Genomic DNA, 89,536 nt, shown 5'->3' on the forward strand with positions numbered 1-89,536 from the left:
ACCTGCCAAATGAGCGACAGTACGATCGATCTGACTGCAGGTTTCTTCAAGAGCTTCGCGGATCGCCGAAACAAATACTTGCGGCGACATTCTGGCGTGATCCAGAGCATATTTATGGGATGCGATTTCGTTACCTTCAAAGTCGACCAAGATAACGGAGATTACTTGCCGAGCCACCTTGAGGCCGGCCACAAGGTGCATCTGGCCGTCCAATTGCAGCAATACTCTGGGTCTGCCTCTCTTCCCCGACTTTGACTGTGCTTGGCTTTCAGTCTCCTTCACCAGCCCGGCCGAGATGAGATCAGCCGTGGCGGCGGTGACAGTCGCAGGGCTGGTTTGCAAGGCGGATGCAATATCGATCCGCGAGACGGACCCCTTGGCTCTGATGTGCTCCAATACCCGTAAGCGGGTCGTATTTCTTTGTTCCAAAGAAACCGGAGAGGCTTTGCTTTTCAGCATCTTGTCCTCGCGAATCTTGCTGTTGATCCAATCTATTTGAATTTGGGTGCGTCTTGTAGAGTAAATATTTTACCGACTGAAATAAATATGGTATTCAAATTTGTGAGAGCCGCGAATCGAAATGCGATGGCTCGGCAATTGGGAGGAAATCATGAAGAGAATTCTCAGCTTTTCGGCTGTGGCCACTTTGTTGGCTTCGACCGCATTCGCAGAGCCAGTGGTCGGCGTAAGCTGGTCGAACTTTCAGGAAGAGCGTTGGAAAACAGACGAAGCGGCCATCAAATCGGCGCTTGAAGCAGGGGGTGCCGAGTACATCTCGGCAGACGCGCAGTCGTCTTCCGCAAAGCAGCTATCGGACATTGAAAGCCTGATCGCCCAGGGTGTAGACGCGCTTATTATTCTGGCCCAGGACGCGCAGGCAATCGGACCGGCTGTTCAGGCTGCGGCGGACGAAGGTATTCCAGTCATTGCCTATGATCGCCTGATTGAGGACGACCGTGCGTTCTATCTGACCTTTGACAATGTGGAAGTCGGCAGAATGCAGGCCCGGGCTGTTTTTGAAGCCATGCCCAAGGGCAACTACGTGATGATCAAAGGCTCTCCTACTGATCCAAACGCAGATTTCCTGCGCGGTGGTCAGCAAGAGATCATCGGAGCAGCCGTCGACGGCGGTGACATCGTAATCGTTGGTGAGGCCTATACGGATGGCTGGTTGCCGGCGAACGCGCAGCGAAACATGGAGCAGATCCTGACCGCGAATGAGAACAACGTGGATGCGGTTGTTGCGTCAAATGACGGTACTGCAGGCGGTGTTGTTGCTGCGCTGACCGCACAGGGCATGGAAGGCATTCCGGTTTCCGGTCAGGACGGCGACCACGCAGCATTGAACCGTGTCGCACTGGGAACGCAGACGGTTTCGGTTTGGAAGGATGCTCGCGAACTTGGAAAGGCCGCTGGCGAAATCGCTGTCGCATTGAGCGGTGGGACAAGCCCTGCTGATGTCGAAGGCGCAGTTAGCTGGACATCACCGGGTGGGACCGAGATGAACTCGGTTTTCCTAGCGCCTGTTCCAATCACTAAGGACAACTTGTCCGTGGTTGTTGATGCCGGATGGATCCCGCTGGAAGATCTTTGCCAAGGCGTTGAAAACGGACCTGCCCCTTGTAACTAAACCACTCAGCCCTGGGCCTCTTAGTCTGGGCCTGGGGCAAATGCTGAATATGAAAGATCGGAAATGACCGAAACTTCGTCTCAGCCGATACCTGAAAAAGCGAAACCCAGCCTGTTCCAGCAACTGGAACTGGACATGCGACTTTTGGGAATGATCGGCGCGTTTGTCATCCTGTGCATCGGATTCAACATCTTCACAGATGGAAGGTTCCTGACGCCGCGCAATCTATTCAACCTGTCCATTCAGACAGTTTCGGTTGCCATTATGGCATGTGGGATGGTGTTCATTATCGTCACGCGACACATCGACTTGTCGGTTGGCGCGCTATTGGCAACAACCTCGGCTGTGATGGCAATGACGCAAACCGAGCTTTTGCCGCAAATACTTGGGATGGGTTTGAACAACCCGGCAACCTGGGCGATCACAATCGTTGTCGGACTGTTTGTCGGCACACTGATTGGTGCGTTTCATGGCTGGATGGTTGGTTATCTGACGATACCAGCGTTCATCGTTACGCTTGGTGGATTTCTGGTTTGGCGAAACGTGGCGTGGTATTTGACCAGCGGCCAGACGATCGGTCCTCTGGATAGTACATTCCTGATGTTTGGCGGGACCAACGGGACATTGGGAACGACGACAAGCTGGCTGTTTGGATTGTTCGCTACTGCGATTGCCATCTGGGCTTTGTGGAGTGGGCGACGCGCAAAAGCGTCACATGGTTTCCCGGTAAAACCTGTTTGGGCCGAGGCCACTTTGGCCGGGATAATCGCAATCGCCATCCTTGGGTACGTTTACATCGTAAACAGCTACGCCATACCGACGCGCCGACTGCAACGTATGTTCGAAGCGCGCGGAGAGACAATGCCAGAGGGGCTGGTCGTCGGATACGGCATACCAATTTCTGTCCTGATACTAATCATAGTCGCGGTTACCCTGACGATCGTGGCACGGAAAACCCGGTTTGGTCGGTACATCTTTGCCACTGGCGGCAACCCAGATGCGGCAGAGCTTTCGGGTATCAACACTCGGCTGCTGACCGTTAAAATCTTTGCTTTGATGGGTTTCTTGTGCGCCGTTTCCGCGGTGGTCGCCTCGGCCCGCTTGGCAAACCATTCGAACGACATTGGTACGCTCGACGAACTTCGGGTCATAGCCGCTGCAGTGATCGGAGGAACCGCATTGTCGGGCGGCATCGGCACCATCTATGGCGCGATCCTGGGTGCATTGATCATGCAGGCGCTGCAATCGGGCATGGCAATGGTTGGCGTTGACGCGCCGTTTCAGAACATCGTTGTCGGCAGCGTCCTCGTGTTGGCCGTCTATATCGACATCGTTTACCGCAAGCGACTGGGGGCCAAGTGATGCAAGCTCAGGATACTCAGAAAAAACCTTCCGGCACTGGGCGTGGGTCAGGCGCGCCGCCATTGGTCGAGATGCGCGACATCTCGATTTCCTTCGGTGGGATCAAGGCCGTCGACCATGTGTCGGTCGATCTCTATCCGGGTGAAGTCGTTGGCCTGCTTGGCCATAACGGGGCCGGGAAGTCCACTCTGATCAAGGTTCTGTCCGGCGCCTATCAGATGGATCACGGTGAGATCCTGATTGATGGCAAGCCAGTCGAGATTGGCAATCCCCGTGACGCCCGGGCGAATAACATCGAAACGATATATCAGACGCTCGCCTTGGCCGACAATCTGGACGCGACATCGAACCTGTTCCTAGGGCGCGAGATGACGACGCCTTTTGGTTTGGTCAACGACGCAGCCATGGAGGCCGAGTGTCGAAAGATCATGGCTCAGCTCAACCCGAACTTTCAGAAGTTCAACGACCCGGTCTCCGCCTTGTCGGGCGGGCAAAGACAATCAGTGGCGATCGCTCGGGCTGTCTACTTCAACGCACGTATTCTGATCATGGATGAGCCGACAGCAGCGCTGGGGCCGCATGAAACTCAGATGGTGGCGGATCTGATCCACCAGCTAAAGGCGCAAGGCATCGGGATATTTCTGATCGATCACGACGTGCATGCCGTCATGGAACTGTGCGACCGCGCCTCGGTCATGAAGAACGGAAAACTGGTTGGGACGGTCGATATCGCAGACGTAACTGATGACGATCTTTTGTCGATGATCATTCTCGGCAAGCAGCCAGCACAAAAAGCAGAGTAGGGGGCAGAAATGCCAAACGGTTTTTTTGAAGGGATCGAGAAGGTCCAGTTTGAAGGCGTGGACAGCAAGAACCCGTTGGCCTTTCGTCACTACGACCCGGATGAAATCATCATGGGCAAGCGTATGGAGGACCATCTGCGGTTTGCGGTGGCCTGGTGGCATTCATTCGCGTGGGAGGGTGGAGACCCCTTTGGTGGACCTACGTTCGAACGCCCATGGTATCCTCAGGACGATATGGGCCGGGCCCGCCAGAAGGCAGATATTGCATTCGAATTGTTTGAGCTTTTGGGGCAGCCATTCTTTTGCTGGCACGACGCTGATATCCGGCCTGAACAGGGAAATTTTGCCGATAACCTGCGCACATTGGAAGAAATCACCGATTATATCGGTGAAAAGATGCAAGTTTCTGGCACCAAACTGCTTTGGGGTACGGCCAATATGTTCAGTCATCGTCGCTGGATGTCTGGCGCCAGTACCAATCCTGATCCCGACGTTTTTGCGTTCGCTGCAGCGACAGTGAAATCCTGTATGGATGCAACTCACAAACTAGGCGGTGAAAACTATGTTCTGTGGGGTGGTCGTGAGGGCTACGAAACCCTTCTGAACACGGACCTGAAAACTGAATTGGACCACATGGGCCGTTTTCTGAACATGGTCGTAGAGTACAAACATAAGATCGGGTTCAAAGGCACCATTCTTGTGGAGCCGAAACCTCAGGAGCCTTCCAAGCACCAGTACGACTATGACGCAGCTACTTGCATCGGTTTTCTCAGGAAGTATGGGTTGGAGAACGAAGTGAAACTAAATCTCGAGCAGGGCCACGCGATCCTTGCCGGGCATAGCTTTGAGCATGAAATTGCGGTTGCGGCTGCTGAAGGGATGCTGGGTTCGATTGATATGAACCGCAACGACTACCAATCCGGATGGGATACAGACCAGTTCCCGAACAATACACCGGAAGTTGCCCTAGCTTACTATTACATCCTGAAAGCTGGTGGTTTTACCACCGGGGGCACAAATTTCGACGCCAAAATTCGCCGGCAATCGATTGACGCTGTCGATCTGGCGGCGGCTCATATCGGCGGAATGGATATATGCGCACGTGGTTTGAAAGCAGCGGCTGCAATGATTGAAGATGGAGGTTTGGAAAACGCGCTTTCGCAACGCTACTCCGGTTGGAAGTCTCCCAAAGCGGAGTCCATGTTAGGCAGTAGTCTGGATGAAATTTCCGCTCGCGTTTTAAATGAAGGAATAAACCCAGAGCCGCAATCTGGACGCCAGGAAATACTAGAGAATTATGTGAACAGATTTGTCTAACTGCCAAACTTGGGTGTTTTCCACTGCTGGCAAAAGTCATGCCAAGCCGTCTTTGGTGCTGAGGGCACGAATGGAGGTTTTGTTCATAACCCGTCCATATAGACAAAACCCCTCCTTATTATGGTCGAATGGCCTCAATTCGTTTTGGGTCACAAATGCTTGACGTTTGGGACGCAAATGAGTGACGTAAATGACCGATTTATTGAAGTTTTGACCGTCGATTGAGTCAATTTTCAGTGGCGTTCCACATTTCCTTGTCAGGCGACACATAGTTCTGCCACCAGCGACAGAACCTTGCCATTTTCGCCTCACTTCCTTCATCCAGCACCTAGACCGATTTCAATGATCCTGACTTCCCTTTTGGGGAAATCAGGGCTGATTTGCAGATCATACGCCGAAGGCGCCTGTTCCTGCTGATCTGCCACGTGGCGAACGCGGATGGGGGCGAGGCAATGCTATTCGACAATAGTGGTGCGGCCCGCAGGCGCAGCCGAGGACACGGTGTTGCGAGGGGGAAGGCAGTGTCTTACCCCTGATGGCCAGGGGCGTTTGGCTTGTCCAAATCCCGTTGTCTCACAAAACAAAAGCAAGAGCGCAGTACGCTGTGCCACCGTTGGGAACGTTTACCTCAACACTCAGTGGTCGGCAAAAGGTTTGATGTAGCTGTTCTTAGTTCAGAGCGTCGTTAGAGGCTTTGAGCCCAAAGCGGATCTGAGTAATGCCTCAACACTTCGCTAGCTTCGGTTGGCTTTGTAGCCGTGAACTCTTTCACGATCTGCGTGCCATTGGGCCAGGTTCCAGTGGCCATGTATATGGCGAATGCCATGGGTTCGACATAGGTGTCGATGTATTCGCTGGTTGATATCGGAAGGTCATCGATAGTGTTAATCTCACCCTGTGGTATCAAGGTTGTACCAACATTTACCCATTGTCTGTGATTCAAAGGCCGGTTTACGGTTCCATCAGCATTGAAGGATACTGGTAATTGGATCGACTCTTCGGCCATTGATACAACACCAATGCAGATCAGAACGACTGCACCAGCAACAAGCTTTTTCATAACAATTCTCCGGCATAGGTGGCTAACCCGGCCACGATGGTCAGAGGCCGGGAGCATAGATTTACGAAGTTGGAGTTAGTTTGTGGGCAGGATGTATGGGAACTCAGCCGTGTAGCGGTGGCTGTCATCGGCGTTGTCATCGACGGGCACGCCCATCATAAGCTGCAACACAGTGTTCATCGCATCATCTTGCAGCGCGCGGCCGTTCAGATCGTCAACGGCGTAACCGGCTTCTGATCCCGGGCGATAAGTAATCACGTCCGGCATGACCATATCCGCGACTTTCTCCGCGTAGTCCACGCCGTTGCCAACATCTGCTTTGGATGCAGAAACCGCCCAAAACACATTGTTTACGATTGCCTGGCGTCGTTCTTCCACGTCAAGATCCGGTCGGTGTTGCTCATGATCTTCCTGAACCGCTGGCGTGTCGGACAGGAATACGTACGGGAACAGCACGTTGGCATGTCGATCAACCTGGCTCCATTCGCCCTTATGCGGAACTGCCGTTGTCGTGAAAACCTTGATCTCGTCGCTCAGCATTGAGTTCGGGATATCAATGACAATAAAGCTGGAAGTTGCACCCAGGAACAAATCTCCGTTTTCTTGAAAGATTTCCGGCGAAAACGTTCCGCCCTGCTTAGCGGCATTGAACTTGGCCAAACCGACGCCATTACCAAAGAACGGTTCTTCACCGCGTCCGGCCCAGACCCGAATGTCACCAGGCAGCGTTAGTAATTCGCTGATGTTCCCTCCGCCCAGAGTTTCCCCCGTTTCACGAATCTCTGCATTAGGGGAACCGATCTTGTGAGCTTCGATCCTGTCGCCGTCGAAGGTAAATGCAAATGTCATGCCGGTTTCAAAGCTGTCATCCTGCGCAATATGGATATTGTAGATGCCCTCATTGCCGAACGTGACTCCGGCAGGAGAGTCTGTTGAACCTGGCGTGCTTGGGTTTGCGGAGGAAATGATGGTGGTGTAGCCATCATTACTGGATTGAAAGACGTAGGTGTCGTTCAGGTCGTATTCCGGGTATTGCCCCTGCAACCCTGAGATAAAATGCCCTGATGCCAGCGCCATTCCGGTAACGCTTGCCACCGCCAGAGATGCTGTTGAAAAAGTCAGATAAGCAGACCTGGATACATGTTTCATTTTGGTTCTCCCGTGTGATTTTGAAGATTGTGATGCCTGGCATGCCCCAATGCCGCGCATGGCTTTCTGGGCGCAACGTTATGACTGGGGCAGCTCGTCAATTGGCACGAAGCGAATGGCCGAAGACTTAATGCAGTAGATCAACCCGGTGGGTTCCGGCCCGTCCAGGAGCAGATACTCGATGTGCCGGTTTGTTGCTTTGGAACGCAGCAAGATACGTATCGCACCATGTTCGCGTTCGTTGAATTCCTCGATACTTTCTTCCGCTATCGGTCTTAAGAAGCTTGGCCATCCGTTTCCGGCATTATATTTGTCGATTGAGGCGAACAAAGGTTCTCCGCTGGTGGCTTCGACATAGATGCCTACCTCCCAGTGATCCCAAAATTTGTTTTCGAATGCGGCTTCTGCTTCATCCACCGGCAACGGACACCCTCCTGCATTTGAGGCTCTAGGCTCGCCTCAAACCTGCGAACTCTTCGCCGTATTGGATCGCAAGATGGGAAACAGGCTAAAAGCAGAACCTGACCGAAGCGTCTCGCTACAAGTCAATGATGGTTGCATTAACTGCAAATTCCGCGTCGGTTTCGGCTACCCATTAGCAGATGTGTTTTACGATCCTCCTTGAGCCTTACACAGACGCAAGCGTCTGTTGTTGGGCAGATCGTATGCCGCGATTATTTTGAACGGAAATATCGAGTTGATCGAAGACGATAGGCAACGCTTATGGTCACGCCTACACATGCGTGGTGAGTTAAAAGGAAGGTTTTGGGTCAAACTATTTGCCGTCGTGTGTTAGCCGGCTGGCTGATACTCCGGCCATTCATGCGCCTCTGCAAGTTCCGCAAGCGCCTTTAGAGCGGGCGTTGGCGTCGCTTGTCCCACTGTGGCGAAGGAAACTTTTCTTGAAAGTGTGGGTTCGACAATCGGTCGATGCTCCAATTCGGGACGCAAAAGTGAATATCGAGGAATGCAGCAAACCCCCACGCCATCCCTGACCAAACCCTGTATCCAATCCTCTCGTTGACTTCTGAAAGCAACTTCAAGCTCAAGGTCAAGTTCCCGATAAAATTCCAAAACTTCTTCGCGGAATTCGCAGTGAAGCCGTTCGACATATTGCTGCTTGGCAATGTCACGCAAAGGCACTGTGTCAAGTTCGGAAAACGGATGATCGGACGGAAACGCAATGACCATCGGCTCCTCGAACAGCTCAACATAGTCCAATTGCGGATGGGGCGGGCCATGTCGAGCGCAAAAGGCCCCATCCAGAGCGCCGGACAACAACAAATCGGGGATGGAGGCGGGTGCAACGTCATGCAGCAAAATGGAGACCATCGGATATGTGACGCGAAATTCATCCAACATCGGGGCGAGTACACCAGGGCCGACTGTACACATCAATCCAATATTAAGCTCAGCGATTTCCCCAGCATTCACTGCCTTGGCAGTTGCCCGAACCATATGCCGGGTTCGGTCAATCTGTTCAAAATGCGCCCGTAATGATCTGCCAAGCTCGGTCAGCTCATTCTCGCGACCATCTCGGTGGATCAACTCCCCACCTAGCTCGGTTTCCAAACGTTTGATGGCTTGCGTCAACGCCGGTTGTGAAACAAAGCATTGCTCGGCCGCTCGCGTAAAGTTCAGCGTATCAGCGAGTGCCAGAAAGTATCGTACTTGATTGAAATCCATGATGTCCGAATTCCCCGTTTGGCCTTCAAATGTCACGCAGCAGCCACTCGATGGCAAGACACCGCTATGATGTGGCGGGCCCGCCTCCTTTGCGTCAAGTCTCCCGATCCTCGCTTACAAGCAAAATTCAGAGCTCCCGTAGGGAAGTTTATTCGCGCCCGATAAGCAGAGCCTATCGTCTTCGATTAAATCGTTATTTCAAAACGGGTTGCCAAAAAACTAATCTTCCTCGGAAACACCTACGCACGTCGCAGTGGGCAGCGGCAGATCTGTCAGATGCTCGAAGCAAACGGTTAAAAGTAAAGCGAAAGAACAAGCAGGAGTAAAAACTGATGGTACGGCACGCCATGGCGTTCTTGTTGGGTGTGATCTTCATGCTTTCGTCATCACAGCACGCAAATGCGGAAGAAACCAACTGGGGCTACGTCGGCGACACTGGCCCTGAACATTGGGGGGAATTAAGCCCGGCGCTGAGTATTTGCTCTGAGGGTCACGAACAATCGCCAATCGATATCAAGACATCAATGACCGTCAAGGCTGAGCCGCCAGCATTGGTTCTGCACTGGCAGGCGTTCGCTCCAGCGATCATGAATAGCGGGCATTCTCTGGAAATCAGCACTCAAGGCCAAGCAGGTAGCGCCGCCATTGGAAATCGGAAGTACCAATTTGTCCAATTCCATTTCCACCACGGCTCTGAGCACCATATCAACAGCAAGCAGGCGGGTGCGGAAATCCATTTCGTGCATCAATCCGACGAAGGCGATTTGCTCGTAATTGCAGTGCTGGTAGAGACCGGCGCGGCGAATGTTGAAGTGGACAGCTTGCTAGACCACGTCCCAGCCAAGGGGCAATTCGTGAAACCAGAAATTGTGATGTCTCCGGAAAATCTGATACCCGGCCACCCTGCTGGTTATAGATACAAGGGCTCTTTGACCACGCCGGGATGCTTTGAAATAATCACATGGCACGTTGTAAGCGACACGGTTACGTTTTCGCCGGAGCAACTCCAAGAGTTGGGTTCAACATTTCCTTCCAACGTGCGTCCTGTTCAGGAGATAGGACGCAGATATATCCTTGCCACTGACTAAGGCGTTGGCAGCTAAAGCGGCCATTCGTCCCAACGCAATGAGTGGAAGCACTTTCCGCGAGGCAGCCTTTTGTACTCGTTCCACTGAATGGCCACTACTCAATCAGAGATCGCTTCACATAAAACCGCTTCAAGGATGTTCGCGGTTTGTTATGGTGGTGCAAAGCAACCCTTGGTTGCGGAAGCTTAGCGTTCTCATCCTTGTTTAAACGGCTGCCTGATGAAGCGGGTTCGGATGTTGAATCATAAACTTACGGAATTCGTCTGGTAAGCACAGTAATTAAACTTGCCTTTCAGGTCCCGTGCCGCTGATTCAGGTGATGGAGAAAGGCGGCAACAACAGCGAGCTACATAGCCTCCAGCGTATGTGAAAGACCGTTTCGGATGTGATCTACCAACAGCTTCTTAGCGGTGCCCGCGTCTCGGGCCAATGCGGCATCGAACATGCCCTTATGCTCCTTGACGGCCTCTTCGCCGCGATAGGTCAGCACGAGCATCTGATACCGCAAATACTTGTCGTAGATGATCGAGTGCAGAGACAGAAGGTTCTTGGAGTTGCAGGCCGCGATCATCGCTTGGTGAAACTCCCAATCATATCGTTTCCAGGTTTCTTTCTCGGACTCGTCGCCCTTGAGAAGCTGCTGTTCCATCAGGTGCAGTTTGTGGTGCGCGGCAACGAGGTTGCCTTCCCAGTCCGTGTCGCCATTCGCAATGGACAACTCCAACGCGTGGCATTCCAGCAGGACACGCAACTCTGATATCTCGGTCAGGTCCTCGCGGGAAACAGGTGTAACCAGGAACCCCCGTTGTTCCGGGGCTTCGACAAACCCGTCGCTGGCAAGCCTGTTCAGGGTTTCACGAAGTGTCGAAAGGCTTGCTGAGTAGCGCTCTTTCAATGCGTCCAGCTTCAGTTTGGAGCCAGGCTGCAATTCTCCAAAGATAATATCCCGCTTTATGCGCTGATAGGTGCTTGCACCTATCGTAGACGGCTGTTTCGCCATGCGTTTCACCCGATATTTTTAGATTCCTCCTTCAAATACCACTTTACAGAGTTATCAGCAATCCAATGTGATGTATGGTAGAAATAAAAATATCATACATTATTGTGGAATCGCAAAAACCCCAATACGGTCGAGTTCAAGTTGGGCAAAACAGCTCAGTCATAAACATTGGTTTCGGAGTTTCCGAACCCTCTGGAAGGAAGCAAATTGTCAATGAACTTTCGCATTGCCATTGTCGGCATTGGCCTTGTTGGACGCCGCCACGCAGACGCGATCCGCGCGTTGCGTCATGTCGATCTTGTTGCGGTTGTAGATCCCAGTGACGAAGGGCGCACCTACGCTGCGGAGCATGGCGTTGCGTGTTACGAGACCCTCGAGGATATGTTTGCAAATCAGACGCCGGACGGAGCTGTGCTCGCGACGCCCACGACGCTTCACGTCGAACAAGGGCTCACATGTGTTCGGCATGGTTGTCCCGTACTCGTCGAAAAACCGATCGCCGTGGAAGCCTCCGCTGCACTGGAGCTTGTCCAAGAAGCGGAGAAGGCCAATGTGCCACTGATGGTCGGACATCATCGTCGGCACAATCCTCTGATCAAGTCAGCGAAGGAAGCCATTGTCGATGGGAAGATTGGAGATGTGCGCGCTGTCCATGCGAATTGCTGGTTTTACAAGCCCGATGAATATTTTGACGCCGCACCCTGGCGTAAGAAACCCGGTGCGGGGCCCATCTCGGTCAATCTTGTCCATGATGTCGATCTTCTGCGGTACCTGGCCGGAGAGGTCGTGACCGTACAGGCGCAGTCGGCTACCTCGCAACGCGGCTATGACAACGAAGATGTCGCCGGAGCGCTATTGACGTTTGAAAGCGGAGCGATTGGGACCATTAGCGTATCCGACAGCATTGTTGCTCCGTGGAGCTGGGAGATGACGTCTCAGGAATATCCAATCTATCCGTCGACCACTGAGAGTAGCTACATGATCGGTGGCTCTCATGGGTCGTTGTCTGTCCCCGATCTAAGACTATGGGCCTACCAGGGTGAGGAAAGGGATTGGTGGATTCCAATTTCGTCAACCGCGCTGAAGAAGGGTTCCTCTGACCCACTGGTCAATCAACTCGGGCACTTTGTTGACGTTGCTCGGCACGAAGCAGATCCGATTGTGTCCGGATGGGAAGGCTTCAGAACACTTCAAGTCATTGAAGCCATTCAGAATTCCTGCAGAACTGGCGAGACTGTCAAGATAAGAAACCTTCAGGAAATGCAACAACAGAAATTGCAGGTAATGAAAAATATCTGATATTTTGCAAAAAATCTTGCAAAAAGTCCAAAATAGGTCAAAACTCAGAATCGGAAAAATGCATCATGATGTCTCAGGGAGGAGCAAAGTGATTACCAAACTTACCCGCCGGGCTGCTGTGTCAGCCCTGGTTGCAACCGGTGTTCTGTTTAGCGCAACAAGTGGTGCGCTGGCGGAAGACAAAGTGCAACTTCGCCTCGCAACATCAGGATCGGAGACCGACCAACGCTCGGTCGCTATGGCAGAAGTTTTTGCGCCAATGGTCGCCGATTTCGCAAGTTATGAGCCCAGCTATAATGGTACCATCTTCGCTCAGGGCACTGAGTTGGATGCTATCAGTCGCGGTAACCTGGAAATGTCGATCACCTCGGCGCAGGAACTGGCCCAGTTCTTCCCCGAGTTTTCGATCTTTACCGCAGGCTATGTCCACCAGGACGCCGCGCATCAGGTGGCTGTCTTCAACGATCCCTTGATGGATGCCTTTAAGCAGAAGGCCGAAGAAGAACTGGGCGTAAAACTGCTGTCGGTCATGTATCTGGGCCGTCGTCAGGTGAACCTACGTCAGCCCAAGGATGAGTTGACGGTCACAACTCCGGCCGATCTGGACGGCGTGAACCTGCGGATGCCGGGCACCGATGCGTGGCAGTTCCTTGGCAAAGCGCTGGGTGCCGCACCGACACCAATGGCCTTCTCCGAGGTTTATACTGCGCTGTCGACCGGTGCCGTTGACGGTCAGGACAACCCATTGCCGACTGTGGTTGATGCCAAGTTCTACGAAGTGACCAATCAGATCGTCCTGACATCGCATCTGGTCGACCTGAACTATATCGCCATCGGCAAAGAGGTTTGGGACGGGCTGACACCGGAACAGCAAGCAAAGGTTCAGGAGGCTGCAGACGCAGCGGCTGAAGCTGGTCGCCAGAAGCAGCTTCAGAAAGAAGAGGACCTTGTCAGCTTCCTGAAAGAGCAGGGCATGGAGGTCTACGAACCCGATCTCGCAGCGTTCCGTGATCAGGTACAGACCATGTATCTGGAAAGCGAATTTGCCGGGTCATGGCCGGATGGCGTTCTCGAGCAGATCAACGCTCTGGGCAACTGAGGCCACTTGGACAAGGGAGGGAGAACCACAATGAAAAAATTCATCAAGGGGTTCTCCCGATTGACCGAAGCGATTGCCGGCGGGATGCTGGCGGCAATCTTCCTGATCTTCCTTCTGCAAATTCTTTTGCGCTATTTCTTCACCCCTGCCGGATGGACGCTTGAACTGATTGGCATCCTTTGGGTCTGGGTGATCTTTTTCAGCTGCGCTTTCATCGTGCGTGAGCGGGATCACGTGAAATTCGACATCATCTATTTGTCTGTGCCCCGACGCGTGCGTCAGGTATTTGCGATGCTGGCGGCCGCGGCAATCGTGGTCGGGATGCTCTACAGTTTCCTGCCGACGTGGGATTACATCGACTGGATGAAAATCCGCAAGACCGCGACGGTACGCAATCCCTTTTCGGGTGAGAAGATACCGCTGCGCACCGTGTTTTCGATCTATGCCGTGTTCATGCTGGTCGTAGCCGCGCGGTATGCATGGCTGTTTTTTGACATCATGCGCAACGGCCCACCAAAAACCGAACTTGAAATGGTCGTGGGATACAACGTGGTCGACGAACATCCCCGTGTTGATGTGGAAGACGACGAGGACGCAAGCAAATGAGTTTCGAACTTCTTTCCTGCCTGCTCACACTCTTTGTTCTGGCAGGCATCGGGACTCCTATCGGGTATTCCATCCTGCTGGCGTCACTTATGTATCTGGGTGTCGCCGGTCTGGACGTTGCACTGGCGGGTGAAAAAATCCTGCAGGGTTTCTACAAAAGCACGATCCTGCTTGCCGTGCCTTTGTTCATCGTCGCCGCGAATATCATGAATGCTGGGTCGATCACCGATCGCCTGCTTAACTTTTGCGTCGCGGCGGTCGGGCGTTTTAAGGGCGGACTCGGGCACGTCAATGTTGTGGCGTCGTTGATTTTCTCCGGCATGTCCGGCTCAGCCGTCGCGGATGCTGCAGGGATCGGCAAGATAATCATTGAAATGATGACCAAGGATGGCCGCTACAGCCGAGGTTATGCAGCCGCAATCACGGCGGCTTCGGCGACGATCGGCCCGATTATTCCGCCTTCGATCCCGATGGTTCTGTATGCGCTGGTCTCAAAGGCGTCTATTGGGTCGCTGTTCCTTGCTGGCATTCTGCCGGGCCTGATCATGGGCGTCGTTCTTATGGCGATGAACTACTATCTGGCCGGAAAGCGGAACTTTGCATTGGAAGAACCTGTTCCGCTGCGCGAGTTGCCGGCTAAAACCGCCAACGCGTTCCCGGCACTGCTGATGCCCGCAATTCTGCTGTACGGCATATATGGCGGCGTCACTACTCCGACAGAGGCCGCCGCAGTTGCTGCATTCTACGCCCTGCTACTGGCAGCGTTGTTCTACCGCGCACTGACCTTCCGTGGCCTATATCAAGTGTTCGTCGACAGCGCGCGCTCTTCCGCCGCCGTCGGGGTGGTCATTGGTGGCGCGTTCATTCTGAACTTCATCGTCATTCAGGAACAGATTCCACAGTCGATCTCGGCCTTGCTGGAGGGTTCAGATGTTAGTCCGATTGTTTTCCTGATCCTGGTTAACCTGCTGATCCTCGCGCTGGGTTGCGTGTTGGACGCGACAACGATCATTCTTGTGATCGTGCCCCTGTTCATTCCCACCTGCGAAGCGCTTGGGATTGATCTGGTGCATTTCGGAGTGCTGGTCGTCGTGAACTCGATGATCGGTCTGATCACGCCGCCCTATGGCATTCTACTGTTTGTGATCAACGCCGTGACGGATATTCCGCTGCGCGAAATCATCTCGGAAATCTGGGCCTTCCTGGCGGTTCTCATCTTCGCCTTGGTGATCATGATGCTGATGCCTGATCTGGTCCTGTGGTTGCCGCGTATGTTTGGATATCAGGGATAATGTGCCTTTCGGTTTCGACAACGTCGATCCCCGGTGATCTGGCTGAAAAGCTGAGTGCTATCGCTGACGCGGGATTCGGGGGTGTCGAACTACACGAACCGGATTTGACCGCTTTTGATGGGCCGCCATCGCAAATCCGGAATATTGCATCAGACCTCGGCCTGAAGATTTGCCTGCTACAACCCTTCCATAACCTCGAAGGTCAATCCGGCAGCGGTCGGCAGCGCGCTTTTGATCGGCTAAAGCGCAAACTCGACCTGATGAGCGAGTTGGGAACAGAATTACTGCTAGTCGGGTCTGCTTACGAGGTCGATGCCGCTGCAACCGAAGAACAGGTAATCGCGGACCTTGGCGAGGCGGCCAAGATCGCGAAAGAGATGGGGTTGTGTCTGGCCTATATGGGCTTGCCATGGTCGAATCTTGTTCACTCGGATGAGCAGGCGTTAGGCGTCGTTGAAGCCATCGACAGCCCTCATTTGGGGTTGGCCTTGAACTCATTCTTCTCGCTTGCCGACGGGTCCAAACCCGCCCGCCTTCGGGACATTCCCGGAGAGCGGCTGTTCCATGTGCAACTGTCCGATGCACCCCGGCTTGAGATGGATATACGTCGGCTCAAACGGCATTTTGGGCTTCTGCCGGGGCTCGGATCGCTGAACCTTGCAGGTTTCGTGCGGGTGTTGTCCCGCGCCGGGTACAAGGGGCCTTGGTCCATTGCGCGCGTCAACGAAGCAGCTCCTCAACCCGGTGGCCGAACACTGGCCCGAGACAGCTATAGGTCGCTGGTGAACCTCCTGGATGAGGTATCACGAACCGAGCCGGGAACCGAATTCGGCATCCCGGACCTGCCGGAACGCGTCTATGCGTCAGGCTTTGAGTTCGTCGAATTTACAGCTGATGAAGTAAGCGGCGCGCAACTGGCAGATATGCTGTCAGCAATGTGTTTTCGAATGGAGCGAAAGCACGTCAGCAAGTCCGTCGAGCTGTGGCGGCAGGGGGCTATCAACATCGTCGTGAATACCGAAAAGGACGGTTTTGCCCAGTCGGCGTTCCTGGGCCACGGCCCCTCGGTTTGTGACATGGGGTTGCGTGTCAAAGATGCGGATCAGACGGTCCAGCGTGCGACCGCGTTGGGCGCTCCGAATTTCTCGCAGCCGGTGGGAACAGGAGAGCTGGATATTCCGGCCATCCGTGGTGTCGGCGGCAATGTCGTCCATTTCATTGATGAGAAATCCGATCTGCATCGGGTTTGGGATATCGAATTTGAGCCGGTAGCAAAAACCAAAGCGACCCAGCCCGCCGGTTTGCGCCGTATCGACCATCTGGCACAGACGATGAGCCACGATGAAATGCAAAGCTGGCTACTGTATTACATCTCGACTTTTGAGATGGAGAAGTCGCCTATCGTGAATGTGGCCGACCCGTCCGGCGTCGTGCAAAGCCAGGCAATCGAAAGCCCCGAAGGCGAAGTGCGCCTGAACCTGAACGGGGCAGTTGGTCGCCGAACTCTGGCGGCTTCGTTCCTTGAAGATGGCTTTGGGGCCGGTGTTCAGCACATCGCCTTCCAGTCTGACGATATATTTGAAACTTCAGACCAATTGCTCAACTCCGGCTTTCCCAGCCTGTCCATCCCAGAAAACTACTACGCTGATCTGCAAGCGACTTTCGGATTGGATGACGATATGATCGCCCAACTGCGCCGAGGCAACATTTTCTACGATCGGGCAGCAGGTGCCGAGTATTTTCAGATATACAGCCGCCCCATCTTTAACGGCTTCTTCTTCGAAATTGTTGAACGCCGCATGGGCTATGCCGGTTATGGCGCGCGCAACGCACCCATTCGCCTCGCCGCGCAAAGCAAAATCCAGACCGCGAAAGAGGTGCAAACTCAATGACCGTGCTGGATGAAAACATGACAATGGATGAGCGCGCCGTTCGCCAATGGTGGCGCACATCCATCGTCGACATGAAACCCGGAAAGATCGCTTTTCGTGGCAATGCCATAGAGGACCTGATCGGGAACGTATCTTTCCCGCAAATGATCTGGCTGATGGTACGGGGCGGTTTGCCCGGCGACGCGCAAGCGCGCCTGTTCGAGGCCGCTTTGGTCGCAGGCGTGGATCACGGTCCACAGGCTCCCTCGATCGCGGCTGCGCGTATGGCCGCCACCTGCGGGGTGGGTCTCAATAATGCGATGGCGACTGCGGTGAACATGCTGGGCGACGTGCATGGTGGGGCAGGAGAGCAGTGCGCAGAGCTGTACTATGATATCGCGGCCCGCATGGATGCGGGAGCTTCACTGAATGACGCTGTTCGGGATGGCTTGGACAGTTGGCGCGAGACCTACGGCAAGATCGTTTCGGGCTTTGGTCACAGGTTCCACAAGCCCACCGACCCACGTGCACCCCGGCTTATGCAACTAGTTCGAAATGCGGCAAAGGAAGGCACAGTTTCAGGCCGGTTTGCCGACATTGGCGAAGAGGTTCAGGCCGAACTTGCCCGTCAACGCGGAGGTCGACCGATTGCCATGAATATTGATGGCGCGACAGCTGTGATCTTCTGTGAGCTTGGCTTTCCTGCGCCCTTGTCGCGAGGGCTGTTCTGCCTGTCCCGCTCGGTCGGAATACTCGCCCACGCTTGGGAGCAGATGGGGCAGGGCGGTCGGAACAAAGGACCGATGCCCCCGAATTACTTACCCCTCTACGAAGACAGGAATGATGACACGTGAGACATCGAAATCCTTCCGGGTCGGCCTTATCGGCTGTGGTCGTATCAGCGATATCTATCTAAAAACACTATCCAAATATTCGAGCGTCGAGGTCGTAGCTTGTGCAAGCCTTGATCCTTTGGAAAGTAGCGCCAAAGCGGATCAATACGGTGTCGCCAAGGCCTGCACGCCAGATGAAGTGTTTGACGATCCGACGATCGACTGCGTTCTGAATCTGACAATTCCGGCGGCGCATGCGGATATCAGTTTACGCGCGTTGGAGGCGGGCAAACACGTCTATTCCGAGAAGCCACTGGTTATGAATCGAACGGATGGTAAGGCGATCCTGCACATGGCCTCTGAAAAGGGGTTACTGGTCGGCTGCGCACCCGACACGTTTCTGGGCGGTCGCTGGCAGACCGTTCGGCGCTTGATCGGCGAGGGTGCTATTGGCAAACCGACAGGGGTTTTTGCCCATGTCGGGACCCACGGGACGGAGCGCCACCATCCCAACCCGGATTTCTACTACCAGGCCGGTGGCGGGCCCTTGCTGGACCTTGGCCCATACTACCTGACCGCGATGATCTGCTGTCTTGGACCAATTGACCGGGTCGCTGGAATGGCACGGCGGACCTTTGAGCAGCGTATGATCGAAAACGGCCCGCGCAACGGCGAATGGATGGATGTCGAGGTCGACACGCACTCCCTGAGCCTGATGCAGTTCTCATCCGGAGCTATAGGGTCGATGACCATGAGCTTCGACATTTGGGACAGCGAAACCCCACGGTTCGAAATCTATGGTGAAAACGGAACCATCAGCATCCCTGACCCTGACCCGGTTCACGGAGCCAACATTTTTCAGGGGGATGTCTGGCTGAAAACGCGGGACACCTCGCGCTGGTCTCATCAGCCCCGTCCAGCCGGTCGCGAAGACTGGCAGGTGGTCGAGAACAAACATGGGTTTAATGAAGACAGCCGCGGACTCGGGCTTCTGGATCTGGCCCTGGCGGCTCAAGAAGGACGCCAACCCCGTGCAAGTGGGGCGCTTGCCTACCACGTTTTCGAGGTCATGGACGCGATCGAACGGGCGCCGAAATTTGGCGCCTATCAGACGATAGAAAGCCGTTGCGAGTCACCCGAGCCTCTGCCGGTCGATTTCCTAATGAATGAGAGGAAGGAGTTGGCGCATGCCGATTGAGACACTCGACTTTGCCCAGCCATTCTTTCGCGTCCAGCACATCACAGGTGAAGATAGTATGTCTATCGAGGATCGTGCAATTGTTCTTAACCTTGGGCGACTGGATCTCTCGATCGAGGATCAGGCCGTTGCACCGCTTTCGTCCGTTATCGTGCAAGACAGCACGCTCAACGGCGTGGAACGTGCAGTCATTGTCCATGGTTTCGACGCCCATGCAGATGTCAACGAGCTGTTTGCATGGGTGAAAGATACGTGGCCATCTGCTTTCGATATCCGCCAAGAGGAGCGTCTGCGTGGTGTCAGCCACTACATGTCGCCGAAGGTCTTCGTGGGTAACGTTGGACTGACCATGTACCACTCGGGCTCGGTGCCGCTGAATGTCGGATTGCACAAGGATCATCCGTTCTGCCCGGTACCGGGGTTTCGCGAAGTGCATACGCAAATCGTAGGCTTTGGCAAAATGCAGCAATGCCGTGAGCCAAATGTTGAAACCCTTTACCTCGAAGAATTCATGGCCCCCGGCACGACGCACAAACCAATGTATGACGCTGAAGGCAACTATCCCTGGCATCAGTACGAGACGATTACCCCCAGCATTTTCATGGCGGTGGAAATGCTGCCGGAAGGCGTACGGGTCCCGGAAATGGAGGTTCAGAGTGGCTGAGAGACTTTTACCCGAAGACCTGAACTTTGACGGACCTTTCCCCCGGTTGTCTCGCCGTTTGCGGCTGGGCGTTGTCGGCGGCGGACGGATCTCTGTCACGCAGGCAACGGCCGCGCGGATGACCGACCGGTGGGAGGTCGTCGCAGGCGCGCTCAGTTCAGATGCCGCTCACAGCAAGGCGCGCGGGGCCGAGTGGTTCTTGCCGACCGATCGGTGCTACGCGTCGTTCGAGGAGATGGCAAAGACCGAGGCGGCACGCCCGGATGGCGTAGATGCCGTCATGATCACTACCCCGAACCACGTTCATTTCGAAGCGGCCAAAGCGTTTCTGGAGGCGGGCATTGACGTGCTGTGCGACAAGCCTTTGACCAATGAAGTCGCCGAGGCCGAGGGGCTTGAGAAGATCACCGCACGAACGGGGCAGGTCTTTGCTGTCGGCTATGCGATGTCGTGTTTTCCAGTGATCCGGCAGGCCAAACAAATCGTGGCCGAAGGCGGCATCGGCAAAATCAACCAAATCCATGTTGAGTTCATGCAAGACTGGATGACGCCCGATGATGTTGCTGATGCGCCCCATGTCAAATGGCGGCTGGACCCCAAGATTTCAGGCCCGACCAGTTGTGTCGGCGATATCGGTACTCATGCCGCGCATCTTGCCAGTTTTGTCTCGGGCGTGCCGATGACCGACGTGAGGGCCGAGTTTCATGTCTGCGGTGCGCCAAAGCCTTTGGAAGACACAGTTTTCATGTTCGCCCGATACCAAAATGAAGTCCCCGGAACCTTGATGGCAACACGCCTTGCCCCCGGAAATCGGGGTGGGTTGCGGTTGCGGATATTCGGGAGCGAAGGCGGTCTTGAGTGGGGCTTGGAAAATTCGGAACAGCTGAAGTTCAATCGGTTCGGTGAGCCGGATCGTATCATCAGCCGAGGTCACGGGCACGGCATTGGCCCCGGCGCGGAACGTCTGGTCCGTACCGCGCGCGGCTTCCCTGAAGGGATTATCGAAGCCTGGGCCAACCTCTATACGGAATTTGCCATGGCCGTAGCGGCGCGTCGGGATGGCGTTACTGTTCCGGCCGATTGGCTTACATATCCCAGTGTCGAACAAGGCGCAGACGGTGTCCGATTCATTGATGCCTCTGTACGCTCTCACCAGTCCGGAGGCGACTGGGTCACTATCTAAAGCTTTGCCAAAACGAAGGTTAAACACGCCCGGGCCATTGCCCGGGCGTTTTCATTTCCTGCTCAGTATTAAAAGTTGATATTTCAAATAATATCAGATATTTTTTATTACGTGTGATGAAAATGAGATTCGCAGACGCTTGGAGCTGTCGTTCATGGTGAAACCCGAAGAGGCTGGCGCAAGCCCCTCTCTCTATTCCTTGGCGCATCTGACGCTGATTGGCTGCACGCCGCCCGAGTTGGTCTATATCGCCGCGCGGGCCGGTTACGATGCTGTCAGTCCTCGGTTCATTCCGATGCATGTGCCCGGTGAATTCACTCAATCTCCAATCGACAAGACACAGGTCCAGGCCACCAAAACTGCTCTCTCTACCACCGGCTTGAAGGTCCTTGATGTCGAGCTTGCGCGTATCACTGAAGATGTCGACCCGCGCAGCTTTGAGCCTTCTCTGGAGATCGGCGGAGAACTAGGTGCCAAGCGCATGATCATGAGCGCGTGGACCAACACCCGCGATGATCGTGAATTCCTGATCGACGTCTATTCAGAGACCTGCGAACTGGCCGTGCCCTATGGGCTGACGGTGGATCTGGAGTTCCCAAGCTTTTCCCGCTTGCGCACTCTGGATGAGGCGCTGGATATTGTCCGCGCTTCCGATCAGCCCAACGGTGGTATTCTGGTCGACACGCTTTATCTGCACCTCAGCCGAGTGGATCTTGGAGAGCTGTTGCACGTCCCCTCGGACCTGTTTCACTTCCTGCATATCTCAGATTGCCTGCCCGGCATCGCTGATACGCGTGAGGGCATGATCCAACTGGCCCGTGACGCAAGGTTGTACCCCGGCGAAGGCTGGATCGATTTCACCGGCATCATCGAACGGATGCCACCCGTCGACTATTCCATCGAACTGCCCAACCAAAGCCGCGTCGCCGAGTTGGGATATGAAGAACACGCGCGTCGCTGTCTCAGCCACGCCAAGCGGACATTCGGCGCGGCGCGATCTCAGCGTCGTATGACCGATGCAGCAATTCCAAAACACCAAGAGGATCATCATGGGCAAAGAGCTCACTGAGAACGACCGCAACATGGCGGCCGATATGCTGGCGCGCGCCCGCGCTGCCATGGCCGAAATCGAGGATTGGGATCAGGACAGGCTGAACCGCCTGTCTCAGGCCATCGCGTGGTATGCGGGGAACGAGAAAACTTTCACGCGTCTGGCCCAGCAAGGGGTGGACGAAAGCGGTATCGGAGATCGCGAAGGGCGTCCTGCGAAGCGATTCAAGATTCACATGGTACTACGTGATGTCTTGCGTACGCCTTCGACGGGGATCGTCGAAGTCGACGAAGAAAAGGGGCTGGTGAAATATGCCAAACCTGCCGGTGTGATCGCGTCACTGATCCCGATGACCAATCCAGCGATGACACCACCGGTGACCGGCGTTTCCGCCGCCAACGCCCGGAATGCGGTCATCTTCAGTCCACATCCGCGAACCGCCCATACCACCTTTGAAATGGTCGAGGTCATGCGCGCAGCTTGTCGTGCTGCCGGTGCCCCCGAGGACTTGTTTCAATCCATTCGCAAACCGTCGATCCCATTAACGCAACATTTGATGGAGATTTGTGACCTGACGCTGGCGACGGGTGGCAAGCCCATGGTCAAAGCAGCCTACAGCTCGGGACGTCCGGCTTATGGCGTCGGCGCGGGCAATTCTTCCATCGTCATCGATGAGACAGCTGATCTTGATGTCGCCGCTCAAAACACTCGTATTTCCAAGACCTCCGACTTTGGGTCAGGCTGTTCGGCGGACGGCAACATCATCATCCAACGCTCGGTTTACGACGATATGGTCAAGGCACTTCAAGCCGAAGGCGGTTACCTGTGTTCGGACGAAGAGAAGGCAATGCTCGAAGCGGCCATGTGGGATGAGAAGGGCAACCGTACCTTCCCGACTATCGCCTGTCCGCCTCAGCAAACGGCCAAGGTCGCCGGTTTCTCGATCGCCGAAGATCGCAAATTCCTGATGGTCGAAAATCAGGGGCAAATCGGGCCGCAGCACAAGTTCTCCAGGGAAAAACTGACCACGCTGATGGCGCTATATCACTTCGACACATTTGATGACGCGCTGGAAACGGTCAGCCAGATTTACAACACCGGGGGCAAGGGCCATTCCTGCGGCATTTACAGCCACAATGACGATCACATTGACCGGTTGGCGCGTCTGGCTCCGGTCAGCCGCATGATGGTGCGACAGCCACAATCCAAGGCCAACGCAGGTGCCTGGACCAATGGGATGCCCATGACCAGCAGCTTGGGTTGCGGCATCTGGGGCGGCAACATCACCAATGAAAACGTCACCATGAAACACATGATGAACTACACCTGGGTCAGCCGTCCTATCCCCGAGGATCGCCCCTCGGAGCCGGACCTGTTCGGTGAGTTCTTCGGGCAGGAGGTCGCGTGATGGACGGAGCGAAACTGGACGGAAAAACCGTAGCTGAACACATTGTCGACTTCCTTGAACGCCGTGAGGTGAAGCATGTGTTCGGCCTATGCGGCCATACCAATATCGCGGTTTTAGCTGCATTGGCGGAAAGCCCAATTGATTTTGTAACGGTGCGTCATGAACAAATCGCCAGCCACGCGGCGGACGCATATGCCCGCGTGACGGGCAAGGCCTCGGTGGTGTTGTCCCATCTCTCCCCGGGGCTGACCAATTGCGCCACCGGGGTCGCCAACGCCGCACTGGACTGTGTCCCGATGGTTGTGATCGCAGGCGACATTCCCACGCATTACTACGGCAAGCATCCGCATCAGGAAGTGAACCTACACGCGGATGCGGCCCAGTGGGAGATCTACCGCCCCTTTGTTAAACGTGCATGGCGAGTAGATCGGGCAGACCTGATGGCCGAGATTTTGGAAAAGGCATTCCATCTGGCAGAAAGCGGCCAACCCGGACCGGTTCTGGTCAATGTGCCCATGGACATTTTTTCGGAGGTGATCCCATCGGACAGCTTTGATCGTATCCGCGACAACACCCGCGCGCTCAAGAAACCGTCTATAGACGATGAAACCGCGCGTGAAATCATTGAGGCTCTGGCACAGGCCGAAAACCCGGTCGCCTATGTCGGCGGTGGTATCCTGCTGGCGCAAGCCAGCGAAGAGTTGCGCGAATTCGTTGAACATATGGGCCTGCCAGTCGCGCATTCCCTGATGGGTAAAGGTGCGTTGCGGGACGACCATCCGCTTGTGCTGGGCATGACTGGTTTTTGGGGCACCGAGCTGGTTAATCAGACCTGCCTGAATGCCGACTACATTTTTGCCGTTGGGACCCGTTTCAAGGAGGCTGATTGCTCCAGCTGGTATCCCGGCTACACGTTCAACATTCCCGGCTCCAAGGTTATTCATATCGACATCGAACCGCAGGAGATCGGGCGGAACTATCCGACCGAGATCGGCGTAATCGCGGACGCCAAGGCCGCGCTTCGTGTGCTTATTCGGGTGGCCTGCGAGATGTATCCAGAGGGTTTCAGACGCCCCGCGTTGGAAAAAAAGATCGCTGGCTTCCGAACAAACTTCAAAACGCGCAATGTGGAAATGGCAACTTCATCTGCGTTTCCGATGATGCCCGAGCGCATTCTTGCAGATACCCGAAAAGCGCTGCCTGAAGATGCCATCATCACGACGGACGTTGGGTGGAACAAAAACGGTGTCGGACAACAGTTCGATATCCTGACCCCTGGCTCAATCCTGACCCCGGGTGGTTTTGCCACGATGGGTTTTGGCCCTCCAGGTGCGATCGGCGCGAAACTGGCGGCACCTGATCGTGTGGTGATCAGCCTGGTTGGCGATGGTGGTTTCGGTCAGAACCCGTCAATGCTGGCAACGGCCGTTGAACTTGATCTGGGCATCATCTGGCTGGTGATGAACAACAACGCTTTCGGAACTATCGCCGGCCTTCAAAAAGCGCATTACGGTCTGACCTATGGAACCACTTTCCCCGGATCAGCCGCCGCACCCGCAAATGGACCGGGCTATGCCGATATTGCGCGAGCCTACGGCGTGGAAGGGCACAGACTCAGCGCTGCCGACGAACTGTTGCCCGCACTGGAAGCGGCAATCGCCAGTGGCAAGCCAACCGTGCTCGATGTGCCAATGATCAACAACCCGACACCAACGACCGGACATTGGAACATCCTCGACATCTATTCGCCAGACAGGGATGTTTCGCACGTTGCAACCTAAAGCAATTTAGAGTGTGCGATCCGCCTATGCATACGGCTTTCGCCTGTATCGGTAAAACAGAAGGGCAATTGCCGCTGTGCGATGGCTTCAGCTTGATGGAAAACCTTTGAGTCGCAAATGGCAAGACTCGTGCGTCGTGCTTTTTTAGGGAAATTAAAAAACAAAGATTTAGATGTCGCCGAATGGCAAAACTATGTGTCGCCTGACATCCTTGTTGAACGTCACACGAACCTGACCCAACTGTCATAGTTGGACCAGAAAAGCGGTGAACGTTCGACATCAGAAGGCGCCCCCAATGTTGGACATCAGTTGAATTTGATCTTTGAGTCATCAACTAACACGCCGTCCCGATTTCATACTCCCGCAGACATTTTGGTTTGATCTGACTTCCATATCGGACAATCAGAGCTGATTTGTAGGTCAGACAGCGAAGCTGGCTGTTCCCGCTAATCTGCCACGTGGCGAACGCGGGAGGGGGCGAGGCAATGCTATTCGGCAGGGGGGGTGCGGCCCGGAGGCACAGCCGAGTACACGGCCCTGTCTAAAAGGGTTGCCCGAGGGGGAGGCAGCGTCTTACCCCTGACGGCCAGGGGCGTTTGGCTTGGCTAAATCCCGCTGGCCCACGGAAGGAAAGTGATGAGGTGGAAGGTCTGCCGCCATTTGCAATTGATCCCTTCTGTCAAACTTCAAAAAGTAATAGAGGCCACGAAGCCGCCATTCGCTAAAGCCGCATCGTCATACGTCCACAATGGCAGCAATGCGCAGGAAGCGGACTTTGCAAAGTTGAGTGGTCCACTCTCAACCGAACTATCAGACCCGTCGGCTGCGAGCTCGTTGTCATCCAAAACCGGTGAATTCTGGGCGGCGGTAGCTTTCGAGACCAACGACGGGGTAAATGCTCCAATAGCCCAAATGAATCGATCAGTTTGAAATCGAATTTGCAAACGAGGTGGCTATTGGAACCTACTTAGAAGACTACGCTACCAAAACGCGCCAGTGTTGGTCGAGAATACTTTCCCAACCGTCAGAATTCTTTAACCCGTTGGTTGTTTCACCCATCAGAGTCATTACCATCATACGACCGCGAATTTCAGCGTCTTGAGGCCCGAAACCGGCCTGTTCGAACAACCAGGCTGAAAACTCAAACCGCCGGTCCATAGCACGCTTATAGCTCAATGCAGCGTCCGCATCAGACTTCGCCCAGACCGCAATGGCCCCGTCTGGTCTGGAAGCGTCTTCGCGAATGACCTGCTGCATCAACAGCCTGATCCGCTCTTTCGCGGGACCTTCAAACTTTATTGCATCCTCAATGATGTGCCCGGTCAAAGCTTCTTCCCAATAGGTTAAAACGGCGTCGAGTAAATCTTTTAAATTCTTGAAGTGCCAATAGAAACTTCCGCTCGTCAACCCCAACCTACGCGCAATAGCGACGACCTTTACGCCTTCTATTCCGCGCTCTCTCAAAACGTCCAGCGTCGCAAGCAACCAATCCTCGCGCGACGCTTTTTCCTTTTTTTCGATTACTGCCATTCCGCTTTCCATAGAGGCTTCTATTGACATAGAGAAGTCTATGGTAATACCGTAGAGATGTCTATGGTTGACTTGAGAATCACGCTTTTGTGACATGCTTAGCCACGTCTAAAGGGAGGGGGAACTATGAATAGATTACTCATTTCCACGACAAGTGCAGTTTTGGCGCTTGGGCTTGCGGTCAGTGGATCTGCGTTGGCGCAGAATATGCTTCCAAAAGGTCGAACGGCTGCTGCAATCGAAGACGGAACCTATCCGGCGTCCTATTTCCCAAACACTGAAATTCTCGGTGAAAGCGAGATGCGGATCACCGCATTGGGCACGGGGATGCCAAACCAAACAAAAGCGGCCGTTTCCATTTCGTTCCTAGTCGAGTTGGGCAATGGGGATACCTTTCTTTTCGACGTTGGCACCGGATCTACTGGCAACCTTTTTTCATTGCGACCAGATTTCTCAAAGATCGATAAAGTCTTTTTCAGCCATCTGCATGTAGACCATGTCGGTGACTTCATGGGTCTTCACGTTGGAGGCTGGCTCTCTGGCCGCTACACCCCGCTTCGTATTTTCGGTCCGTCCGGATCCGAGGAAGAACTGGGCACCAAGGCATATGTAGACGGTATGTCGAAGGCTTATGCCTGGGACCTTGCGACCAGAACCGGTGCTTTGCCGGATGAGGGTGCGAAACTTGATGTCACCGAATTCGATTACATGCAGGAGAACGAGATCGTTTACCAAGAAAACGATGTCACCATTCGTTCCTGGCCGGCGATCCACAGCCTCGATGGCTCGGTCAGTTATTCCCTTGAATGGAACGGGCTAAAGTACGTCTTTGGCGGAGATACCTACCCGAATAAATGGTATGTCGAGTATGCCAAAGACGCAGACTTAGCGTCTCACGAAGCGTTTTTGCCGCCAGATGCGTTGGCACCCTACTTTGGCTGGGACATGAAGCAGGCAACTTATGTCGCCACCCGCGTCCACACCGAACCCGCGGCTTTTGGCAAGGTCATGTCAGCGGTCAAGCCTCGCATGGCACTGGGATACCATTCTGTTCTTTCACCAGAAAACTACCAGGCGATTTTGGAAGGCGTTCGTTCGACGTATGACGGGCCGCTGACGCTAGCGCGCGATCTTCAGGTAATCAATGTCACCAAGGATCAGATTGTTGTCCGGGAGGCCAGCGTGGATGACTATGCCCTGCCACCGGCAGTCAGCGACGAATATATCAAGGCGCCTCGCTCGAAGGAAAAAGAGCCATCTGACAAGGTGACTGCTGGCAAGTGGGAAGGATACACCCCGCCGCCGATGCCGGATCAATAACGACATCTTCGCTGCATCCGCGCGGCCAGATCACAGGTCGCGCGGGACAAAACGGCAAATGTCTTCCCATGAGAATGACGGCTGCGTCACAGACGCGTGTCGAGAACTGGGGAACTCATTGCCCAGGCAAGTGATGGAACGAAAGCACTGCCAATGAGCTTGTCACGGAACACAGTAAGCAAACCACCGGGCAATGTCAGATGCCTGCTGGCACTTGTGACGGCAATGGTTTTGCCGATTGGGGCGCAAGGAGATGTGACGCCCTACAGCGGTGCGGAAGTCGCCGATAACATAGCCGTCTTACGAATTGACGACGAAGGTATTCACCTGGATCTGGAAATATTTCCTCGGGACTTAACGGCCTTCGCCGCGACACTGTCATCTGGAGAATGGTCGGAACCACGGCCGGAATTGGTCACATATGACGTGGCATCCGACAATGGCCTTGAAAATTTCTTGATAGTTCGCGACGACGGAACTCCGTTGCCATTGCAATTCCTGACTGCGGAGCGACGCAAAAGGATCGACCGCGCATCTCCTCTTGCCGGAATGACCGATCCTATCACCGGCAGCAAATTTCCGGCACCTCCTGATGATCCTGAAGTAATCTACGTTAGAGCATTCTATGACTTTGAAGGCCTGAAACCCGAGAAATTGATCATCCGCCCTCCGCTGGCCAAAGACGAAGACACTGCGGTATCGATTGGCTTCATGGTCTTTGATCGCGCCGTTCCGGTCACCCGTTTCAGTTTTCTCAACAAAGACTCGCGATTTACGATCAACTGGTCGGACCCCTGGTTTACTGCATTTGCCAACGCAAACCTCAACCGCTCAGCCCAAAGTGGGACGACATCCTATCTGTATGTCGCTCCACGCGAACTCCGCCACGAGGTCCTGATCCGGTCTCGTGATCTTGCGCCCTGGATCGATCAAACCCTGGGTACCGGATCAAATCTGGATCCTGCGTTACAGTCACAGATTCTTGCGGATGCACTGAACGAATTCGCAACCAAGAACCCAGTCGCCATCGAGGGCGAACAGGTAATGCCTTCGAACGTGCGCGGTTCGTTCCTGACGCTCGGGGAACGCGGGTTTCAGGTTGTTGATGGCCCCTCAACGCTTAATGCTGATACGACGTTCATCGGCGTGATATCGTCTTATCCTATTCCAACTTTGCCAAAGGAGGCGTCTGTCACCTGGGACATGTTCGACGATACGATCCACGAAGTTCCTGTGACGCTGACGGATGTTGCTGGTCCGTTCCTGGATTGGGCGACGCCTGAGAATGCCAAGATCACGTGGGAAAATCACCTGAAACGATATGCCGAGCCTGAGGTTTCTCGGGTGAAGGCTCAAGGTGTTGTGTTTGTGCCTCTGTGGACACTGTTTACCGTTGGTCTTTCAGCTCTGGTCGGCCTGATCGCCACACTAACTTCCCAGAAGCACCTGCGGATTGGATTATCCGTACTTACAATCGGCTGTCTTCTTATCGGGTCGGTATTCTGGAATTCACGATCCGTCTCATTGATAAGCCCGACTTCTGATCAAGCCGCAGATCATGTAGCTGCGGATGCTTTTTCCCAGCTCATAGCCAACGTCTATGTTGCAGCCCTCGAAGTGTCGCCAGAAAAACGCAGCAAGGCGCTAGCCCCAATCGTTTTGAATGTTGACCTTGTTGAGGTGTCTGCAGAACTGGAAGCAAGCTTGGGGATCCGGGTACCCGGTGGTGGCCTCGCGCAGATCGCTGAGGTCACGGATGTCATCATAGTAGACGGTGGATTGAATAGATACGGAGCGTTTGAAGGCGTTGCGCAATGGCGGGTCGACGCGCGGGCGGGCCATTGGGGTCATGATCACCGTCGAAGGGTGGAATACCGCGCAAGGGTCGAGTTCCGACCTGAGCGAGGTAGCTGGAAACTTAGAGCAATCACTGTGTTGGAGGCGCGTGCACCGGATGTCTAAGCGGATAAGCAGAGCTTTGTTGGTTTTTGTCACGACCTGCCTGATTGTGTTCGCGGTTGCGAGCCATGCGCATTTTCTACTGAACCTGAACGTTCGGGTGTTCCACGTTGAACACACCAGCGACGGGTTGCGTATCCATCTTCGACTGCCGATGCCTTACCTTGTCGCGGACAAAACGGGAGCAATTGGAACAGATGGCCTTCCGTCCGCTGCTCCGTTTACGACAAATGCCCTTAAGGACGGCAATGTCGTGCATTTTGCCGACCCCGCTCAACTGGATGCTGACCCGCTCGGGCTCGGTCGAATCGCTGAGGCCGGAACAATTGTCGAAGTGCAAGGTCAGCGCGTAGCGGGCAACGTGGAATCTGTGGCAATCCATCGGGTGGGCGAAGAACCGGGATTTGCTACTCTGAACGAGGCCGAAAAAGCGGTGTTTGAGGGATCAACTCTGTCGCTCGATCTGCCTGTATTTGTTGGCGATGTCATCGTCGATGTCACCGTACGGTATGACCTGAAAACCACCCCGTCTACCTATGCGCTGTCAAACGCTCTGAACCCCGGATTGCCAGACCAGGAAATGACCGCGAACCTCATCCTCGACTACGGCTCCAGCGACCCACTTGTCTTTCGAACGCGGGGTCTGATGGAAGATCCGGTTGAGATTTCAAGGTCGAGTTTCGCAGGAATCGTGACTTTCATTTGGGAGGGTGTGCGCCACATTCTCGAAGGCATCGATCATGTATTGTTTGTTGTTTGCCTTGTCATCGGCGCGCCTGAACTGCGGGCGCTACTCTGGCGTGTCACCGGGTTTACAGTTGGCCACAGCGTAACACTTTCGCTTGGCTTCTTTGGCTATGTTCCATCCGGTGCATGGTTTGTCCCTTTGGTAGAAACAGGGATTGCGCTCTCAATCATCTACGCAGCTGTTCTGGCCATAAAACGAGAAGATTCGGGGCCAAACACCAACAGAAAGGTTTTCGTAGTGACCGTCCTGATGGGATTGCTTCACGGCCTGGGCTTTAGTTTCGTGCTGCATGAAATCCTGCAAGTGACTTCGCCCAATATTTGGCAGAGCCTATTGGCATTCAACATCGGCGTGGAAGTTGGTCAAGTCGCAATCGTTCTGGTGACGTGGCCGCTCCTAAATTCGATTTCAAAATTTGGCCCAACTCCTGAGTTTACGCTCAGAGTTTCAATAGCTATCGGCTGCGGAGCTGTCGCGAGTTGGTGGACATTCGAGCGTGGGAAAAACTTTCTGGACTTACTTTCAATTTAGCCGGTTACGAACGACAGCTTTGGGCTGCGACCTGCCGACTGCGACTGCAGGAGACAGATAGCCTCGGGATGGCCGGTTTGGGCTCAATCTGCTTGTCCAAACTCGCCATAGAGAAAGTCGGCAACGAGACCAAAGCTACCTCTCAGGCTCCTTGCTGATCACGGTCGTCACAGTTCGAGTTGAGCGACTTTGAGTGAGAGCTATCGCGCCCAAAACCAGCGCGCAGGCCAGCGCCTGTGTACCCGTGATTACTTCACCGAATGCAAGAACGCCAACAGCAAACATCGTGGGTAGTTCAATACTTCCGACTACAGCAGTGCGCGCTGCCCCAATAATAGGCGAACAGATCGTGTAAATCAGTTGCGGAATAAGCGCCGTCACAAGGCCCAACCCGACAACTAGAACCCAGTCGTCCCCACCTTCTGGTAGAATTTCGCCGACCTCGGATGAAAGAATGAGAGGGGCAAGGCCAATGACCGACCCAAGCGAGACTGACGCCATTCTGGCTAAAGGCGCAATACGTGACAGGCGGTGCACGAGAACACATATGCCGAAGCCAAAACCGAAAGGTGCCGCTAATGAGACGAGAAGGATTGGAATTTGGTCCGGTGGCACAGATGCTGGAGAACCTGCGAATATCGCAGCAGCGACGATCAATCCAGCCGCAACAAAGCTGCGTCGCGTTGGTTGATCACCAAAAAGCGCCCATGCGATGGCAATCGTAAACACCGGATAGGTCATGTAGAGTACGCCAACTGTCGATGCAGGAACAGTCTCAAGAGCAGTAACATAGCCGACCCAGCCAAGACCCATCACTGCGCCCGCAACCATACCCCAGACGATTTCTCGCCACTTTGAGTGATGCATTACAAGTGCGGGCAAAAGGACAACCGCTGCCAAGATGTACCGATAAAAGGCAACCGCATAGGGAGCGAGACCCTGATCGGTGAGCCCACGGCTAAAATAGGGTACAAGGCCAAAACAGATGGATGCAAAAAGCACACCAACGACCGCAAGGGCATAGGGTATGGCGTTCCGCTTGGCTGAGGTTAGTTGGTTCATTGCTGACAACTAACACGCTATGCTGCGGTTGACATCGTCAGGCCATATGAACGGCAACTTTGTACGCGTTCGCGACCTGTTGCATGAGCGAAAGACCGAGGTGTGATCAAGGTCTGGTAAGGGCTCATCGCAGGTCCGCAATCGTTTTGTGAGCTTAAAGATCTAGCGATCAGTCTTGTGGCGAACATGGCAAAGAGCGAATGTTTGCTTGGAAGTCCTGGATAAATACTTGGAGAATATTAGAGAAAATCTGTGATGTCTTTCGCACTTCGATAACGGATTACTTGCTGGCGATCTTCTTGCAAATTCGGATGATGTCATCTGCCTCATGTTGAGTAAGGCCAATTTGGGAAAAGACTTCAGATGATATCCCGCAGCTTTTTATCCAGATGCTGCGTCCTGTTTCAGTTAGAGTGACAATCTTCTGGCGCTCGTTCCCGTCCCGCGTCTCACGCCGTAACAGATCTTTTTCCTCAAGGCGCCGCAACAACGGCGTCATTGTCGCTCCGGATACGTCAAGCCGTTTTGCCAAAGTGGAAATGGAGACACCATCCTCTTCGGACAATGCCATCAAGACCAAATACTGGGTGTAAGTTAGTCCCTGGGCCTTCAGAAGTATCTGGTAAAGCTGCTCTATCTTGTGCGAGGCCGCGTAGACCGCAAAGCACAACTGATTGTCTAGCCGAACATCTTCGTCGGTCTCAGGCTTTTTCGTCTTGGGCACGATGGCGACTTTCATTTTTGATCTCGGGCACTTTTTAGCATCTGAAGTTTTTACTTGCAAATAATTAGGAAGCTAAATATTAGCTAGCAAATAAATGCAAATGGAGGATGTAATGATCAGACGCAGCATTATAGCTATTGGCATTTCTGTGGGGGCGACACCTGCCGTCGCAGAAGGTGACTTTGACTTTGAGAAGGGTTTCGCTGCCTTCGAAGACTTGTTTGGTATGACTGAAGGTAAACGCCGCAATCACACCAAAGGATTTTGCGTTGAGGGCACGCTTACACCCTTAGACGAGACGATTGAAACGTACTCCAACAGCACTTTGTTCACTAGTGAATCTTCGGTTATTGCTCGGGTGTCCCACAAGGGTGGTAAGGCAAATCCAGCAGACGACAAATACGGGCTACTTGGGCTATCGATGGAGATCACGACGCCGGATGATGACCTGCACGTGATTGCCATGAACACCGAACACTTCTTTCCGGTGCCGACGAGCAAAGCGTTCATCGAACTTTTGCGTTCCAAGGCTGCTGGAGCGGACGCAACCAAGGCGTTTGCTGCCGCCAATCCTTCATTGAAGACCTACAGCGAGTATCATGGCGCGTTGGATAAATCGCTTCGACCCCATGAGGGTACAACCTACTACAGCGTGAATTCTTTCCTCCTTGTAAATGACGCGGGTCAAGAAACTGCGATGCGATTCTATTTCCGCCCATCGGGGCAGGAGGATATCGTTGTTGACACTCACCCCGACTTCTTCATTGAAAACATGCAGGCCAATATCGCCAACGGGGGCGTGTCCTGGGACATGGTTATCGTTCTGGCTAACGCTGATGACAATGTCGAAGATCCCTCTGTTCAGTGGACCGGCGATCACACAGAAATCGTTGCTGCGCGTTTCACAGCGAATGCTGCGATGACTGAAGATGACGGGCAGTGTGACGAGATCAACTTTGACCCGCTGATCTTGAGTGAAGGCTTTGCGCCATCCAATGATCCCATGTTGCAAGCACGATCGTTGATCTACGCACATGGTGTAGGAAAACGGCTGTCTGAAAAAGAATAACTTTGGATCCACTGAATCAGCGGATCAATCGATTTCCTGTGATGCTCTGCGTTGCCGGAAATACGAATTCTCAATGAGCAAAATGCATGGGCAATAAAGCCATCTCAAAGAGGGTTTCCCGGCCTGCTCGATAACTGATCAAGGAGGACGTCATGTCACAGGCAGTAAAACTAATCGACGCACTGAATGGTACGTTTGGCCGTCACAATGGCTATCGCGCGTCACACGCAAAGGGGTTTACAGCACAGGGGCGTTTCTGTCCTGCTGCGGAGGAGCCGAGAGTTCAAATCCCGATGTTGAACAATGAATGCAAGGCTACGGCGCGCTTCTCCGTTGGGGGTGGAAAACCGGGCATCAGTGACAAAAGCCCTACGGTGCGCGGGATTGGGCTGGAGATCGGAAATGGATCAGGCTCTTGGGTTCTGACGTTAATTTCGAACCCGGTTTTCTTTGCCAACTCTGCTGCACAATTCCGGGCTTTTCTTGCCGCTCGTATTCCTGATCCGGACACCGGTGCCCCGAATCCGAAGTTGGTAGAAGCCTTTAATGAGGCAAACCCCAACACGGTGCCACACCAACAATATCTAAGGTCTGTTGCGCCCTGCCGTTGTTATTCGTCTGAACAATACCACTCTGGTCATGCTTATCGGTTTGATTGGAGTGGAAGGGAAATCTCTGCCCGAATTCTGCTGGAGCCGGAGGGTGGGCGTTTGGCATTGAGCAAGGAAGAGATGGAAACCCTCTCGGATGATTTCCTTCATGACAGGTTCCTGGAAAAGCTCTGCGATGGTCCCGCCCGTTGGTCGTTGAAGTTGGTGATCGCGAACGCCGCTGACAATGTGTCTGATCCGACTGTGCCTTGGAGTGGGACACATACCATGGTTGATCTTGGGACAATTCAGGTTGGGCTACCTGATGATCGTTCTGAAAGCACCAAAAAGGTGTTCGACCCAACCCGGATGCCTGAAGGAGTTAGGGCACCCCTGGATGATGTTTTTTCCCTGCGAAGTGGAGCTTACGCGGAATCTGCGGCAAGACGATCCGTCTGAGAGGCGGGTTGAGTATCTGTGGGGTACCAGCGCCCCCTTTAATAGGTATTGACAATACCTATTAAAGGGGGCAGAAAACGGGAGCCCGAAATGGAGTAGATTCTGATGACAACTGCGATGGTTGCCAAACCACAGATGTTTGAAATTTCCGCTGAGGAAATTGAGATATTGGTTTGCCGGTTTTACGCGCAGATAAGGGTGCATCCTGTATTGGGGCCCGTGTTCAATGAGGCCATTCAGGATTGGAAAGCGCACGAAGAAAAGATCGCTTCGTTCTGGCGCGGCGCGATCCTCAGGGAGCCCGGGTATTCCGGAAATCCAATGCAGGCTCATCTGGCGAATTCAGACATCCTTCCCGAGCATTTTCCCTTGTGGCTCGATCTGTTTGGCGAAACGGCACATCAGGTTCTGCAGCCAGATACCGCTCAAGCTTTTACTCATTTGACCAACCGGATCGGTAAAGGTTTGACCTTTGGGATCGAGAACTTTCGTCGCGAGGTGGGTGCCCCGCCGGAGTTGTCATGACCATATCGGTATATTCAAAAGCGCAGGTCATTACCGAGCCGCCAATCCAAGTCGTGAAACGTTGGTTGCGAGCGGGATGGCGCGATTTTAGAGCGAACCTTGAGTATTCGATTTGTTACGGCATTGCGCTTGTTCTGTTGGGATGGGCATGTGTCGCGGGTCTTGTGTTTAGCGGTCAAGGTTGGGTTCTGCTGCCACTTTTGGCTGGTGGCGTGCTTGTTGGACCCATTGCCACCGTTGGTTTGTATTCGATCGCCAGCGGTGACACTGGACCCGCCGTCGCTAAGGGGCAGATTGCTCTGGTCGGCGCGATCCTCATGGTGTTTGCCCTGACTTGGATACGTGCCGCGACAGTCATGTTCGCCATTGTTTATGGTCTGCGCCCGTTCTCAGGCTTCGCTGACACTCTACTGCTGATGATCAGCACACCGTCCGGCTGGGCTTTATTAGTCTCTGGATCTTTGATCGGCGGATTGTTTGCATCGTTGGGGTTCGCTGTCTCAGCCTTTTCGCTTCCGATGCTTGTAGACCGCAAGATTGATGGCTTCTCAGCCATGGGGCTGAGTTTTAATGCCACCACTCACAATTTTCGTCTTTGCCTGTATTGGGGCAGTGCGATTACCGCGCTGACTTTGTTGGGGATTTTATCGGGCCTGCTAGGGCTGGCCGTAGTTTTCCCTTTGCTGGGATATTCAACCTGGCATGCCTATGCAGAGCTTTTCCATGGAGACGCACAATGACAGAAGCCCTTCCAGAAGGCGTGGTGCACTATGCGACTTCGCAATTCACGCACGACACTCTGCCAGAAAAATTGCGCAAGGATCACAGCACGAAAGCCGGTGTCTGGGGCCAATTGGCGGTGCAATCTGGCCAGCTTTTGCTGCGTCGGGACAACAAAGATGACTTGGTGTTGGCTGCGGGTGATACGGCGGTCTTTGCGCCCCAGGAAACTCACTCTGTGAACCCCATGGGAGAGGTCGCATTGGAAGTGCGTTTCCACCGGCAGGAGCGGCCAGATGCTGAATAACAATACTGTCGAAAACGTTTTGGTCCTGTGTGCTCTTGTCATTGTTCTGATCGGCGGAGTGGCCATTCTTGGTTGGGGTGTACCTATCGCCTATGTGCTGCATGGCTGGATGATCGCCATCTTCGCCGGTTGGGGGTTGATCTGGATGATCACCCGAATGAGTGAAGAAATCCGGGACATCCCGCTTGAGTATAGTGACAAGGTCACGCGTTTCGGTGTCATAGCTGCTCTATTTTGGGCCTTGGTTGGTTTTACCGTCGGAGACATTCTAGCTTGGCAACTGGCCTTTCCGGCATTGAACGGGGATGTTTTCTGGTCGAACTTTGGCCGGTTGCGTCCGGTACACACGTCCGCGGTCATTTTTGGATTTGGCGGCAATGCCTTAATCGCAACTTCGTTCTACGTGGTGCAGCGCACCTCGCGGGCAAGACTGGCCAGTGAATCGCTGCCTTGGATGGTCTTTTGGGGCTATAACCTTTTCATGGTCCTTGCGGCGACCGGCTACCCCTTGGGGATTACCCAATCCAAGGAATATGCGGAACCGGAATGGTACGCGGATCTTTTGTTGCTGGTTGTATGGGTAGGGTACCTCGCGCTTTACCTAAAGACCCTTTCGCGTCGGGCAGAGCCGCATATCTATGTGGCCAACTGGTACTATCTGGCTTTCATTGTCGTCATCGCGATGCTGCACTCGGTGAACAACCTCTCGGTGCCCGTCTCCATCGCTTACCCCAAAAGCTACTCGCTTTTTTCCGGGACACAGGATGCCATGACTCAGTGGTGGTACGGGCATAACGCGGTTGGTTTCCTGCTTACGGCAGGGTTCCTGGGGATGCTCTATTACTTCCTGCCTAAAGCTGTGAACCGGCCGATCTATTCATACCGGATGTCGATTGTGGGGTTCTGGGGGATCACTTTTCTCTACCTTTGGGCCGGATCGCATCACCTGCATTATACAGCCCTGCCTGATTGGGTTCAGTACCTTGGTATGACCATGTCGATCATTTTGCTGGTTCCCAGCTGGGCCTCTGTGTTCAACGGCATTCTTACGATCAACGGGGCTTGGGATAAAGTCCGGACGGACCCGGCGGTCCGGTTCATGATGGTCGCAATTCTGTTCTATGGGCTGTCGACATTTGAAGGTTCGTTCATGGCGATCCGCCCGGTAAACTCGCTAAGCCACTATACCGACTGGACGGTTGGGCACGTTCATGCCGGCGCCTTGGGTTGGGTCGCCTTCATCACCTTTGGTGCCTTGTACAAGCTGGTGCCCTGGATATGGAAGCGGGACGGCGTGTATTCCTTGCGGCTGGAGGCCTGGCACTTCTGGCTCGCCCTGAGCGGAACGCTGATTTACGTCGGGGCGATGTGGAACAGCGGCATCACGCAATCGCTGATTTGGCAGACCTATGATGCGGACGGCGCTTTCCTCTATTCCTTCCTCGACAGTGTGATCGCGATGCATCCCTACTATGTCGCCCGCGCGATTGGGGGGCTGTTGTATCTGATCGGAGCCTGCATCGGTGCATACAATATTTACATGACTGTGAGTGGGCCGAAGAAGGCCCAAACCCGGGAAGCCGGACCATTGGTCCAGCTGCCAGCGGAGTAAGTCCCAATGAGCACTCAGCACCAAAAACTCGAACGCCATTCACTTGGGTTTGCAATGGCAATCCTGATGGTTGCATCGATCGGTGGAATTGTCGAAATCGCGCCGTTGTTCACGATCGAAAACACAGTGGAAAAGGTCGAAGGTATGCGGCCCTACACGCCGCTGGAACTTGCCGGGCGTGACATCTATGTCCGCGAGGGGTGCTATGCCTGCCATAGCCAGATGATCCGCACCCTGCGGTCGGACATAGAACGCTATGGACATTACAGTCTGGCTGCCGAAAGCATGTATGACCATCCGTTTCAATGGGGCTCGAAACGTACAGGGCCGGACTTGGCGCGCATTGGTGGAAAATATTCTGACGCATGGCATGTGGCGCATCTGGAAGCGCCGCGAGATCTGGTCGAGGGGTCCATCATGCCGGGCTATGCGTTTTTGTCCGAGACGCGCCTTGCGACTGGGCATTTGCCTGCGTCACTGACAGCCCTCAGCCGGGCTGGTGTGCCCTATACGGACAGCCAGATCGAAAACGCCGAAAAGGACGCTGCAAGGCAGGCGGATGCTGAGCAGTACTTTGAAGGAGAATTGCAGGAAAGTTACGGCGAAAATGTGCAGGTCAGGGATTACGACGGGCAGCCGGCCGAGTTGACGGAAATGGATGCTCTTGTGGCCTATCTTCAGGTTCTTGGCACATTGGCCGATCTGGATTCGTTAAACCTTGAGAAGGTTCAGCGATGACACATGATACGGTTCTCGTTTTCTCCAAGACTTGGGGCGCAATCTACCTGCTGGCCGTCTTTTTAGCTGCAGCTGTTTGGACCTATCGGCCCTCGCGCCGGAAGGTTTACGACGATGCCGCCCAATCCCCACTCGACAGCCGGGAGGATCAGCCATGTCGATGAGGGAAAAGGATCCCGTTTCCGGCACCGATCTGACTGGCCACGAATGGGACGGTATCAAAGAGTTGGATACACCTGTTCCCTGGGCTGCCCGATGGGCGCTGTGGATCAGTATCATCATAGCAGCGCTGTATTGGGTGCTTTACCCATCTTTCCCGAGTGTGCGTGACTACGCGAAGGGGATGCTTGGCTATTCCTCGCGTGCAGAAGTTGCGACGGCACTTCAACAGGCGGATGCGAGTCGAGAAATGACATTCGCGCCTTTCGCGTCCGGGGATATAGAGAAGCTGGCCGCCGATCCGACGCTTGAGGCGCGGTATAGCGCGTCGATTTCCAAGCTTTACGCCGACAACTGTGCGGCTTGTCACCGGAATAATCTGAAAGGGCAGGTTGGCTTTCCCAACCTGGTGGACCGTCATTGGCTGTGGTCAGGCTCGCCGAAAGAGATAGAGACAACCATACGCTATGGAATCAATGCGCAGCATGACGATACACGGATCGCACAGATGCTTGCCTTTGGTGCGGATGGCATGATCGAAAATCAACAGGTAGAGGAAGTCACGGAATTTGTCTTGTTCCTCTCTGGACAGCAGCATGATGCGACGGCGGCCGAAGCCGGTAAATTGGTTTTTGAAGAAAACTGCGCGGCCTGCCACGGAGATGACGGCCGCGGGGGCTACGAGATCGGCGCGCCAGATTTGGGCGATGAAAGTTGGATCTATGGGGGCGACCGGGACGCCATCTATCACAGCATCCATTTTGGCCGACGGGGGGTGATGCCGGCGTGGGACGGACGTTTGAGTGACGCTCAGATCCGAATGCTGACACTGTACTTACTCTGGAATGCAGAAGATGTACCAAGCTGAAGAGAATCCACGATTCCGAAGGGCAATGTATCTGATGATAATGGTCCTGTTGGCCGGCTACATCGGGTTCAAGGCATGGCACCTGTCGATGGCATTCGAGGCCTGGGAAGGGCAGGCGATTGAGGGTGCCGTGCCTGGTGCAGCTAAATGAAAATCGTGGTTTTATACGATTTCAATTTGCGTATTAATGATCTGAAGCCAGCGCATGACTAACTTCTAGCGCTCGGATCAGGTTTTTCATTCCGCGATTTCCTTCCAAAACATCCTGCAATGTCTTGCTGTCCAAGGCAGTAAAAAACGCCTCTTGAGCTTCAGTCAGGATTGGCAGCAACCCACAGGCAGGCGTCATCACACAACAGCCGCCGTCTTCTTTCATACACTCAACCAAAGGGGTGCCGCGTTCGGATTTTCGCAGCAGGCCGCCAATCGAGATCGCATTGGGAGGCAAGGCCATTCGCATTCCTCCGTTGCGTCCACGAACGGATTCTACGTAGCCCTCGTGTGTGAGCCACTGGGAGATCTTGGCCAGGTGATTGAAGGGCAAGTTTTGCATAGCCGCAATCTCGCGGGTCGACATCAACCCCTCTTCGTGGGTGGCAAGATGGATCAGGATGCGCAAGGCATAGTCGGAAAACTTGGTAATTTGCATAGTTATATCTCTCATAAAAAATAGGCTTTGAAAATGCCTATTTTGTTGACATCTTTTTCTGATCTTTATAATAGGTATTTAAAATGCTTAATAAGGGAGATGGCTCATGCAGCCTGTTGTACTTTTGATCTCGCTGATCCTGATGGCAGTGCTGTCACTTGTCTTCTGGAAGGCCGCGCGCGCCTCGAACGGGGCGGAAGCAGGACCCAATGCCAACTCGAAGCGTGCGGGCTTGATCTGGGCGATGACGATTGTTGGAGTAATCGTGGCAGTCGGTTCATTGCGACCATGGCCGCACGCTTTGGCCAGTACAGACGGTGCCATCACCGTTTCCATCACCAGCGGGCAGTGGTGGTGGGATATCGACACAGTTGAGATCCCTGCTGGAACGCCCATCAATTTTAGCGCCACGACCGAAGATGTTACCCACGGATTGGGCATTTACACTTCAGACCTCCGCCTTCTGACGCAGGTCCAAGTGATCCCCGGTTACACAACCGAAGTTTCTTACACGTTCGATGAACCCGGCACTTACCAGGTCCTGTGCATGGAATTCTGCGGGGTGGCGCATCAGGACATGGTCAACGAATTCGAAGTCGTCGCGGTGGAGGACTAAATGAGCGCTGTATCTGAACTTGTCGCGGAAAAACCAATCGTCACTGAACCCCAGGCTGGGGCAGTCAAGCTTACCATGATCCTCTCAGGCGCGGTCTTTGCTTTGATGATGGTCTTTGGTCTGATCATGCGTGCTGCGCAGGGCCAATGGATCGAAGTGGATCCGGCTTTGTTTTACCAGTTGCTGACGGCCCATGGCGCCGGAATGGTTGGTACAGCTGCACTGTCTGGCGCCGCAATCATGTGGTATTTTTGCGGGCGTCATATCGTTCTGACGGCTGGAATCTATTGGGCTTTCCTTGCTTTGTTTCTGCCAGGCGTCGTCCTGATCTTAGGCTCGATCTTCATCGGCGGATATGGCGGCGCATGGACATTCCTGTTTCCCTTGCCCGCGATGTCAGGCGGAGCGTGGGAAGCCGGCGCGGCTGCTGCGTTCATGCTTGGATATGTTTCGATCGGCGTTGGCTTTCTGCTGTATTATCTGGAGCTCGGTCGTCAGATTCATGCCCGTTATGGCAGCCTTTTGCGCGCCCTGGGCTGGAACCTGATCCTAGGGCGAGAGGACAAAAATCCTCCGCCGCCAACAATCATCGCGGCGGCGGCCGTGACTATTTTCAATTCGATCGGGATAATCCTAGGTGCCGCGGTGTTGGTGGCGAGCCTTGTCCACCTGCTGGTGCCGGGTTTTGAAGTAAACGCGCTGTTGGCCAAGAACCTGATCTATTTCTTTGGCCACGTTTTCATCAATGCCTCAATCTACATGGCCGTCACTGCGGTGTATGAAATCCTGCCGGAATACACCGGCAAACCGTGGAAATCGAACCGTCTGTTTGCGATTGCCTGGAATGCAGTTCTGATCTTCGTGATGGCTGTTTACTGGCACCATCTGCTTCAGGATGTGGTGATGCCACCCTGGATGCTGGTGGTCGGGCAACTGGTCTCATACTTCAGCGGCATTCCCCTCATCGCGGTCACAGCATTCTCTACGTTCCTCTATGTGCGAGGTTCGAAAATGACCTGGGATCTGACGTCCTCACTGCTGGTTCTGTCCGTGGCAGGCTGGTCGGTCGGCTCAATCCCCGCGTCAATCGACGGGATGATCAGTGTGAACAAAGTGATGCACAATACAATGTGGGTCCCGGGGCATTTCCACACCTACCTGCTGCTGGGCGAAGTGGCGATGGCCTTTGGGTTCATGGCCTGGCTGGTCCGAGGCAAAACCATCGCCCAGATAAGCGGGTTGGACCGGGTCGCTTTTGTGACCTACCTCGCAGGCGCCGCTGGGTTTGTGACGGTGTTTCTCTTCTCTGGTGCGGCTTCGATCCCGCGTCGCTGGGCAGTGCACTACGAAGAATGGCTGACCCACGACCGCATTGGCACCTTGTTCGGCGTGCTGGTCGTGTTGGGAACATTGCTCTTTGTGCTGCGCTTTGTGCTGCGTCTTGGGCGGTGTGACAGCTGATGATTGCGCGCGCTCTTCCCTCGGTTCTGGTCGCGAGCATCGGCTTGGGAACTCTCTGGCATGCCACAGATGGAGGGCAGGCTTTCACCAGCGAAGCCGCTCGGAGATTGGACGTGGTGCACGCACCGCGTCCAGTTCCAGCCCTGCAACTGGAAGACATGTCAGGTCAGTTGATGCCCCTGTTGCCGCAAGGGAAGGAGTTGGTTTTGGTCGAGTTCATCTACACCGTGTGCGGCGACATCTGCCAGATTGCAGGCGCAGACTTTGCCAAGATCCGAGATCAATTGGAACAGCGTGGAGAGTCCGTCCGGATGATCTCGGTCAGTTTTGATCCTAAGCGAGACACGCCCGAGCAGATGACGATTTACGGGGAAGCCCATGAGGCGGACGGAAAAATGTGGACCGTCGCGCGGCCGAGGCCAGAAGAGTTGCCGGCATTGTTGAAGCTTTTTGACGTGACTGTCATTCCCGATGAATGGGGCGGGTTTCAGCACAATGCCGCAATCCATGTGATTGAAAGCGACGGCCGCTTTTCGGCGGTGTTTGACACCGATGCGATCGACGATGTTCTGACCCATTTGGAGGAGCGCAGCTCATGAAGTTGCTTGGTTTGGCCTTCCTGGCTTCTGCCGAGGCCGTTGCACTTCGCTATGCGGTTGTTGAAAGTCCGATCCAGCATGTCCTGGTGCAGATGCCATTGTTGGTTCTAGCCGGGGTGTTGTTGGCTTGGAACAGGCAGGTCCGGCGTGAATGGGCTGTTCCGTTGCTACTTGTGGCCTTGACCGTATTTCTGTTCTGGATGCTGCCTAGAAACGTTGATTGGGCGCTGACGCCGACAGGGGAACTTACTAAATATCTGAGCTTGCCTTTGCTGTTGGGGGCACTGCTGAGGTTGTCCTGGCCCTGGCTGGGCCCGGTGCTTCGCGGATTTCTGAAGGCGAATGCGCTGTCGATGCTGGGTGTGCTGGGTTTTCTGTATACGCATGCGCCGGTCAGGATTTGCAACTCCTACCTGGTCTCGGCTCAGAAGGATCTGGGCATGGCCTTTCTCTACCTCGCTGCATGCTTGGCCTGTCTCTGGGCTATCCCGATCCTGTTTGGAAATCCAAGTGGCCAAAGGTCGAACGCGACCGGCTGCGCAAGCTGTGGAGTATAATACGAAATGACCTATGCTGACACAGTCATTGGGTTCGCAGAATTGGCGCAAGAGAAAGGCGTCAACCTGCGTGCAGATCCAATTGCCTTTCTGATCCTCGCCTTAAAAGCCGGGGCGTTTGTTGGGGCGGGCATCTTGCTGATCTTTTCTGTTGGGCAGGGTGCGGATCCATCCATCCGTCCCATCGTCATGGGGGCCAGCTTCGGTATCGCCTTGACCCTTGTGGTTTTTGCAGGGGCCGAGCTGTTTACTGGTCACACCATGTACATGACGCACGGATTGCTGGCCAAAAGTGTTGCTTGGTGGGATGTGCTGCGCTGCTGGTTGGTCAGTTGGGCAGGAAATCTGATCGGGGCCATATTGCTGGCGTTGCTGTTCGTCGCAGGCGGTGGTGGACTTATCTTAGGGGCAGGCGAAGAGGCTTTTCTTTATAAGGTGGCCATCAAGAAGATGCACGGCACCGAGTTGGAGCTGTTCGCCAAAGCGATCCTGTGCAATTGGCTGGTTTGTCTTGCCTTGTGGTGTTCGGCGCGCGCAAAAGACGACGTTACCAAATGCATCGTCATCTTCTGGTGTCTTTATGCATTTATTGCTGCGGGGTTTGAACACAGCGTTGCGAACATGACCGTGTTTTCACTGGCGCTGATCTCAGATCACCCCGACAGCATCACCCTGGCCGGAGCCGCCCACAATTTGACGTATGTCACCTTGGGCAACGCATTCGCCGGTGCCGGGATCATGGGCTACGGCTACTGGCGAGCGGCTTCTAAACCCACGGTTAGGGGCGCCGCAACACACGCGTCAACCTAACACCCTGTCTAGTGAGGGCGCGATCATGAGCGTGACACAACCTGTCAAAATCTCTGTCTCAAAAAACCGACTGTCCCATGCCGAGCCTCTTTTTGAGGCCGCCCGCATTGCACTGATTGCGACTATCTCTGTTTGGATGGGCGCCGCAGTTGGCGGTAACTTGATCGCGGCTCCGGCCAAGTTCCAAGCCCCGTCATTGACATTGCCGGTCGCCTTGGACGTTGGGCGGATGCAATTCCTGTGGATTGGCGTATTCGAGGCGTTTTGCACGCTACTAATTGCAGTTCTTCTTCTGTCGTTCCGGCAGAAACCGTCGTTGTCATTAATTGTCGCGCTCTGCGTGTTCGGGTTTCAAAGGCTTTGGCTCCTTCCTTTGCTGAACGCGCGGACGCTTTTGATCATCGCGGGTCAACCAGTCGAGGACAGTTCATTGCATCTGCTCTACGTCGCGTCTGAATTTCTGAAGATCGGTTTTCTTTTTTGGGCTGGCATTCGGGAAAGGAGAAGCCTGTTCCGAAAAGCAAGACCGACTGCAGTTTCGGTCCAAACCTGAACTCTCAAATATCTGCAATCAAAAGGAAGGGATGATCTCATGCGAGGTATTCTTGTGGCTGTAACAATAGCGCTGGCGGGTGCTCAAAGCGTTGCCGCAGAAGGCGACGCGGCGGCAGGCGAAAAAGTTTTCAAAAAATGTGCCGCATGTCATGCAGTTGACGAAGGTAAGAAAAAAGTAGGCCCAACGATGTTTGGTGTTTGGGGCCGAGAAGCTGGCGCTGTTGATGGATACAAATACTCAACAGCGATGGGGGAAGCCGGATTTGTTTGGGATGAAGAACGCTTATCCGGGTTCCTAGCGTCTCCCAAAAAGTACCTGCCGGGCACGAAGATGTCCTTTCCCGGAATAAAGAAACCGGAGCAAATCTCAGACCTGCTGGCTTATCTGGAATCCCTGCAGTGACAGACCAACGGCGTTTCTTTGATGGTGACTTGTACGCTTGCCCTCAAAGAAACGCTATATTGCCTTTTCCGTGGTTGGTCAGGCTCTAAGCTTTTCCGTTCAAATACCGCGCCATTTCCGGGGCAGCCATAAGGGTCTGAATGAAAGTCCCGAAATGTTCAAGCGATCCCGTGCGTGGGTCACTGTCGCGCCATGCCAGCCTGATAGAACGGCCAAACACCCCATCCGCAATGGGATGTGTTGTTGCTAGGCCGCCGAAACGGTCGGGGCCACTCACAGACAATGCCGGAAAAAGCGCGCAACCCTCTCCCAGCGCGACCATTTGCCGGAGCATCTCAAGACTGCTGGCAACTCTTTTTCCTGGTCGGTCAATCCGGTCGCAAAACGCAACGGTCTGATCCCGTAGACAGTGTTCTTGAGAAAGTAGAACGAGCTGTGAGGACAAAACCTTAGACCAACGAACCTTTTCATTGGGTTTGAGATCCAGATCCTTGGGACAGGCAAAAACAAATGGTTCATGAAACAGCTCAAGCGCACTTAGTGCAGGCTGTTTCGGATTAGTTGCGATCAGCGCAGCGTCCAGCGCCCGATTGGTGAGCATCTCTTCAAGAACATGCGTGGGTTCTTCGAACAGTGACAGCCTTAACTTGGGATAAGCGGCTTTGAGTGACTTGAGGATGAGCGGCAATAAGTAAGGACCAAGGGTCGGAAGTACACCAAACTTCAAATCACCTTCCAGATTGTCACTCAGGCTCAGCGACAATTCCAACAGCTCACGAGCCTCGCTCAGAAGGATTTCTGCTTTTTGCAGGACTATCCGGCCATTTTGCGTCAAAGAGACATGCCTGCCCTGACGTTCGAAAATCGAAAATCCAAGTCGGGCCTCTAGCTTCAATACTTGTTGGCTGATTGCAGGTTGTGAAACCCCACAGATATCAGCTGCTCGGCCAAAATGACCTTCTTCGGCAATGCTTTGAATGTACTCAAGATCTCTGAGTGAAAGACCGGCAACCGAGGTTCTTCTTGCCATGCATCACCTCTGATTATCGATCGGATAATTTATATAAGTTGGAGTAATTTGGCGGTTTTCGGTTTTGTCCTGCCAATACCAACTCAGGAGATTGACATGACCAGCAAACCGAAACTGACCACCGCATTTGGCGCGCCAGTGCCCGACAACCAAAACACTCTGACGGCGGGGCCGCGTGGTCCTGCGCTGCTTCAGGATGTCTGGTTTCTTGAGAAGATGGCTCATTTTGATCGCGAAGTGATCCCCGAACGCCGGATGCATGCCAAAGGGTCCGGCGCTTACGGTAAGTTCACAGTGACCCACGACATCACATGCTATACACGCGCCAAATTGTTCTCTGATGTTGGCAAGATGACGGATCTCTTCCTGCGCTTTTCGACCGTTGCAGGAGAACGCGGTGCGGCGGACGCGGAACGGGACATTCGCGGCTTTGCAGTCAAGTTTTACACCGAGGAAGGCAACTGGGATCTGGTGGGCAATAACACTCCAGTGTTTTTCCTTCGCGACCCATTGAAGTTTCCCGATCTTAACCACGCGGTCAAACGCGATCCGCGGACCAACATGCGCAGTGCGGATAACAACTGGGACTTCTGGACCAGCCTTCCCGAAGCTTTGCTCCAGGTGACGATTGTTATGTCTGATCGCGGCATTCCCGCAACCTACCGGCACATGCACGGCTTTGGCAGCCACACATTCAGCTTTATCAATTCGGACAGCGAACGGTTCTGGGTCAAATTCCATTTCAAAACCCAGCAGGGGATCAAAAACCTTACCGACGAAGAAGCCGCGCAAATCATCTCTGGTGACCGTGAAAGCCATCAGCGTGATCTTTATGATGCTATCGAAGACGGTGATTTTCCCAAATGGACGCTCTACGTCCAAGTCATGCCAGAGAAGGATGCGGGTACATACCACCTCAACCCATTTGATCTGACCAAGGTTTGGCCGCATGGGGACTATCCGCTGATTGAGGTTGGCGAGCTGGAATTGAACCGCAACCCCGAGAACTACTTTGCCGAAGTGGAACAGGCGGCCTTTGCGCCTTCTACAATTGTACCTGGTATCAGCTTTTCGCCGGACAAAATGCTGCAAGGACGTCTGTTTTCCTATGGCGACACTCAGCGGTATCGGTTGGGTGTCAACCATTCCCAGATCCCGGTGAATGCGCCGCGTTGCCCGTATCATTCCTACCATCGTGATGGAGCGATGAGGGTCGACGGCAATGCCGGATCTCGGATTGGCTATGAACCCAATATGCATGGCGAATGGTCCGAGCAACCGGATTTCTCCGAACCACCTTTGTCCATCGAAGGTGCTGCGGATCATTGGAACCACCGCGAGGATGATGACTATTTCTCGCAACCCGGTGATTTGTTCCGCCTGATGACGCCGGAGCAGCAAAAAGTGTTGTTCGCAAACACTGCCCGCGCGATTGGCGCTGCAAGGAAGGAAATTCAGATCCGTCACATATCGAACTGTCTCAAGGCCGATCCTGGTTATGGTGCCGGTGTGGCAAGCGCGCTTGGTTTGAGCATCGAGTGTGTAGACCGGGCATAAAAACAAATGGCAAGTCCCCGATCTTTTGGGACTTGCCTGACGCTGTGGGTTGTTGGGTAGCGAGCACCGTTTGGTGTTTTTGGGCTTTTCGTCGCCGTGTAAGACAAAACTACGGTTTGGCGATGGCGCTTGGAAAAAACGATTTCCATATGTGGGCACCTTGGCCCGATCACACATTGCAGCTACCTGGTTTGCATTCGCTTTGATCAACAGTGACGGTACCGCCTTTGGTCGACACGACCTCCTGTGTCAGAAGACTGCCAATCTCGGACCCCAATTGAAGTTCTGAAACCTGACCAAGGTGATGCGCAACGATCTGCCCCGCCTGATCTAATAGGACAAGGCTTGGTGTGCCGCGCATGCCAAAGCGAGACATCGTGTTTGGCAACGGTCCTGCGCCCTGTTTGTCCACGCCGACAGGGAACGTGATGCGATATTCATGCAGGAAAGCTTGCAAAGACACCGGTGTCATAGCGTTGTGATGCTCGAACACGGTGTGCAGGCCAATTACGGCTACCTTCTCTTCAGGAAACGTCCTCTGAATCGACTGTGCCAAGGGAATACCGTGCAGGACACATCCTGGGCAAAGCATTTGAAAGGCCTCAATGACGACAACCCGTCCTTTTAGGTTATCTAGGGTTAGGGGCGTGTCTGTGTTGAACCATTCCGTGACGTCTAACTCTGGTGCTTGCATTTTCTTTGTCCTCAGTAGCAGGCAGCCGCCGTGGGTTCGGCGGCTGCGCAATCGAATGTTAGTGAATCTTGCCCGGCAGGCTCAGTTCGCCAGATGCGACGTCAAAAACATCTGTGACGCACAGCAAGGGAGCATGGATATTAGCGTTCACACGCAAGGCCGAAGTGACGCCATCGTAAGCGACACCTTCCAGTTCAATGTCGCTGGCGAAGCCTGCGTTCACCGAGATTTCAGGGCCGTCAAACAAAGGCGTAAACCCAGGGCTATCCAGAAAGATCGGAAACCCAGGCCATGTCGCAGGTAGCTTGGGTGTGGAACCTTCGGGGATGTCACGTACGGCAAGCGCGTCGGGTCCGCACGCTTCGGTCGGGGTCAACACAACCCAATGGCTGTGCCATTCGATGCCGTCGTTGGCCGGATCTCCGTCACCGTTCTCGTCAAAAAGCGGTGTGTCATCAAAATCTGGATGACTGGTTGCGGCCATTGCAAGGATGCCTGTGCCGCCTTCGAACCCAACGGCCGAAGGGTCCAAAGACGTAGGCCAGACATATGACCAGACGTCTGAACCACCGACCTCTCCAGTTGCCGCCGGAACCGAGGCACCAGCCGATCCATTCGTGGTCATGTGAAAAGTGACCGTGTTTCCATTGCGGTGCGCGTGCGCGGCCAGAATGTCAAAATCCGCGACTTTACTGGCGTCAGCAGAAGATATGATTGCGCCATCCTGATGAATGGCATGGTTCCCATCAGCAAAAGCTGTGCTGCCGATGAGCAGAGCCAAAGTAGAAGTGAGCGTTGAAAGTTTCATGGGTGCCTCCAATTAAAAGATAGCGAGTCGCTACTATAATGAGAAATACATTGCAACTATAATTTCGAGTCGCTACTAAAAGTGTTATGAACACAGATCATCGCATACGCACACTGATCAACCGTCTGGCCCGGATTGATGCGTCCGAAGGATGGGCGGGAGATCTGAACCCGACTCAGAGGATGGCGCTCGAGTACCTCGCTGAGGCGAACATGTTCTCGCGCTCGCCGTCGCATGTCGCAGAGTACATCGGTACAACCCGTGGAACGATGTCACAGACGCTCAAGGCTTTGGCGCGCAAAGGCTATGTAGAAGAGCACCGCAAAGAACACGATCAGCGGTCGATTTCCTACGAACTCACAAAAGAAGGGGCCGAGATCGTACGTCAGCCAAATCCTGTTGCTCAGGCAATTGGAGATATGCCCTTAGAAAACCAAGCCATGCTTGAGCAGGGGCTGATGCAAGGCCTCAGTCTGGCTTTGGCCGTAAATGGAGGCCGATCCTTCGGACAATGCAAATCCTGCGCCCATCATGATGTCACGACGGAAAACGGTTTTTGCAAATTGTTGGGTGTTTCATTGGAGCCCGGCGAAAAAGACAAGATCTGCATTGAGCACGAGGAAGCCAGATGAACCATCCTGAACTGTCGGCAAACATCGACGGCATTTTCCTTGGAGCCATCAGAGATCGCTGGGAAGGCAAACCGTCTTCGGCCATTCAGAAAGATCGGGTGGACGGCCGGCAGGTTGTTACCTCGCTCGGTTTTGCAGGCGATGCGCAGGCGGATTTGACCGTACACGGTGGTAAAGACAAAGCCATCCATCATTATGCACTTGATCACTATTCAGCCTGGCAAGCAGAGGGCCTAATGGCACCCGGCACAATACCAGCGGCGTTTGGTGAGAACATTTCAACAACGGGGCTGACCGAGGAAAACCTCTGCATCGGGGACATCCTGTCACTCGGGACGGCTGTAGTTCAAATTAGCCAGGGGCGGCAGCCGTGCTGGAAACTTGGACTACATACCGGGCGAAAGGAAATGCCGAACCAGTTTCAGAAGACGGGCCGAACCGGATGGTACTATCGTGTACTCGAACCTGGCGAAGTTGGCGCCGGTGATCGGATCACCTTGTCTGAAAGGCCAAATCCCAATTGGTCTGTATTGGCTGTTACACGCGCACGGTTGACTCGTCGCATTCTGCCGGAAGATGCCGAGGTTTTGTCTCAGATGGAAGAACTTGCTGAGGGTTGGCGACAAGCCTTTAGTCGAATGGCTGAAGGCAATGCCAAGGAGGATACATCGGCAAGGCTTGGAGGCTCAGGGTAAGACACCCAACGTGCGTTCTGTCGCGACGTAATTTCCTTGATCTTATTAACCTTCTCAATTCCATGACAGTCAAATCCCCGTTTGTCAGTCGCTGGGTGGGGCAGGTAAAAAATGAGACTTCAACTCCAGCACCGATGAAATGCCATTAACCGCTTTGGGCCAGAAATGCTTGACGTTTGGGGCAAAATTGAATGACGTGATTTGAGCATTTCTTGAGGTTTTGACTGTCGATTGAGTCAAATATCACTGACGCTCCACATCTCCTGTTGAACGTCACACGAACCTGACCCAACCGTCACAGTTGGACCAGAAACTAGGTGAACGTTCGACATCAGAAGGCGCCCCCAACGTTGGACATCAGTTGAATTTGACCTTTGCGTTATCAACTAACACGCTGCCTCCATTTCATACTCCCGCAGACAGTTTGGTTTGATCTGACTTCCCTTTCGGAACATCAGAGTCGCTGCTTTTTCCGGAAAGCAGTCGGTGTCATTCCGGTCTGGCCTCGAAAAAAGCGAGTGAAGTGGGACTTGTCGGAATAACCGAGCATCAAACCAATCTCCGCAATTGTCATCTGGCCTTCTTTGAGGTGCTCCTTGGCGACATCGACACGCAGCCGTTTGACTTCGCGTGGGAGCGTTGTGCCTTGCCGCTGAAGCGCTTTCAAAAACCGTTCCGGCTGTATTCCCAGTAATCCCGCCATCGCCTCCGGCCCCAAATCGGTTTCATCTAGTTTGTCGCGTAATACAGATCGCAAAGCAGCTACCACTGTTACTTCTTCATCTTGTCGCTGTGAGGCGATGGGTTTTGCAGAGCCCTCAGAGACATGGTGCAAATACAACCATTCCACAGGAAAACTAATTTGCATTCCGGGATCGGCTCCAAGGCCAACCTCGATCCCCTTGTAGTTGATAGGCAGACCATTGATGTATCGACTTTCCCATCGCACACGGGAAGAATCCCAAGAATCTCCGACGACGGTCTGCAATAGACGTACATAGATTGCGGCACCAAAACCGGTCACCTGAATGGGTGGGACAGTTGGTTCCTGTTGCCTATCGATACGATAAGTCGCTTTGTCTGCTTCAATGACAAGGTTGTGCCGCACAGAATTGGACTCCTGCGGTACAAGCCCAATAAAGCGAGTAAAAAACTCGAACAGCGTTTTTGTAGATTGCAGGGCTTGAGCGAACGGAGGCCACTCTTGCAGGTCAAACGTCTCCCCTACGTTCAGTCCAAGGTATCGATCCCCGGACACGTCTGAGAAGGAATTCAGCAAACCATAGACCAACTCTGAGTGAACGAACACGGATGGGTCAGACAACAGTTCGGCTTTCAAGCCGACCTGATCCAGTGCTGGTTGCGGATTGATCTCACGTTCGGTGAGATATTGCAGGAACGGAGCAGCTAAGGAGAGGCGAATAAAGCCCTCGCTATGCTCTTGTGAGGTGGAGTTGAAAGGCAAGTTCGTCACCCTCGTTTGGATTAGTCTTACAATGTGGCCATTTTTGCAGTCACATTCGAACATCCTAATGCGAAACTGGCAACCGAGGCAAAGGTTTCCGGGTTACAGTTGGCAAAACATGAATGTGAAGGGAGTGCTTATGTCCGGTCTACGAATGTCGCTTTGCTCGACGGCAATTGTCGCTGCAGGACTTTGTTTTTCAGCGTCCGCGCAGGCTCAGGATCAAGAAGAACCCCAAACGCTGTTTACCAACGTGCATGTCTTCGATGGCGTGAATGAACAGCGTATCGAGAATGCCAGCGTATTGGTCGAGGGCAACCTGATTACGACTGTATCAACTGAAGCGATTGACGCCCCCAATGCTACGGTTATTGACGGAGAAGGGAGGACACTGACCCCCGGCTTTATTGAAAATCATGCACACCTGATGCTGCCCGGACCCACGTTGCCGTCAATGGAAGCCAACAGCACTTGGGAAGACCTCGCGATTCACGGCACTCAAATGGCTGAGATGTACTTAATGCAAGGCTTTACCACTGTAAGAGATGCAGGTGGCGCTAATGGAGGTCTTCGTCGCGCAATCGACAGCGGGACCATTGCCGGGCCGCGTTTCTACCCTGCGGCTGCTTTTCTAAGTACACGTGGTGGCCATGCTGATTTCGCCAACTTTACGGCGCCTGTTGGCCAGTCTTCAAACTTCAGCCGTCTGAATATGGCCCAAGAAGTCGACAGTGTCTCCGAAATGTACAAGTTTGCTCGCAACAACTTCCGGATGGGAGCAACACAACTAAAGTACATGCAATCAGGCGGTGTAGTTTCAGCGTTTGACCCGTGGCAGTTGTTGGCTGGATCGACGGCAGAATTAGAAGCGGCCGTGCAGGTTGCAAACGAATACGAAAGCTACGTCATGGCCCATTCCTACCGCAAGGAAACGATCATGGCGGCACTGAATGCTGGTGTGCGATCAATTGAACACGGGTTCATGTTTGATTGTGAGATATCAGCGCTGATGGAAGAGAAAGGAGCCTACATCACAACCAATCTCACAGCATTTGATCCAAATCTCTTTGATATTCCTGCCATTCGAGATGTCCCAGCCAGCTTACGAAAGGCACAGTCCGCGACGCAGGCTTTTGGCGACTACATAAAAAACATGAATGAGTGCCCAGCCAAAAGAGGGTTTCACACGGATTGCGTAGGTTCTGTAGCGGCCTGCAATATTCAAATTGCGTATGAAAAACATCTCAATAATGAGTTCTTTGGCTCCCACGCTTCATTGGTCGCAATGACGTCCACCGGCGGTGAAATCGCCGCTTTGTCGGGGCCGTTTATGAACCCCTATCCCGAAGGCAAATTGGGCGTGATTGAGGAGGGGGCCTATGCAGACATTCTGCTCATTGACGGCAACCCGCTTGAAGACTTCTCGGTTGTTGGCACGGGTAATCAGTGGTTCGGTGCCGATCCGAGGGCTGAAAGCCCAGATACGATCCGCCTGATCATGAAGGACGGCGTCATCTTCAAAAACACACTGGATTGACCTGTCTAAACAGCCGGAGAGTATTTATGCACCATTGGTTTCGCTCCTTAGTGTTTGCAGGGTTGGTTTGGTGTGGTCATCCTGTCATGGCGACGCCAGGAACCGCTTTGGACTGGTCTGACCTACCTGACCCGTCCGCGCAGGTCTTTGAAGACCCCTATCGAGATCTCAGCCCCGAACAATTCGACGATGTCCTCTACGTCGTACGACTGCGCGGCAGGCTGCAGCAGGATGGCGGCAGTGAAGAAGAGAGGCAGAAATGGCAAGGGTTTCTGACCGAGACTGAGGATGCCTTGGCGGCTGATGGAATTGATGTCGACTGGCTACTCGATCAGCGAGAGGTTGTAACGGAACGTCGAAGAAAGGCTGGGGCGAACGGAAATCTGCAATTCGACGGTCAAATAGTAACACTCGCGGGCTTTGCCATTCCTGCTCCGAGTGATCCGGACGGACGGCCTGTGGTGTATTTGGTGCCAGAAAGAGGGATGTGCAGCCACATGCCTCCACCTCCGCCCAACCAGATGATCCGTGTGCGGTTGAACGGGGGCTGGACGCCCAGCTATTTCCATGAACCCGTTCGGCTGACAGGCACGCTAACGATCGATCCGTCTGTTCAGAATATGATGGTTGTGGATGGCCAGATGCCCATGAGCGCGACTTTCCAGTTGGAAGCAGAAAGTGTCGAAACTCTGGAAACCAAGGCAGATAGGCTGGAATGGAAGCAGCGTGCCGCTGATCGCATCCGCGCGGCGGGCAATCGCAAGACCGGCGGGGCAAAGGCGTCTGAATGATAAGACTTCTGGTTGCCGCATTGAGCATTGCCTTCGCTGGCGCAGCGTCGGCTCAGGGACTATCCGGGCCATCTTCGGTCGAGGCTGATCTTGAGCCCGGAGATGGGCTAACCGACCCACAATATCGTTCCGATTTTCCGCGCAATATCGCACCGGGTTGGTTTCAATGGAAAGACCGACTGGCTGTGGGTGGGTTTCGCTTCAACATTGATTACTTGGCATTGGGCCAATCCACAAATGCTGATCTGGGAACCGGCGAAGCGGCCAGCGGAATTGCGCGTTTCTACGGTAGTTGGCAGGCAACTGAACGCGGCTCTCTGACATTCAAGATCGAAGATCGGCACAGCTACACCGATGTTGCCCCACAGTTTTTGGGGCTGGATGGCGGAGCCCTTTCAATCACGGGAACAGCCTTCAACGATAATGGTCTGCTGCTGACCAATCTGTTCTGGACTCAAAGGGCCGAGAACGGTTCGTGGACGCTGCAAGTTGGCCAGATTGATGTAACGGACTTTGTGGATATCTATGGGTTGGTCAGCCCCTACAGTGGTTTCCAAAACCTGTCTTTCAATACCAATCCGACTATTAACACACCCAATCAAGGCCTTGGCATTGCCGGTGGGGTAAAGCTGAGCGAAAACTTCTACGCTGTTGCCAGCGTCTCAGACGCAAACGCCGACCCGTCTGATCCAAACTTTGATGTGTTTAGCGACGGCAATCTCTTCAAATCACTCGAATTTGGTTACACCTCCGGCTTTGATCGCATCTACTTCGACAACATCCATTTGACCCTCTGGCATGCGGATGCGGCTGACGATGGCAGTCGAGCGGAAGATTACGGCGCTGCGTTCTCTGCCGCATGGTTTGTTGACAATAAGTGGATGCCGTTCTTTCGGGCTGGGGCCTCAAAGGGTACCGCAGCGCTTTATGACCGGTCCGTCTCAGCAGGTCTGGGCTACTATGGTCGCAACACCGATTTGGCCGGGCTGGGCCTGAATTGGGCCGAGGCAAGAGGCATAGACGGTGACCAGTTCACGCTGGAGGCATTCTACCGGATTTCAATCTCGCCCGGACTGCAGATCACGCCATCGCTGCAGTTCATTTCTGACCCGCTACTGAACCCCAATCAGGATAGCATTACGCTGTTCGGTCTAAGAACCCGGATCGTTTTCTGAGGGGTTCGAATGCGGCGGTAAAAACAAAGCAGTTAATGAGGTACTGTCATGAAGACCATGTTGGCCGTAAGCGCTATCGCGATCACTCTAGGTTGCGCACTACACGCGAGCGAGGAAAGCAAGACTTGGGATGCATCAGAAGAGGCGAAGCAATTCGTACAAGACACCATCGTCCTCGGCATGTTGGCCAGCCCCTACGGCACTGGTTGGACCGACTACGACCAGCTTCATACTTACTTCGCGCGCGCTCGGGACAACGGCATTACGGGACACGAGATGACGCTGGCTGCTGCGGATATGTCGTTTGAAACCCTGCTAGAGCAGCACTATCACTTTCGCTCAGCCATGGCGCAGCAACCGGAAAACTACCTGATTGTCAATGAAACCCGAGATATCGAAGCCGCCCATATACAAGGCAAGACGGCCGTCATCTGGAACAGCCAAACCGCCACAATCCTGAACGGCGATCTTAAGAAAATGGCATTGCTAAAGGATATGGGGATCAAAAGTATGATCCTGGCTTACAATGACATTTTCCGAACCGGATCGGGGCAGTTGGCGGCCTATAACGGACGCGACATTGGTCTGACACCTTGGGGGAAGTCGGTCATCGATGAAATGGTGCGGTTCGGTATCTTGCTCGACCTAAGCCACACGGGTTCAAAAACGGCCAACGACGCCATGGACTACATGGATGAAAACTATCCCGGCGTGCCATATGTCTATACGCATTCTGTCCCAGCTGGGCTTTATGCGAACGAACCCAATGCCACGACACGCGGTTGTTATCGGGCCATTCCCGACGAAGAGGCGCTGCGTGCGGCCAAATCGGGCGGCTATATTTCTCCGACCTTCACCGAATGGATGATGGACGGTGTTTGGCCTGAGGATATCTCACCCGAGCAAGCTGCTGATATGATCGACTACTATGTCCAACTTGTGGGGGTCGACCATGTTGGGATTGCAACGGACGACATGTTCTCGACTGAACTAGTCGTACAGTTCGCAACTGCAAACGCGAGCATGTACGACGACGGCGGCTACATGATCGATGCGTTCAACAAAGGGGCCACTGGCAACGGTGAACTTGCCAAAATCCTTGCGGCGATTACCGATGACCTTTGGGCGAAGGGTTATTCCAATGAGGACCTCGCGAAGATTTATGGCGGTAACAAGATGCGAGTTTATGCGCAAGTTTGGGAGGGCAAACCACCCGAACTATTCCTGAAAGAGTACCCGGGGCGTCTGCGCCTAAGGCAAGAACTTCGTGATGGGTTCTATTCGCGTTAGAGACGTAAGACCTAGCAGCAAGATACTTGGCGCGTAGGCGAACAGGTCGATTGCTAGCTTGTAAAATCGAACCTCCACGGCTGTTCATGCTTCCAAATCACTCGAATGAAGGGATCCGCTGATCTGTACCTGTCGGACCATCGCGCGCAGAATAGCATCGATGAATCTGGGACCCTGGTTAAGAGTTCTTATCGGGCAGCTTTCAGTAAATCAGCATTGTTCCTTCCGTAAATCCTCAACTCTGGTACAAATGCAATTATTCGAAGATGAGGGTGCAATGAATTCACTGACCAGAATAACACGAGGGATAGGCGTCGCTTTCAAGGACGGTAGAGTGAAAGGCATTCTTGCCTTCACAGTTGGAATGATTTTATGGGCCTCGGTCTTTTACCACTTTGTCGAAGGTTGGAGTTGGCTCGACTCAATCTACTTTTCTGTCGTGACAATTTCGACCGTGGGGTTTGGTGACTTCTCACCTGAAACCGCGGCAGGGAAGATCTTCACAATGGTATACATCATCGTGGGTCTCGGTGTCTTCGTAACCGCAGCGACGACAGTGGCAGATACAATCTTGTCCCAAGACGACACAAAAGCGGACAAGTAGATTATCCCAATTTGGCCAAATCGAGTTCACGCCCAGGCATTGGTTTGACTGGGCACCTCAAGCCGCAGCCCGGATTCATTCGAGTCTTCAAGCTGATAGATGATCACCAAAATTCAAAAAAATATACATATTATGTTTTTTGAGTGTAACATTCGAAAAACACATGGAGGGATGGAATGGAAAAGACACAGGACGCAAAGATTGTCGATCTGGCAATACGATTGCTCTTTCTCGGACTATTCCTCTACAGCGCCCTAGTCATGGTGGCCCCGCTTGCGAGCGTGGTTATCTGGGCAACGATCCTCTGTGTGGCGCTTTACCCGGCATTTGACTGGCTTCAGTCCAAGCTGGGAGGGCGGAAAAAACTTGCCACGACGATCTTGGTTTTGTTGGGCCTTGTTCTGACCCTCGGGCCAGTCGCTACGGCGGTGTCTGGTGCCGCAGAACTTGGGTCTGAATTCGCGGAACAAGCTGACAAGGGTGAATTGAAAGTCCCACCTGCGCCCGAGGGTCTCAAGGAGTTGCCCTTGGTGGGAGACAAAATAGCCGATGTCTGGGGAATGTTTGAGCGCAATCTTGACGGCGCGCTTACAAAATACGGCACGCAAATCCTTGAGATCACCAAATCGCTCTTCGGTAAGGTGCTGGGCATCGGAATCGGGCTGCTTGGCTTAGCTCTGTCCGTGTTGATTATGGGGGCATTGTTCAGCCCTGGGCCAAATTTGGTCCAAGGTCTTCAGCGCTTTGCCAACCGTGTCTTTGCACCGCGCGGTGGTGAATTCGTGACACTCGCGGGCGCAACGATCCGGAACGTTACAAAAGGCGTGATTGGCGTAGCAGCCATTCAGGCGGTTTTCGTTTGGATACTGTTGGCATTGTTTGGGATTTCTTCGGCTGCCACGCTGGCATTTATCTGCCTGATACTCTCGATTATCCAAATCGGGCCCGGATTGGTTCTTATACCGGTTATTATCTATGCATGGAGTTCCATGTCCGGCGGAACAGCTTTGATCTTCACCATATTGGCCGTTCCAGTCATGATAATGGACAGTTTCCTAAGACCCGTGTTCATCTCAAAAGGCCTTGAGACTCCCATGTTGGTCATCCTCATCGGTGTTCTCGGAGGTATGATGGCGTACGGTTTGATCGGCGTCTTTATGGGGCCGGTGCTCTTTGCTGTGTTCTATGAGCTGTTCAAGGTTTGGATTGATACCTCGCCCGAAGCCGAGGCCGCTGCAGAAGGTGCCGCGAAATGAGGAAGACGATATGGACAACCCTGGCTGTCATTCTGATTTTTCTTGTCTGGTATCTGGTCGCTGATCGAAAAACGCCATTTACCGGGAACGCCAGAGTAAAAGCTGTAGCCACACAAATCGTGCCTCAAGTGACCGGAACGGTAACGGAAGTTTTGGTAGAAAACGGACAGGTTGTTTCGGCAGGTGATGTTCTGGTTCGAATAGATTCCAGGCCCTACGAAATCGAGCGTTCAAAGGCGGAAGCTGATCTTGAAGCGGCGACCCAAGAGGTGGGTGCGTCTTCGGCAGAGGTAAGTGCAGCACAGGCCAAACTCGCAAGGGCGCAGAGCGATCTGGATACGATGCGCATTCAAACGGAACGCGTATTTGCGCTCGAAAAGAAAGGGTTGATTGCCGTCTCAAAGGCTGATGATGCACGAGGGCAATTGGCAGAGTCTGAGGCAAACTTTGAGAACGCAAAAGCGGATCTGGAAAAAGCAAAACAGAGGCTTGGTGACGACGGGATTGAAAACCCGAAAATCCAGCGCGCGTTGGCGGCCTTGGCGGATGCAGAACTGAACCTTGAATGGACGGAACTGCGTGCTCCGGCGACAGGTGTCATCACTAATTTGCTGATAGCCCCCGGAACGTATGCGCGATCCGGCCAGGACCTGTTGACGTTTCTTGATGCAACGGACGTCTGGATCGAGGCGTATTTTACCGAGAACAACCTAGGAAGAGCTTCGATAGGGTCTCCGGTTGATGTAGTGTTGGACATGCATCCCGGTAAGATTGTTCCGGGCGTCATCGAGAGCTTTAGCGCGGCCGTTTCCCTAAGTGGCGGTGATGAGCCCGGGCAATTGGCGAGCCCGCCAAGTACCAAAGGTTTTTTGCGGGAGCCTGAAAGGTTCCCAGTCAGGATCGTTTTGCCGGGCTATGAAGCCGGAAGCACCGAAGATGATCTTCGATTTCAGCTAAACGGGCAGGCCGATGTGATTATGTACCTAAGCGACAACTCGTTACTGAACTTCGTAGGCCGCACCTACATCCGCTTGGTCTCAATTCTGTCCTATGCGTACTGAGGACCAACGCTCTGTCGCCCGGCTTGCGGTTGGTGTTACCGGCGTCTTTTCTTTGGGCTTATTTCTTGGCTGGCCACTCGCCGTCGTTGGGGCGGTGTTCACCGCACTGTTTTTGCAGGCACCCGCTGCATTGCCTCTGGCAGCATTTTCTAAGCTGTTTGTCTTTTCGATTGGATTGATGTTCATTTCATTCTTGGTGTCGTCAATCTTCTCACCATATCCTCTTGTTTTTCTCATTCTGGTGGCCATTGGAATAATCCTGTCTTTCATGTGGTCGGTTTCCGGAGCCGGAGTTTTACCGGGCGTCATTGCCCTGATGGGTGCACTGATGATCCCGAACTTGGTTTTGCAATCACAGGATCTGGCTTTGGTGCTCGTGTATTGGATACCGTTGAACCTGCTGTTTGCAGGCTTTGTATCGACGCTGATGTTCGTGTTGATACCCGCTGAACCTCAAACGCCCGCTCAAAAGAAGGCCGCATCGTCGCCGAACTTCGACCCACATCGCCGAATCGTCAGGATGTCGCTTGTAACAGTGCCGTTTGCCTTGGCGTTTTTTGTTTCCGGCGCATCTGCACTACTGGTTCTGTTTTTTGTCGCCCTGCTGAGCCAGCAGCTTGCGGCAATGCCCGCTGCAGGCAAAACAGTTGCAAAAGCTATGCTGACGGCAAACCTTCTTGGGGCGGCAGTATCCATCATATGCTACGAAATAAACGTAATAGCTCCGGTTATTATAACCCCCATTCTGCTGTGTTTTTTCTTTTGCCTAACACTCGGAGCACTTGGAAAGTCAAAAGTACCGCTCGCCGCCGCCGCCGGTTCCGCTATTACAACAGCTCTGATTGTATATGGCGGTTCGGTTGCACCGTTTTCAGACGAGGCTGACGTCAAGAGCATCACTCGCGTATTGCAAGTTGCCAGCGCCGCTTTTTTTGTAATCATCGCATATGTCGTGGTAGATGAATTCTGGCCGGAAAAAGAGCGCCGGGCAATTCAATGAGGTTAGCTGCGATGAGGCTTGGAACCGAAACCAGCAGAGATCCTCCAGCTGTATGCGCGCACTGCACAAAACCACAATGACCGCCTTGGGTTCGAAACAGACGTTCTCCGTGCGCAGGATCAATGACTGCTAACCGGCGATTTAGTTATGGTTCGTTTGATCCGCAGGGGAGCTGACCACTCAACCAGAGATCGCTTCACATAACACCCCTTCGGCGACGTTCATGGTTCGTTACGGCACTACCAATCATCCAGTGGCTGTGAAAGCCTGCCGTTCGAGCCCCTGTCGCCGATGACCGCAACGCGGGACGGAGCCGCCGTTCGCTGCAAACATCCCAAGTTCGGCTTTGTGCAATTGAAGTCAGCACGGGGGCACCTTTTCGGTCAGGCCAGATGTTGTTTGATCTGTTGTCGAAGGTGGTCCAGAAATAGACCAACCCGACGAGGTTGGAAGGCTTTTTCGGGGTAGACTGCAAACACCCCAACATCCGGGAACTGCCCTGTTAAATTGATTGGCTCAAGTCGGTCCGCTTCCACCAAATCTGTCGCCATGATTTCTGGAAGCAATCCGATCCCCATCCCACGCACCAGTGCTTCGCGATATGTATTGGTTTGGTTCATGACAAGTTTCCAGGGCAGGCGCAGCTTTTGCATCCCTTTATTTGTCACGAGCGGCCAACTGTCGCCAAATCGTGAAGCACCAAAGACTAGGCAGCAATGTTGGTCTAGATCGGCAACCGTTGTGGGTGTTCCATATGCGCGTAGATAAGAGGGGGACGCGAACAAACCGAGGGATGTCTGAGCCAGCTTGCTAACGATCAGACTGCTATCGTCCAGCTTGATCGCTAACCGAATGGCCAAATCCACCCTGGAGCTGATGAAGTCAGTCTGCTCATTTTCAAACACCAGATCAAACAACACCTCGGGATGAAGCGTCTGAAAGCTCTGCACCGCATCCAGCAACAGTGGCGTACCGATCCCTTCCGGAGCAGCTACGCGAATTACTCCAGATAACAGCCCACCTTCTTGTGCAACCACGTCCTGCTCAAGAGCATCCAATTGTTCCAAGGTGGCCTTGCACCCGTGATAGTAGCGAACTCCGGCTTCGGTCACTTCCATCGAACGTGTTGTGCGGCTGATGAGGCGCAGATCAAGCATCGTTTCCAGATCGGCCACATGTCGCCCTATAATGGCCGGACTAACATTCAAATCTTCCGCGGCTGCGGCAAAGCTTCCCAGCTCGACCACGCGAGCAAACACGGTCATCTTCTTCAGCTTGTCCATTCAATACTTTTTGTATCTTTTGAATTGTCAATGACATCAATTATCTCATGTTAGGTCAAGAGTATATTGTTTCCAACGCAAAAGGAGACACATGCCATGAAGCGCATTCTGACGGCCATCGCCGCCGCTACCACCTTTACAAGCGTGGCCATTGCAGCAGGTGATGAAACGACACCGGCCATGACCAAGCTGAAGGACGGCGTCTATCAGTTCTACATGGCGCATTATTCCAGCCTGGTGGTGATCACGGATGAAGGCGTTCTGGTTGTAGACCCCAATCACGAATTCCGGTCCGAGGCGATGCGCGCTGAAATTGCCAAGCTGACCGATCAACCCGTGGTCAAGGTTGTTTACTCGCACGATCACTTTGACCATTCGCGGGGCGGCCAGATTTTCAAGGACGAAGGTGCGGAGTTCATCGCCCATGAAGGGTGCGTTGAGTTGATGAGCCGCGATCTGGAAAACCGGGTGGTGCTGCCTGACGTGACCTATGCAGATGAGCATCGCATCGAACTGGGCGATAAGATCATCGACTTAAAGTACTTCGGGCCCAGCGACGGCCAGTGCCAGAGCGTGATCCACATGCCCGACGACAAGGTTTTAATGGGGGTGGATTGGCATCTTCCGCGTTTTCTGGTCTCGAACGCCCGTTTGAACACGCATGATTATGTGGGCGCTCTGAACACCCTGCGCCGTGTCAGCGCAGAGCTTGACTACGATACCGTGGTTTCAGGCCACCTGGAGCATTCATCGCCTGAGCTTCTCGCTGAAGAATTGGCCTTTGTCGAAGCCCTGTACGTTGCCGTTTGGGAGGGTCTACAAAACGGCAAATCGGTCGACGAACTTAAGGATACGGTCAAACTGCCTGGTTTCGAAGATTGGCTGTTCTACAAAGAAAACCTTCCAGCCCATGTTGAACGGATGGCTTACGCCATATGGCACGGCCATTGAACCTCTGACTGGGTTGCGGGGCAGCCCGGTCGTTCCCCACAAATGAAATCAGAATTGGACCTCAACATGTCTAAGAAAACAGAAGCGACCGCCAAAAAGACCGTTGTCAGCGGTTGGCATGAAGGCCGCAAATATTTCATGGCGGATCAGGAGTACACGTCGGTTGTCGCAGGCAAAGACGATACGCAATCCGAGTATGTCTTTGGCTCAGGTGAAATAGCACCGGGCGGGTTCATTCCTGATCATTATCACAAATGGGAAGACCAGACCTTCCACATCCTTGAGGGCGACCTGGAAGTTAAAATCGGCGAGGAAGTTTTTAAGGCCGGGCCTGGGGCCAGCATCCAATGCCCACGCGGCGTGTCCCACTACATGAAGAACGTCGGTGATACGACCGCCAAGATGATCAGCTACATCTTCCCCGGTGATTGGGCTGAGGAGTTTATGGCCGAAACCTCGCGCCAGAACGAGATCGGCGAAATAGATTTCGCCTTGATCGAAGAGCGCTTTGGCGTCGTCTACATCTGAACCGAAAGAAAAAACGCAATGAGACTCTTAACGCTTCTTGCCACGTTTCTCGCTTTGACCAATCTGAGTGCGGCTTTCGCTGCGGGCCCTCAAGTGACCACAAAACAACTGGCGGACAACGTCTCCCTACTGCTTAACCTACTAGCACTGAAGGTCTGGTATGTATGGGTTCGCGACTTGCTGAGCGAACAAGTAACCGAATTACGATCAACGCCCGGTCAGGGCTCATCTGCTTGTCCGAACTCGCCGCAGAGAAAGTCGTTAGTGAGCCCAAAGATACAGCGGCTATAGGCCGTTAGTTTGAGCTTTGGTTAGATCTCGCGCGTGCTTTCAATCATCCACTCAAGATATTCACCGTTGGCTTGGTCAACATTAATCGAGAGAATACTGGGCGTCTCATAAGGGTGCATCCTGCGGATCGCTTCAACGACTGCGCCCAAAAGTTCCTTTCGGGTCTTCAGCAGAAGTGGGACCTCCCGTGCGGTTACGATTTTTCCCTTCCAGAGATATTTACTTCTAGTCGCAGTGTAGCGGTTCGATGAGGAAACCAAACGCTCTTCAAGAAGCTTGTCCGCGATCTGGTCAGCGACTTTCTCGGATGGGCAGTTGACCCAAATTTTGACTATCATCTGCAATCTCACAAACGCCAAACCTAAGTTCTTAGTCTAACATGGGACCATTTCGACGCCATTTTTACTCCTACAACGTATCACCGCCATCTGCGTACCGCTCAGAGAATGACCGGTTTCCTTTGGCACGCGTTGTCACCGATTGGGCAGCAGGTCGATTGACCGGCGTGTCGCGTGATCCAGAAGTCGAAGGTTTGGCTGGTTTGCTGATCGATCAAGCTGAAGGCTTAGAAAGACAGGAGCGTGCATTTTCTGGCGACCTGCCGCTCTTGGATGCGGCTGCACGCTTGAAAATAGATGTGATATCGATCCGGCGGTTGCGGAATGGCGGCTTTCTAAATCAGGTCACGGTGCGAAACCCGGACACGCAGCACGACCGTTGCTATATAACTGCCCAAAGCCTGCAAGCGTTTCTGGCTCGTTTTGAAACACTGGGTCAAATGGCAGAGCAGTTTGAATTTGCCGCGATTCATCTGGCTCGGGCGTTGGACCGAAGAGAAATCGAGACGATCCCCTGTGAGGCTGGGTTTGTTCGCGCTTAGTGGACACCGCCTGGAATACGACCGTTTCCTGGTGCTTTAATCCTGCAAAATGCAGTGTTAGCAAGGTATTAGGATTAGAATTTGACTAAAAGCAGATAACTAAAGCGTGTCATCCATTGCAGCTCAAAGAAGATTCTTTGTTCCTTCAATTCTCAGACTACACCCAACCATCACCCAAACATATTGATCCATCGGATCACCATCGGCGACAGGCAGATCAGCAGTAGAACGGGCATCATGCACATGGCCATTACGGCTGACATTTGAACTGGTAGCCGGTTGGCCTTTTCCTGAGCGCGCAGTTCGCGATCGATACGCATATCAGTGGCAAATCTGCGCAGCGAAGCGGAAATGCTGGTGCCGTATTGATTGGATTGAAGGAAGGCGTTCGCGAAAGAGCTGACCTCGTCAATGCCGACGCGTTCGGCCATGTCCATAAAGGCGGCCTGACGCTCTTTGCCAGCTTGCAGTTCCAGTTGGAGTATCGTGAACTCTTGCGAAATCTCCGGTGCCGCATGCGCCATCTCATTCGCCACTCGCACCATTGCGGCGTCAAATCCGAGCCCGGCCTCAATCGCCACCTGTAACAGGTCCAGCGCATTTGGAAGGCTGTGTTCGATGGCCTGGCGGCGCTTTTTTATACGGTGCCGCAGCCAGAGTGCTGGACCGTAGAAACCGGTTACCATCAAAGCGGTGACAATCTGCAATGCGTTCACCCAGGTGATGCTTTGCAATAGGCCAGCAATCCCAAGCTGAACCTGAGTTTCAAGCGGCAACGACAAAGCCACTACGAAAACGGCTGGAAGCACAAAACCCATCACCAAACGGAACAGATAAAATGATCGGACTGCATGTTTGCGCTGAATACCAGCTTGCTTAAGCATTCTGCCAATTCGGGAACGTTCGCGTTTCGACGAAGGCACAAATGCCTTAAGCAGTCCGTGCGGGTCGCTGTCATCCCCCTGTATGAGGTCAAAATCTGTTCCGTGTCCCCGAGAAATCGTTCCGACCCGCATCCGGTGCGCGACCGTGTCATCGGTTGCGGTCATGCCAGAGATTCCGAGGACTACAAAGAAAACACTTACGGCAATCCCACCCAGCACAAGATACTGAAGGGGAAGGTCTTGGCCGTTTAGAACATTTTGAATAAATTCCATTTTTCCGCTCCCATTCAGAATTTGAATTTGACGAGCCGCTTCAGGATAAGTCCTTGAGCAATCGTCAGACCGACTATCGCGCTCGCGAAATATGGGAACAGCGGATCGTTTCGGACATCGCCATAGAACGAAGGTGTGGACATCTCGATTGAGAAGTAGATGAACACTGGCAGGACCGTGAGAATTAGACTGCTAAGACGCCCTTCGGCAGAGATGGCCTTGATCTTTTTTTGCATGGTTTGCCGGTCGCGGATGACCTGGGACAGAATGCTTAGGACACGGGCAAGGTTGCCGCCGGTGCCGTGCTGAATACCGATGCTGACGGCAAGATAGTTCGCATCCTCTGTTCCGACACGTTTTGCAAAATCCTGAAACGCGGTTGCCACGTCGTCGCCATAGTTAATCTGGTCCTGAATTATGCCAAACTCACTACCTATCGGGTCCGGAAGATCTGTCGCCACGTTCCCGACAGTTACAGCCACTGGGTGCCCGACTTTCAGGCCACGAGCCATAAGGTCCAATGCATCCGGTAACTGTTTCGTAAGTTTTTTGGCCCGGGTATCCTTCATGGCGATCAGTGCCAGCAGCGGCAGAACGCCAGCCAGAAGGACGCCTAGAGCTGCGGCAATTTCCGGGGCAAGGAACCGAGATATTGCGATGAAGGCCGCCACGGCCAGACAGGTGGCTGCAAGGACCACCCAGATCGGGTTGATCGTCAGCCCGGCCTGGACAAGCAGACGACGAAAACGGGCGATCACACTGGGTTTTTCGCCAGGAGTGGTCATCGCAGGGTCACGTAGCAATTGCAGAACCTGATCGGTTGAGGCGCCCCCCTGGATTAGCTTCATGCGCCGATTTCTGGCCTCGCTGAGGGATTCCTTGCGCAGGAAAAGCTGCTGTAATCCTTCGTAAGCAAGAAGAATTCCTAGGAAAATCGAAATGTAGAACAGAATGTTCAGGGTGTTCGGTTGCAGGTCAATCATGACGACATAGCCCCACGAATAAACATGTTGGTGTCTACGTCGATCCCTGCGGCAACCAACTGATCGAAGCACTTTGGACGAATGCCGGTAGGCAAGAACTCTCCCAGTACCTGTCCGTCTTCCGACTTGCCGCGACGTTTGAAAACAAAGATATCCTGCATTGTGATCGTGTCATCTTCCATGCCGGTAATCTCGGAAATGCTGACGACTCTGCGGGTGCCGTCGCTAAGGCGGCTGAGTTGGAGTACGATCTGAATGGCCGAAGCTATCTGCGACCGGATGGTTCTGATCGGCAAGTCAGCGCCAAGCATTGTCACCATCTGCTCGACCCGGCTTAGTGAATCACGCGCCGAGTTTGCGTGAACGGTGGTCATAGACCCGTCATGGCCCGTATTCATGGCTTGAAGCATGTCAAAACATTCTGATCCACGAACTTCTCCAACGATGATGCGGTCAGGCCGCATCCTTAGGGCATTGCGAACCAGATCACGTTGGGTGATTACACCTTGCCCTTCAGCATTTGGAGGGCGGGTTTCAAGACGTACAACATGGCTTTGCTGAAGCTGAAGTTCGGCAGCGTCTTCGATGGTAACGATACGCTGTTTGCCATCGATAAACGACGACACAGCGTTCAGCATGGTTGTTTTACCCGTGCCGGTACCGCCTGAGATGAGGATATTCAACCTTGCTTCGACAAGTGCCTCAAGGAGTTTGGCTGCCTGATCATTCATGCTGTTCTGATCAACAAGCTTTTTTATTGTCAGAGGGTTGCGGGAGAACTTGCGAATTGACAAAGCTGGTCCATCGACGGAACACGGCCGAATAATTGCGTTAACGCGGCTGCCGTCTTCCAAACGCGCATCAACCCAGGGCTGAGACTCATCGATACGCCGACCAACTTTGCTGACGATCTTGTCGATAATCCGTAGCAAGTGACGTTCATCGCGGAAGCGAACAGTAGAAAGCTCCAGAAGACCAAAGCGTTCGACGTACACCTGATCAAAAGAGTTTACGAGAATATCGTTGATAGTCGGGTCTTCCAGCAACGGTTCCAATGGCCCCAGGCCCATGACTTCGTGGATAAGCTCATCAACCAGCGCAGTGAAAGCCTCAGACCGCATGTGCAGGTTTTCAGCCTCGATCAGGCCGGTTACCAAAGATGCGATCTGGCGTTTCAATTCCGATCGTTCAACCTTATCGATGACCGAAAGATTGAGCCGGTCCAGAAGCTCACCATGCAAGCGGCTTTTGAGTTCCAGATGCGCCTGCAGGTCGACGTCCACTGGGTCAGGAGTCGCCTTGGATTTGGTGGGCATGTCAATGGGTCGATCCAGTGTCAGCACATTCGACTTGGAAGCAACCTTGCGTGATCTAAATTCGTTGAACACGTTGATCTCCTTTTACGCTTTCTTCGTTGCCACGGGCTGAGTTTCAGCCGAGACCGCAGCGGCCAATTTTGCCAAGGCTTTTCCAAGGTCCGATTGCGGCTTCATGTCCACAATCGGCCGTCCAAGATCTACGGAATTTCTGGCAACTTTCGAATTGTCGGGTAGCCAGTGTTTCAGGCTTGTTTTCAATACCTTCTCGGCTTCGCGGACATGCGAAGGCTTGATCAAAGTGTTCCGCTCTCTGTTGACCACGAACTCCACCGGAAGGCCGACGTTTGCCTCGCGGTAGAAATCAATCAACCGCCGCGCCTGGCGTACGCAGGGGACAGTAGTATCGGTAACCAAAGCCAATTTGGTGGCCCGTTTGAAAATAGGTTCAACCCATTCAACAACGGCGCAGGGAAGGTCGATGATTATATAATCATAGCGCTGTTGCAGAAGGTCCAGCATCCCTTCGATCAGATCAGGCCGCATCGATTGCAGGGGCACCATCGGGGTAGGCGCGCACAGAACGTCAACGCCAAGCCCATGCTCTTGCAGGATCGAAGACAAAAGGTGATCATCAGGAATTTCAGAATTTTCAATTAGCTGAAGGAATCCGCCGTTGTCCTCGATGTCCAGAAAGACATTCGAGTTTCCGAACTGAAGGTCAAAATCCAAAAGGGCTACTCGGTTTTTTGCGGACTTCCTGAAGAAAGATCCCCGCCCGCCGACAAGCGAGCACGCGAGGTTGACAGCAACTGTTGAAGCCCCGATTCCACCGCGCGCCTTTGCGACTGGTATCACCTTGCCCAACGCCGAAGAACCGTCTGAAATAGTGGTTTGCGAAACCGCACGCGCATTTAGTTTTTCACTGACTGCGGCTTTCAAACCTTCGCCATCAATTGACAGCGGCAAAACCTCATCAATACCGATCTTGTACAATTCACGCGCCTTGGAGATCGACAGATCATTCTGAGTGAGCGCAACAAACAAGGTGTTATCGTCGCGGTGCGTCAGGACAGCCTCAATAGCGCGGAGTTCTCCTGTGTCATCAGGGTCGATTTCAAAGATCACCAGATCGTGCTTGAATGCAAGATCGAGGGCAGTTCCATTCAACATCTGAAACGATGCCCCGTTCCTGGTGACTTTATTTTCCTCATTTACGGGAAAGACATCCGCAACCAGCTGCGCGATCTCTTCGGTTTCTGAAACAAGCATAATTGCCTGTGATTTCGGTGTGAAAACATTCTGATCTCTCATCCTGACTCTCCTAATGCAAGGTCTTCAGCAGGCAGCGAGACGCTGAAGTTTGAGTAACCGACTGTCGAAGATATTGTGCTGTTAGTTGCGCCCGCGGCATTTGCCAGCGCGGCCAACGGTGACACGAATTGAAAATCGTTAAGGTTCAATTCGACTGAGACCATGGGTGTATACGGGCCACCCAGGAAACCCAGATTGGGAGTGAAGTCATAATGAAACTGTAAGTTGTCTATTGTGGCATCCGGAGGCAAAAGCGGGCTAATCCGGGTCCAGATTTCCGAGGCCGTAGCATTGGTTGCGACACCCGAACACGAAGGGGTTTGAGGATCCGCACAAACCCCGGCCGAGGCACTGCAGGACGTACCAAATCTCGGTGACGAAGTAGATGTGCCTCGCTGATGCGTCGTGGGCACTCCGGGGCACGCAGGCGGTCGTACGATTGCAATGCGCGTTGCCAGTTGCGAGGCTTTTTGAGCATTCGCAACGCTAAAGGACATGCGGCCGAAATCCAATAACGCCATGAAGAGGAACAGAAACAGGGAAACGACTATGGCGAACTCGACAAGAACGCCGCCGCTTTGATCCTGAAGAACTTTCTGCCCTCGGCGAAGCAAGCGCGTGTGGATATGAAGCAGACCTTTCATTGTCCGAAAATCCGTGAAGTGTCAGAGACATCCGTCGTCACGGACGATAGTCCGCTGCCAAAGAGGGACAGGATGCTGCCCATCGGGAACTGGATAGTGATGTTTGCGCTGACCGTACCGACGGGCGCCGGGTTGACCCGATAGGTTCCTGACACACAGGACAGGCTGGGTGTCACCGAATTGACCGTTATGCTGGGCGGGAACAGGCTGTTGGCATTTTTGTCGTCTTCGACGATGCCCTTCAAAGTAGTAGTGAGTCCCGCAACAGAGCCACCAGAGGTGCAGATATCTGCCGGAGTGACTCTGGACAGATAGCGACTGGCGTCGCGAACGCCTGCTATGACCGATTGGTATGACCACATCATACGTGCAGATTCCAACGTGACCGCCAGCAGCAACAGCATGAGTGGCATGACCAGGCCAAATTCCACAAGGATCGCGCCATCATCTCTTTTTACAAAGCGTTTGAGGGATTTTGCGAAGCGAGTTTTCATGATCCTGCGCCCCCTCAACGGTACAACTGTACGAGGTCGCGAAAGATACCGCCGAACCCATTGCCGCCGCTGCCGACACCTGAAACGTCAGGGAAGCCGACAATCTCGCCATGGATGTCAAAACTCGGCGGTGAACTACCGTCATCCCCCACCGGTTCGGTCAGGAAGACGGCAACAAATTTTGTGACCGGAACGCCTGTGGTCGAGCCGGAGACCGGGTTTTGAGCGCAATCGATGCCTGCCGCGGTGACGACACGTCGAGCCGGATCCGTAGACATTTGGTTTGAGCACATCGGGCGACCGGTTTCGGCAAGCGAAGGGTCTAGGATCGAGTTTGCGTTCGGTGGTGAATGTGGGTTGCTGTTGCCGTACGCGATTTCCCGCAGATACATTCCGTATCTTGTGCCAGCGAACACGCTATCCGTTACGCTAAGAGCCGGAAGGTGAGCATCGCTGCCAATTCCGTCTGCGATACCATCTGCAAGATCATGGTTCCGGTTAAGATACCCCTCGCGATCCCAGACACCGTCCCCAAACCGGTTGTTCCCGCCGCAGGTTCCCGCAGCCATGCAAGTGTCGCGACCAAGTGCGATCGTATCAGGCGTGACTTCTTCGTTTCCCTGAATGCAGGAACCACCACCCTTTTTCTGTATCCCTTTGATGACGTTCGGAGCCGGTGCAAAGTCCGGATTGTTTTTCTCACCGTTTAGTACCGAGCGGAAAATATCAAAGCGGACATTGAACGCCGCATTGGTGATTCCGACCTTCTGACCCGGTTCAGTATCCAAACCATTGGTGAGGACGCATTGCGTGATCTGGCTTTGTGCCGCGATAAGGCAGGCAAGTTTGTTCCCGCCTTCATCCGCACATACGCCGGAGGCATCTTCAAAGGTCGCCAGGTCGATAAAACCAAAATTACCCGGCCCCCAGGCAGTTCCATTGCCACCGCTGCGCAGCAGGATTTGGTTGCCGACGGTTAGGGTATTTTCCCAGTTCGGCGGCAGACAGAACATCAAAGGTGAGATATCGCAGGCCGCTTTGGAGTAACCGGCGACGGCCTCGGCCGAAACGCTGGCCGATACGCCACTTCCACCAAGCACTCTGTCCAAAGCCGAAGCAAGGTTCATGCTAAGGGATTTGGGCGTTAGCACGACCTGAGCAAACTTGGCTTCTCTTGGGTTGGTCGTGACGTCTGCGCCCAACGGCGTGAGGTCCGAAACCGGCAGAGCGGAATGAAACGAAAGCGTATAATCCGATGAACCCGAAAGCGTGGCGGACCCATTGGCAAATGTCTGGCTGTCACTGATCAAGTTGGCCGCTGCATTGGTTGCGCGGGTGATGGCGTCGGGTTGTCCGTCCAACTCACCAGCGGCTGCCAAGGCTACGTGGTCCGCGAAGGACTGAAGCTCTGCATGGGTCGAGTTCATTCGGCCTACATCCATCGTGATTGCAAAGAACCCGAGAAATGCGACAAATGCTGTACCCCAGAGAATAGCGACCGTGCCGCGCTCGTCTTGTGCAAAGAATGATATGTTCGTTGTCCGACGCATGACGCAGCCTTACTGTGCAGTGTTCTGGCTGACTTTGAGCGAGCGGGCTTTCGGCTTGGTGCCAGAGTTGATGGCTGCCGGTGTCGACTGGGCGTCCGTTTGATCGCGGGACTCTGCATTTGGAACCGCTTCCACTTCTGTCGCGTCGTCGGCTCCACGAGAGCTTCTCTGTATAACTTCAACTTCGGTTTCGGTGCCGCGGTTCACAATGATTGTCGGTTGCGCTTCGACTTTTTCAACCGGACCTTCCTCTTGCAGAAGATCGCGCAGGCGGACCATTTCCATCGGTTCATCCTCGACGCCGTCCAGCGTTCTAAGGGTAAGGCTCAGGGTGCCGGCCTTTTGGGCCAAAGCCAGGCGCTGACCTTGCTGAGGGGTCACTTCTACTGTGATCGTGCGGGCAATTTCGGGTTGATCGCTCAGTTCTTCGGATTGCTGATCGACGCCAATCACGCGGATATTCTGCAAAATAGTAACGGCGCGCAAATCCATTTTCGCACCTTGTGTCAAAACGATGTCTACCCAATCACCCGGAGTGACAAATCCACCAACCGCAGTCACGGCGTCCACTTCGATTGCCATGGCGCGTGTGTTTTCCCCCAGCTTTTGGACCAGCGTGACCTTTTCGCCAAAATTCGAAACTTTCGAAATAAGCATGACTTCACCGGGATAGAACCGCCCCTTAGCGCGACGCAGCTGTTGGCGATTATCCGGAACAAGTACGCCTAACTCGGTGAAAACCCCGGCGGGGAGCGCTTCGCGTGGCCAGAGATGAGTTGTGACGTGATGATTTTCTATTGTTTGACCAAATGCGATTTCTGAGCGCGCAACGTAGATCTCAACGAGATCGGCGTTCGTCGTAGCACTGGGTGCAGTCGTGTTAAATTGGATGTAATCCTTCGCCAAGAACACAGAGCCTGAAGCAATCGCAATTCCGAATAATGTGGTAATAACTGGTCTGATACGCATCTCTGTCTCCAAAAGTTACGCTCAAAAATTTCGAAATGTCAGTGATTAGGTTTCGAAAATCCCGGCGGTGTATTCTGCGCCGCTACACGGATGGGACGGCGCAGAATGTTGTTGTGGTTTGCAAATCGCAAGGAACCAATGGTTCAGCAGGTTGCGCTACCCAGAGCTGCGCAAGCACCCGTTACGTTCGTGTTAGTGGTGGTTCCAAGATACGAGAACGCACCAACCGCAATTGACGCGACAACCAAAAGGGCAAGGCCATATTCAACAATTGCCGCGCCGCTTTCTTCTTTGACAAACTTCTTCATAAATTTGGTCATGTTTCCCCCGAAAGGTTAAATTGAAATCCACGCTACGTTTGTCGCAGCGCAAGCCAGGCATTTCGCATTGGCTCTGAAATAACGGTAGCGGTGATAAAAACTTCCGCCTTCCGCGAAAAATAGGAAAAATACACGTATTAGACGAGTCAATTACCATTGAAGCTTCTTAAGGGAGATTAAAATAAATACTGCATTAACAAGCCTTTAATCTTCAATCGAATCAGTCAGCCTGGAAACAATGCGGCGATTCGAAGTGCAACTGTGGCTGGAAAGCTCAATAATACTCGTCGCTAAATCTTTTCTTTGAGGCATCCAAGTGTCGGGAGTTTATTTTTCGGTACCTAGGTTTTACGTTATAATTACAGATAGTTATGCAAATATTGGAAGCTGCTCACTCTTTTTTTGCCCCATAGGCATGGTCTTAAAATCAGTTGCTGGGCCCATGAACCCCGAACAAGTTTGTAATTGCGGTGGGGCCGCGGCAGAAAGTTCTGCCTCGCAACGTTTGTTGTATTGGTTAGTAGGGTAATGAGTATCAGTTTCTCCAAGAGCGCCCAGGCGCAAAATAGTTTCAACTTTGTTATGGAATGGACGCATGCTTTAACGGGCAAAAACTCCATTCCACAGGTTTTATATAAGCTAATAAAGTTGGTTAATGCGGATGCCGCATTAATTGCACGTACACTTAAGGTGGAACGAAAAGTAAAATATATTGCCCGGTGTTGCAGCGAGGAAGGAAAGGTTTGGCCCTCTCAACCTCAAACTCTGGTGGAACGGGTTCTGGGTGAAAGTTTTCTGACGGCACGGGTGGGCTCAATTTGGACGTTGTCAGACGCGTTGGTTGCGGGCAACACAGCAACGCTTTGTCATTTTGAGGGCAATTTAAAGGCATTGGGCGAGGTGATCGTGGTTCCGCTTGATACAACCGGCGGGCATGTGGATCACATCGAGCTGCATTTCAGGCATGAACCTGCCCAATATGAGCTGGACCTACTAGCCATGTTGGCGCCGACACTGGCGTCAGGTTGGTGCAAGCGAACGCCTGGTTCAATCTCCTCGTATCTGGAGAAGGGTCGCAATCATAATCTGAAAGAAGTTTCGGATACCGAGCATGTTCCAATCCTGGGCCCTCAAAATCCAGCAGGGCTCAGCCGGTGCGAGTTTCGGGTTTGCGCTATGCTGAATGAAGGAATGACAGTTAAAAAGGTTTCAGAAGCCCTGACTGTCTGCCCAACGACTGTTCGTTCGCACCTAAGCTCGGTATTTTCGAAGACGGGTGCTTCTAATCAAGTCGAACTGTTGCACTTGTTAAATCGAAAATTTCAAGCAGGCCGCAGGTCCAGAGACGCTGAAACAGCTAACTTTGGTTGACAGCAATGGAATGCCAGTTCTGCAACGTGCCTCGTTAGCCATAAAACCGAGCAAGACACCCTTTTGGTCTGATCGACGGCTAAGCTATGATACAAAGCCAAGCATGGCTGATGTTGTTCGAATAAAATTTAGAGCAACCCAAATTTATAGCTGGGTTACAAGCGGCGAAGAGCAATTCAACACATTGTTTACGTTCCGGCGACAACTTTAACCAATGGTGAACAATGTGTTCTCGTGGTGTTCAACAGGCATCGCGCATACTCCTTCCACCGAGCCGAGACAGTTATGGGTACTTGGCTCCCTGGAAGGGGAACTGCATGATTAAGTCTGCCACTGAAAGCGCTATGGATCAGGTTCCTGTACACTTGGAACCACCACGTTCCACCGCGCGCAAACACTTGTCTAACAGCACGAAATCCAGAAGCGGGCGTTTCCCGCCTGTCGAAATTGCTCTGAAAGCTATCGCAAGGAATGAGCAGCTTGAAAGAGCAAGAAGGACGTCTGACCCTACATCTTGACGTCCGCAGTTTTCGCGGGAAACGTCCTACCCGGGAAAACACAAATGCAAAAGCCCGCTCCAATCCGAGCGGGCTTTTTTGCTGTGTTAAGCTAAGGTTCAGAATTAAGGTACTTTTTCTGGTTCATGTTAGACGAATGCAAGGCAAAAGCGTCGCCCGGAGTCTCGTTGGCAGAATACTTAGCCGTTGCTAACAAGTTCTTCCACTTGTTCTCCCTCAGGCGTCTGACCGTCATCGACCGGATCTGTATTGGCTTCATCCTCATCGTGATCGTCGTCATCATACTTGTCTTCGTCATACGAACTGCCAAGCGCGGTTTTGACGGCTTCCTCGTCAGGATTAGAGGCTCGTACAGCGTCGAGAACATTGTCCTGCTGTTGCGTTGCGATGGCGTCATCTTCTGAAAACCCGCCCTTGTGGTGATCCAAAAGGTTGTCTTCTGCCTGATGCACGGCTTCTGCGGCCGCCAACTGATCTTCCGTAGGTCGATCAATCGGATTACCATCTTCATCCGTGGTTAAGTCGTGCGCATCTTTAACGGCTTGCGCGTCTTCCAAAGCTTCAGGGTCAGTTGTCCCAGGGTTGGCTTCCTCATTGGCGAGGATATCCTCAGCTTCCTCCAATGACAGAGGGGCTTCGTCCAAGTAATCTAGCGCTGCGTTGATTTCTTTCACGTCTTTGGGGCTTAACGTGTTGTCTTCACCCATGATGTGATTGAATTCGGTGTCCGCAACGGCAAGGCCCGCTGCAAGGCTGACCGGTCCGGTACCTTTCTTATACTGACCGTTTGCAATATGCGCGAGCTTTGCTTTGGGGCTGGAGTTAATGGCGCCGTTTAGCTTGCCGAGATTGCGCGATTCAAGCGCAAGCGTACTATCTTCCAGAATCGTTGCTTTTCTACTTGGCGGGCGCAGGGACCGCTTGACCGAAGTAGTCTTTGTTTGTTTTGCGGTGGTTACTGGCTTGCTACCTTTGAACAGGCCACCAATTCCCTTCCTTTGCGTTTTTTTTGCAGTTTGCTTTTTATTACCGCCAAGCAAGCCTTTCAAAGAGAATTGACCCTTTTTAGAAGACCTCGAATTGACACCTACGGAGCCTTTTGACTTGTGACCAGATTTTCCGGCCGCTTTGTTTGCTCCGTTCGTGGATGCGGCTGACCCGTTACCCTTGTTTTTATCTTTGCCGCTACTCGCACTGTTGCCATGGCCTTTACCACCGCTGTTGCCCTTGTCGCCCCCATTTCCATTGCCGCCACCATTACCGTTGCCACCACCATTACCGTTGCCACCGCCGTTTCCTTTGCCTTGCTTGGCATAGGCGGCATCAGGGAACGTGAATGCGCCAACAATTGCCGTGGATCCCAGCAATGCGATTGCGATTGCAGAGGCTTTCATTAGGCCGGTCGTATTGATCTTCATGACGGTCCTCGTTTGTTGAATGCGAATTTCCACACACGATGCAATGCGTGGAAACATGACAGCACGAGTGCGCGTGTCGGAATCGGGAACTAACTGACAAATTTAAGCCTATTATCGTTGAACCTGCGACGAACCGACCGTTCATCGCCAGTTCATCTTAAAATCTGTAGAATTGAGGCGCGATTACGCGATATTGAGTACTGAGGATGAGAAAGCTTTTTATCATCGCTTGTCTGTTCGCCTTTCTCCAGGTTGGGGAAGGGCATGCTGCTGTGCGCGAACTAAAGCAATCCGAATTGCGCAAAGTGACAACGACGGGCAGCACCATCAGGTTAAAGAGGGTTCTAAAAGGCGTTGAAAAAGTCTTTGGTGGAACGCCGGTCGATGCGCGCGCGTTCCAGACTGACAAGGTCTACTATCGGATACTCGTAAAGAAACCCAATGGGAAGATCATAAGTGTTATTGTGAATGCTCAAACCGGTGTCGTTGTGCCCAATCGTTCTAATATCGGACGCCAGATTTCAAATGCAGCCAAGTCCACATCAGGCAATTCTGCCAAATCCAACTCACAAAGCCAGACCAGCAGTAAGGGCAATCAGAGCAACAATAGTGGCGGCAACGGTAACGGCAACTCCGGTGGCAACGGTAATGGCAACTCCGGTGGCAACGGCAACGGCAACTCTGGCGGCAACGGTAACGGCAACTCCGGTGGCAACGGTAACGGTAACTCCGGTGGCAACGGTAACGGCAACTCCGGTGGCAACGGTAACGGCAACTCCGGCGGTAACGGTAACGGCAACTCCGGCGGCAACGGTAACGGCAACTCCGGCGGCAACGGTAACGGCAACTCCGGTGGCAACGGTAATGGTGGTGGCAAAAAATAGTGGTTAAAATTTCGGTCGCAGGCCTATAGAAAAAAGTATGAGAGTATTACTCGCAGAAGACGAACCGCACCTTTGCGAACAGATCAAAAAGCTGCTGAATGCTGAAGGCCGCGTGGTCGATATTGTCCACAACGGAGTTGATGCCCAGCATCTGGGAACTACCGAACCATATGACATGATCATCCTCGATCTCGGGCTTCCGGAACGAGATGGCATCTCGGTTTTGCGCGACTGGCGCAGCGCGGGTATAAAAACTCCGGTTCTGATCCTGACGGCACGCGATGGTTGGAGCGAACGGGTCGACGGATTGGATGCCGGTGCAGATGATTACATGACCAAACCATTCCATTTGCCCGAGCTGGCCGCGCGTGTCCGCGCCATCTTGCGCCGTCAGAGTGGGCAGCTGAATCCTGTTATCGAGATGGGCAATGTCGTTCTTGATACACGCAATGGGCGGGTGACTGTTGATGGCGTTCCGATCGACTTAACAGCCCAGGAGATAGCCGTTCTTACTTACCTGGCCCACAACGCCGGTCGCCTGATCCCCAGATCCGAACTTTCGGAACATATCTACGAATATAACGGTGACCGAGATTCGAATACCATTGCGGTTTTCATAAACCGGCTGCGCAACAAATTGGGACCTGACCTGATAACAACGGTCCGGGGTCGCGGATATATGATCGATTCAGTTTGATGTTGTCGCTGCGTCAACGGGCACTGCTTGGAGGGATTGCATCTGGGGCATTGTCCGTTGGCGTGGGCACTCTGGCTGTTTTTTCGTTTATCGATGCCCGAATTTCAAACAGGTTCGACGCTACGCTTCGAGATCGCCACACCCAGCTTGTCGTTGGGTTGAGCGTTACGACACAAGACCCGGATACCCTGCGTGATCTCATGTTTGATCCGGCATACAGCGCGCCATATTCCGGCAGATACTGGCAAGTTACCACCGGCAACGGCGAGGTTTACACGTCGGCGTCTTTGTTTGACGAAACAATCGCTGAACCACCTGACATCTCTGAAAATGCAACCCTTTGGAACACTTCCGGCCCCGAGGGGGAAGCGTTGCGCAGCGCATACCAAAAAATTTCTTTCGAAGATGGAACTGTCTGGGGAATTAGTGTCGCGGAAAGCCAGGCGCAGTTGGTCAATGAAAGACGGGCGGCACAGCGCAGTCTTCTACCGGTGTTTGGGTTGGTTGGCTTGATTGGAGTTGCAAGTTCATTGATGCTGATGTCCGCAATCCTGGGTCCTCTTCGTAAATTGCGTGCGGATGTCGCCCATCGTTGGGACACGGATGACAATCTGACACCCACGGATTACCCGGACGAAGTGGCCCCTTTGGTCGATGATCTGAATCAGCTATTGCATCGCAATCGGGACATTGTATCCGGCTCACGCAGGCAAGCCGCTGATCTGGCACATGCTCTGAAAACGCCAGCCACTATTTTGAGAAATGAACTACAGGCTATGTCACAGGCTGGTGTCGACACAGGTATCGCGGACGAAGCTTTAGATCGGATCGACTCTCAACTCGGTCGGTCACTCGCGCGAATCCGGGCTCTAAACACGGCTGAGTTGACCCATTCGCGTACGGACGTTTCACACTCAGTCGAACGTCTCGCACGGTTGTTTACTACGATCGCTGAGAGAGAGGGTAAAATACTGGAAGTCAAAAGCGATCCTGAGCTTTGGGTGCGCATGGATACGCAGGATATCGAAGAGGTTCTTGGGAACTTACTGGATAACGCAGTCAAATGGTGTCGTGGCAAAGTAAAACTGACCGCAAAACGTCACGAAGACTGTGTCGAGATCTGTATCGAAGATGACGGCCCAGGTATCCCAGAGGACGCAATACGCGAAGCGCTACGCTCTGGTGGACGGCTTGACACTTCGGTAAGAGGCAGCGGGCTGGGGCTGGCAATCGCGGTTGATCTTCTCAATGCATACGGTGCGCACTTCGACCTGGGAAAATCTGCCGCGTTAGGAGGATTAAGTGGTCGGGTGGTTATCCCAACCAAGTCTTAAGCGGCGACGGCTGAGAGAATGAGTGGCTCAATGCGTGGATTTCTGAGCAGCCTCATCTGACTGGTCCAGTTTAATTGTTAGTGCATTGTTGGCCTCTGACCCATTGGGATGATGGTTTCCGGGGCTGGTGGGCGATGTACACCGACTGCATCAATTGTGATGTTCGAGACTCAAAAACACCAATGTACGATTGATTTGGCCCTTATCTTTTTGGGCAACGCGAAAAAAGCCTTCTGAAGTGAAAAGTTCCCTCAGCACGTAACTATCAGGGTGGTTGACTGATCCGTCGTATTGCGTCCAAGTTCCCTCTTTGCAATGTGTTACTTCAGTCCAGAGGTCGTTAAACGCGCGAATGGCTTCAGAGTCCCGGAATGGAAACTCCCATCGGCATGAAACGCCTTGGACATTGTCTAGGCCGACAAACGTTTTGCACATCGCTCCATTCGGTGAGACGCCCGTGGTATTGTAGTTATCAAGCGCGGAAACCCGGTCACATTTGTCCGCGAAGCCAGTTGTTGGTGAAGTTGCGATGACAAGCTCCAGAAAACAAACGGCCACAACTTTGGCCGTTTGTTTGGCAGTCAAGTTTTCATTCGGCCGCATCCGGGACATTTTTACTGGGGTAAACACCTTTCACGCGTTCTTTAGTTGGATCAAAATGCGGGAACGGAACAATTTTTGCCTTAAGGCGCTTTTGCTGCCCATCCAGTTGACCGATCTCAATGTCGTGCCCCTCCAGCGCATGGGTTGATGCAACACGCCCAAGGGCGATGACCTTGCCTAAGATGGGTGACTTCATCGCGCTGGTGATTTCGCCGACCTGCGCTTTTCCGATACGTACACAATCGCCCGGAGAAGGCACTGTTCCACCTTCTATATCAAACCCGACCAGCTTGCGGTGAGGGTGAGCCTTGCGTTCCTCAATTGCGCTGCGCCCGATGAAATCATCGGTCTTAGACTTCAATGGGACGGTAAAACCGACCCCGGCTTCGAACGGATCGGTCTGGTCGTCAAATTCGGACCCGGCAAAGATCAAGCCGCCTTCGATCCGCAACATGTCGAGGGCGGCAAGACCAAGCGGGACAATTCCATAATCCTGACCAACTTCCCATACACGGTCGAAAATCTCGATAGCATCATTGGGGTGGCAGAAGATTTCATATCCCAACTCGCCGGAATATCCGGTTCGGGAAATCACGACCGAGGTTCCGCGCACATCCCCGACCCGGGCCACGGTAAGCCGGAACCAAGGCAATTCTTCAATTGTTGGCTGCTGGGGTGGCGTCCAGAATATCTGCGAGAGGATGTCGCGGCTGTGCCGCCCCTGTACCGCGATATTGTGCAACTGATCTGTAGAGTTTCGCACCCAGACATTCATATTGCGCTTGCGCGCTTGTTCCTGCAGCCACAAACCGCTCGTGTCGTTGCCGCCGATCCATCGGAAGTTGGTCTCTCCCAGCCGATAGACAGTGCCATCGTCGATCATGCCGCCATGTTCATAGCACATTGCCGTATAAACAACTTGACCAACGCTCAGCTTCTTCATGTTGCGGGTCACGCAAAGCTGCATCAGCTCTTCGGCATCCGGGCCAACAACCTCGTATTTGCGAAGTGGGCTCAGATCCATTACGGCAACTTTGTCCCGACAGGCCCAATATTCTGCGATCGCGCCATGATTGGTCATCGTATTGGGCAGCCAATACCCGTTGTATTCGACAAAATCACGGGTATGACGTGCAAAGCAGTCGTGAAATGCTGTTTTCTTGGTTTCTTCCACATCCGCCTCCGCAGATTTTCTGTAGCCATAGGACCGTTTGAAATCTTCGGTCGCTCTGTAAGTTCGCACCTGAATGTCGGTTGGATTCCAACCATTGGCCGGGTCAATGTCGCAGGGGCAGCCGGTACTGACGCAGACAAGATCTGTCAGCGCGCGCAGCAGCACGAAATCTCCGGGTCGCGACCACGGATCATCCATGCCGATGGCATTGTCATCGTCCAGCATCGTGTTGAAAAAGAAGTTGATCGCAGGCCAGCCTGCGCGGGGCCGGATGCCATACTGGTCCAGATCTTTGTTGATATTTTCCGAGCAATTGACATGGCCGGGATAGCCCAAGTCTTCATAATACCGAGCTGTGCAGGCCAGCCCGAACGTGTCGTGGCGGCCGCACGTATCCTGCACGATCTCGACCAGGGGTTCTTGATCCACCGACCAGTACTTTGAGAATATGCCTGGTTGCGGATACAAACTGCCCATCAGGCTTCGTGTCGTGGTGGGATCAATCTCGCGTTCGATCCCCTGATCCAGTGCACGTCGGCTGAACGCCTGAAAGTCTGAACATTCGCGGCCCCTGACATCCACGATCTGAATGAACTCTCCGGCTTTGACCTCATAAGATTTGGCATTGCCAGGCTGAATGTTGATATCCTTGAGTGGGTCGGCCAGAGGATCGGGCGGGCCCACGTCGGGTTTTTCCAAACCAGGAGCGGCACGCTGAATGTACAGGATAATGTCGGTCGGCGGGTTGTTGTCTTCGGGCCGCATCGCTTCGCCGGGAGCGGAGACGATCAGAAGCCCGTCGCATTCCGCCACGAAATGCGCCATGTCGCCGGGCCGTGATCCATCTGAGAAAGCCCTGATCGCATCCCCGCGTCCGATATCGAAACCTGCAACATCTAACGCGCGTAGCACTTTCTTGCCCGAAGCCGAGCCATTCGCCAGAGTCGCAATCAGCCCCTCTGGTCGACCGTGCCCCTGCGCGCCAAGCATGGCAGCGTCCGAGCTTCGATCGGGGGCAAAGAACACCATCTCGGCGGGTTGCATCCCATCGCGATCCAGCAATGTGATCGTGTCGCCTTTGGACACCGAAACCGCCCGCGACCCTGCGCCAGGGACGGGATGACGTTCCGTTCCATGAGGTAAAATCGGAAGACCGGGGGCCAGAACCCCGCTACGTTCGTAAGGCACTTCGAAAACCGGTTTCACATTCATAATGCACCTTCCTGAATGGACTCGGTTGCACCGCGGTGCGTGACCACCAAAAGGCATCCCGCCTCGGTGCGCGAAAAATGGCTGGAACCGGCGGCCAAACTGACGAAGTCACCGCTGCGATAGCTGAAACCGTCGTGATCAGTCAGATCGCCTTCGAGGACAAAGAACTCTTCCGCACCGTGATGAATATGCGGATTCGAGCGCGTTCCCGGGGCCATCTTCATCAGATAACTCCCTTGCCCTGTGACTTCGTCAAAGCTGACATTCTTCCACCAGACCTGTTCGTCGAGCAGACCGTCCATGTGCATTCTAACAAAGCCGGTATCGTCGAACCGGGCGACAGTACGCATGTTTTGCTGTTGTGCCATCTTAATCGAGCCCCAGTCGCTTTTTACGCTGTTCCGCCCAGCTGCTGATCGCCATGTCAAAGGTCAGCGCCATCAGCGACACGTTCAGGCCGAGGACAAAGTTTTTGCCCAACTCGGTTCCGGCCAGCGTTCGCTGAAGTTCTTGCCCAAGGTCCTGCGTGCCGATAAAGGCTGCGATGATGACCATGAAAAAGGCGAACATGATGGCCTGATTGAACCCGACCGCCATAGTTGGCAGAGCCAGTGGGAACTGTACGGACATCAGCTTTTGGCGACGGGTTGAGCCGGACATGTCGGCGGCTTCGGTCATTTCCGGCGGGACGCTGCTGAGGCCAATAATAGTGTACCGGATCAGCGGTACGGCGGCGAAGATCAGGATCGAGAACACAACCGCCACGTCATTGACACCGAACAACATGATCGCAGGGATAAGATAAATAAAGCTGGGGAAGGTCTGCGCGGTGTCGCAGGCCAGAAGGATGCTTTTCGACCAGCGTTCGGACCGGGCAGCGATTACGCCCAGCGGTATTCCGATCAGTGTGGCCAGCGCAACAGCCGAGATAACTGTATACAGAGTGATCACCGACCGGTCCCACCAACCCGAGAATGCGACGATGGTAAAAAACACTGCCGCATAGATACCTGGGCGGCGTCCGCCGACCCAATAGGCAAAGGCAACGACTATTAGGATGAAGGCGGGGGTCGGAATCGCCAGCAGCGTGTCCCGGAACGGGATCAGAACCTTGACGTTCAGGAACCAGCGCAACCATTCAGTTGTTCCCTTGATGGCGTCGATAGCCAGGAACGACTTGATCACCACGTCAATTTCCTTGCCTTGGCTCAGGTGCTGTTTGCGGCCAACTTCAGCCAGGATCGGGAATACCTGTGATAGCAGGATAAACCCGATGAACAGACCCAGTGCGACCAGCGCGATTTGATGCCGCTTCCACCAGGGCGTGTTGCGTTCAAAGTGAACTGGTTGCTTGACCACCCAGGCCTTGGACATCCGGTCCAAAGTCACGGCCAAAAGGACGATAGTGATGCCAATCTCGAAGGATCGTCCGAGCTTGAAACTTCCCATCATCGCCAACAGTTTAGCGCCAAGACCCGGCATGCCGATAAAGGCGGTCAGAACGACCATTGCCAGACACAGCATGATCACCTGATTGACGCCAACCAGAATTTCGGTGCGCGCTGCCGGAATGTATACATGGCGCAGCATCTGCCAGCGAGTACAGCCGGACATCTGACCCGCTTCGATCACTTCGGGGCTAACCTTCTTGAGCCCCAGCGTTGTCATCAGGATCATCGGCGGGATCGCGAATGTAATCGTTGCAACGGCCCCGGCGGTTGGACCCACCTTGAAGAAAATCACCGCAGGCAGCAGGTAGGTAAAGAAGGGCAGGGTTTGCAATATGGACAGGATGGGCTTCAGGACCCGCTCGAACCAACCGTATTTCCATGCGGCAATACCCAAAGCCAGCCCCAGCAGGAACGCCAGGGGTGCTGCAACCACGATCACCGACATTGTTTGCATGGCGATCTTCCACTGGCCGATTGCTGCGGTCCAGATAAAGGTGCCCGCGCCCAAAGCGGCCAACTTCCATCCACCGACAGCATAACCCACAACCGCGGCAACGGCGGCAATCGCAGACCATGGGATCGGTCCCAGATAGGGCCAGCGACGCTTGCCTTCCAAAAGGTTGGCCGATGTATCCAGCAGGAATTCAAGCGGACCTTCCGCGATGAAGCGGGTGACGTATATCAGGCCCAGGTCATTCTGGATGAAGTTGAAGATCGCATCTAGAACTTGTGCGGTGGGCGGGATCGCCGCTTCGGGGATGCGGTTCAGCCATTCAGGCAGAATACCAGCGGCTTTGGCAAGGATCAGTGCAAACGCCACTGCAAGCAGCGCGGTAAGTACCCGTGTACGTCCCCACGGCTTGTCCGAAGTCTCCGTCAGATCAGTGGACAGCGTCGCCATTATTCGGCTCCGAGCAGAACATTCAGAGCGGTGTCGCGTTCCAGGACACCGGTGATAACGCCTTTGTCATCTGCAACCGGCAAAAGGATGCGGTTGTCATTGACCAGAACTCGCGCAAGTTCGTGGATCGTTGCGCCACCATTGATCGGAGCTCCTTCCAAGGCGTGCCCGTTGACCGGTTTCGCCAGCCCCTTCGCATGCACCACGCGGGCTTTGTCGATGTCCTCGGTAAATTTCGCCACATATTCAGTGGCAGGATTCATGACGATTTGATCGGGTGTGTCACACTGTTCAACCGCGCCATTGCGCATGATCGCGATCCGATCTGCCAAACGCAGCGCTTCGTCAAAATCATGAGTAATAAAGACGATGGTTTTACCCAGCATCTCTTGAAGCCGTAGGAATTCATCCTGCATTTCACGTCGGATCAAAGGGTCAAGGGCGGAGAACGGTTCATCCAGGAACCAAATATCCGGCTCAATCGCCAGGGACCGGGCGATGCCGACCCGTTGCTGTTGCCCGCCGCTGAGTTCGCGCGGGAAATATTCTTCACGACCCTCAAGACCCACCAGCTTGATTACTTCCAATGCGCGTTCGCGTCGGTCATGGCGATCCTGACCGCGCATTTCCAGCGGGAAGGCCACGTTATCCAGAACCGTACGATGCGGCAGCAGACCGAAGGACTGGAACACCATGCCCATCTTGTTGCGTCGCAACTCAATCAGGTCGCGCTCGCTCAGGCTCATGATGTTCTGACCGTCAACCTCAATCGTGCCGCCGGTAATGTCATGAAGACGTGAAAAGCACCGTACCAGAGTAGACTTGCCTGATCCGGACAGCCCCATGATGACCAGCATTTCACCCCGGCCAACTTCAATCGAGACGTCTTTGACCCCGGCGATGTAACCGTCCGCACGTATCTCGTCGAAACTGCGACCCGCGGGCATAGATTTCAGATAGGTCTCAGGAGAGGCTCCAAACAGTTTCCAGACGTTTTTGGCTGAGATGACGGGCGCTGTGGCGGACATGGCTGCCTTCTTTCTTGTTAGGCGCGGCCTTGCTTCACCGAGATCAGCAAGGCCGCGCCAGTTTCGTCGCGAATGACCGGTTTATCAACTGCAGGCGCTGATCCAGGGGTCAACAACAGCGCGGTTAGCATCCAGCCATTCGGCTGCTGCCTCTTCCGGTTCCAGCTCGTCTGTATCGACCAGCTTGGCCATTTCCGCGATTTGCGGGTTGGTGAACGAAATTTCAGTCAATACGCAGTAGGCAGCCGGCCACTTATCTTTCATGCCATCCCATGCGGCTTTTTTCAGGTAACCGCTGGCTGGGTTTCCGCAATCATACAACGCATCGGGATTCGGACCTTTGGATGGATCTTTGTCGCAACCATCTTCCCAGGCCGGAAATTCAACAAACTCACCGGGCCAGACAGCTTCGGCAAAGTTGGGTGTCCAGTTGAAGACCAGAACAGGTTTCTTATCCGCCTCTGCCGCTCCGATCTCGGCCCAAAGGGCTGCAGCCGAACCCGCATTGATAACCGTGAAATTCAAATCAAGCGCTTCGGCACGTTCCTTACCGTGCTTCAACCAGTCGACGGGTCCATCCAGATACCGGCCTTTGTCCCCGGTTTCCGCTGTTGCGAAAAGATGCGCGCAGTCGTTTAAAGCTTGCCAATCAGGCAGGCCAGGGCAGGATTCCTTAGTCCACATCGGATACCACCAATCCTCGCGCGTGACTGCATCATGATCGCCTGCATCATGCAGACCACCCTTTTCCAGCGCGGCGCGGAAGGATGCGCCAAATGCACCTTCCCAGACTTCCATCTCAAGTGTGACATCGCCCAAGCGTACCGACTCGTAGACCGCCTGACTGTCTGTTGTGACGTATTCGACGTTGTCACCGATCTCTTCTAGTAGTTGACCTGTAACGTAAGACATCACGATCTGACTGGACCAGTTGTGAATTGGAATGACGATCGGATCGCTGCTGTCTTCGGCGAACGCTCCGGTGCCCGCTACCGCTGCCAAGGTTGCAGCAGAAAATAGGTTTGTGAGTTTCATGTTTGCTCCCTGAGTGACGTACATTTCTTATCTGCGGACTCTTCCGGCCCCGAATTTTCTCATTCTGCCTAAGTTTTCACGAGACGCAGAACAGAAATTTGAGAGGCATTGCCTATAAATTCTTGAGGCAAATCTGACTTTTCACTATTTTAACAGTCAGTTGCCTGATCGGTTTCCAGTCGAAACGGGCAAATGTTTTTGATTGCGATCATCTTCAGATTGGGAAACCGCCTTCAGATGCCAAAGAAAGCGCCAATTACCGGGAAGGTCCTTCCACCGCTCGATTACCTTTTGGCATTTGAAGCGGCTGCGAAGGCGCAGAGTTTTGCGCAGGCCAGCAAGGTGCTCAACATTTCGGAAACGGCAATAAGCCGCAAGGTGCGACTGTTGGAACAACATTATGATGTTCCGCTGTTTGTCAGAGGTCATCGCTCGGTCTCGCTGACGCAGCAAGGTGCGATTTTGTTGGCAACTGTGGAAAAGTCGCTGGACCTGATGCGGGATGTTAGCCGTGACATGCTGGCTAAACATCAGGCCAACACAGTCTCGATCTCTGCGACCAACTCGGTTGCGTCACTCTGGTTGATGCCACAGCTAAGAAAATTCAACAAATCTAATGATCGCATTCGTATTTCGTTGGTGTCTTCCGACAGTGATGCAGAGTGCCTGTCAGATTCGATGGATTTGACGATATTGCGCGGGGATGGGGAATGGCCTGGATATGATGCTCAACTGTTATTTGGGGAAACTGTTTTCCCGGTCTGCAGCCCGGAGTATCTCAATAGTAATCCGACGGTGACAGATTTAACTGCTTTGCCAGAGTTGGATCTGATTGAGGTGACCAGTAGTCACGCGGAATGGATGACATGGCACACGTGGTTCAACGGCAATGATATTTCGACCTCATTGATGGAACGCGCTGTGGCCTTCAACACCTATCCTCTCTCTATACAAGCTGCAGTCGATGGATTGGGGGTCGCATTGGGTTGGGCCCATCTTGTCGACCCACTGCTTGAAAGCGGCGCGTTGGTCAGACCAATTCAGGACGTCTCGGTGCGAACACAGTCTGGATATTATCTTCTTAAAAGCCCAACGCAAAAAGCATTCCCGGAATTACGCATCGTTGAGGATTGGTTGTTGGGGCTTAGCGCGGTGCGCAAACGTTACGCGTGATCCGTGACCCCATTGGGTAACAAATACCCTTTCGGTCATGTCCTCGTATTTCCAAGGTTGACCCAAGGGAAAAATTATTTACCGTAAAGAAAGTATTCGATTCCTCCCCGGTCGCAGATGCGGGCGGGTTTGAGTTCGTTAAACCTACTTTGCACGGAGCCCAGCACCCAATGAGCTACAAATCCGACATCGAAATCGCCCGTGAGGCGAACAAGAAGCCGATTCAGGAAATCGGTGCGAAAATTGGCATCTCCAGTGACGATCTGCTGCCTTACGGCCACGACAAGGCGAAAGTCAGCCAGGACTTCATCAACTCGGTTCAAGGTCGTGAAGACGGCAAACTGATTCTGGTGACCGCGATCAACCCGACCCCTGCGGGTGAGGGTAAGACAACCACCACCGTCGGTCTGGGCGATGGCCTGAACCGCATCGGCAAAAACGCGATGATCTGTATCCGCGAAGCCTCGCTTGGCCCGAACTTCGGGATGAAGGGTGGTGCTGCGGGTGGCGG

Annotated in this window: 89 protein-coding genes (1 of these 89 running past the window's edge); 57 read left to right on the plus strand and 32 right to left on the minus strand. The window is 53.6% G+C overall.

Annotated elements, in window-relative coordinates:
- On the minus strand, positions 1 to 459 hold the beginning of the coding sequence (locus tag ACR0DL_RS16820) for an ROK family transcriptional regulator (protein ID WP_170362201.1). The gene continues 759 nt to the left of window position 1, outside the view; only the first 459 of its 1,218 coding nucleotides appear in the window; it begins with the start codon at positions 457 to 459; its stop codon lies beyond the left edge, outside the window.
- 151 nt (positions 460 to 610) lie between these two features.
- Between ACR0DL_RS16820 and xylF the strand changes: the two genes are divergently transcribed.
- The 4 genes from xylF to xylA all read left to right on the plus strand — a co-directional run bounded on the left by xylF (position 611) and on the right by xylA (position 5,112).
- Entirely contained in the window at positions 611 to 1,630 is a 1,020-nt protein-coding gene (gene xylF, locus ACR0DL_RS16825) for a D-xylose ABC transporter substrate-binding protein (protein WP_170553447.1), read from the plus strand.
- 63 nt (positions 1,631 to 1,693) lie between these two features.
- Positions 1,694 to 2,992: a sugar ABC transporter permease gene (locus tag ACR0DL_RS16830; protein WP_170332141.1), complete on the plus strand. Its 1,299-nt coding sequence runs from the start codon at positions 1,694 to 1,696 to the stop codon at positions 2,990 to 2,992.
- The gene (locus ACR0DL_RS16835; protein ID WP_170379765.1) at positions 2,992 to 3,795 is read left to right on the plus strand and encodes an ATP-binding cassette domain-containing protein; all 804 of its coding nucleotides are present in this window, start codon (positions 2,992 to 2,994) and stop codon (positions 3,793 to 3,795) included. Before ACR0DL_RS16830 ends, ACR0DL_RS16835 begins: the two co-directional genes overlap by 1 nt.
- 9 nt (positions 3,796 to 3,804) lie before the next feature.
- Positions 3,805 to 5,112, plus strand: coding sequence for a xylose isomerase (xylA, locus tag ACR0DL_RS16840; RefSeq protein WP_480690312.1), 1,308 nt, complete (start codon positions 3,805 to 3,807; stop codon positions 5,110 to 5,112).
- A 685-nt stretch (positions 5,113 to 5,797) separates the two neighbouring features.
- Here xylA and ACR0DL_RS16845 read toward each other — a convergent pair.
- The 4 genes from ACR0DL_RS16845 to ACR0DL_RS16860 form a co-directional block, all read right to left on the minus strand.
- Positions 5,798 to 6,172: a hypothetical protein gene (locus tag ACR0DL_RS16845; protein ID WP_480690314.1), complete on the minus strand. Its 375-nt coding sequence runs from the start codon at positions 6,170 to 6,172 to the stop codon at positions 5,798 to 5,800.
- Between the two features lie 75 nt (positions 6,173 to 6,247).
- Complete coding sequence (locus ACR0DL_RS16850) at positions 6,248 to 7,321, minus strand: DUF4331 family protein (protein ID WP_480690316.1); 1,074 nt, start codon at positions 7,319 to 7,321, stop codon at positions 6,248 to 6,250.
- Positions 7,322 to 7,399: 78 nt separating this feature from the next.
- A complete protein-coding gene (msrB, locus tag ACR0DL_RS16855) occupies positions 7,400 to 7,738 on the minus strand; it encodes a peptide-methionine (R)-S-oxide reductase MsrB (RefSeq protein ID WP_480690430.1) in 339 nt (112 codons plus the stop codon).
- A 375-nt stretch (positions 7,739 to 8,113) separates the two neighbouring features.
- Positions 8,114 to 9,007: a LysR family transcriptional regulator gene (locus tag ACR0DL_RS16860; RefSeq protein WP_170414479.1), complete on the minus strand. Its 894-nt coding sequence runs from the start codon at positions 9,005 to 9,007 to the stop codon at positions 8,114 to 8,116.
- 332 nt (positions 9,008 to 9,339) lie between these two features.
- Between ACR0DL_RS16860 and ACR0DL_RS16865 the strand changes: the two genes are divergently transcribed.
- A complete protein-coding gene (locus ACR0DL_RS16865; RefSeq protein WP_480690319.1) occupies positions 9,340 to 10,095 on the plus strand; it encodes a carbonic anhydrase in 756 nt (251 codons plus the stop codon).
- 346 nt (positions 10,096 to 10,441) lie between these two features.
- Here the strand turns inward: ACR0DL_RS16865 and ACR0DL_RS16870 are convergent, their stop codons facing one another.
- Positions 10,442 to 11,095, minus strand: a complete 654-nt coding sequence (locus ACR0DL_RS16870; RefSeq protein WP_170351617.1) for a GntR family transcriptional regulator — start codon at positions 11,093 to 11,095, stop codon at positions 10,442 to 10,444.
- Positions 11,096 to 11,308: 213 nt separating this feature from the next.
- Between ACR0DL_RS16870 and ACR0DL_RS16875 the strand changes: the two genes are divergently transcribed.
- The 12 genes from ACR0DL_RS16875 (at position 11,309) to ACR0DL_RS16930 (ending at position 25,380) form a co-directional block, all read left to right on the plus strand.
- On the plus strand, positions 11,309 to 12,394 hold the full coding sequence (locus ACR0DL_RS16875; RefSeq protein WP_480690321.1) for a Gfo/Idh/MocA family protein: 1,086 nt from the start codon (positions 11,309 to 11,311) through the stop codon (positions 12,392 to 12,394).
- Positions 12,395 to 12,482: 88 nt separating this feature from the next.
- Positions 12,483 to 13,493, plus strand: a complete 1,011-nt coding sequence (dctP, locus tag ACR0DL_RS16880) for a TRAP transporter substrate-binding protein DctP (protein ID WP_170378495.1) — start codon at positions 12,483 to 12,485, stop codon at positions 13,491 to 13,493.
- Between the two features lie 30 nt (positions 13,494 to 13,523).
- A complete protein-coding gene (locus tag ACR0DL_RS16885; RefSeq protein ID WP_170414485.1) occupies positions 13,524 to 14,099 on the plus strand; it encodes a TRAP transporter small permease in 576 nt (191 codons plus the stop codon).
- Positions 14,096 to 15,391 carry a TRAP transporter large permease gene (locus ACR0DL_RS16890; RefSeq protein ID WP_074736095.1) on the plus strand — a complete coding sequence of 432 codons (1,296 nt, stop codon included), beginning with the start codon at positions 14,096 to 14,098 and terminating at the stop codon, positions 15,389 to 15,391. The genes ACR0DL_RS16885 and ACR0DL_RS16890 overlap by 4 nt, the downstream gene beginning before the upstream one ends.
- Complete coding sequence (locus ACR0DL_RS16895; RefSeq protein WP_480690323.1) at positions 15,391 to 17,283, plus strand: bifunctional sugar phosphate isomerase/epimerase/4-hydroxyphenylpyruvate dioxygenase family protein; 1,893 nt, start codon at positions 15,391 to 15,393, stop codon at positions 17,281 to 17,283. Before ACR0DL_RS16890 ends, ACR0DL_RS16895 begins: the two co-directional genes overlap by 1 nt.
- Complete coding sequence (locus ACR0DL_RS16900; RefSeq protein ID WP_254428574.1) at positions 17,280 to 18,116, plus strand: citryl-CoA lyase; 837 nt, start codon at positions 17,280 to 17,282, stop codon at positions 18,114 to 18,116. The genes ACR0DL_RS16895 and ACR0DL_RS16900 overlap by 4 nt, the downstream gene beginning before the upstream one ends.
- Positions 18,103 to 19,293, plus strand: coding sequence for a Gfo/Idh/MocA family protein (locus tag ACR0DL_RS16905; protein WP_480690326.1), 1,191 nt, complete (start codon positions 18,103 to 18,105; stop codon positions 19,291 to 19,293). Before ACR0DL_RS16900 ends, ACR0DL_RS16905 begins: the two co-directional genes overlap by 14 nt.
- Complete coding sequence (locus ACR0DL_RS16910; protein WP_480690328.1) at positions 19,283 to 19,957, plus strand: hypothetical protein; 675 nt, start codon at positions 19,283 to 19,285, stop codon at positions 19,955 to 19,957. Before ACR0DL_RS16905 ends, ACR0DL_RS16910 begins: the two co-directional genes overlap by 11 nt.
- Complete coding sequence (locus tag ACR0DL_RS16915; protein ID WP_480690330.1) at positions 19,950 to 21,140, plus strand: Gfo/Idh/MocA family protein; 1,191 nt, start codon at positions 19,950 to 19,952, stop codon at positions 21,138 to 21,140. Before ACR0DL_RS16910 ends, ACR0DL_RS16915 begins: the two co-directional genes overlap by 8 nt.
- A gap of 154 nt (positions 21,141 to 21,294) precedes the next feature.
- Complete coding sequence (locus ACR0DL_RS16920; RefSeq protein WP_480690332.1) at positions 21,295 to 22,209, plus strand: sugar phosphate isomerase/epimerase family protein; 915 nt, start codon at positions 21,295 to 21,297, stop codon at positions 22,207 to 22,209.
- Entirely contained in the window at positions 22,190 to 23,599 is a 1,410-nt protein-coding gene (locus ACR0DL_RS16925; protein WP_480690334.1) for an aldehyde dehydrogenase family protein, read from the plus strand. Before ACR0DL_RS16920 ends, ACR0DL_RS16925 begins: the two co-directional genes overlap by 20 nt.
- On the plus strand, positions 23,599 to 25,380 hold the full coding sequence (locus tag ACR0DL_RS16930) for a thiamine pyrophosphate-binding protein (RefSeq protein WP_480690336.1): 1,782 nt from the start codon (positions 23,599 to 23,601) through the stop codon (positions 25,378 to 25,380). The genes ACR0DL_RS16925 and ACR0DL_RS16930 overlap by 1 nt, the downstream gene beginning before the upstream one ends.
- A gap of 975 nt (positions 25,381 to 26,355) precedes the next feature.
- Here the strand turns inward: ACR0DL_RS16930 and ACR0DL_RS16935 are convergent.
- Positions 26,356 to 26,910: a TetR/AcrR family transcriptional regulator gene (locus tag ACR0DL_RS16935; RefSeq protein WP_480690338.1), complete on the minus strand. Its 555-nt coding sequence runs from the start codon at positions 26,908 to 26,910 to the stop codon at positions 26,356 to 26,358.
- A 195-nt stretch (positions 26,911 to 27,105) separates the two neighbouring features.
- Between ACR0DL_RS16935 and gntH the strand changes: the two genes are divergently transcribed.
- The 3 genes from gntH (at position 27,106) to ACR0DL_RS16950 (ending at position 31,468) form a co-directional block, all read left to right on the plus strand.
- A complete protein-coding gene (gene gntH / locus ACR0DL_RS16940) occupies positions 27,106 to 28,230 on the plus strand; it encodes a guanitoxin biosynthesis MBL fold metallo-hydrolase GntH (protein ID WP_480690339.1) in 1,125 nt (374 codons plus the stop codon).
- A 153-nt stretch (positions 28,231 to 28,383) separates the two neighbouring features.
- Positions 28,384 to 30,192, plus strand: coding sequence for a hypothetical protein (locus ACR0DL_RS16945; protein WP_480690341.1), 1,809 nt, complete (start codon positions 28,384 to 28,386; stop codon positions 30,190 to 30,192).
- Between the two features lie 19 nt (positions 30,193 to 30,211).
- Entirely contained in the window at positions 30,212 to 31,468 is a 1,257-nt protein-coding gene (locus ACR0DL_RS16950; RefSeq protein WP_480690343.1) for a HupE/UreJ family protein, read from the plus strand.
- A 135-nt stretch (positions 31,469 to 31,603) separates the two neighbouring features.
- Here the strand turns inward: ACR0DL_RS16950 and ACR0DL_RS16955 are convergent, their stop codons facing one another.
- Positions 31,604 to 32,530: a DMT family transporter gene (locus tag ACR0DL_RS16955; RefSeq protein ID WP_170394367.1), complete on the minus strand. Its 927-nt coding sequence runs from the start codon at positions 32,528 to 32,530 to the stop codon at positions 31,604 to 31,606.
- A gap of 280 nt (positions 32,531 to 32,810) precedes the next feature.
- On the minus strand, positions 32,811 to 33,269 hold the full coding sequence (locus ACR0DL_RS16960; RefSeq protein WP_170351589.1) for a MarR family winged helix-turn-helix transcriptional regulator: 459 nt from the start codon (positions 33,267 to 33,269) through the stop codon (positions 32,811 to 32,813).
- Positions 33,270 to 33,366: 97 nt separating this feature from the next.
- On the opposite strand from ACR0DL_RS16960, the gene ACR0DL_RS16965 reads away from it, so the two are divergent.
- The 10 genes from ACR0DL_RS16965 to ACR0DL_RS17010 all read left to right on the plus strand — a co-directional run bounded on the left by ACR0DL_RS16965 (position 33,367) and on the right by ACR0DL_RS17010 (position 40,452).
- Positions 33,367 to 34,323: a catalase gene (locus tag ACR0DL_RS16965; protein ID WP_480690345.1), complete on the plus strand. Its 957-nt coding sequence runs from the start codon at positions 33,367 to 33,369 to the stop codon at positions 34,321 to 34,323.
- A gap of 152 nt (positions 34,324 to 34,475) precedes the next feature.
- Entirely contained in the window at positions 34,476 to 35,372 is an 897-nt protein-coding gene (locus ACR0DL_RS16970; protein ID WP_480690347.1) for a catalase, read from the plus strand.
- A 105-nt stretch (positions 35,373 to 35,477) separates the two neighbouring features.
- A complete protein-coding gene (locus ACR0DL_RS16975; RefSeq protein ID WP_480690349.1) occupies positions 35,478 to 35,897 on the plus strand; it encodes a group III truncated hemoglobin in 420 nt (139 codons plus the stop codon).
- Positions 35,894 to 36,637: a DUF2189 domain-containing protein gene (locus ACR0DL_RS16980; protein WP_480690351.1), complete on the plus strand. Its 744-nt coding sequence runs from the start codon at positions 35,894 to 35,896 to the stop codon at positions 36,635 to 36,637. The genes ACR0DL_RS16975 and ACR0DL_RS16980 overlap by 4 nt, the downstream gene beginning before the upstream one ends.
- The gene (locus ACR0DL_RS16985) at positions 36,634 to 36,924 is read left to right on the plus strand and encodes a TehB family protein (protein WP_170351582.1); all 291 of its coding nucleotides are present in this window, start codon (positions 36,634 to 36,636) and stop codon (positions 36,922 to 36,924) included. Before ACR0DL_RS16980 ends, ACR0DL_RS16985 begins: the two co-directional genes overlap by 4 nt.
- A complete protein-coding gene (gene ccoN / locus ACR0DL_RS16990) occupies positions 36,914 to 38,536 on the plus strand; it encodes a cytochrome-c oxidase, cbb3-type subunit I (RefSeq protein ID WP_480690353.1) in 1,623 nt (540 codons plus the stop codon). Before ACR0DL_RS16985 ends, ccoN begins: the two co-directional genes overlap by 11 nt.
- Positions 38,537 to 38,542: 6 nt before the next feature.
- Positions 38,543 to 39,274, plus strand: coding sequence for a cytochrome-c oxidase, cbb3-type subunit II (gene ccoO / locus ACR0DL_RS16995; RefSeq protein ID WP_170362187.1), 732 nt, complete (start codon positions 38,543 to 38,545; stop codon positions 39,272 to 39,274).
- A complete protein-coding gene (locus tag ACR0DL_RS17000; RefSeq protein WP_480690355.1) occupies positions 39,271 to 39,438 on the plus strand; it encodes a cbb3-type cytochrome c oxidase subunit 3 in 168 nt (55 codons plus the stop codon). Before ccoO ends, ACR0DL_RS17000 begins: the two co-directional genes overlap by 4 nt.
- On the plus strand, positions 39,429 to 40,301 hold the full coding sequence (ccoP, locus tag ACR0DL_RS17005; RefSeq protein WP_480690357.1) for a cytochrome-c oxidase, cbb3-type subunit III: 873 nt from the start codon (positions 39,429 to 39,431) through the stop codon (positions 40,299 to 40,301). The genes ACR0DL_RS17000 and ccoP overlap by 10 nt, the downstream gene beginning before the upstream one ends.
- Before the next feature lie 25 nt (positions 40,302 to 40,326).
- Positions 40,327 to 40,452 carry a hypothetical protein gene (locus tag ACR0DL_RS17010; RefSeq protein WP_264187355.1) on the plus strand — a complete coding sequence of 42 codons (126 nt, stop codon included), beginning with the start codon at positions 40,327 to 40,329 and terminating at the stop codon, positions 40,450 to 40,452.
- Between the two features lie 33 nt (positions 40,453 to 40,485).
- On the opposite strand, the gene ACR0DL_RS17015 is transcribed toward ACR0DL_RS17010, so the two are convergent.
- A complete protein-coding gene (locus ACR0DL_RS17015; protein ID WP_170347428.1) occupies positions 40,486 to 40,950 on the minus strand; it encodes an RrF2 family transcriptional regulator in 465 nt (154 codons plus the stop codon).
- Positions 40,951 to 41,056: 106 nt separating this feature from the next.
- Here ACR0DL_RS17015 and ACR0DL_RS17020 point away from each other — a divergent pair, with 106 nt between their 5' ends.
- From ACR0DL_RS17020 to ACR0DL_RS17050, 7 genes are read left to right on the plus strand one after another with little or no spacing between them, the layout of a single operon-like run.
- Positions 41,057 to 41,566, plus strand: coding sequence for a cupredoxin domain-containing protein (locus ACR0DL_RS17020; RefSeq protein ID WP_480690359.1), 510 nt, complete (start codon positions 41,057 to 41,059; stop codon positions 41,564 to 41,566).
- A complete protein-coding gene (locus tag ACR0DL_RS17025) occupies positions 41,567 to 43,027 on the plus strand; it encodes a cbb3-type cytochrome c oxidase subunit I (protein ID WP_480690361.1) in 1,461 nt (486 codons plus the stop codon).
- Positions 43,027 to 43,626, plus strand: coding sequence for an SCO family protein (locus tag ACR0DL_RS17030; RefSeq protein ID WP_480690363.1), 600 nt, complete (start codon positions 43,027 to 43,029; stop codon positions 43,624 to 43,626). The genes ACR0DL_RS17025 and ACR0DL_RS17030 overlap by 1 nt, the downstream gene beginning before the upstream one ends.
- A complete protein-coding gene (locus ACR0DL_RS17035; protein ID WP_170378534.1) occupies positions 43,623 to 44,183 on the plus strand; it encodes a hypothetical protein in 561 nt (186 codons plus the stop codon). The genes ACR0DL_RS17030 and ACR0DL_RS17035 overlap by 4 nt, the downstream gene beginning before the upstream one ends.
- 6 nt (positions 44,184 to 44,189) lie before the next feature.
- Positions 44,190 to 44,993, plus strand: a complete 804-nt coding sequence (locus tag ACR0DL_RS17040; protein ID WP_480690365.1) for a formate/nitrite transporter family protein — start codon at positions 44,190 to 44,192, stop codon at positions 44,991 to 44,993.
- Positions 44,994 to 45,018: 25 nt separating this feature from the next.
- Positions 45,019 to 45,546, plus strand: coding sequence for a hypothetical protein (locus ACR0DL_RS17045; protein ID WP_480690367.1), 528 nt, complete (start codon positions 45,019 to 45,021; stop codon positions 45,544 to 45,546).
- 39 nt (positions 45,547 to 45,585) lie between these two features.
- Positions 45,586 to 45,951, plus strand: a complete 366-nt coding sequence (locus ACR0DL_RS17050) for a c-type cytochrome (RefSeq protein WP_170362178.1) — start codon at positions 45,586 to 45,588, stop codon at positions 45,949 to 45,951.
- Between the two features lie 85 nt (positions 45,952 to 46,036).
- Here the strand turns inward: ACR0DL_RS17050 and ACR0DL_RS17055 are convergent, their stop codons facing one another.
- Positions 46,037 to 46,981, minus strand: a complete 945-nt coding sequence (locus ACR0DL_RS17055; RefSeq protein ID WP_480690369.1) for a hydrogen peroxide-inducible genes activator — start codon at positions 46,979 to 46,981, stop codon at positions 46,037 to 46,039.
- 96 nt (positions 46,982 to 47,077) lie between these two features.
- Here ACR0DL_RS17055 and ACR0DL_RS17060 point away from each other — a divergent pair, with 96 nt between their 5' ends.
- Entirely contained in the window at positions 47,078 to 48,538 is a 1,461-nt protein-coding gene (locus tag ACR0DL_RS17060; RefSeq protein WP_480690371.1) for a catalase, read from the plus strand.
- A gap of 169 nt (positions 48,539 to 48,707) precedes the next feature.
- Here ACR0DL_RS17060 and ACR0DL_RS17065 read toward each other — a convergent pair whose 3' ends face one another.
- Both ACR0DL_RS17065 and ACR0DL_RS17070 read right to left on the minus strand, forming a co-directional pair.
- Entirely contained in the window at positions 48,708 to 49,232 is a 525-nt protein-coding gene (locus ACR0DL_RS17065) for a redoxin domain-containing protein (protein WP_480690373.1), read from the minus strand.
- A 58-nt stretch (positions 49,233 to 49,290) separates the two neighbouring features.
- A complete protein-coding gene (locus ACR0DL_RS17070) occupies positions 49,291 to 50,040 on the minus strand; it encodes a hypothetical protein (RefSeq protein WP_480690375.1) in 750 nt (249 codons plus the stop codon).
- A 212-nt stretch (positions 50,041 to 50,252) separates the two neighbouring features.
- Between ACR0DL_RS17070 and ACR0DL_RS17075 the strand changes: the two genes are divergently transcribed.
- Complete coding sequence (locus ACR0DL_RS17075) at positions 50,253 to 50,672, plus strand: MarR family winged helix-turn-helix transcriptional regulator (protein ID WP_413247485.1); 420 nt, start codon at positions 50,253 to 50,255, stop codon at positions 50,670 to 50,672.
- The gene (locus ACR0DL_RS17080) at positions 50,669 to 51,367 is read left to right on the plus strand and encodes an MOSC domain-containing protein (protein WP_480690377.1); all 699 of its coding nucleotides are present in this window, start codon (positions 50,669 to 50,671) and stop codon (positions 51,365 to 51,367) included. The genes ACR0DL_RS17075 and ACR0DL_RS17080 overlap by 4 nt, the downstream gene beginning before the upstream one ends.
- 454 nt (positions 51,368 to 51,821) lie before the next feature.
- Here the strand turns inward: ACR0DL_RS17080 and ACR0DL_RS17085 are convergent, their stop codons facing one another.
- Positions 51,822 to 52,832 (minus strand): AraC family transcriptional regulator, encoded by a 1,011-nt coding sequence (locus ACR0DL_RS17085; protein WP_480690379.1) that lies wholly within the window; start codon positions 52,830 to 52,832, stop codon positions 51,822 to 51,824.
- Positions 52,833 to 52,971: 139 nt separating this feature from the next.
- Here ACR0DL_RS17085 and ACR0DL_RS17090 point away from each other — a divergent pair, with 139 nt between their 5' ends.
- The 8 genes from ACR0DL_RS17090 (at position 52,972) to ACR0DL_RS17125 (ending at position 61,546) form a co-directional block, all read left to right on the plus strand.
- On the plus strand, positions 52,972 to 54,369 hold the full coding sequence (locus ACR0DL_RS17090) for a metal-dependent hydrolase family protein (protein WP_480690381.1): 1,398 nt from the start codon (positions 52,972 to 52,974) through the stop codon (positions 54,367 to 54,369).
- An 86-nt stretch (positions 54,370 to 54,455) separates the two neighbouring features.
- Positions 54,456 to 55,160 carry a DUF3299 domain-containing protein gene (locus ACR0DL_RS17095; protein WP_480690383.1) on the plus strand — a complete coding sequence of 235 codons (705 nt, stop codon included), beginning with the start codon at positions 54,456 to 54,458 and terminating at the stop codon, positions 55,158 to 55,160.
- A complete protein-coding gene (locus tag ACR0DL_RS17100) occupies positions 55,157 to 56,335 on the plus strand; it encodes a carbohydrate porin (protein WP_480690385.1) in 1,179 nt (392 codons plus the stop codon). Before ACR0DL_RS17095 ends, ACR0DL_RS17100 begins: the two co-directional genes overlap by 4 nt.
- Before the next feature lie 48 nt (positions 56,336 to 56,383).
- Complete coding sequence (locus ACR0DL_RS17105; RefSeq protein WP_480690387.1) at positions 56,384 to 57,625, plus strand: membrane dipeptidase; 1,242 nt, start codon at positions 56,384 to 56,386, stop codon at positions 57,623 to 57,625.
- A gap of 334 nt (positions 57,626 to 57,959) precedes the next feature.
- The gene (locus tag ACR0DL_RS17110; protein WP_367647833.1) at positions 57,960 to 58,229 is read left to right on the plus strand and encodes a potassium channel family protein; all 270 of its coding nucleotides are present in this window, start codon (positions 57,960 to 57,962) and stop codon (positions 58,227 to 58,229) included.
- Positions 58,230 to 58,405: 176 nt separating this feature from the next.
- The gene (locus ACR0DL_RS17115; RefSeq protein WP_480690389.1) at positions 58,406 to 59,485 is read left to right on the plus strand and encodes an AI-2E family transporter; all 1,080 of its coding nucleotides are present in this window, start codon (positions 58,406 to 58,408) and stop codon (positions 59,483 to 59,485) included.
- Positions 59,482 to 60,546 carry an HlyD family secretion protein gene (locus tag ACR0DL_RS17120; RefSeq protein ID WP_170362165.1) on the plus strand — a complete coding sequence of 355 codons (1,065 nt, stop codon included), beginning with the start codon at positions 59,482 to 59,484 and terminating at the stop codon, positions 60,544 to 60,546. The genes ACR0DL_RS17115 and ACR0DL_RS17120 overlap by 4 nt, the downstream gene beginning before the upstream one ends.
- Positions 60,536 to 61,546: a DUF2955 domain-containing protein gene (locus ACR0DL_RS17125; protein WP_480690391.1), complete on the plus strand. Its 1,011-nt coding sequence runs from the start codon at positions 60,536 to 60,538 to the stop codon at positions 61,544 to 61,546. The genes ACR0DL_RS17120 and ACR0DL_RS17125 overlap by 11 nt, the downstream gene beginning before the upstream one ends.
- A gap of 383 nt (positions 61,547 to 61,929) precedes the next feature.
- On the opposite strand, the gene ACR0DL_RS17130 is transcribed toward ACR0DL_RS17125, so the two are convergent.
- Positions 61,930 to 62,829 carry a LysR substrate-binding domain-containing protein gene (locus ACR0DL_RS17130; RefSeq protein ID WP_480690393.1) on the minus strand — a complete coding sequence of 300 codons (900 nt, stop codon included), beginning with the start codon at positions 62,827 to 62,829 and terminating at the stop codon, positions 61,930 to 61,932.
- 96 nt (positions 62,830 to 62,925) lie between these two features.
- Here ACR0DL_RS17130 and ACR0DL_RS17135 point away from each other — a divergent pair, with 96 nt between their 5' ends.
- Entirely contained in the window at positions 62,926 to 63,780 is an 855-nt protein-coding gene (locus tag ACR0DL_RS17135; RefSeq protein WP_480690395.1) for an MBL fold metallo-hydrolase, read from the plus strand.
- A 66-nt stretch (positions 63,781 to 63,846) separates the two neighbouring features.
- The gene (locus tag ACR0DL_RS17140; RefSeq protein ID WP_480690397.1) at positions 63,847 to 64,308 is read left to right on the plus strand and encodes a cupin domain-containing protein; all 462 of its coding nucleotides are present in this window, start codon (positions 63,847 to 63,849) and stop codon (positions 64,306 to 64,308) included.
- A 311-nt stretch (positions 64,309 to 64,619) separates the two neighbouring features.
- On the opposite strand, the gene cutA is transcribed toward ACR0DL_RS17140, so the two are convergent.
- Positions 64,620 to 64,937, minus strand: coding sequence for a divalent-cation tolerance protein CutA (cutA, locus tag ACR0DL_RS17145; RefSeq protein ID WP_480690399.1), 318 nt, complete (start codon positions 64,935 to 64,937; stop codon positions 64,620 to 64,622).
- 122 nt (positions 64,938 to 65,059) lie between these two features.
- Here cutA and ACR0DL_RS17150 point away from each other — a divergent pair, with 122 nt between their 5' ends.
- Positions 65,060 to 65,479, plus strand: a complete 420-nt coding sequence (locus tag ACR0DL_RS17150; RefSeq protein WP_170362159.1) for a hypothetical protein — start codon at positions 65,060 to 65,062, stop codon at positions 65,477 to 65,479.
- A 170-nt stretch (positions 65,480 to 65,649) separates the two neighbouring features.
- Here the strand turns inward: ACR0DL_RS17150 and ACR0DL_RS17155 are convergent, their stop codons facing one another.
- The 9 genes from ACR0DL_RS17155 to ACR0DL_RS17195 all read right to left on the minus strand — a co-directional run bounded on the left by ACR0DL_RS17155 (position 65,650) and on the right by ACR0DL_RS17195 (position 74,226).
- A complete protein-coding gene (locus ACR0DL_RS17155) occupies positions 65,650 to 66,636 on the minus strand; it encodes a type II secretion system F family protein (protein ID WP_480690401.1) in 987 nt (328 codons plus the stop codon).
- 14 nt (positions 66,637 to 66,650) lie between these two features.
- Entirely contained in the window at positions 66,651 to 67,619 is a 969-nt protein-coding gene (locus ACR0DL_RS17160) for a type II secretion system F family protein (RefSeq protein WP_480690404.1), read from the minus strand.
- Positions 67,616 to 69,007 (minus strand): TadA family conjugal transfer-associated ATPase, encoded by a 1,392-nt coding sequence (locus ACR0DL_RS17165; RefSeq protein WP_367647831.1) that lies wholly within the window; start codon positions 69,005 to 69,007, stop codon positions 67,616 to 67,618. The genes ACR0DL_RS17160 and ACR0DL_RS17165 overlap by 4 nt, the downstream gene beginning before the upstream one ends.
- Before the next feature lie 12 nt (positions 69,008 to 69,019).
- Positions 69,020 to 70,249, minus strand: coding sequence for a CpaE/TadZ family protein (locus tag ACR0DL_RS17170; RefSeq protein ID WP_480690406.1), 1,230 nt, complete (start codon positions 70,247 to 70,249; stop codon positions 69,020 to 69,022).
- Positions 70,246 to 70,893, minus strand: a complete 648-nt coding sequence (locus tag ACR0DL_RS17175; protein WP_480690408.1) for a TadE/TadG family type IV pilus assembly protein — start codon at positions 70,891 to 70,893, stop codon at positions 70,246 to 70,248. Before ACR0DL_RS17175 ends, ACR0DL_RS17170 begins: the two co-directional genes overlap by 4 nt.
- A complete protein-coding gene (locus tag ACR0DL_RS17180; protein WP_480690410.1) occupies positions 70,890 to 71,387 on the minus strand; it encodes a TadE/TadG family type IV pilus assembly protein in 498 nt (165 codons plus the stop codon). The genes ACR0DL_RS17175 and ACR0DL_RS17180 overlap by 4 nt, the downstream gene beginning before the upstream one ends.
- Positions 71,388 to 71,401: 14 nt before the next feature.
- Positions 71,402 to 72,937 carry a TadE/TadG family type IV pilus assembly protein gene (locus tag ACR0DL_RS17185; RefSeq protein WP_480690412.1) on the minus strand — a complete coding sequence of 512 codons (1,536 nt, stop codon included), beginning with the start codon at positions 72,935 to 72,937 and terminating at the stop codon, positions 71,402 to 71,404.
- 9 nt (positions 72,938 to 72,946) lie between these two features.
- Positions 72,947 to 73,906, minus strand: coding sequence for a Flp pilus assembly protein CpaB (gene cpaB / locus ACR0DL_RS17190; protein WP_425082393.1), 960 nt, complete (start codon positions 73,904 to 73,906; stop codon positions 72,947 to 72,949).
- Positions 73,907 to 74,049: 143 nt separating this feature from the next.
- The gene (locus tag ACR0DL_RS17195) at positions 74,050 to 74,226 is read right to left on the minus strand and encodes a Flp family type IVb pilin (protein WP_145975006.1); all 177 of its coding nucleotides are present in this window, start codon (positions 74,224 to 74,226) and stop codon (positions 74,050 to 74,052) included.
- Positions 74,227 to 74,754: 528 nt separating this feature from the next.
- Between ACR0DL_RS17195 and ACR0DL_RS17200 the strand changes: the two genes are divergently transcribed.
- Entirely contained in the window at positions 74,755 to 75,597 is an 843-nt protein-coding gene (locus ACR0DL_RS17200) for a helix-turn-helix transcriptional regulator (RefSeq protein ID WP_480690414.1), read from the plus strand.
- A 697-nt stretch (positions 75,598 to 76,294) separates the two neighbouring features.
- Here ACR0DL_RS17200 and ACR0DL_RS17205 read toward each other — a convergent pair.
- Positions 76,295 to 77,533 (minus strand): hypothetical protein, encoded by a 1,239-nt coding sequence (locus ACR0DL_RS17205; protein WP_480690416.1) that lies wholly within the window; start codon positions 77,531 to 77,533, stop codon positions 76,295 to 76,297.
- 206 nt (positions 77,534 to 77,739) lie between these two features.
- Here ACR0DL_RS17205 and ACR0DL_RS17210 point away from each other — a divergent pair, with 206 nt between their 5' ends.
- From ACR0DL_RS17210 to ACR0DL_RS17220, 3 genes are read left to right on the plus strand one after another with little or no spacing between them, the layout of a single operon-like run.
- Entirely contained in the window at positions 77,740 to 78,417 is a 678-nt protein-coding gene (locus tag ACR0DL_RS17210) for a PepSY domain-containing protein (RefSeq protein ID WP_425082396.1), read from the plus strand.
- 37 nt (positions 78,418 to 78,454) lie between these two features.
- Positions 78,455 to 79,114, plus strand: a complete 660-nt coding sequence (locus ACR0DL_RS17215; protein WP_170351510.1) for a response regulator — start codon at positions 78,455 to 78,457, stop codon at positions 79,112 to 79,114.
- Entirely contained in the window at positions 79,114 to 80,448 is a 1,335-nt protein-coding gene (locus ACR0DL_RS17220; protein WP_480690418.1) for a sensor histidine kinase, read from the plus strand. The genes ACR0DL_RS17215 and ACR0DL_RS17220 overlap by 1 nt, the downstream gene beginning before the upstream one ends.
- 150 nt (positions 80,449 to 80,598) lie before the next feature.
- On the opposite strand, the gene ACR0DL_RS17225 is transcribed toward ACR0DL_RS17220, so the two are convergent.
- From ACR0DL_RS17225 to ACR0DL_RS17250, 6 genes are all read right to left on the minus strand, one after another.
- The gene (locus ACR0DL_RS17225) at positions 80,599 to 81,033 is read right to left on the minus strand and encodes a hypothetical protein (protein ID WP_226689133.1); all 435 of its coding nucleotides are present in this window, start codon (positions 81,031 to 81,033) and stop codon (positions 80,599 to 80,601) included.
- A 4-nt stretch (positions 81,034 to 81,037) separates the two neighbouring features.
- Complete coding sequence (locus ACR0DL_RS17230; RefSeq protein WP_480690420.1) at positions 81,038 to 83,437, minus strand: trimethylamine N-oxide demethylase; 2,400 nt, start codon at positions 83,435 to 83,437, stop codon at positions 81,038 to 81,040.
- The gene (locus ACR0DL_RS17235) at positions 83,434 to 83,787 is read right to left on the minus strand and encodes a cupin domain-containing protein (protein WP_170351502.1); all 354 of its coding nucleotides are present in this window, start codon (positions 83,785 to 83,787) and stop codon (positions 83,434 to 83,436) included. The genes ACR0DL_RS17230 and ACR0DL_RS17235 overlap by 4 nt, the downstream gene beginning before the upstream one ends.
- A 19-nt stretch (positions 83,788 to 83,806) precedes the next feature.
- Positions 83,807 to 85,789 carry an ABC transporter permease gene (locus tag ACR0DL_RS17240; RefSeq protein WP_480690422.1) on the minus strand — a complete coding sequence of 661 codons (1,983 nt, stop codon included), beginning with the start codon at positions 85,787 to 85,789 and terminating at the stop codon, positions 83,807 to 83,809.
- Positions 85,789 to 86,817 (minus strand): quaternary amine ABC transporter ATP-binding protein, encoded by a 1,029-nt coding sequence (locus tag ACR0DL_RS17245; RefSeq protein WP_170351499.1) that lies wholly within the window; start codon positions 86,815 to 86,817, stop codon positions 85,789 to 85,791. Before ACR0DL_RS17245 ends, ACR0DL_RS17240 begins: the two co-directional genes overlap by 1 nt.
- A gap of 84 nt (positions 86,818 to 86,901) precedes the next feature.
- Entirely contained in the window at positions 86,902 to 87,852 is a 951-nt protein-coding gene (locus ACR0DL_RS17250; RefSeq protein ID WP_170351497.1) for an ABC transporter substrate-binding protein, read from the minus strand.
- A gap of 192 nt (positions 87,853 to 88,044) precedes the next feature.
- Between ACR0DL_RS17250 and ACR0DL_RS17255 the strand changes: the two genes are divergently transcribed.
- The gene (locus tag ACR0DL_RS17255) at positions 88,045 to 89,025 is read left to right on the plus strand and encodes a LysR substrate-binding domain-containing protein (protein ID WP_226689128.1); all 981 of its coding nucleotides are present in this window, start codon (positions 88,045 to 88,047) and stop codon (positions 89,023 to 89,025) included.
- Between the two features lie 170 nt (positions 89,026 to 89,195).
- On the plus strand, positions 89,196 to 89,536 hold a 341-nt coding region (locus ACR0DL_RS17260), incomplete at its 3' end, for a formate--tetrahydrofolate ligase (RefSeq protein ID WP_480690424.1).

This window comes from Ruegeria sp. BB5 (assembly GCF_056539405.1).

Excerpts from the sequence above, each read along its gene's own strand:
- ACR0DL_RS17035 (WP_170378534.1), top strand. The coding sequence starts at position 43,623 with ATGAAGTTGCTTGGTTTGGCCTTCCTGGCTTCTGCCGAGGCCGTTGCA.
- ACR0DL_RS16900 (WP_254428574.1), top strand. The coding sequence starts at position 17,280 with ATGACCGTGCTGGATGAAAACATGACAATGGATGAGCGCGCCGTTCGC.
- ACR0DL_RS17240 (WP_480690422.1), bottom strand. The coding sequence starts at position 85,789 with ATGGCGACGCTGTCCACTGATCTGACGGAGACTTCGGACAAGCCGTGG.
- ccoP (WP_480690357.1), top strand. The coding sequence starts at position 39,429 with ATGTCGATGAGGGAAAAGGATCCCGTTTCCGGCACCGATCTGACTGGC.
- ACR0DL_RS17160 (WP_480690404.1), bottom strand. The coding sequence starts at position 67,619 with ATGATTGACCTGCAACCGAACACCCTGAACATTCTGTTCTACATTTCG.
- ACR0DL_RS17000 (WP_480690355.1), top strand. The coding sequence starts at position 39,271 with ATGACACATGATACGGTTCTCGTTTTCTCCAAGACTTGGGGCGCAATC.
- ACR0DL_RS16980 (WP_480690351.1), top strand. The coding sequence starts at position 35,894 with ATGACCATATCGGTATATTCAAAAGCGCAGGTCATTACCGAGCCGCCA.
- ACR0DL_RS17030 (WP_480690363.1), top strand. The coding sequence starts at position 43,027 with ATGATTGCGCGCGCTCTTCCCTCGGTTCTGGTCGCGAGCATCGGCTTG.
- ACR0DL_RS16905 (WP_480690326.1), top strand. The coding sequence starts at position 18,103 with ATGATGACACGTGAGACATCGAAATCCTTCCGGGTCGGCCTTATCGGC.
- ACR0DL_RS17045 (WP_480690367.1), top strand. The coding sequence starts at position 45,019 with ATGAGCGTGACACAACCTGTCAAAATCTCTGTCTCAAAAAACCGACTG.
- ACR0DL_RS17205 (WP_480690416.1), bottom strand. The coding sequence starts at position 77,533 with ATGAAGATCAATACGACCGGCCTAATGAAAGCCTCTGCAATCGCAATC.
- ACR0DL_RS17020 (WP_480690359.1), top strand. The coding sequence starts at position 41,057 with ATGCAGCCTGTTGTACTTTTGATCTCGCTGATCCTGATGGCAGTGCTG.
- ACR0DL_RS16910 (WP_480690328.1), top strand. The coding sequence starts at position 19,283 with ATGCCGATTGAGACACTCGACTTTGCCCAGCCATTCTTTCGCGTCCAG.
- ACR0DL_RS17040 (WP_480690365.1), top strand. The coding sequence starts at position 44,190 with ATGACCTATGCTGACACAGTCATTGGGTTCGCAGAATTGGCGCAAGAG.
- ACR0DL_RS16975 (WP_480690349.1), top strand. The coding sequence starts at position 35,478 with ATGACAACTGCGATGGTTGCCAAACCACAGATGTTTGAAATTTCCGCT.
- ACR0DL_RS16970 (WP_480690347.1), top strand. The coding sequence starts at position 34,476 with ATGTCACAGGCAGTAAAACTAATCGACGCACTGAATGGTACGTTTGGC.
- ACR0DL_RS16835 (WP_170379765.1), top strand. The coding sequence starts at position 2,992 with ATGCAAGCTCAGGATACTCAGAAAAAACCTTCCGGCACTGGGCGTGGG.
- ACR0DL_RS17140 (WP_480690397.1), top strand. The coding sequence starts at position 63,847 with ATGTCTAAGAAAACAGAAGCGACCGCCAAAAAGACCGTTGTCAGCGGT.
- xylA (WP_480690312.1), top strand. The coding sequence starts at position 3,805 with ATGCCAAACGGTTTTTTTGAAGGGATCGAGAAGGTCCAGTTTGAAGGC.
- ACR0DL_RS16860 (WP_170414479.1), bottom strand. The coding sequence starts at position 9,007 with ATGGATTTCAATCAAGTACGATACTTTCTGGCACTCGCTGATACGCTG.
- ACR0DL_RS16850 (WP_480690316.1), bottom strand. The coding sequence starts at position 7,321 with ATGAAACATGTATCCAGGTCTGCTTATCTGACTTTTTCAACAGCATCT.
- ACR0DL_RS17175 (WP_480690408.1), bottom strand. The coding sequence starts at position 70,893 with ATGAAAGGTCTGCTTCATATCCACACGCGCTTGCTTCGCCGAGGGCAG.
- ACR0DL_RS17185 (WP_480690412.1), bottom strand. The coding sequence starts at position 72,937 with ATGCGTCGGACAACGAACATATCATTCTTTGCACAAGACGAGCGCGGC.
- ACR0DL_RS17050 (WP_170362178.1), top strand. The coding sequence starts at position 45,586 with ATGCGAGGTATTCTTGTGGCTGTAACAATAGCGCTGGCGGGTGCTCAA.
- ACR0DL_RS16955 (WP_170394367.1), bottom strand. The coding sequence starts at position 32,530 with ATGAACCAACTAACCTCAGCCAAGCGGAACGCCATACCCTATGCCCTT.
- ACR0DL_RS17130 (WP_480690393.1), bottom strand. The coding sequence starts at position 62,829 with ATGGACAAGCTGAAGAAGATGACCGTGTTTGCTCGCGTGGTCGAGCTG.
- ACR0DL_RS17090 (WP_480690381.1), top strand. The coding sequence starts at position 52,972 with ATGTCCGGTCTACGAATGTCGCTTTGCTCGACGGCAATTGTCGCTGCA.
- ACR0DL_RS16930 (WP_480690336.1), top strand. The coding sequence starts at position 23,599 with ATGGACGGAGCGAAACTGGACGGAAAAACCGTAGCTGAACACATTGTC.
- ACR0DL_RS16945 (WP_480690341.1), top strand. The coding sequence starts at position 28,384 with ATGAGCTTGTCACGGAACACAGTAAGCAAACCACCGGGCAATGTCAGA.
- ACR0DL_RS17060 (WP_480690371.1), top strand. The coding sequence starts at position 47,078 with ATGACCAGCAAACCGAAACTGACCACCGCATTTGGCGCGCCAGTGCCC.
- ACR0DL_RS17075 (WP_413247485.1), top strand. The coding sequence starts at position 50,253 with ATGTTCTCGCGCTCGCCGTCGCATGTCGCAGAGTACATCGGTACAACC.
- ACR0DL_RS16935 (WP_480690338.1), bottom strand. The coding sequence starts at position 26,910 with ATGGCAGTAATCGAAAAAAAGGAAAAAGCGTCGCGCGAGGATTGGTTG.
- ACR0DL_RS17210 (WP_425082396.1), top strand. The coding sequence starts at position 77,740 with ATGAGAAAGCTTTTTATCATCGCTTGTCTGTTCGCCTTTCTCCAGGTT.
- ACR0DL_RS17105 (WP_480690387.1), top strand. The coding sequence starts at position 56,384 with ATGAAGACCATGTTGGCCGTAAGCGCTATCGCGATCACTCTAGGTTGC.
- ACR0DL_RS17195 (WP_145975006.1), bottom strand. The coding sequence starts at position 74,226 with ATGACCAAATTTATGAAGAAGTTTGTCAAAGAAGAAAGCGGCGCGGCA.
- ACR0DL_RS16960 (WP_170351589.1), bottom strand. The coding sequence starts at position 33,269 with ATGAAAGTCGCCATCGTGCCCAAGACGAAAAAGCCTGAGACCGACGAA.
- ACR0DL_RS17170 (WP_480690406.1), bottom strand. The coding sequence starts at position 70,249 with ATGAGAGATCAGAATGTTTTCACACCGAAATCACAGGCAATTATGCTT.
- ACR0DL_RS17230 (WP_480690420.1), bottom strand. The coding sequence starts at position 83,437 with ATGAATGTGAAACCGGTTTTCGAAGTGCCTTACGAACGTAGCGGGGTT.
- ACR0DL_RS17200 (WP_480690414.1), top strand. The coding sequence starts at position 74,755 with ATGAGTATCAGTTTCTCCAAGAGCGCCCAGGCGCAAAATAGTTTCAAC.
- cpaB (WP_425082393.1), bottom strand. The coding sequence starts at position 73,906 with ATGCGTATCAGACCAGTTATTACCACATTATTCGGAATTGCGATTGCT.
- ACR0DL_RS17100 (WP_480690385.1), top strand. The coding sequence starts at position 55,157 with ATGATAAGACTTCTGGTTGCCGCATTGAGCATTGCCTTCGCTGGCGCA.
- ACR0DL_RS16895 (WP_480690323.1), top strand. The coding sequence starts at position 15,391 with ATGTGCCTTTCGGTTTCGACAACGTCGATCCCCGGTGATCTGGCTGAA.
- ACR0DL_RS17070 (WP_480690375.1), bottom strand. The coding sequence starts at position 50,040 with ATGAAACTTTCAACGCTCACTTCTACTTTGGCTCTGCTCATCGGCAGC.
- ACR0DL_RS16845 (WP_480690314.1), bottom strand. The coding sequence starts at position 6,172 with ATGAAAAAGCTTGTTGCTGGTGCAGTCGTTCTGATCTGCATTGGTGTT.
- ACR0DL_RS17080 (WP_480690377.1), top strand. The coding sequence starts at position 50,669 with ATGAACCATCCTGAACTGTCGGCAAACATCGACGGCATTTTCCTTGGA.
- cutA (WP_480690399.1), bottom strand. The coding sequence starts at position 64,937 with ATGATAGTCAAAATTTGGGTCAACTGCCCATCCGAGAAAGTCGCTGAC.
- ACR0DL_RS16890 (WP_074736095.1), top strand. The coding sequence starts at position 14,096 with ATGAGTTTCGAACTTCTTTCCTGCCTGCTCACACTCTTTGTTCTGGCA.
- ACR0DL_RS16870 (WP_170351617.1), bottom strand. The coding sequence starts at position 11,095 with ATGGCGAAACAGCCGTCTACGATAGGTGCAAGCACCTATCAGCGCATA.
- ACR0DL_RS17215 (WP_170351510.1), top strand. The coding sequence starts at position 78,455 with ATGAGAGTATTACTCGCAGAAGACGAACCGCACCTTTGCGAACAGATC.
- ACR0DL_RS16920 (WP_480690332.1), top strand. The coding sequence starts at position 21,295 with ATGGTGAAACCCGAAGAGGCTGGCGCAAGCCCCTCTCTCTATTCCTTG.
- ACR0DL_RS16830 (WP_170332141.1), top strand. The coding sequence starts at position 1,694 with ATGACCGAAACTTCGTCTCAGCCGATACCTGAAAAAGCGAAACCCAGC.
- ccoN (WP_480690353.1), top strand. The coding sequence starts at position 36,914 with ATGCTGAATAACAATACTGTCGAAAACGTTTTGGTCCTGTGTGCTCTT.
- ACR0DL_RS16965 (WP_480690345.1), top strand. The coding sequence starts at position 33,367 with ATGATCAGACGCAGCATTATAGCTATTGGCATTTCTGTGGGGGCGACA.
- ACR0DL_RS17250 (WP_170351497.1), bottom strand. The coding sequence starts at position 87,852 with ATGAAACTCACAAACCTATTTTCTGCTGCAACCTTGGCAGCGGTAGCG.
- ACR0DL_RS17155 (WP_480690401.1), bottom strand. The coding sequence starts at position 66,636 with ATGGAATTTATTCAAAATGTTCTAAACGGCCAAGACCTTCCCCTTCAG.
- ACR0DL_RS17115 (WP_480690389.1), top strand. The coding sequence starts at position 58,406 with ATGGAAAAGACACAGGACGCAAAGATTGTCGATCTGGCAATACGATTG.
- ACR0DL_RS16875 (WP_480690321.1), top strand. The coding sequence starts at position 11,309 with ATGAACTTTCGCATTGCCATTGTCGGCATTGGCCTTGTTGGACGCCGC.
- ACR0DL_RS16885 (WP_170414485.1), top strand. The coding sequence starts at position 13,524 with ATGAAAAAATTCATCAAGGGGTTCTCCCGATTGACCGAAGCGATTGCC.
- ACR0DL_RS17095 (WP_480690383.1), top strand. The coding sequence starts at position 54,456 with ATGGCGACGCCAGGAACCGCTTTGGACTGGTCTGACCTACCTGACCCG.
- ACR0DL_RS17125 (WP_480690391.1), top strand. The coding sequence starts at position 60,536 with ATGCGTACTGAGGACCAACGCTCTGTCGCCCGGCTTGCGGTTGGTGTT.
- ccoO (WP_170362187.1), top strand. The coding sequence starts at position 38,543 with ATGAGCACTCAGCACCAAAAACTCGAACGCCATTCACTTGGGTTTGCA.
- ACR0DL_RS17235 (WP_170351502.1), bottom strand. The coding sequence starts at position 83,787 with ATGCGTACTGTCGCCCGGTTCGACGATACCGGCTTTGTTAGAATGCAC.
- ACR0DL_RS17055 (WP_480690369.1), bottom strand. The coding sequence starts at position 46,981 with ATGGCAAGAAGAACCTCGGTTGCCGGTCTTTCACTCAGAGATCTTGAG.
- ACR0DL_RS17065 (WP_480690373.1), bottom strand. The coding sequence starts at position 49,232 with ATGCAAGCACCAGAGTTAGACGTCACGGAATGGTTCAACACAGACACG.
- ACR0DL_RS16925 (WP_480690334.1), top strand. The coding sequence starts at position 22,190 with ATGGGCAAAGAGCTCACTGAGAACGACCGCAACATGGCGGCCGATATG.
- ACR0DL_RS16865 (WP_480690319.1), top strand. The coding sequence starts at position 9,340 with ATGGTACGGCACGCCATGGCGTTCTTGTTGGGTGTGATCTTCATGCTT.
- ACR0DL_RS16985 (WP_170351582.1), top strand. The coding sequence starts at position 36,634 with ATGACAGAAGCCCTTCCAGAAGGCGTGGTGCACTATGCGACTTCGCAA.
- ACR0DL_RS17015 (WP_170347428.1), bottom strand. The coding sequence starts at position 40,950 with ATGCAAATTACCAAGTTTTCCGACTATGCCTTGCGCATCCTGATCCAT.
- ACR0DL_RS17245 (WP_170351499.1), bottom strand. The coding sequence starts at position 86,817 with ATGTCCGCCACAGCGCCCGTCATCTCAGCCAAAAACGTCTGGAAACTG.
- ACR0DL_RS17180 (WP_480690410.1), bottom strand. The coding sequence starts at position 71,387 with ATGAAAACTCGCTTCGCAAAATCCCTCAAACGCTTTGTAAAAAGAGAT.
- ACR0DL_RS17010 (WP_264187355.1), top strand. The coding sequence starts at position 40,327 with ATGTATCTGATGATAATGGTCCTGTTGGCCGGCTACATCGGGTTCAAG.
- ACR0DL_RS17220 (WP_480690418.1), top strand. The coding sequence starts at position 79,114 with ATGTTGTCGCTGCGTCAACGGGCACTGCTTGGAGGGATTGCATCTGGG.
- ACR0DL_RS17135 (WP_480690395.1), top strand. The coding sequence starts at position 62,926 with ATGAAGCGCATTCTGACGGCCATCGCCGCCGCTACCACCTTTACAAGC.
- xylF (WP_170553447.1), top strand. The coding sequence starts at position 611 with ATGAAGAGAATTCTCAGCTTTTCGGCTGTGGCCACTTTGTTGGCTTCG.
- ACR0DL_RS17120 (WP_170362165.1), top strand. The coding sequence starts at position 59,482 with ATGAGGAAGACGATATGGACAACCCTGGCTGTCATTCTGATTTTTCTT.
- ACR0DL_RS17255 (WP_226689128.1), top strand. The coding sequence starts at position 88,045 with ATGTTTTTGATTGCGATCATCTTCAGATTGGGAAACCGCCTTCAGATG.
- ACR0DL_RS17025 (WP_480690361.1), top strand. The coding sequence starts at position 41,567 with ATGAGCGCTGTATCTGAACTTGTCGCGGAAAAACCAATCGTCACTGAA.